We start from the raw sequence: 115,343 nt of genomic DNA, 5'->3' as shown, positions 1-115,343 counted from the left end.
TCCGGTGAAGGTCAGTGGCGCGTGAAGGGCTTGCCGCACCACGGCTTCCCCTACGCGCTCGCGACGACGGAGCTACGTTTCGACGCCGCGCGGCCCGATCGCAAGGCGCGCGTGGTGAAGATCGATCCACGCACGGTGTCGGCCGCCAGGGCGACAGGGCAGGACACGAGCAAGACCGTCGTGGTGCTCGACGCGGGCCCGGCCGAGGCTGGCGCGGGCGCGGCGTCGCTCTGGGCCTCGCCCGGAGCGTTCGCGATCGGCGACGCGCCGCCCGTCGAAGGCGCGATCCGCCTGGCGACGGGCTCGCCGAGCGCCGCGGTCGCTGCGGCCGCCGTGGGCGTGAACGACAAGGACGGCATGCTCCTCTACGTCGAGCTCGTGAGCCCCGCGGACGCCTCGGCGGCCGACGCGAAGGCGCTCGACGAGCTGCTGAAGAACGCAGGCTGCAGCACGCGGCTGCTGCTCGGAAAACCTCTCGCGCTCGCGCTCGGGGGCGACACGGATCTCGCCGGCGCCGCGGTGCACCCGCCCCAGGGCCCGACGGCCGTGCGCCTCACCCGCAGCGAGGCTCCTGGTGGTCGCCGCTTCCTGGAGGACGCGGCCATCGTGCCCTTCAACACGTGGTACCCGCTGCAGCAGAAGCGGATCCGCTACTTCAAGAAGCCGGCGAAGGACCCGGCCGAGGGCGAGACGAACTGACCCCCCCGGGGCGAACTCCCCGGAACTACGTGAACAAACTCGCGAAGCACGCCAAGCGCGGCTAGGCTAAGAGTGTCTCGGTTTTCCCGCCTGAGCGCGCGGTGATCACGGAGCCCCACGGACCCTCTACTCGCATGGCGCGAGATGTGCGAAAGGGTTTCCTGTCGTCCGCGGCGTAACGTCGCATTCTGTCGAGGAGTGGCTGAACATGGCCGATGATAAGGGCAGCGATCTGGACGTCTTCGAGGGGCTGGCGAAGAAGGCTCCTCGCGGCACCACGCCAGGACTCATGCCGCCGCCCCCGTCGGGCGCCGCCCGCAAGAGCACGCTGCTCGGCGGGGTAGGCCCCGTCCCGCTTCCCCCCGCGCCCCCGCCCGGGAGCGCCGCACCCTTGCCTCCGCCCCCGAGCGCGTTGCCCCCTCCGCCAGGGGCGCCCTCGCAGCGGCCCTCCGCGCCGCTGCCGCCGCCCCCGGGAGCCGTGACGTCCATGCCGCTGCCGCCTCCGCCTGGAGCCGCCGCGCCGTCGGCCGTGCCTCTTCCCATGCCGCCCGCGCCTCCGCCTGGGGCCGCCGCGCCGTCGGCCGTGCCTCTTCCCATGCCCCCCGCGCCTCCTCCGGGCGCTGCCGCGCCGTCGGTCGTTCCGCTGCCACCTCCTCCGGGCGCCGCTGCCGCATCCCTCCCGCTGCCGCCGCCCCCCGGGGCCGCTGCATCGGTGCCGCTCCCGCCTCCCGTCGGCGCGCCGCCCGGTGAAGCTCCCGCGAAGGTGGGCCCCGGCGGCAAGGCCGTCGACATGGACTGGGACGACGAGGAAGAGTCGACCCACGTCTTCGACGCGAGCAAAGGCGCCCCCGAGATCCAGGGCGGCCCGCGCCCCGCGGCTGGCATGCCGCCCATGAGCAGCGCGGCGGCTGCCCTGCTGTCGGCCTCCGGCGGCTCTGCGCGCCCGGCTCCGCTGCCTCCGCCGGTCTCCGCCGCGCCCCTCGGCACCTTGCCTCCTGGCGGCGCGATGCCGCCGCCTCAGCAGCCTGGTGTGGCCACGACGCTCGCTTCTGCCGGCGTGGTGCCGCTGCCCTCGATGCCGCCCTCGCAGTCGCCGCACACCACGCGCTCCGAGGCGACCACGGTCCGTCCGCGCGCCGATCTGATCGGCGTGCAAGCGCAACCTGCGGCCTCGTCGGGCGGCAGCAAGATCGGCATCATCCTCGGGGCCGTCGCGCTCATCGCGGTCCTCGGGCTCGCGGTCTTCATGTTCCTGCCCAAGAAGGGCTCGCTGAAGATCGACATCCAGGCGAAGGGCGGCGCGACCGTCGGCAAGTCCGAGATCTACGTCGACGGCCAGAAGAAGTGCGACATCGCGCCCTGCGTCGTGAACGACCTCGAGCCTGGCTCGAAGATCATCAAGGTCATCGCTCCTGGTTTTGCCACCGCCGAGAGCGCGGGCGCCGTCGAGGCGGGCAAGGAGACGCCGGTGATGGTCGCGCTCGAGACGAGCGCCTCGACCACCGGGTCCGGGGCCGTCGCGGATGCGAACGCGACTGGCTTGAAGATCCTCGCGGCCACGCCGAACACGAAGGTGTGGGTCGACGGCACGGAGAAGGGTGTCCTGCCCGTCGAGCTGAAGGACCTCACGGCCGGCTCGCACAAGCTGCAGTTCGAGGCTGGCGACCGTTATGACCGGCTCGAGCAGACGGTCGACATCGAAGCGGGCAAGATGAAGGAGGTCGGCCCGATCAAGCTCAAGGTGCTGCGTGGCCAGATCATCCTGGAGCTCGCTACCGAGGGCGCGTCGGTCAAGCTCGTCAACGCCAAGAAGGAAGAGAAGAAGATCCCCGAGAAGGAGTGGAAGAACCAGCCCGTCAAGATCGAGCTGGATCCCACGGCTGGCTGGAAGCTCGTCGCCACGAAGAAGGGCCTGGACGACTTCACGCAGGATCTCACCTTCGACGACGGCGTCGCCGAGAAGCCGATCAAGATTGCGCTGCAAGAGCCGGGCAAGTCTTCCGGGGGCGACGCGGTCGCCAGTGGCTCGGCGAGTGGTTCGGCGAGCGAGACGGGCTCGACGACGGGTTCGACGGGCTCGACGGGCTCGACGTCGAGTGGCACCTCCTCGACCGCGTCGACCTCGACGGGCGGCGAGAAGGCCCCGCCGCCGGCCACGGGCAACGGGACGATCAACATCAACTCGATCCCGGTCTCGAAGGTCGTCCTCGATGGTCGCCCGCTGGGCAGCACGCCCAAGGTTGGCGTGAGCGTGCCTGCCGGGACGCACACGGTGATCTTCATCCACCCCGAGAAGGGGAAGAAGTCCGTCAGCGTGACGGTGAAGGCCGGCGAGACCAAGACCGCCGCCGTCAAGTTCAAGTAAACCCCTCCCTTCCCGCTGGAAGAACTGCGCATCGCGCAGTTCTTCCACCTTCGGTCCAGGCCGTGCCTGGTCCGGGTGCAGGGGCGGACAGCCCCTGCCGGGGCCCGGGGCAGCGCCCCGGCTCTACGCCTCCCCTCAGCGCTGCTCTTCCGAACCTGCCGCTGCCCACGCCTTCCACGTGAGCGCGCAGCGCCGTTCGTCCTCGTGCGCGCCGCCGGCGCAGTATGCCGGATCGAACGGCGGACCCAGCACGAACAGCGTCGACTTGCTGATGAACGGCAGATCCCGGAGCGACAGCTCCATCATGTCTGCTTGCCGCCTTCGGTACGCCTCGAGCTTCGCTTCGCCGATGAGCTCCGCGAGCTCCTGCTGCAAGCGCTCGCGCAGCTCCTCGTCGTCCGTCACTGCGAGCGTGCGCTGGATGAGACGGATGGCTGCGTCTCGCTCGCCCTGACGATTCAGGATCCCTGCGCCTGCGACGGCGGCCCATCCCATGTGCCCCGCGTCGCCGCCGAGCTCTGCTGCGCGCGCGAGCATTCGCGCGCCTTCGGACTTCCATGCCGCGCGCTCCTCGGGGTCCGTGAGGTACGTCCCGGGCGCGATGAACGCGATGAACTGCCCTGCGGTCCTCCAGATCTCCGGGTCGAGGGGTCGGTTGCGTGTCCCGCGCTCGAGGATCGCCCGCGTTCGATCGCTGTCGGCGCGGCTCGCCTCTCCGACCTGGATCGTGATGAGCGCGTCCGAGAGCAGGTATGGATCGCGGAACTCCGGGTCGAGCTCGTTGATCGTGTCGATCAGGTCCGCGACGTTCTCGAAGCGCCGACGCTCGAACGTGTGGAGGCCTTGCGAGACGAGCACGTGCGCCCAGAGCACGTCTGCGAGCGCCGCGCGGTACCCGAACGAGAGCTTCACGACCTCCTTCGGTGGCGGCAAGAGGTGCACGTCGCTCGTCTCCTTCACCCGCGCGTGTTGCCCTGCGATGCGCGCGCGCACCGAGCCGATGCAGAGCGCCGATACGCCGACGATGATCGCGGTGCGTACGTAGTCGCCGAGCCGCGGCATCACTCCACCTCGCGGTCCACGAACATGCCTGGCAAGACGCGCGCGGGTTGTCCTGGCACGCGCTCGCCGCGCACCTGGAACGTCGAGAGCTTGCCGTCTCCGTCGAGGTCGCCGTGCGCCGTCGCGACGAACCGCATCACGCGCGTGACGGGGTCGAGCTCGCTCTCGAAGCGGAACGAGAATGCGTGTGGCTCCTCGATGCGGAAGTCGAGCGAGCGCCAGGTGAGGTGCTCCCAGATCTCGGGCGGGTCGGTGACGCGTGTGCCGCGCGGGACCTCGGCCGGCGTGAGCGGCGCGGCGGGTGGGAAGCTGATGTCCTGCGGCTTGGTCTCTGCGTACGCGACGGCGTTCGTGACGAGCCGATCGAGGTTGTCGAGTGGCTCGCTCAGCTTGGAGGCGTGCAGGTTGCGGACGAAGGCGGGCACGGCGACGGCGAGGACGCTGCCCCCGATCGCGAAGGCTACGCTGAGCTCCACCGCGCTCCAACGCGACATGCCCCCCTTCTAGCGCGCCGGCGTGGTGATTTCCACCGGGATGCGTGGCGCCCGCGGCCCGGGAAAAACGGCCGATCCGGCGAGGGTGCTCGATAAAAACGAGAGCCCGGACCGCGATGTGCGGCCCGGGCTCTGGAGGCGAGGTCCGTCGGCGCGCCTCGGCGCGCTTCAGGCTTCGATCACTCGTACTCGTTCGAGATGAAGACCTGCGTCGCGCGGACGAGCTGCTTCGTGGTGGTGTCGACCTGGCCGGTCAGCGTGAAGATGCCGAACTCGGTCGTGTCGCCGTCGAGATCGCCGCGCGCGGCGGCCTCGAAGCTCTCGGCGCCGTTGACCGCGGGGCCGGCCGGCGTGGCCGTCGCGCCGATCGGCGCGCTGCCCTTCGTGTACGTGTACTGGTAGGCAATCGGGTCGCTGATGTCGAAACGCAGGCACTTCCAGCCGTTCGTCGAGTCGCCGGTGCCGAAGTCCGACGTGGGCGTGTTATTGGGCTGGTACTTCTTGCCCTGCGGAACGGCGGTAGGTACGGAGTTCGTCGCGGTACCGCAGAGCGCGTGCGTCGCGTTTTGAGATTCCTGGCCGACCTGGAGGAGCTCCGAGGGCGCGTTCTCGCGCTCGTACGACTCGGCGGCGCCGCGCGCGATGGCACCGATCGAGTTCTTCGCCTCGCTCGTCTTGGCGCTCTTCAGGTAGCGGCTCACGCCGAAGATCGCGAGCGCCGCGAGGACGCCGATGATCGCGACGACGATCATGAGCTCGACGAGGGTAAAACCACGCTTGGAGTAACGCTTGAATGCACGCATGACGGACCTCCTCCTGCAGACGTAAATGTTCTGGAACGGCAAACCTCGCCGCCCATCGATCGATCCCACATCGTCGAGTCAAAAAGCTCGTCGAACCCAGGGACCTCTTGCACGAACGACCGAAATCGAATCGTCACTCGTCGTCGCCGTGCTTCGGGTCGACGCAGAGCTCGCCCGTGAGCGAGGACGCCGCGAAGAGCGAAAAATCCTGGTCGTTGTCCTGATTTCCCGCCGCCTGCACGACGAACCACGGGCCATTAATGGTGTCGTGCGCGGTCTTCCAGTTCTGGCAATAATTGATATCGGGGACCGGGTTGGGCTGAGGCGCGATTCCCGCGACCACCGCATAACCGAAGCGCACCGGGCCGTCGGTGGTCACATTGAGCTGCATCCAGCAATCGTGGACTGCATTGCCCGCCTGACCATTGTCCCAGTTGCGCTTCCTGTCGTTCGGCGGGGCAGGATACCAGGAGGTGAGACCGCTGATATCCGACCCCGAGCACCCGAGGTACTGGAAGGTCTCGGCCCTGTACGCCTCCTCCGCGATACGAATCCCCGAGACGATCGCCTTCACCTCCGAGGCCGCAGCGCCTCGCATGTATCGGCGATACCCGACGAGCGCGATCGCCGCGAGAACGCCGATCATCGCCACCACGATCATCAGCTCGGCGAGGGTGAACCCACGGAGATTCGTCTTGCTCCTGGGTCGTCCACCGCGCCGCATCGTGTCCGAGGTAAAAGCACGGCCCGTGCCACCCGCGAGGCGCGCCTCGCGGCGCGACCGGAGAAACGAACGATCCACGCTGAACCTGCGGCTTTTTCCGGCTTTTTCGTTCATCGTGGCAGGTCCTTGACGCTCGGGGGTTGTACCTTTCTCACGGCACGGTGACCAAAATTGTCACCGGCGCGCCTCGCGTGGTGACGATTCTCGTCACCCCCCCGCCGGCGCCTGGGCAGGCGAGATCGCGCCCTCCCCATCGTCGTCATCGTCGGCCGCGCCCGTGTCGAGCCCGTGCTTGGCGAGGCGGTAACGCAAGGATCGAAACGTGACGCCGAGCAATCGGGCCGCCGCTTTGCGCACGCCGCCGCTCCGCTCGAGGGCCTGCAGGATGAGGCGCCGCTCGACCTCGCCGAGCACGTCGTCGAGCACGCACCCCTCGGGCGGGAGCTCCGAAAGGAAAGGCGCAGGGCTCGCCGAGAGGCCGCTCACCTGCGAGGGCAAATCCCCGAGACCTATCGCCGGCCCCGACGCGAGCGCCACCGCGCGCTCCATCATGTTCTCGAGCTCGCGCACGTTGCCCGGGAATTTGTATGCGTCGAGCGCGCGTAATGCGTCGGTCGTCAATCCCCTGACGTCCTTGCCGAGCTCGCTCGCGAACCTGCGCACGAATCGCTCGGAGAGCCGCGGCACGTCGCCCGGACGATCCCGCAGGGGCGGCAGCTCGATACGAATGACGTTGAGGCGATAATAAAGATCCTGCCGGAATTTGTTCTCGCGGACATCGGTCTCGACGTCGCGGTTCGTCGCGGCGAGGACACGCACGTCGACCGGGATCTCGGCCGCCGCGCCCACGGGCCGCACCTTGCGCTCCTGCAGCACGCGCAAGAGCTTCACTTGGAGCGAGGCGGGCAGCTCGCCGACCTCGTCGAGCAGGATCGTCCCGCCGTCGGCCTCCCGAAAGAGACCGAGCGATCGCGCCCCCGCGCCAGTAAAGGCGCCCTTCTCGTGGCCAAAGAGCTCGCTCTCCATGAGCGCCTCCGGCAAGGCGCCACAATTGACGACCAAGAACGGCTTCCCCGCGCGGTCACTCCGCTCATGCAGGGCGCGGGCGACGCGCTCCTTGCCCGTGCCGCTCTCGCCCGTGATGAGGACCGTCGTGCGCGTGGGCGCGATCTTTCCGACGATCTCGGCGACACGCGCCATCGCCGGGCTCGCGAAGATGTCGTTCTCGGCGGGCTCGAGGCGCGAGATCTGGGCGCGGAGGCGCTGGTTCTCGAGGAGGATGCTGCTCTTCTCGAGGGCCTTCTGCGAGAGCGCGATGACCTCGGCCGGCGAGAAGGGCTTGCCGACGAAGTCGTAAGCGCCCTTCTTCATCGCGTCGAGCGCGTTCTCCACGCTCGAGTGCGCGGTCATGACGATGACCTCCGTCGCCGCCGAGCGCTGCTTCGCCGCCGTGAGGACCTCGATGCCCGATCCGTCCGGCATCACGAGGTCGGTGATCACGAGCGGGAAGGGCTGGGGGTTCTGCTGCAGGGCCTCGATCGCGGCGCGCACGCCCGGCGCGGCCACGACCTCGATCCCATGACGCCGAAAAGCGATCTCCAGGACCTGCCGGAGCGCAGGTTCATCATCGATGACGAGCACCTTCGTCGGGGTGGGCGGAACGCTGAGCGGGACGGAGGCCATCCTGCTGAAATTATCACGCCGCCCGCCGAGCGAGGAACATCTTCATTTGCAGGCCAAAGGATCGACCGGGCCGGACGGGGTACGCTCCTGGACGACGAAGGTGGTGCGCGCGCTCTCGTCTTCGCCGAGTGCCTGCGAGACCCAGGCGAGGTCACAAGGATCGGCCTCGATCTCGGCCTCGTACCGCCCATCACGGTCGCGATCCTCGACGACCGCGCCTTCTCCCGTGCGCTCGTTGAAGACCACGACGAGCGCGCCCTCGAGGCACGGGCCGGAGATGGTCCACATGCGCGGGTTCGTCGCCTGGGGCCCGATCGAGTCGGGGACCTCGGGCGGAGGGAGGGGCAGGGTCGGGCTCAAGCAGCCCGGGAGCGCCACGAGGACGGCCGCGAAGATCCGGAGCAAGGAGCGTCGACCCATCAAGCCCGCGCCCGCTGCACGACGCATGCCCCGAAGGGCGTCGAGGGATCCCGGGAAAAACGAGGCACGGCGAGCTCGCTTGCAGAGGAGCGCGGCAACTACGTTGCCATCGTGCGCCCGTCGGTTTGCAGCACGCGCAGGCTGATACGTTTCTTCGGGAGGTCGACGGTGAGGGTGGGCGCGTGGTCGGCTTCGCCTTCGTCGATGAGCTCGCCGACGAGATCGTAGTCGCTCGCCTGCGTGACGCGCACGCGGCGGATCTCGCCGGGTCGCGCCTCGCCGCCCGAGAGGTAGACCTGTCCGTCGATGTCGGGCGCCTGGCCGCGATGGCGGCCCATCTGGACGAACTCGTGCTCGTCGCTCGTGCCCTCGACGAGGACCTCGAGCTCGCGGCCGATGAGCGTGGCGTTTTTCTTGTGCGCGATGCGCCGCTGCAACGACATGAGCTTGCGGTAACGGCTCGACGCGACACGCGCGGGCACCTTGCCCTCCATCTCGGCGCTGCGGGAGTTCTCCTCGTCCGAGTAGCGGAAGACGCCGACCCGATCGAACTCGGCCCAGGTGACGAAGTCGACGAGGTCCTTGAACTCCTCGTCGGTCTCGCCGGGGTGGCCAACGATGAAGGCGGTCCGGAAGGTGAGATCGGGGATGTCCTTGCGCAGGCGCGTGACGAGCTTGCGGAGGCGCTCGCCGCCGTGGCCGCGGCGCATGCGGCGGAGCATGCCGTCGGCCGCGTGCTGGAGCGGCATGTCGACGTACGGGACGACGCGCGGGTGATGGGCGATGAGCTCGACGAGCTCGTCGGTGATCGTCTCGGGGTAGAGGTAGAAGAGGCGCGCCCAGTGCAGGCCCGGGACGTCCGCGACGCGACGCACGAGCTCGGCGAGCGCAGGGCGCGTGTCGGCGGGGAGATCGCGGCCGTAGGCGATGGTGTCTTGCGAGACGAGGTTCACCTCGCGCACGCCGGCGGCGACGAGCTGCTCGACCTCGGCGACGACGTCCTCGACGGGGCGAGATCGCTGGCCGCCCCGGAGCTGCGGGATGACGCAGAAGGAGCAGGTGCGGTTGCAGCCCTCGGCGATCTTCACGTAGGCGCTGCCGCCGGGCGTGGAGATCGTGCGCGGATCGGAGGCCCTGACGACCCAGTCGGCGGGGTTGCCGACGAGCATACGATCGGCCTTGCCCGTGAGGACCTGCTCGAGCTTGAGCATGTCGCTCGAGCCGAGGATGTGGTCGACCTCGGGCATCTCGTCGGCGATCTCGGCGGGGTGGCGCTGCGAGAGGCAGCCGGCGACGACGAGCTTCTGGAGGTGCCCCTCGTCCTTGAGCTTCGCCATCTCGAAGATCGCGTCGATCGACTCCTTCTTGGCCTCGCCGATGAAGCCGCAGGTGTTGACGACGATCACCTCGGCGTCTTCGGGGGCCGGGACGTGGTCGTAGCCGGCGCGCCGCGCGACGCCGAGCATGACCTCGGAGTCGACGCGGTTCTTGGGGCAACCGAGGGAGACGAAATGGATCTTCTTGCCGGACATGGGGAACAATCCTGAACGGTCGGAGCTTACACCGCAGAGCCGCAGAAAGCGTCGGAGAGCCCGAGGGGTGTCTGTACCCTCCCTCCTCCCGCCCCGAGAGCCCGACGCTTTCTGCGAGCTCGGAGCACGAGGCGCCCCTCAAGCGGAGCGGGCGGCTTCCTCCATGCGATCGGCGAAGCGCTGGAAGAGGTAAAGCGCGTCGTGGGGGCCGGCGGCGGCCTCGGGGTGGTACTGCACCGAGAAGGCCGAGAGGCCCGGGAGATCGAGGCCCTCGCTCGTGCCGTCGTTGAGGTGCACGTGCGTCGTGCGGGCCTTGCCCTCGAGGGAGGCGAGATCCACCGCAAAACCGTGGTTCTGCGTGGTGATCTCGATCCGGCCGGTGTCGAGGTCCTTCACCGGCTGGTTGATGCCGCGGTGGCCGAACTTGAGCTTGTAGGTGCGGCCGCCCATGGCGAGCGCGAGGATCTGGTGGCCGAGGCAGATCCCGAAGAGGGGTTTTTTCCCCACGAGCCCGCGCACGGTGTCGATGGCGTACGAGACGGCTGCAGGATCGCCGGGGCCGTTCGAGACGAAGACGCCGTCGGGCGCGAGGTCGAGGATGTCGGCGGCGCTCGTCTGCGCAGGGACGACGGTGACGCGGCAGCCGACGTCGACGAGCGAGCGCAGGATGTTGCGCTTGATGCCGAGGTCGATGCAGACGACGTGTTTGTTCGTCGTGTGTACGCCGGGGACTTTGGTGCCGAAGGCGCCCGAGCCCTCGGTCCAGGCGTAAGGCGCCTTGGGCGTGACGCGCTGGACGAGGTCGAGGCCCTCCATCGAGGGAGCCTCGCGGGCGCGGCGGACGAGCTCCTCGGGCGAGGCCTTGCCGATCGCGCCGTTTTGCGCGCCGCGATCGCGGATCGTGCGCGTGAGCAGGCGCGTGTCGATGCCCGCGAGGGCGACGACGCCGTGGCGCGCGAGGTAGGCGTCGAGCGTCTCGTTCGCGCGGAAGTTCGCGGCCACGGGCGAGAGGTCCCGCACGATGAAGCCCGCGACGTGTGGCGCGCCCGAGGTGCTCTCGTCGTCCTCGCGGTTGATGCCGGTGTTGCCGATCTGCGGGGCCGTCATCGTGACGATCTGCCCGCAATACGAGGGATCGGTGAGGACCTCCTGGTAGCCGGTCATGCCCGTCGTGAACACGACCTCGCCCGTGGCGATCCCGGGCGCGCCCCAGGCGACGCCCTCGAACGTGGTGCCGTCCGCGAGGCAGAGATAGGCGCGCTCGCCGCTCATCGTGTCTCTCCCTGGGCCAGGACGTCGTGCACGACGCGGCCCGCAGCCATGGTGAGCTCGACCGAGCCCGTGACGGGCTTGCCGAGGAAAGGTGTGTTCTTGCTCTTCGAACGAAGGCGCGCGGGCTCCACGGTCCAGTGTTTCTCAAGGTTCACGAGGCAAAGCTCGGCGAGGGCGCCCTCGCGCAAGCTCGGGGCCGTGAGGCCCACGATGCGGGCCGGCGCGGCGGTGAGCGCGTCGATGAGCCGCGCGAGCGGGAGCACGCCCTCACGCACGCGGGCGAGCAGCAGCGGCACCACGAGCTCGAGGCCGATCATGCCGGGCGCGGCCTCGGCGAACTCGCAGTCCTTCTCCAGCGAGGCGTGCGGCGCGTGGTCGGTGGCCACGGCGTCGATCGTGCCGTCGGCGAGGGCCTCGCAGAGCGCGGCGACGTCCTCGGGCTCGCGCAGCGGCGGGTTCACGCGGCAGGCGGTGTCGTAGCCGATCACCGAGGCGTCGGTGAGCGTGAGGTGGTGCGGCGTGACCTCGGCCGTCACGCGGATGCCGCGGGCCTTGGCCTCGCGGATGATGCGGACGGCGCCACGCGAGGAGACGTGGGCGACGTGGTACTTGGCGCCGGTCACCTCGGCGAGCAGCACGTCGCGGGCGACGATGATGTCCTCGGCGACGCGGGGCCAGCCGCGCAGGCCGAGCCGCGTGGAGACGGCCCCTTCGTGCATGAGCGCGCCCTCGGTGAGGGCGTGATCCTCGGCGTGCTGGATGACGGGCAGGTCGAAGTTCGCGGCGTACTCGAGGGCGCGGCGCATGACGGCGCTCGAGGTGACGCAGCGGCCGTCGTCGGAGACGGCGACGGCGCCCGCGTCCTTGAGGTCGGCCATCTCGACGAGCTCCGAGCCCTTCTGGCCGAGGGTGATCGCGCCGATCGGGTGCAGCGCGGGGCCCTCGATCGATCGCGCCTTGGTGATCATGGCCTCGGTGATGCTGCGCGTGTCGTTGACGGGGCGCGTGTTCGGCATGGCGCAGACGTGCGCGAAGCCGCCCGCGGCCGCGGCGGCGAGGCCGGACGCGATGTCTTCCTTGTACTCCTGGCCCGGCTCGCGCAGGTGGGCGTGCAGGTCCACGAAGGCCGGCAGGAGCAGGAGCCCTTCGCCGGAGAGCACGCGCGCTCGCTCGGAGGCGAGGATCTCCTTCGTCGCGGCGCCCGCGCCGATACGCGTGATGGTTCCACCTTCGATGACGACGTCCACGATCGCGTCGAGGTTCGCGCCTGGATCGACGGCGCGCACCGAGGCGATGACGAGCAGGCCGTCCTTTCTCTGGGGACCGAGCATCGCCCGCCCTCTAGCATTTTTGCGCGGAGGGGGCTCGCAAAGCGGCGAGCCCGCCCACGAGGCTTGCGTGATCGCGTCGCTGTTCGCGAAAAGGCGGCGCCGGCTCGTCCGGGTGAAACCGGAAAACCCGGCAGACAATTCGAGAAGGACCGAACCCTCGCCGGTGACGCCGATTCTTATGAGCTCAAACGAGCTTCAGGGCGGCGGCGACGTCGAGGCGGCCGCGGAGGACGCCCTTGCCGCGCTCGCTCTGGGCCATCGAGAGGGGCTGGGCGCTCTGGAGCAGGGCCGCGCGGACGGCGCGTGGATCTGCCTGCTTTCCGCGGGCGATCTGCACGCTGAGCAGGAGCGCGGCGATGCCCGCGACCATGGCGGCGGCGAAGGTGGCGCCGCTCTGCGCGACGGTTCCACCGCCCGGAGCCGCGCCAATGAGGCCTTCCCCCGGCGCGACGATGCCGCTGTCGCGGTAGGTCGGGCCCCACATGCCGAAGTCGAGCAGCTTGCCCTCGGCGTCCTCGGCCGCGACGGCGAGCACGGTGGAGGCGGCCGTGGGCACGTGGAAGTGCTCGTTGCCGTCACCCTCGGCGGCGACCACGACGAGCACGTTCTTCTCGGCCGCTTTGGCGAGCGCCTTGGCGAGCGCGTCGAGCATGTCGGGCGAGAGGGCGCCGCCGTGCATGGTGACGACGTGCGCGCCGGCGGCGATCGCGTCGCGGATGCCCTTCGCGAGATCCGGCGGGTTGCCCGCGGGCGCGCTCGTCTCCGGGCGGAAGTTGTGCACGGGGACGACGATGCCCTTCGCCTTCGGAGCGATACCCTTCGCGGGGCCGCCCGGCTGGCCGAACACGAGGCTCGTGACGTGGGTGCCGTGCGTGCGATCGGCCGCCTCGTCGCTGGACACCGGCATCTCGAGGGCCGTGACGTTCGCGCCGCGGAAGGCCGGGTGCGCGAGATCGACCGGGCCATCGAGGACGGCGACGCAGACGTCGGGGCTTCCGAGGGTTTCAGCCTGAAGCGCGGCGAGGCCGGCCAGGTTGGATCGCGGGTCGGTGGACATGGGCTGACGGAGTCTACCTTCTTTTCTTCGCGAGGGTCCACCCTTGCGCTTTCTTGTTCGCCGGGATCCTGGCTCGCGCAAAGACCAGGCGATTTCCTGCATGTCGCGGCAGGGGAGGGCGTCCGAACAGTGCTCCGGACTATCCCCATCGGCTGCGACGCACCTCCGAGGATTCCGTCCTTCGGAGGATCGAGCGGCCGCGTTAGCGCGCTGCGTCCAGGAAGATTCGCGTCTTGGCTTGCGCGATGGCGTAGGTGGCGCCGACGCCGTCGCGGCGGGCGTAGGTGACGTTCGTCCCGCGGTACGCGTCGCCGGCGCCGAGGGAGATGCGCAGGGTGCGCTCGGGGTCGACGGTGGCGGGGGCATCGGGATCGTGGCCCCTGCGTTCGATGGTGATCACGACGGCGGGCGGGTCGAGGCCCTCTTCCTTGCGGGGCGGGCCGACGCTGACGGCGGCTTCGGGGACGAGGTCGGCGAGCGCGTCGCGGATCGCGGCGGCCTTCGTGGTGGCCGCGGCGTCGCCCTGGATGCGCAGCGTGTCCCCCGCGCGCTCGAGGACGAGGGGCGGCTTGCGTCGATCGGAAGGAGTGACGGTGACCTTGACGATCTCCGCCACGTCGAAGGTGAAGATCGATCGATCGAGCAACCATTTCCCCGCGGCGGACTCGATCTTGGGGTCGATGACGAAGACGGCGTCGTCGCCGTCGAGGCGCGCGAAGGAGCCGCCCGTCGTGGGGGCGCCGATGAGCAGGCGCACGGTACGCGCGCCGGCGTCGCCGCCTGCGGAGAGATCGGCCTCGATGACGAGGCGCGGGCTCGCGAGGCCAAACGATCCGTCGTCGCGCTCGGCGACAAAACGCTCGACGCGCAAGGGCAAGAGCGCAGTGGCGAGCTCGGTGCCGAAGCCGAGATCGGCCGCGAGGTTCTTCCCGCGAGGTTCTTCGAGCGCGAAGCTCCCCTCGGCCGTGCGCTCGAGCTGCTGAACGCGGTCGCCTTCGGTGATCCGCAGGGCGCGTAGGCTCGTCTCCGGCGCGTCGATCACGGTCGGGCTGCGCAGGGTGATCTTGCTCGGGAAGAGCGCGCGAGCTCGATCGGCGGGGAGCGCGAGCACGGCGCCGTCGTAGCTCCGGAGGACGGGGACGATCTCGCCCTGGGGTTTGCCGACGAGGAGCTCCTCGACGCGATCGTCGTCGCCGCCGTCCGGGCTCCGCGACGGGAGCACCGAGACGACGCGGACCTTGCCCTGCGGCGGGTCGAGGCCGAGCGAGGCGCGATCGCCGGTCGTGAGGAAATCGCTCGCGCGGAGGGCGAGGATCGACTCGAGGAAGACGCGGCCAGTGTCGCCCTCGATCTCGCGATCCTCGGGGGCGCGCTGGTGGAAGCCCGTGCCCTTGCGCGCGAGATCGATGCGGCGATCGCCGGCGGTGAGGGTGATCTCGTGGACCTCGTCGATCGTCGCGAAGAACGCGGCGTGATCCACGAACGCGCTCTCGGGCCTGGAGAGCGCGTCGAGGAAGCCCTTCGAGACGCAGGCCGCGGCGCGGGCGGGGGCCGTCTGCAACGCGACGACGAGGTCGGGTTTGTCTGGGCACGCACCGCCGAGGACGAGGGTGCCCTTGGGTTTGGCCTCGTCCTTGGGGATCAGCGTGAGCGTCGCGGCGGGCGTGGAGGCGCGGCGCGCGGCTTCGTCCGAGAGGAAGGCCTCGGCCCGCAGGCGCGAGAGCGTATCGAGGAGCTCGTCCGTCGCGGCGCGGGAGGCGCGCCGGCCAGCCTCCTTCGCGGGGCCGTCGAGCTTCAGGGCGTCACCGTTCGGCCCGCGCGCGAGGTGGTACTTGCCGCTCGGGTTTTCGATCTCGAAGCGCGTGACGTCGGACGTCGGGTAGGGGAGGAGATCCTTCGATCGGAGCGAGCTCGGATCGATCACGAGCGCCGTGACGAGCTCCTTCGTGATCACCTGGAACGAGGCGCGATCCCCCTCGTGGACCTCGACGACCGCGGCGCCGGCCGGTGTCGGCGCAGGGCCGCCGATCGCGAGCGTGGAGGAGCGTCCCGGCGTGACCACGACGATGCGCGCGCGGGGCGCGTCGAGGCCGAGCGCCGCGTGATCCACGCTGTCCGGCGCGAGGATCCGCTCGTGCGTGGCGAACTCGAGCGTGCCGAGGAGCTGATCGACGATCTGCGCCTCCGCGGGGAACCGCTCGCCCCCGATCGTGACCTCCCAAAAACGTTGCCCGAGCGCGTCGGGCGGCGTGCGCGTGAGCTTCGCGGACGAGCCACCCTGCTCGAACGTGAGCTCCGTGATCTCGTCCGGCCTCCAGGCGAGCAGCACGTTTTTTTTACGTTGCTCGGCCTCCTCGGTCGTGACCGAGCCCCGATCCACGACGAACACATACGCGCCCGCCCCGATCGCCAGGGCGCAGAGGACGATCGTGGTCGCGTGTTTTTTCGTGGTCTTCGCGAGGCTCATTCGGGCGCTCGCTCCTTCTCCTTGCGTGTCCCTCGCCGCTCCGTCGCGCGGCGCCGGAGGTGCACGGCGATGCCGGTGAGCACGGCCGCGAGCGGGATGAACACCACCACGTAGCGGAAGATCGAGGCGAGCGAGCCCTCGCTCATGCGCAGGCCCGCGGTGAAGGCGGGCTTGTTCGGGATGTCGAGCGGCGCGGGGGCGGAGGCGAGCCAGGCGATCGCGCTCTCGACGAAGATCGCCGTGCCGCGCAGCTCGTCGCTCTGCCAGTTCTCGCCCATCATGGGGCTCGCCGAGCCGATGACGACGGCCCTCGCGCCACGCTCGGCGCCCGGGCGCTTCGGCGACTCGGCGGCGAACGCGACCGTGAGCGGCCCCTTGTGATCCGCGTCGTTCGGCGCGGGCTCCGAGGGGTTCTTCGCCCACGTGAAGAAGTCGACCATGCCGAACGCGTCCTCGCTCGTCTCGAGCAGAGGCGACACCGCGGCGGCGCCCTTGCCCGTCTTCTGGAGCGAGCTCGCGACCGTCATGACCGCGCCGAGGCCCTGCTGTTCGGCGCGGATCAGCCCCTCGGTGATGGGATGCGGCTTGGCGATCGGCAAGAACGTCTCGCCGTACCCACGCACGGCGCGCAGGCGCGCGTCGGTCTCGAACACGAAGTCCCGCGAGAGCGCGATCCCGAAGCGATCGAGCAGCGGATCCAGGCCGAGATCGAGGTACCGCTGGTCGCCCTGGTCGGGCACGGGCCCGGCCGCGACGAGAACGTTGCCGCCCTGCTCGACGAAGGCCTCGAGCTTCTTCGTGGCCGCCTCGGAGAAGCGCTGACCCGGCCCCGCGACCACGACCACGCGACAACCGGCGTACGGCGCGCGCGCCTCGTCCTTGTCCTCGGCGCTCTCACGAGCCTCGATCGTCGCGACCTCGTGCCCGTTCTTCTCGAGCCGCTCCCGGAGCGGCGCGAGGCCGCTGCCGCCCGTCTCGATCGACTTCTCGTCGTGCCCCGTCGTGAAGCAGATCTTCGGCCTGTCCGTCGACACGACGGCGCGGATCGCCGCGGTGAGCGCCTGCTCGAGGCGTGGCCGCGCCCGCACGTCGTTCTCGTCCTCGACCTCCACCAGATCCCGCGGCGCGATGAACTGGACACGATCGCCGCGCGTGATGACGATCGCCGCCTCGGTCACCACCCGACCGTCGACGACGCGCTCGTCGTACTTGCGCTGCACCGCGAGGAACTCGGCCGCGTGGCGATCGGGGTCCGTGAAGTGCACCTCGAGGCGCGTCGTCTCGCTGCGGTAGGCCTCGAGCAGGTGCCGGATCGAGAGCGTGAGCGGATCACCCGCGGGCAAGAGCACGTCGACGCGGATGGGCTCGCCGAGCGCCGCGAGCGTCTGCTCTGTCGCGGGGCTCAACGTGTAGAGCCCGCCCTTCGTGAGATCGAAGCGCTCGTAGTGCCGCGCCGCGACCACGTTCACGAGCACCGCCAGCACCATCGCCGCCACGAGCCCGACGAGCGCGCCGAGCTTCGTCCCCGCGCTCGTGCCGGCGGGCGCTTCGGACGTCGTTTCGTCGCGCGGCGCGGGCGCCTTCACGGCCGGGGCCTTCCCGCCTGCCGAGGTCGTGGCCTCGTCCCTGCGCGCCTTCTTGCCCTTCCTGGGCTTCTTCGGCTCGCTCATCCCCACCTCCACGCCTCGACGGCGCGCACCGTGACGAAGAGCGGCAGGAGCACGACGGTCGCGTCGAAGACGAGCCTCCGCGAGTCGAGCAGCCCGCGCGACGCGTCGTTCATTTGTGTCCAAACGGATACGTGTGTCGCCAGATCGTGCGCGGGCCCGTCGGGCACGATGAACTCCGCGAACCCGAAGAAAAAGAGCCCCGCGATCGCCAGCGCCGAGAGCACCGCGGCCGTGAGCTGGCTCTGCGTGAGCGCGCTCGTCATGACCCCGATCGACAGGTACCCCGCGCCGATCGCGAAGACCGACAGGTAACTCGTCCCCACGACCCGCCAGTCGACGTCGCCCGTCCGCGCGAGGATCACGATGTAGAGCACCGTCGGCGCCCACATGACGACGTACGTCGCGACCGCCGCCGCGTACTTCGCCAGCACCACGCCCACCGTGCCCACGGGCGCCGTGAGCAACGTCTCGATCGTCCCGCTGCGCCGCTCCTCGGCGAAGAGCCGCATCGTGAGCAGCGGGCAGACGAGCAGGAGCGGCACGTAGAGGAGCATCGTCTGGCCGAAGAACGCCTGCACCGGCCCGCTGTCGCCGATCGACTCCATCGGCGCCGCCGCGAAGTTCACGACGATCAGGAAGAAGTGCAGGCCCTGCAAGAGCAGGAACGACGTGATCACCACCCAGGCGAGCGGCGTGACGAAGAGCGCGAAGAGCTCACGCTTGAAGATCGGCCAGAACCCCTTCACGCCTGCACCTCGGCCGCTTCCTCGTCCCCTCGCGTGAGCTCCGAGAAGACCTGCTCGAGCGATGCCGCGCGCGGCACGACCTCCCGCACCCCGAGCCCCGCGCCCACGAGCGCCGCGACGACCCTCTCGGCGACCTCGGCCCCGCCCTCGGCGCGCTGGTACTCGACGAGCAGCTCCGCCGTCTCGGGAGCCTGCGTTCGCCCCGCATCCACCGTCGCCTCCGCGACCTCCGGCAACGCGCGGACGATCCCGAGCGCGCGCGCCGCCTCTCCGCGCACCACGATCCGCAGGCCCGAGGCCCTCCGCATTTCGCGCAGCTCCTCGATGGTCCCCGACGCCACGAGCTTGCCTCGCGCGACCACGAGCGCGCGCGAGCACGTCGCCTCGACCTCCGACAGGATGTGCGTCGAGATCAGGATCGCGTGATCCTTGCCGCGCCGCCGCACGAGCTCGCGCACCTCGCGGATCTGGTTCGGATCCAGCCCCGCCGTGGGCTCGTCGAGGATGAGCACCGGCGGATCCCCGAGCAGCGCGTCCGCGAGCCCGACGCGTTGCCGGTAGCCCTTCGACAGGTGCCGGACGAGCACATCCGCCATGTCGTCGACCCGCGCCTCCTCGGCCGCTCGTTCGACCGCTCTGGCCCGCGCGCCTCGCGGCACGCGCTTCAGCTCGGCGCGGAACGCGAGATACTCCCGCACCCGCATCTCCGGATACAGCGGCGACGTCTCGGGCATGTACCCGAGCTTCTCCCGCGCGAGCAGCGGCTCCTCGCCGATGTCGTGCCCTCCGATGCGGATCCGCCCCGAGCTCGGCCCGAGGAAACCCGCGAGCATGCGCAGCGTGGTGCTCTTCCCGGCGCCGTTCGGCCCGAGGAACCCCACGACCTCGCCCCGCTCGACGTGAAACGACACATCCGAGACGGCGCGAAAGGCGCCATACGACTTGGAGAGGCGCTCCACCTCGATCATCGGGCGTTCGCCTTAGCGCAGCCCGTGGAGAAGGGAAAGACGCGCGGGCGGGCTCACGCGGACCCTCGACCGGCCCCTTCTCGACCGAGCCTGGTAGCGGGCGGGCCGCCACTCTGGTAGGAGCGGTCAGACCTATCGATGGACCAAGCGCTCCTCCGTTCGTACCTCGCGACGATCTACGAGTTCCCCGGCCCGCATGGCGCGCCGCTCCGCGCCTCGCTCGACGGCGAGATCGTCCAGGATCACTCGGCCTTGCCCGAGCTCCTGAACCGGCGTTTCGCCGTGCTCACGGCCTACAACCCGCGTTCGATGCTCCTGCCGCGCAAGGTGAACGAGCAGCGCCACCACGTGCTCCGGGACCTGCTCATCCTGGGCTGCTACCGCGTCGAGCCTTGTATCGGCTCGGAGTCGGAGCCCGAGGGCGTCTGGCGCGAGCCGGCGTGGCTCGTCTACGGCATGGAGCGCGACGAGGCCATCGCGTTCGGGCGCGTCTTCCGGCAAAATACCATCGTCTACGCGGAGAACGGTCGTCCCGAGATCATCGTGACCGACCCGACGGCCGACGACGTGGGACGTACCTTCCACGGCAACTGGCGCGTACGCTCGTGACCTTGAAGTCCCTGGCCTCTTCGAAGAAAGCGGCCACCGAACCCCTCCACAGGAGACAGTCGAAGATGCGTCATCAATCCATGTTGTCGGCCGCGATCTTGGGCGCCGCGTTGATCGTGGGTGCCACGGCCTGCGGCCAGAAGAAGATCACCGAGTGCAACCAGCTCATCGAGGTGATCAACAAAGGCGTCGAGAGCCTCAACAAGACCCCGAAGGGCGGCGCCGATCCCACGGGCGCGGCCGAGCTCAAGGGCATGGCCGACTCGATGGACAAGGTCGCCGCCGACGCCGCCAAGGTGGATCTCTCGATCCCCGAGCTCAAGAAGTACTCCACCGAGTACCAGACGATGGCGAAGGACGTCGCCAAGGCCGCCCGCGACATGGCCGCCGCTGCCGACGCCAAGGACCTCGCCAAGATCAACTCGGCCCAGGCCGCCCTCGACAAGGCCGTCAAGCAAGAGGATCCCCTCGTCGACAGCATCAACAAGTTCTGCCAGGCGCCCTGAGCCCTTTCCCTACGCCTCGTGCCCATGGAACGAGGCGTGGGGTGGAGTGCTCACGCAAAGGGCGTGGGCGGTGGGTCCTGCTGTTCGAGGGCTCGCCTCGCGAGCCCGAGTTCGGGGGGACCGACCACGCCCTTTGCGTGGGCGCTCGCCCCACGCCGCTCGCTCAAACCACGAACCGGTAGCCCACGCCCCGCACCGTCACCAGGTGCCTGGGATTTGCCGGATTGTCCTCCAGCTTCGTTCGGAGCTGCAGGACGAAATTGTCCACGGTCCGTGGCGTCCCGTGGTGGCTCGGCCCCCACACCTTCGCCTGGAGCTGCTCCCGCGACAGCACCCGCCCGCCTGCGCTGACCAGGCAAAACAGGATGTCGAACTCCGTCGCCGTCAGCTCCACGAGCTTCCCGGAGCGACGCACCTCCCGCGTCGCCGGATGGATCTCGAGGTCGGCGGCGCGGATCGCGTTCGCGTCGTCCCCGCGCGCGATCGCGTCGCGCCGGAGCACGGCCTTCACCCGCGCCAGGAGCTCCGCCAGCCCGAACGGCTTCGTGATGTAGTCCTCGGCGCCCAGCTCGAGCCCCATCACCTTGTCCATCTCCGCGCCGCGCGCGCTCAGCATGATCACCGGCATCGTGTATCGCTCGCCGCGGAGCATTCGCAGGAGCTCGAAGCCGTTCAGCTTCGGCAGCATCACGTCCAGGATCAGCAGATCGATCCCGCCAGCGCGCGCCAGCTCGAGACCGCTCTCCCCGTCCGTCGCGAGGAGCACGTGGTACCCCTCGGCCGACAGGTTCATCTCGAGCCCCATCGCGATGCTGTCGTCGTCCTCCACGACGAGGACCGTGCGCCGACCGCCGCCCTGTCCGACTCGGTTCATCGACCCAGGCTCTCTATCACGTTCCGCGCCGCTTGACGCTCCCACGCTCACGCCGTCCCTCCCGTGCTCGACATCGGCTCGCGCACCCGGAGCTTCGTCTGGATCGGCAGCACCAGCGTGAACGCGCTCCCTCGACCCGGCTCGCTGTCCACGAACACGCGGCCTCGATGCGCGCGCATCACATGTTGCACGATCGCAAGCCCGAGCCCCGACCCCTCTTGCTGTCGTGCAAGGAGATCATCGACCCGGTAGAATTTTTCGAAGATACGCTTGTGCTCTCGCCGCGCGATCCCTTTGCCGTTGTCGCGCACCGTGATCATCACCTCGTCGAGCTTCCGCTCCACCGCGAGGTCGATCTTCCGCGGCTGCCCTCCGTACTTGTAGGCGTTCGAGAGCAGGTTCACGATCGAGATCACCACGGCCGCGCGGTCGCACCACACGCGCGGCAGGTCCGGCTCGACGTGCAGCGAGAGCTCCACGTGGCGTTGCTCTCGCGTGGGTTCGAACGCGGCGATCGCCTCCTCCACCACCTTCGCCACGTCCTGCTCGCAGAGATCGTAGACCCGCCGCCCGCTCTCCATCCTCCCCCAGTCGAGCAGCCGATCGATGAGCTGCTGCAGCCGCGCGCTCTCCTTGTTGAGCGCCAGGATGCATCGATCCTCGCTCTCCTTGTCCCCGCGCCGCAGCACCAGCGTCTCGGTGAACATCCGGATCGACGTCAGCGGCGTCCGCAGCTCGTGTGACACCTTCGACACGAAGTCGGCTTGCAGCTCCGAGAGATCTCGCTCTCGCCGCAGGAACACCCAGACCAGGATCACGCCGGTCACCAGCGCGCTCGAGAACGTGAGCACCAGGATCCCGATCAGGATGTTGTACCGCGCCTCGCCGAGCACCACGAGCGACGCGCCGACCGCCGACAGCAGCACCGACGGGACGATGACGAGCGAGACCAGCAGCTTGACGATGCGCCGGTATCCGAGCGTCGTGAAGTCGCGTGCCCTGCCCATGCCGCGCAAGGTAGCGCGCGCCCCGCGCCCTGGGGAGTCGCCTCGTTTCACGTCTTCCATCCCGTGCACTTCTTTGAGATATGCTCCGCTCGTGGAGACTTTGGTTGAGCTCATCGCCAGGAAGCGCGACGGCGGCCGCCTCTCGGACGACCAGATCGAGCGCCTCGTCCGCGCCCTCGGGACGGGCGAGCTCGCCGATTACCAGATGAGCGCCCTCTGCATGGCGATCTTTTTCCGCGGCATGGATGACGCCGAGACCGTCGCCCTCACCCGCGCCATGCTCCACTCCGGCGACGTCCTCGACCTCTCCTCCGTCCCCGGCGTCAAGGTCGACAAACACTCCACCGGCGGCGTCGGCGACAAGGTCTCCTTGTGCCTCGCGCCCCTCGTCGCGGCCTGCGGCGTCCCCGTCCCCATGGTCAGCGGCCGCGGCCTCGGGCATACCGGCGGCACCCTCGACAAACTCGAGGCCATCCCGGGCTTCGACGTCTCGCTCGACACCGACACCTTCGCGCGGGTCGTCCGCGACGTCGGCGCTTGCATGATCGGACAAACCGGCCGCATCGCGCCCGCGGACAAGCGTATCTACGCGCTGCGCGACGTGACGGCCACGGTCGAGTCGATCCCGCTCATCGTCGCCAGCATCCTCTCGAAGAAGCTCGCCGAGGGCATCGACGCGCTCGTGCTCGACGTCAAGGTTGGCCGCGGCGCGTTCATGAAGACCGAGCGTGACGCGCGCGCGCTCGCCGAGGCCCTCGTCCGGGTCGGCAAGGCCTCGGGCAAGCGCGTCGTCGCGCTCCTGACCGACATGAGCACCGTCCTCGGCCGCACCGTCGGCAACGCCATCGAGACACGCGAGGCCATCGACGTCCTCCACGGCGGCGGGCCGGACGATCTCGTCGAGTGCACCCTCGCCCTCGGCGCCGAGATGCTCGTCCTCGGCGACGCCGCTTCGACCGTCGACGAGGCGCGCGCAAAACTCCGCGACGCGATCACGAGCGGGCGCGGCGCGCGTGTCTTCGAGCGCATGATCGAGGCGCAGGGTGGTGATCCCGGCGTCGTCGAGGATCCTCTCCGTTTGCCGCGTGCTCCCGAGACCGTCCTCGTCCCTTGCGAGGCGGACGGCTTCGTCGTCGCGATCGATCCTCTCGAGATCGGCCTCGCGGCCGTCGCCATGGGCGCGGGCCGCACCCGCGTCGATCAGCAGGTCGATCATGCCGTCGGCATCGAGATCCTCGCGCCGCGTGGGGCCGGCGTGCGTCGGGGTGAGCCCCTCGCGCGCCTCCACGTCCGCACGGCCGCGGCCGCCGAGGCCGTCGCGGAGCGCGTGCAGAGCGCCTTCCGCGTCAGCTCCACGCCCGAGGCTTCACCGCCGCTGCTGCTCGGTCGGATCGTTTGACGCCGACATCGCCGAGCGCGCGCCCGCCGACAAACCCTCGTTCGTCCAGGAAAACTGGTCTACCAGGACCACCGGATCCGAGGCGGACAGAGGATCCACCTTCCCGAGCACCCACGCGTCCGTGCCGCTCCCGTCGCGCCGGACCCTGAGCCGCACGAAGTGCTTGTACCCGGGGTGCGCCAGCGCCGCGAAGGCCTGGTGTTGCTCGATCCCGAACACCGTCAGCGCCGTCAGGTACGCGCCGAAGATCAGCGTCGCCACGTACACCGAGACCGCGAAGACCAGCCACGGCCTCGCGCCGAAGAGGTGGGGCGCGTCGAAGAGGCCACCTGCCGCGGCGAACGCCGTCCGCGCGAGCAGCGGCACGAACCCGATCACGAGCCCCGCGACCGCCGCCAGCATGTACACCGCGATCGATCGGTTCCGGAAGCCGGCGAGCAGCCTGCACACGAAGCCCGCGAGCGCCGCGGTCGCCAGCATCACGACCATCGGCGGCGCGCCTCCCCAGCGCACGGCGGAGAACGCCGGCACGTAGAGCAGCGCGGCCGCCGCGTGCACCAGAAACCCGCTCCGCCCGTGCACGATCTGCCACGGGATCTGCAGCGCCAGCGCGAGCGACGCCTTCGGCCCCGGGAACTCCGCCGCGGGCGCCGGCAGCCCTTGCCGCATGATCCGCGCCGGATGCAAGAACGCGCCGCCGCCGCCGGCCGTCACGTGGGTCGTTCGCCCGATCTGCTCGCGGCAATAGTGGTGCGTGTCGCCCGTCAACACGAGCACGCCGTCGTCTTCGAGCCGCAGATCCAGCGCGTCGACGATGTGCTGCCCGGCCGGGTTCGGCTCGAGGAACGCGTTCGCCGGGTCCGCCATCGTCAACACGACGCCGTGGTTCTCCTGCCGGAGCGACGCGAAGAACGCGCGTTGTTCGAAGTCCACCGCGCGGAGCTGCCGATCCGCGCCCCACAGGTCGAGCCCCGGCGCGAGCCTGAGCGCGAAATAACTCGCGTCCTGCACCGGCACGTAGCCGTCGAGCGGCAGCGTCGATCGTTTGCTCACATAACGACCGATCCGGAACGCCTCCACCCACTGGATGAAGTGGCCGATCTGCGCGAACCGCACGACCTCGTTCGGCGCCGACGTCCCCGCGAGATCCACCGTCCCGCGCCGCTCGCGGAACATGCGCCCGAAGCCGTCGAGCCCTGCGTACCAGTCGTGGTTGCCCGGGATTCCCAGCAGCACCCGGGGTTTGCCGTCCCGGACCTCCTCCAGCACGCGCGAGAACGGGACGATCACGCGGTTGTGGATCTCGAGCTCCGTCGCCACCGGATAGGCCGTGTCTCCGCCGAAGAGCAGGACGTCTCCGCGCGGCAAGGTCAGCCTCTTTTCCGGGTCTCGTGGATCGGGGACCTCGTACGTCGTGAACACGAGCCGCGCGACCTCCTGGCTCACGGAGACGCAGTCGCCCGTGTCTGCGAGGAAATCGATCCACACGTCGCGCTCGAGCGCCTCGGTGAGCGTCGGCGCGCCTTGCCGACCGCCCAGCACGGCGGCGGCTTTTCGCGTCAGTGTGTCGGGGTTGCTCGGTCGCATCCACGCGCGGCTGTCGATGTCTTCCGTCGCGATGACGCTCGCCGCGAGGTGCCAGAGGTGCCCCCAGAACGATCGGGCCCCGAACCACGCGATCGCGTGCGGATAGCGGCCTCCGCGCGTGAAGAGCAGCTTTGGAACGTCGGGAGGAGTCGGCGCGGGCTTCTGGGGCGGGGGACGGACCGGCGAGGGAGCAGACATCGGCACTTTTTTTGTCTTGCCATCAGGCCGTGGATACGGATCAAAGTCGAATGCCGGGGCCACTCGCCCCGCGCGGCCGGACCTTGAGCCGGGCGACCAGGAATGCGAGGATCGCCGAGAAAGGTCGATCTTCGCCACTAGGTAAGGAGAGCAGGATGAGACAGGGAGTGCTCCTCGCGGCGGCCGTGGCGCTCGCGGGTGCAATCGGCTGCGGCGGGGGTGAGGCGAAAAACGAAGGTACCTCGCCCGAGGCGAAGTCGAGCGCCGCGGCTGTCACGCCGCCTGCGGCGTCTGCGGCCCCCGTGGTCGCGTCGGCCGCCCCCGCGCCGAGCGCCGAGGCCCCGAAGCCCGAGAACAGCGCCGCGAGCGCCCCCGTGGAGCCTTCCGCGACGGCGTCGGCGGTCGCGGCGGCCTCTGCGGCTCCCGCGGCCGGCTCGGCGGCGCCTGCGGCGAGCGCGGCGGCGGGTCCGAAGACGTTCGATTGTGGCGCCAAGGGCCAGAAGCCCTGCCCGATGCAGGGCTGGATGAAGACGGTCATGGCCTCGTCGACCTCGAGCGGCGACCTGACGAAGATCGCCAACAACCTGGCCTACATCGCGGGCAAGTCGCCGCCCGGCATGGGGAGCTGGGCCGCCATCTCGAACGAGGGCGTGGCCAAGGCGAAGGCCGGCGACCTCGACGGCGCGAAGGCCTCCTGCAAGAAGTGCCACGATCTTTACAAGGAAAAGTACAAGCAGACGATGCGCGATCGCCCCTGGTGATCGCCGGAGCGGGGCCACGCGCGGGCGTGGCCCTCGACGAAAAAGCCCACGCGTCCCGATTTCGCGGGAGCGTGGGCTTTTTCATTGTGGGGTTGTCCCGCCTGCTCAGCCCGGGTTGGCGGCGAAGCAGCAGCGGAAGCCGGTGTCGAAGAACTGGAAGTTCTGATCGACGGTGTAGAAGGTGAAGTCGGACTGAGCGCCGGACTCTGCCTGCGTGTTGAAGGCGCCGCCGAGGAGGGGGTACTGGTTGCTCCCGCTCTTCGTGATCTCGCGGAGGTTACCGGTCATGTCGAAGAGCTGGGCATTGGTTTGTCCGGTCCAATCGACCCAGCAATTCTTGAGGTTCACGGTGTCGCCGGTGACGAGCAGGCCGTCCTGGATGCCGGCCTCTCCGGGGTCGAAGTCGTAGGAGAAGCCGAGGTTGCAGTACTTGACGTTGGGCACGTGGGCCGTTTTGCAGGCGGAGAGCGGCGCGTAGCCCCAGAGGCAAGCGTCGGGCGCCGGGAGACGCGCGGCGGCTTGCCAGTCGGCGGTGGTGCAGATGGTGCCGCCGGCGGCGGCGCAGACCTGCTCGACCTCGCGCGGGGTGATGTTGAACCAGGGGATCTTGCCTTGCACGGAGCAGGCCGGGGTCTTGTCGAGCGTGGAGCCCGTGGGCGCGCTGCTCCAGTAGCCATTGCCGGTGCCGGGGACGAGGTTCGTCGCGTTGGGCCGGCTGGCCTCGAAGGTCGAGATCCACTTGTTTTGCGCGCCGATCTTGGTGACGGCGGGCTTGACGTAGAACGTGGCGTTGTTGCCCTTTGCGCTGTAGGGCTCGTCGGCGACGCCGTCGCAATCGTTGTCGAGGCCGTCGCACTTCTCCTCGCAGCCGCCGGGCAGGCTCGAGCAGTTGGCCGGCGTGGCGCTGCATTTGATGGCCGTGGGGCCATCACAGACGTAGGTGCCCTGTGTGCGGCAGGCGCCGTGCCCGGGCGGGGGCAAGCCGTCGTCGGAGTTGCAGGGCTTGTTCCAGTTGGCGACGTTCTCGTTCTGTACGCCGTCGCAATCGTTGTCGAGGGAGTCGCAGATCTCCGGGGTGCCGGTGCAATAGCTGGGTGCCTGTCCGGTGCAGACGCCTGCGGGGAAGGTGCATTTCCATGCGCCCATCTGGCAGGCGACGGCGACGTTGGTGGTGCACTCGGGCTTTGTGGCCGAGGGGCTGACGCCGCAGACCTGCGTGGGCGAGGGGGCGATGACGTTCTCGTCGATCTGGCCGTTGCAGTTGTCGTCGAGGCCGTTGCACGTCTCCTGGGCGGAGATGAAGTCGCAATCGTACTCGCAGGTCTGGTTGCCGTCGATGTCGTAATACCCCGGCTCGCAGCCCTGGAACTGGCAAGCGCCCGCGACGCAGGCCCAGGTGGAGTGGACGGCGCCGGTGTAGCAGCTCTTGCCGCACATGCCGCAGTTGTTGACGTCGGTCTGCAGGTTGGGCTGGTTTGTCAGTGCACCGTCGCAGTTCGCGTCGATGTTGCAGCCGTCCTGGGTGCCCGGGGCCGGGGTGACGGAGCCCTGACACACGATGGCGCCGCCGACGCAGGCCTTGGCGCCGGCCATGCAAGGCGAGGTCGCGCCCGCCGGGGGCATGGGCGGGACGTTGCATGCGCCGACGGAGTCGGGAGGCGGGTTGTTGCCGGTCTTGTCGATCTGGCCGTCGCAATCGTTGTCCTCGCCGTCGCACATCTCCGGCTTTGGATCGATCTGTCCGACGCAGACGAGGGCGCCGTTCTGGCATTGCTGCGTGCCGAAGGCGCAGGGGAAGATGTTGCTGACGCCGCAGGCCATTCCGGCGTCGGTGGGGCTGTCGTCGACGACGCCGTCACAATCGTCGTCGAGGCCGTTGCAGAGCTCGGGGCTCTGGTTCTCGACGAGGACGTCGGGCCCCGCGCAGACGATCTTGTTGCCCTGGCAGATGGTCTTGCCGAGGTGCGCGGGAGTCGCGCAGATGCCGTTGGGATCGCCGAAACAATCGACGCCGATCTGTGCGTCGCCCGAGAGGTCGTCTGCGTCGTCGATCTTGCCGTCACAGTCGTTGTCGAGGCTGTCGCCGCAGATCTCGACGCCGCCGTTGGTGATGTTGCACTGGTACTCGCAGCCCGTGGCGTAGGACTTGTCGAGGTCGTAGAAGCCCGGCTCGCAGGCCTGGATCACGCATTGCGTGTTGCTGTCGTTGCAAGCCTGCCCGGGCTCGGCCGTGTTGGTGCATGCCGGCGTGCCGTGGAGGACGACGCAGGTGCGCCCGCACTTTCCGCAATCGGTGGTGCTGGTGCAGAGGTCGACGTCCTCGTCCTTGACGCCGTCGCAGTCGTCGTCCTTGTTGTTGCAGAGCGAGTCGTCTGCGCCGCCGGAGACGCAATAGTACTCGCATCCCGGCGAGGTGGGGTCGAGGTCGTAATAATCGGGGGCGCACTGCCCGGTGCAGGTGCCCGGTGATTGTCCCGGCTCAGCGCTCGGGGTGCAGCCGATGGTGTCCGGGTCGGTGTTGAGGAGGATCTGGTAGCAGTTGTTGTCGCAGGTGCCGCAGGCCTCCGGGGTGCTCCAGTCGGGGAGGTCGTCGACCATGCCATTGCAGTCGTCGTCCTTGCCGTTGCACCGCTCGACGCCGGAGTCGGACGGGACGCACATGCCGCCGCCCGAGCCGCCGTCGCCGCCGACGCCGCCGTCGCCGCCATTGCCGCCACAACCGAAGAGGCAGCCGCCTTCGCCGCCGGCGCCGCCGGAGCCCGAGGCGCTCGACGAGGTGGCGGAGCCGGATTCACAATCGGACCAGCAAAACGCTTCGGTGGTGCAACCCGCGGAGCCCGCGGCGAGGACGAGCCCCGCCGCGGCCGCGAGCCAGCCGAGTTTGGAAGAGAAGCTCATCACGCAACCTCCACGTTGCGCGCCGAACGACGCCGACGAAGGAAGGCCAAGGGCAAACCGAGGAGCGCGAGCCAGCCCGCCGAGGAGCGAGAATCGCCGGCCGCCTTGCAAGAGCAACCGCCGCCGCCCGTGGGTAGGCCCCAGTTGCCCCTGTCGGGGGCGCCTGCCGAGCCGCCGGCGCCGGGGGCCACGCCGCCCGCGCCGCCCGAGCCCGGATCGCCGCCGCCGCTGCCCGGGCCCATGCCGCCCGCGCCACCCGCGCCGCCCTGGCCCATGGGCTCGACGCATTCACCCGGGCTGCAAGCGACGCCCGGCGGGCATTCCGCCTGGCAAATCTGCCCCTCGGGGCAAACCACGCCCTCGCAGGGGCAATTGCCGCAGGCGCCCGTGACCGGGTTGCAGCAGCCGCCGTTCGGGCAGGTGCCAGCGCACTGGTTCTGCACGCACGTCGGCGGGGTCTGCGCGAGGTCGCAGTATTGATCGGCGCCGCAGGCCGGCTCGCAGGCGGGCACGCAAGCGCCCTCCTTGCAGGCCTGGCCCGACGGGCATTCCACGTTCGCGCAGGTCGGGACGCACGTGAACGTCGTGAAATCGGCGCTCGGGTTGCAGACCTGGTCGGCCGGGCAGCTATCCGGCTTGCAGGGGTTGTCCAGGCACGAGCCGAGGTTGCAGACCTTGTTGCAGCCGTTGCAAGGCACGTTGTAGCAGTTGTCCACCACGCACTTGCCCGCGTTCGGCCCGTAGGCCGTGCAGACCTCGCCGCTCGCGCAGCTCACGCCGTCGCACGGATCCTTGCAGCCCGCCTGGCCCTTGCAGACACACACGGGCGGCTTGTTGCAGTTCGCGTCGGCCGGCGTATCGGCGGGCGCGCAGAGGATGTTGCCGTTCGCGTCCTTGATCGTCCTCTGCTCGCAATCGATGCAGGGCTCCGACACGCAGTAGAAGCCGAGCTCCTGGCCCGTCGAGCTCTCCGTCACGTTCTGGCATTGCTGGCCGGGCGGGCACGGATATTCCTTGCCCGGGTTGCACGGGCTCGCGCACGAGCACGTGCCCGCGCTGCCCTTCACGCACTCCTTGCCCGTGCTGCACAGGGCCAGGCCGTTGTTCGGGTTGTCGTTCTGGCCGTCGCAGTCGTTGTCGAGGCAATCGCAGACCTCGAGGATCGGCGTCGTCTCGCCCGTGCAGACGAACCCGCCGTTCACGCAGGCGAACGCGCCCTGCTTGCACTCGCCCGTCTCGATGCCGCACGCCTCGCCGATGCTGCCGACGGGCATGGGCTGCGGGTTCATCGAGCCGTCGACGCCGTCCGGGCCGGGGCCGCTCTCGTCGACCGTACCGTCGCAGTCGTTGTCGATGCCGTCGCAGACCTCGGCCTGCGGAGCGACGCCGCCGAGGCACTCGACGCCGGCCGCGCCGTTGCAGAGCAGCTCGCCCGGCGTGCACGGCAAGGCGCTGCGATCACCGGGGAACTTCATGGGGTCGTACGCCGGCGTGCAAGGGCCGCCCGAGGGGATGCCGTTGTCGATATCGCCGTCGCAATCGTTGTCCAGGCCGTCGCAGACCTCGGAGACCGGGCCGACGTCATTCCCGCAATCGAGCACGCCCGCGTTGCACGAGAGCGTACCCATCACGCACTCGCCCGTGTCGGTGCCGCACGGCGCGCCGACCTGCGGCAGGCTGCCGTCGTCGAGCATGCCGTTGCAGTTGTTGTCGAGCCCGTCGCAGACCTCGGGGCTCGGGGGCTTCGGGTTCGAGCAGACCCACTTCTGCGCGCCCTGGCAGACGAGCTTGCCCGTGTTGCAGGGCGCCATGAGGGTGCCCGTGCCCGTGCAGGTCCCGCCGGCCGGCGGGCACCAGGTCAGGTTGCCGAACGTGCAGCAATTGCCGGGCTCCGTCCAGCAGCCGTTCATGCCGGCGGCCGGCGCGTCCGCGAGCGGCGTCTCGTCGACCGAGCCGTCGCAATCGTTGTCCGTGCCGTCGCAGACCTCGGGCCCCGGCTGTACGCCGCCCTGGCAGACGAGCGCGCCATTGACGCAGGCCGTGGTGCCCGTCGAGCACGGGGGCTGGTTGTTGCCGCAGGGCGTGCCGACGCCGAAGGGGTTGTCGTCGACGACGCCGTCGCAATCGTTGTCGATGCCGTCGCAGACCTCCGCGCTTGGCCCGATGAAGCCTTGGCACGTGCCATTGCAGGGCTGCGTGCCCCTCTTGCACTGGCTGTTCGGGCCGTAGTTCAGGCCCGCCGGCGTGCCGACGGGCACGCACTGGGTCGGCGGAACGCCGTCGTCCGTGGTGCCGTCGCAGTCGTTGTCGAGGCCGTCGCAGACCTCGGTCTGCGGGCTGTTCGTGCAAGCGTTGAAGCCACCGTTCGCGACGCAGGCGCCGGGCAACATCACGGGCTGCGCGGTCTTGCAGGTCAGCGTGCCCGCGCAGTTCGGCGGGCTCGGCAGGCCACATGCGGCGCTCGGCGCGTCGTTGTCTGCGATGCCGTCGCAGTCGTTGTCGCAGCCGTCGCAGATCTCCGGCGACGGGACGCACGGCATGACGCAGACGCCGCCCTCGTCCGTTTGTCCGTCGCAGTCGTCGTCCTGACCGTTGCAGGTCTCCGCCTTCGGACAATGCGCGGGGCTGCCGCACTTCGTCACGCCCTCGTCGACGGTGTTCGCCGGGGTGCCGTCGAACGCGGGCCCGGGATCGCAGTTGTTGTCGACGTTGTCGCAGCTCTCCTTCGGGTTGTAGCAGAGCCACGTGGCCGGCTGCGTCGCCTGCGTGGGCGTCGTACACGGCAGCTTCGTGAGGTCACCGCCCGGGTTCTGCGCGGTGATCGTGCTCTGGTACGTCGAGAGGCACGTCGTGCGCTGGGCCTGCGTCGACCACGCGCAGCACGTCTGCGCCTGGTTGCAGTAATGGGCGAAGCCCTCGTCCGTGCAGCCGTTGCAGTTGTTGTCGGCGTTGTCGCACGTCTCGGGCTGGACGGCGGCCGCGATGATCTTCGCGAGCTCCGTCGAGAGTGTCGTCTCGTCCGTCGCGGGCTTCGCCGTCCCCGTGCCGCCGGCCATCGCGAGCGCGTTGTTGGCCGAGGCGGAGGTCGCGAAATTGACGACGTGCGTCTTGACCGACCAGTGGATGCCTCCGCGCGTGAAACCGGTGAGCAGATCCGCGGCCGCGTCCACCCCGTCCGCGCCATTCACGTCATCACACGATTCGACGCCGTCCGTGATGAGGATGGTATTGACGACGCGGCAGGGACGCTCGCCGGACTGCGCGATCGGCGACTCGAAGGAGGGGTCACCGGAGTTGGGCCTCGCCCAGGAGTCCGAGAGGTACCGGTAGGCGTCGCGCAGGATGCCGTTCAGCGGCGTCCCGCCTTCGGCCCAGAGCTCGTAGCTGAGCGGCCGCGTCGGGTGCGGCGAGCAGTCGTTGTCGACCCACTTGAGCAGCTCCGGGACGTTCGAGGCCTCGAGCGGCGGCAGGTAGAAGTTGTCGCGCTGCATCGGGACGAGGATCTCGGCGCCCCGCCGTTCCGAGGAGAACGGCTGTTCGGTGGGCTCGAGCCCGCAGCCGCCCGAGAAGCCCGACCAGGTGCAGTTGCCGTTCCCATCACCCTCTCCGGTCCCTGCGTCGCCGCAGAAGGCCGTGCACCCCGAGGCCGTGCCGCGCAGGAACGCGGCGAGCCCGAAGTTCACCTGCCCGCCGAAGGCAAAGAACATCTTTCGCAGGGCACACTTGGCGTGATCGATGCGGGAGCTGCCCCAGCCGCAGGAGCTCTGCACGCCGTTCGCGACGTTCAAGGTCATCGACCCCGAGGTGTCGAAGAGGATCAAGAAGTACGGCTTCGCCGACGACGGCCAGTCCTTCGGATCCGCGCTCAGACACGCGGTCGGCTCCTGGGCGGACGCGTCGGGCGTCGTGAGCGACGACGCGACCACGAGGGCCGCGCCAGTGAGGACCGTCGCGATAGCAACTTTGCGACGGCGGAGGCCAGAAAAGAGGAGGGTCCTGTTCATGTTCTCGTGGTCCAGTCCTCGCCGGGCGTCGTCATGTCGCGACGAGGGCCGGGGCGAAGGAAAGTAGGAACGGGACGAACGCGGATCTTGCAAAGGATGTTTGTCTCGACGTACGGGTTCCGCAGCGCACCCGGCGGGGGTGGTCGGACGAGAGACCGCCCGATCCCGACCGTCGAGGACGATGAGGCTCGTCTAGCCTACAGGACTTCGTGCGAGGCGTAAACTGTCTTGACCAGCGACGCCATGTGTGCGGAACTCATCGGGATTTTGGCGGTGGCAGGCTCCGGCCCCCGTCCCGCCCGGGCCCCTCCCGCGCGCTCGGGACGAACGGAGGGAGGGGGGCTCAGCCCGGGTTGGCGGCGAAGCAGCAGCGGAAGCCGGTGTCGAAGAACTGGAAGTTCTGATCGACGGTGTAGAAGGTGAAGTCGGACTGAGCGCCGGACTCTGCCTGCGTGTTGAAGGCGCCGCCGAGGAGGGGGTACTGGTTGCTCCCGCTCTTCGTGATCTCGCGGAGGTTACCGGTCATGTCGAAGAGCTGGGCATTGGTTTGTCCGGTCCAATCGACCCAGCAATTCTTGAGGTTCACGGTGTCGCCGGTGACGAGCAGGCCGTCCTGGATGCCGGCCTCTCCGGGGTCGAAGTCGTAGGAGAAGCCGAGGTTGCAGTACTTGACGTTGGGCACGTGGGCCGTTTTGCAGGCGGAGAGCGGCGCGTAGCCCCAGAGGCAAGCGTCGGGCGCCGGGAGACGCGCGGCGGCTTGCCAGTCGGCGGTGGTGCAGATGGTGCCGCCGGCGGCGGCGCAGACCTGCTCGACCTCGCGCGGGGTGATGTTGAACCAGGGGATCTTGCCTTGCACGGAGCAGGCCGGGGTCTTGTCGAGCGTGGAGCCCGTGGGCGCGCTGCTCCAGTAGCCATTGCCGGTGCCGGGGACGAGGTTCGTCGCGTTGGGCCGGCTGGCCTCGAAGGTCGAGATCCACTTGTTTTGCGCGCCGATCTTGGTGACGGCGGGCTTGACGTAGAACGTGGCGTTGTTGCCCTTTGCGCTGTAGGGCTCGTCGGCGACGCCGTCGCAATCGTTGTCGAGGCCGTCGCACTTCTCCTCGCAGCCGCCGGGCAGGCTCGAGCAGTTGGCCGGCGTGGCGCTGCATTTGATGGCCGTGGGGCCATCACAGACGTAGGTGCCCTGTGTGCGGCAGGCGCCGTGCCCGGGCGGGGGCAAGCCGTCGTCGGAGTTGCAGGGCTTGTTCCAGTTGGCGACGTTCTCGTTCTGTACGCCGTCGCAATCGTTGTCGAGGGAGTCGCAGATCTCCGGGGTGCCGGTGCAATAGCTGGGTGCCTGTCCGGTGCAGACGCCTGCGGGGAAGGTGCATTTCCATGCGCCCATCTGGCAGGCGACGGCGACGTTGGTGGTGCACTCGGGCTTTGTGGCCGAGGGGCTGACGCCGCAGACCTGCGTGGGCGAGGGGGCGATGACGTTCTCGTCGATCTGGCCGTTGCAGTTGTCGTCGAGGCCGTTGCACGTCTCCTGGGCGGAGATGAAGTCGCAATCGTACTCGCAGGTCTGGTTGCCGTCGATGTCGTAATACCCCGGCTCGCAGCCCTGGAACTGGCAAGCGCCCGCGACGCAGGCCCAGGTGGAGTGGACGGCGCCGGTGTAGCAGCTCTTGCCGCACATGCCGCAGTTGTTGACGTCGGTCTGCAGGTTGGGCTGGTTTGTCAGTGCACCGTCGCAGTTCGCGTCGATGTTGCAGCCGTCCTGGGTGCCCGGGGCCGGGGTGACGGAGCCCTGACACACGATGGCGCCGCCGACGCAGGCCTTGGCGCCGGCCATGCAAGGCGAGGTCGCGCCCGCCGGGGGCATGGGCGGGACGTTGCATGCGCCGACGGAGTCGGGAGGCGGGTTGTTGCCGGTCTTGTCGATCTGGCCGTCGCAATCGTTGTCCTCGCCGTCGCACATCTCCGGCTTTGGATCGATCTGTCCGACGCAGACGAGGGCGCCGTTCTGGCATTGCTGCGTGCCGAAGGCGCAGGGGAAGATGTTGCTGACGCCGCAGGCCATTCCGGCGTCGGTGGGGCTGTCGTCGACGACGCCGTCACAATCGTCGTCGAGGCCGTTGCAGAGCTCGGGGCTCTGGTTCTCGACGAGGACGTCGGGCCCCGCGCAGACGATCTTGTTGCCCTGGCAGATGGTCTTGCCGAGGTGCGCGGGAGTCGCGCAGATGCCGTTGGGATCGCCGAAACAATCGACGCCGATCTGTGCGTCGCCCGAGAGGTCGTCTGCGTCGTCGATCTTGCCGTCACAGTCGTTGTCGAGGCTGTCGCCGCAGATCTCGACGCCGCCGTTGGTGATGTTGCACTGGTACTCGCAGCCCGTGGCGTAGGACTTGTCGAGGTCGTAGAAGCCCGGCTCGCAGGCCTGGATCACGCATTGCGTGTTGCTGTCGTTGCAAGCCTGCCCGGGCTCGGCCGTGTTGGTGCATGCCGGCGTGCCGTGGAGGACGACGCAGGTGCGCCCGCACTTTCCGCAATCGGTGGTGCTGGTGCAGAGGTCGACGTCCTCGTCCTTGACGCCGTCGCAGTCGTCGTCCTTGTTGTTGCAGAGCGAGTCGTCTGCGCCGCCGGAGACGCAATAGTACTCGCATCCCGGCGAGGTGGGGTCGAGGTCGTAATAATCGGGGGCGCACTGCCCGGTGCAGGTGCCCGGTGATTGTCCCGGCTCAGCGCTCGGGGTGCAGCCGATGGTGTCCGGGTCGGTGTTGAGGAGGATCTGGTAGCAGTTGTTGTCGCAGGTGCCGCAGGCCTCCGGGGTGCTCCAGTCGGGGAGGTCGTCGACCATGCCATTGCAGTCGTCGTCCTTGCCGTTGCACCGCTCGACGCCGGAGTCGGACGGGACGCACATGCCGCCGCCCGAGCCGCCGTCGCCGCCGACGCCGCCGTCGCCGCCATTGCCGCCACAACCGAAGAGGCAGCCGCCTTCGCCGCCGGCGCCGCCGGAGCCCGAGGCGCTCGACGAGGTGGCGGAGCCGGATTCACAATCGGACCAGCAAAACGCTTCGGTGGTGCAACCCGCGGAACCCGCGACGAGGACGAGCCCCGCCGCGGCCGCGAGCCAGCCGAGTTTGGAAGAAAAGCTCATCACGCAACCTCCACGTTGCGCGCCGAACGACGCCGACGAAGGAAGGCCAAGGGCAAACCGAGGAGCGCGAGCCAGCCAGCCGAGGAGCGAGAATCGCCGGCCGCCTTGCAAGAGCAACCGCCGCCGCCCGTGGGCAGGCCCCAGTTGCCCCTGTCGGGATCACCACCCGCGCCGCCCGCGCCACCCGCATTGCTACCCGCGCCCGTGCCGCCGCCGCCGCCGCCCGAGCCCACGCCCGTCCCGGTGCCCGGGCCGGGGCCCGCCGGATCGACGCACTCGCCGACATTACAGACCTGTCCGCTCGGGCAAAGGACACCCTCGCACGGGTCGTTTCCGCAAACACCCGTGAGCGGGTCGCACGTGCCGCCATTCGCGCAGGGCCCGGCGCACTTGTCCGGGACGCACGCCGGCGGCGTCTGGCTGGTGTCGCAGGCCTGGCTGCCGCCGCAGGCCGGATCGCAGGTCGGCACGCACGCGCCGTCCTCGCACGCCGTGCCGGCCGCGCAATCGACGCCCGCGCAGGTCGGGACGCACGTGTACGTCGTGAAATCGGCGCTCGGCTTGCAGGCCTGATCGGCCGGGCAGCTCTCGGGCTTGCAGGGGTTGTCCAGGCACGAGCCGAGGTTGCAGACCTTGTTGCAGCCCGTGCAAGGCACGTTGTAGCAGTTGTCCACCACGCACTTGCCGAGGTTCGGCCCGGCGTTCGCGCAGACCTCGCCGGGACCGCAGGTGACGCCGTCGCACGCGTCCTTGCAGCCCGCCTGGCCCTTGCAGACGCACACGGGCGGCCTGTTGCAATTCGCGTCGGCGGGCGTATCCGCGGGCGCGCAGATCACGTTGCCGGCCGCGTCCTTGACCGTCTTCACCGAGCAATCGCCGCAGTTGTCGGGCACGCAATAGACCCCGAGCGGCTCGCCGGTCTCGCTCTTCGTGACCTCCTCGCATTTCTGGCCGGGCGGGCAGGGGAACTCGCCGCCCTTGCAGGGCGAGGCGCAGGCGCAGGCGCCGCCGCTCTTCACGCACTCCTTGCCGGTGCTGCACAGCTTCGGCTTGCCCGGATCCTGCTCGTCCGTGGTGCCGTCGCAGTCGTTGTCGAGGCAATCGCAGCCCTCGTCCGTGGACGCCGTGCCGCCGGCGCACGTGACCTGCCCATTGACGCAGGCATACTTGCCCTCCGCGCAGACGCCGACGTTCAAGCCGCAAGGATCGCCGATGTTCACGGCCGGCGGCGGGGCCGGGTTCGCCGAGCCGTCGATGCCGTCGGGCCCGGGGCCGCTCTCGTCGACCTTGCCGTCGCAATCGTTGTCGAGGCCGTCGCAGACCTCGGGCGAGGGGCCGACGCCGCCCGCGCACGCCGCGCCGCCCATCCCGTCACATTGCAAGATGCCCGGCTGGCAAGGCGCCGAGCTGCGATCACCCGGGTACAGCGTGGTGTCGTACGCGACCACGCACACGCCGCCCGCCTGGACGCCGTTGTCGATCGTGCCGTCGCAGTCGTTGTCCTTGCCGTCACAGAGCTCCTGCGTGGGGCCGATGTCGCCCACACAATCGAGCACGCCGGCCGCACAGGCGAGCGCGCCGGACTGGCATTCACCCGTATCGCTGCCGCAGGGATCGCCGACCTGGGAGATGCTCCCGTCGTCGACCAGACCATTGCAGTCGTTGTCGAGGCCGTCGCAGGCCTCGGGCGTGGGCGGGTTCGGCGTCGCGCAGACCCATTTTTGCAGGCCCTGGCAGACGAGCTTGCCGGTGTTGCAGGGCGCCGTGAGGCCGCCCGTGCCATTGCAGCTCGCGCCGGGCGGCGGGCACCATTTCAGGTCGCCGAACGTGCAGCACTCGCCCGGCTCCGTCCAGCAGCCGTTTTGCCCGCCCATGGGCGCGTCCGCGAGCGGCGTCTCGTCGACCGAGCCGTCGCAGTCGTTGTCCACGCCGTCGCAGACCTCGGCGCCCGGCTGCGTTCCGCCCTGACAGACGAGCGCGCCGTTCACGCAGGCCGTGAGGCCCGTCGTGCACGGGGGCTGGTTCACGCCGCAGGGCGTGTTCACGCCGAACGGGCTCTCGTCAACCTGCCCGTCGCAGTCGTTGTCGACGCCGTCGCAGATCTCGGCGCTCGGCCCCACGAAGCCCGAGCAGACGCTCGATCCGCAGGGCTGCGTGCCCTTCTTGCACTGGCTGTTCGGGCCGTAGTTCAGGCCCGGCGGCGTGCCGACGGGCACGCACTCGGCCGCCGCGACGCCGTCGTCCGGGATGCCGTCGCAGTCGTTGTCGATGCCGTCACACGTCTCGGGGAGCGGGTTGTTCTGGCAGGTGTTGTACCCGCCGCTCGGGACACACGTGCCGACGGGCACGTTCTGCGGCGGCTTGCACGAGAGCGTGCCCGCGCAGTTCGCCGGGGTCGTGAGGCCGCAGGGGATCGGGGCGATCCCGTCGTCCGCGATGCCGTTGCAGTCGTTGTCGCAGCCGTCGCAGACCTCGGGCGAAGGCACGCAGAAACAAGCGTCACCGAGGCCGTCGTCGACCAGGCCGTCGCAGTCGTCGTCCTCGCCGTTGCAGACCTCGGCGGTGGGGCAATGCAGCGGGTTGCCGCAGCGGAAGACGCCCTCGTCGACCGTGTTCGCGGGGTTTCCGTCGATCGTGACGTCGGGATCGCAGTTGTTGTCGACGTCGTCGCAGCTCTCCTTCGGGTTGAAGCAGAGCCAGCTCGCCGGGTCCTGCTGCTCGGCCGCCGTCGTGCACGGCAGCTTCGTGAGATCACCGTCGGGATCGGCCGGGGAGATCGTGGCCTGGTACGTCGAGAGGCACGCCGCGCGTTCGGCCTGCGTCGCCCACGCGCAGCAGGTTTGTCCCTTGTTGCAGTAGTGGACGAAGCCCTCGTCGGTGCAGCCGTTGCAGTTGTCGTCGGTGTTGTTGCAGCTCTCGGGCTTGATCGCGCCGGCGATGATGTTCGCGAGCGACTGGGCGAGCTGCACCTCGTTCGCCGCCGATTGCGCCGTCCCCGTGCCGCCGGCCGCGGCGATCGCGCCGGCGTCGACGAGCGTCGTGTCGCCGAAGGCGATCACGTGTGTCCTCACGCTCCAGTGGATCCCGCCCTTCGTGAAGCCCGCGAGCAGATCCGCGGCCGCGTCCACGGCGTCCGCCTGCGTGTCGCAGGTCTCGTCGCCGTCGGTCACGAGGATGACGTTCACCGAGCGGCAAGGCCGCTCGCCGGCCGCGAGGCTCGCGAGCGGCGAGAGGTAGGTCTGCGAGCCGGGATAGTTCCCGACCCATTGATCCGCGAGGTACCGATGGATGTCCCGGAGGACGCCGTTCAGCGGCGTGTTGCCGCTCGCGAAGAGCTCCTTGCTGTTCGTGCAGTCGTTGTCGACCCAGGCGAGCAGCTCCGTGAGGTTCGTCGGGACCAGCGGCGGCGCGTAGTGGTTGTCGACGAGCATCGGCACGAGGATGTTCCCACCCTGGCGACACGCGGAGTTCGGCAAGCCGCACGCGGGCTCCGGGCCGCACCCGAGGGGGCCGTCATTCACCGTGTAATCACTGCCGACGCAGCCCGTGTAGCAGGTCGAGCTCGAGCAGAGTCGGTGGCGCTTCGCGAACGACGCGAGGCCGAAGTTCACCTGCCCCGCGAACGCCTGGAACGTGTTCTTCACGGCGCAACGGCCATGACCGAGGCGGTTGTTGGGGTAGTTGCACGAGTTGTTCGACGCGACCGAGTTCGTCATCGAGCCGGACGAGTCGAACGCGACCATGAAGTACGGCTTCGACGGCGCCGGCCAGACCGATGGATCAAACGACAAACACGCGGCAGGCTCCGCGCCCGCGGGGCTCGCGGCCGCGAGCCCAGCGCAGAGCAGGCCTCCGCCCACGAAGGCCTTCACCCGCACCGAGCGCTGTTGAAGAAGTGCAAGAACGCTGCTGAACATCGTGTCCTGTCCCCGCTGGCCCGCGTCATGCGCTCCCTGCACCTCCCCGGGGAACCGGGTGAACTGCAGAGCACGCACGCACGCCAGCGCTCCATGGTCGCATGCAAGCGCGCGATCCAGCAAGGCGGGATGTTCCCAGCTCCGACAGACACACCAGGACGAACCCCGAAGAGCGCCCGGAGAGGCCCGAGCAGGCGAAGCTCGTCGGACAAGCCACGAACGCGCTTTCCCGGAGGCGCTCGTTGCGATACACGAAGGTGCGTACCGTGGGATCCGGCACCTCGAGCACAGGACGCGAAGCTCTCTCCTCCGCGCGCCGCGCCGCGCCCTCCATTCCGCAGGCCTCGGCCCCCGCGCGACCACGCGGCCGGCCGAAAGGCCCGTTCACGCAGCACAGGCGCCTCGACACGTTGCGCGCGCTGCTGCAGCGGCACCCGAAAGGCCTGACGATCTACGAGCTCGCCCGCGAGCTCGAGGTGACGCCGCGATCGATGCGCCGCTACCTCGCGGAGGTGCGGCGGGATCTCGATCTCGTCTCGACCACGAGCAAGCCCGGCGGCACGCGCCTCTGGCGCCTGGCCCCCGGCGAAGCGCCTCGGCGCGTCGAGGTGCGGCGCACGCAGGCCTACGCGCTGCTCGCGGCGCGGCGCCTGTTCGAGCCGATGCGCGGCTCGACGCTCTACGAAGAGATCGACCTCGCCGCGCAGCAGCTCCTCGGCGTCGCGCGGCGCCCAGGCCGCGGCCCGAACGCAGGCGTGGCCGACGCGCGCCTCGAAGAGCGCTTCCTCTACCTGCCCTTCGCCCCGAAGGACTACGCGGCGCACACGGAGGCGCTCGACGATCTCTTCCAGGCCGTCGCCGATCTACGCCCGCTCTCGTGCCGCTACCGACGCGCGAAGGACGGTCGCGAGGACAAGGTCCTCATCCATCCCTACGCGATGGTCCTCTACAAGGACGCGATCTACTGCGTCGGCTTGCACGCGGGCCGCGGCGAGATCCGCACGTTCTTGCTCGACCGCATGCGCGACACGGAGTGCGCGACGACGGAGCGCTTCGATCTACCCGCGAATTTCCGCGTCGAGGACTACTTCCAGGGCACCTTCGGCATCTGGTCGGGCGGCGCCTCGACGCACGTGGTGATCGACTTCAGCGCGAAGGTCGCGGACTTCGTGCGGACGCGCAAGGTGCACCCGTCGCAGGTGATCGAGGAGCTGCAAGGCGGAGGCGTGCGGCTCTCGCTCGACATCGGCGACATGACGGAGCTGACGTCGTGGGTCCTCGGCTTCGGCGAGACCGCGCGCGTGCTCGAGCCCCCGGATCTCGTGGCGCGCGTGAAGAAGGAGCTCCAGCAGGCCGTGGCGAACTACGACGCCGCTCCCGAGGATCGACCGAAGGTGAAGAAGAGCCGGTCGTCGTAGCGCCGGGGTTTCACCCCGGACCCCGTCTGGCCAACGATGGGGCTGCGCTCGGCAGAGCCGAGCTACGCCCCAAACCCCGGGGTTGTCCACCCCTGGACCCGGACCAGGGCAAGCCCTGGACCTCTGGTGCATCGACCGCGATGCGGTCGATGCAGAGGTATGTTGCTTCAGGACACCGCGCGCATCGCTTCGTCGATCATCACCTGATGCTCGCGCGGATCGGCCCAGCGGGCGCGGCCCTCGTCCGGCAGCCGGTCGATCGGATCGAAGTAGAGGTACTTCTGGCCGGGCTTGACGCTCGGGCTCTCGAAGACGCTGATGCCCGTCACGCGATCGTAGAACTCGTACGAGTGCACGTCGCGCTTGCCGCCGCCGCCAGGGGCGTCGACGACGAACGTGGGCGTGTTGAAGCCCGCGGTCGAGCCGCGCACGTGTTTCTCGATGAGCTCGCCCGTCGCGACGGTCGTACGCAGGTCCTCGGCGCCCTTCACGAGGTCGTGCACGTACACGTAGTAGGGCTGCACGTTGAGGTGGCCGAGGCGCTTGACGAGCAGCTTCATGGTCTCCGGATCGTCGTTCACCCCGCGGATGAGCACGCTCTGGTTGCGCACGCGGATGCCGCGCCCGAAGAGCTTCTGCATGGCGTCGCGCGTGATGCCCGTGATCTCGTTCGGGTTGTTGAAGTGCGTGTGCACCGCGACCTCCTTGTGCAGCTTGCGGCCGAGGTCGGAGATGTACGTGACGGCGTCGATCCACTCGTCGTCCGTGAGGATCTTCTGCGGCATCACGGCCGGGCCCTTCGTCGCGAGGCGGATGCGGCGGATGTTGGGCATGCCGAGCAGCGTCTCGCCGATCGAACGAAGCTGCTCGGGGCGCAGGTTGTACGCGTCGCCCCCCGACACCACGATGTCCTCGAGCTCGGGCCGCGAGGCGATGTACGTGTACGCGGCGCGCCAGCGCTCCTCGTCGACCTTGAAGTGCGTCTTCTCGACCTCCTCGGTGTCGATGCCGACGGCATAACTGCGCGTGCAGAAGCGGCAGTAGACCGGGCAGGTGTCGAGCGGGAGGAAGAGGGCTTTGTCGGTGTACCGATGCGTCAGCCCCGGGACGGGCGCGTCCGCGCGCTCGTGCAACGAGTCGAGCCCGAGCTTGGGGTGGTCGGGCAAGAAGCGCGACCCCAGCGGGATGAACTGGGTGCGCAGCGGATCACGATAGGGGTCCGTCCAGTCGATGAGCGAGAGCAGGTAGGGCGAGACGCGCACGCTCATCGGCGCGCGGGCGAAGCCCTCGGTCGCGTCCTTGATGAACTCCTCGGAGACGAGATCCCGCAGGGCCTCGAGGAGCTTGTCGGGCCGGGTGATCGATTTCTTCGACTGCCAGCGGTGATCGAGGAATTGCTCCTCGGTGACGTCGGCATAAGCGGGGATCCGCCGCCAGTCCGGCGTATCCTTGAAGTTCTTGTACTCGAGCCGCGCCGGATCGACCGGAGGCTTCTGCGGTACGATTTCGTAGGTGCGTTTGCTGAGCTCGATGAGGCTTTGGGCAGTCATGGTTCGCTCTCGAGGGTTTCGGCGGCCCTCGGGCTCGCCCGGCTGACGAGCGCCATATAGAACAATCGGGCGCCCGCGCAACCCGCAGGAAGGCGCGATCCTAGCACGAGGACGGCCCGGGGTCTCCAGGGAGTTCCCCGGCGCGGGAAACTCAGAGGCCTTCGAGCGGCAAACGAGCAGCCTTGAAGCTGCGATAATGCCCGACGACGCAGCCCACGTACCCCTGCGTCTCCTCGTACGGCGGGATGCCCTGGTACCGCATCACAGCGTTTTCCCCGGCGTTGTAGCCCGCCACCGTGAGCTCGAGATCACCGTTGAACATGTTCGCGAGCACGCGCAGATAACGGGAGCCGCCGAGGATGTTTTCCCGCGGATCGAAGGCGTCACGCACCTGCATTCGCAGCGCGGTCGCAGGCATGAGCTGCATCAAGCCCTGCGCGCCCGTGGGCGAGACGGCGCGTGGATCGAAGTCGCTCTCGCACTTGATCACCGCGCGAATGAGCTCTTCCGGCAGCCGATAAAGCCGCGCGCCCTCGCGAATCCACGAGTCGTACCGACCAAAACGCTCCGGCGAGCGGTCGCTCGGCATGGATACCGTGAAGAGCTGGGCAGCCTTCTTGCGCGTCTTTCCGCCCGCGTCCCCGCTCGTGATCCGATCCATCTTCCCGCCCGACTTTCCGCCGCGGACAGGCTGGCTCGTCACGTGCACGTTCCCCTGCGCGTCCGTGTAGGTATAAATGTCGGCTTCCGCCCGACCCGGCAGGAGCATCGCCGCCCCGAGGCCGAGCAGGCCGAGCACGAAGCGGGCAGAGGTGAGCGAAGAGGCGGCCAAGCGAGGCCAGGATAGCACACGGTCGGGCGACGGCATCAGGGGCCGAACCGGCGAGGGGGGCCGAAGCTTCCTTCGACCGGTCTCGCTCCACCGTTCTTGGTCTCCCGAGGCGGTCCGACCGCCCTCCCCGGCACCACGAACGGATGCAGAAGGGGGGCGCGATGCCCCGACCACGCCGGTTTCCCGCGCGGCTGGGCCCTTCGAGGGGCCCACGTGCACCAATTTCGGGGCCCGCCGACCGGTCGAGGGGCCTCTCGAGCACCGGTGGTGGACCTCCGGACCGGTCCGACCGCCTTGCCTCAGCCCTGACCGGTCGGCTCGGCCGGTCCGTCCGCTTCGGTGTCGGCCATGCGTCGCCCCGCGCCCCGGGCGCTGTAAAGCGAGGGCGCGATCTCGTCGAGGTCCCGCTCGCCCCAGGCGAGATAAGCCGCGCCCCGGCGGCACTGGTCGTACGCCTTGGCGAGCAAGGAAAACGCGCGCACCCGGAGCTTCGTGGGGTCGTCCGGCTTCTCGCCCGAGCGCGGGAGCTCGCGCTCGCCCACCGCCACGAGGATGTCCGGCCCGATCGCCGCCGCGCGCTCGACCTCGGCCCATTCGACGGCCGTCTTGTGCTCGATCGCGCTCCAATGCTCGGAGAAGAGCGCCGCGAGCGCGACGAGATCGTTCGCCGTGTCGAGGTGGCCCTGGCCGCTGCGGATCTCGGCGACGCGCTCCTTCTCGAAGAACCCGCGATGCGCGAGCGCCTCGGCCGCGACGAGCAGCGATTCGCGCAGGGGAGAGGCCTCCTCCAGGAGCTTCTTGACCGTGTTCTCGGGCCCCGGCGCCGGGAGCGAGAGCAGGTGCGAATACCAGGCCGCGAGCGCGTAGTTCTTCAGGTTGTCGATGTACCGAATGGGGTGCTTGGGCAGCTCGGCGACGAAGCGCTCCCGGAGCGCGGCGAGGTGCGGCGCGGCGCCGAGGACGATGGCGACGGCGCGCGGGACGTCGACGTTGACGGGCAAAAGCTCGCTCTCGGGGAGCGCGTCGACCTCGGCGCGCACCTCGGCGAGGGCAAACGCAGCGTCACGAGGCGGGGCGGGTTTGCCCGGGGCGGGCTTTTTCTTGAGGAGCTTGGGGGCGGGAGGGCTGGGCATGGGCCCACGTACACCCGCCGCGCGGGGGGAACAAGGAGAGAGGCTCTACGGCCCCCAGAGCGACGTCGGCAGCGCGTTGCGGTGCGAGAGCGCCAGCAGATCCATGAGCAGCGCGACCGTCACGTGCACGAGGAAGCCCGAGTAGATGCTCTTCGTGCGCATCGCGAGCGAGCCGAGCGCGATGCCCGCGACCACGGCGCCCGCGGCCTCGAGGTAAGGCTTGCCATAATGGATCATGCAATATGGCACGCACATCGCGAAGATCGCGCCGGAGCCGAGCGAGGTGCGCAGGCCCGAGAGCCAGAAGCCGCGGAAGAAGACCTCGAGCGCGAAGAACTGGGCGAAATACATGAGCTCCCACATCGCGAGGTCGAACCACGAGCGGGAGCATTGCTTGTAGAACGGGTAATACGTGCCGAAATCAGGCGCCCGCGAGACGATGACCACGGCCGGGACCACGACCGCGAGGCAAAGCCCGTAGATCCACGCGTGCTTCAGGAAGCCGCGGACCCGGAGGCCCATGTCGAGCAGGCTGTCCCTCCGGAAGCAGATCTTCCAGATGATCATGGGCATCGCGACGTACCCGAACACGCGCGTAAATGCCCACCAGCCGTAGCCGTAGAGCTCGTTCCACTTGCGCAGGTCGACCCCGTAGCCGCCCGCCTTGTCGAGCTCGCGCAGGAATGGCTTGATGTGATTTTCGTAAAAATCACGGCCGCCATAATACTCCTGCAACGTGAGCACGAGCGCGGTGGTCACGAAGAGCACCGCGGGCCGGTAGTCGTACGTCCCGGCGGCGAGCGTCTTGCGCTGGTGTTCGTGCGCGGCGACGTCGAGCTCGCGCCACGTGCGCCGGAAGAAGAACCAGAGCACGGGCGCGAGCGCGATGTACGCGACGACGGGGAAGAGGGCCTTCGTCGCCGTTTCGAAGAGCGTCGGCGCGACACGCGCCCCCGTCGGGCCGGCCGCCGCGAGGAGCGTCGAGGCGAGGTGGAACATCGAAGGCTCAGCCGTTCCCGGTCGCGGCGGCGATCAAGCCGAGCGCATGGTCGAGGCGCGCAAGGACGCGCGGCTTGCCGACGAGCGAGAGGACGTCGAAGAGCCCAGGCGTCGCCGTCCGGCCGCTGATCGCGACGCGGACGGGCTGCGCCACGTCCTTGATCTCGAGCTTCTTCTCGGTGAGGAGCTCGCCGAACCGAGCCTCGAGGTTCTTCGTGGAGAAATCGTCGATCGAGGCGAAGAGGTCCCGCACGGCCCGGAGGTGCGGCGCCTTGTCCGCGACGAGGAATTTCTTCACGGCCTTCTCGTCGTACGTGGGCAGATCGCGGAAGAAGTAGTCGAGCGCGTCGGCCGCGTCGGCGAACGTCTGCGCGCGCTCGCGGATGAGCGGGAGGAGCGCGCGGACCTTCTCGCGATCGACGCCCGAGAGGCCACGTTTTTCGAGGAACGGGAGCGTGCTGTCGAGGTAGGCGTCGTCGGGCGTGAGCGCCGGGGACTTGAGGTGCTCGAAGGCGATCGCCGCGAGCTTCTTCGCGTCGAACTTGCCGTCGGCCTTGCTGCAGTTCTCCCAGCCGAACTTCTGGACGAGGTCCTGCATGGAGAAGATCTCCTCGTCGCCGTAGGACCAGCCGAAGCGGACGAGGTAGTTCAGGAGGCCCATCGGGGAGATGCCACGCTCGCGGTACTCGCCGACGGAGACCGCGCCGTGCCGCTTCGAGAGCTTCTGCCCGTCGGGCGCGAGCATCATCGGCAGGTGCGCGAACTGCGGGACGGGCGCGCCGAGCGCCTGGTAGAGCAGGATCTGCGGCGGGGTGTTGATCATGTGGTCACGGCCGCGCGCCACGAGCGTGATGCCCATGGTGATGTCGTCGACGACCGCGCCGAGGTTGTAGAGCGGGACGCCGTCCGCACGCACGAGCACGGCGTCCTGCTGCGTGTTGTTCGGCGTGACGACCTCGCCGAAGACGAGGTCCTTGTAGGTGACGGAGCCCGAGCTCGGCGCGCGGAAACGAATGACGAACGGGCGATCGGGCGCGGGGCCCGTGCGCTCGCGGCAGGTGCCCGGGTAACGGAACTGAGCCTTCGGATCGCGGGCCTTCAGCGCCTCGCGCTGGGCGTCGAGCTCTTCCTTGGTGCAATAACAACGGTAGGCCGCGCCCGCCGCGATGAGCTTCTCCACGTGCTCCTGGTAAATCGGGAGCCGCTCCATCTGCCGGTAGGGGCCGTGGTCGCCAGAGGCCTCGGGGCCCTCGTCCCAGCCGAGCCCGAGCCAGCGCAGCTCGCGCAGGATGATCGCTTCGTTCTCCGGCGTGCTGCGCTCCTGGTCGGTGTCCTCGATGCGCAGGACGAACGTGCCGCCGGTCTTGCGCGCCCAGAGCCAGTTGAAGAGCGCCGTCCGGACGCCGCCGATGTGGAGGTAGCCGGTCGGAGAAGGAGCAAATCGAACGCGAGGCTTGCCTTGTGACATGGCGCCCGCCCTGTAGCATTTTTTACGACGAGTGTCGGCAGCGGCGTGCTCGTGCAGGCGCGCTCGCCGAGAGCGTGTATACCCTCGGGCTCCGAGCTCGTACGTGAAACGATTCCTGAGACAAGCCGCGCTGATCGCCGGGAAGGACCTCGCCATCGAGCTGTCCACGGGCGAGATCGTGACCACGAGCGGGTTCTTCGCCGTGCTCGTCGCGGTCATCGCGTCGCTCGCGTTTTTCGCAGGACAAGAAGCAACGGAAGGCGTGGCCCCCGGGGTGATCTGGGTCTCCGTCGCGTTCGCGTCGGTGCTCGCGGTCGGGCGGACGTGGCAACGCGAGCGCGAGGAGAACGCGCTCGCGGGGCTGCTCGTGTTGCCCGTGTCGCGCGGCGCGATCTTCGCGGGGAAGGCCGTGAGCGTGGCGATCTTCGTGGGGCTCGTGGAGGTGATCGTGGTCCCGGTGAGCGCGCTGCTCTTCTCGGTGGATCTGATCGAGATGGCGCCGGGGCTGCTCCTGATCGGGCTCTTCGCGACGCCGGGGATCGCCGCGGTGGGGACGCTCTTCGGCGCGATGACGGTGCGGACGCGGGCGCGGGATCTCGTGCTCGCGAGCGTGTTTTTCCCGCTGCTCGCGCCGACGCTGCTCGCCGCGGTGGCCGGGACGCGCGAGCTCTTCGGCGGCGCGGAGACGAGCGAGCTCTTCGATTACCTCGCGCTGATGGCCGTGTTCGGGACGGTGTTCACGGCCGGCGGCGTCGGGCTGTTCGATACGCTCATCGATGGATGATGGGGGTTTGGGGGCGTAGCTCCGCTTGTCGGAGCGGAGCCCTCAAGCGATGATCGCATCGGCGCAGCGTTCGGCGGCGGCCGTGATCGCGTCGGGATCGAAGTCCATGCCGGTGCACTCGCCGACGGCCCAGATGCCCTCGCCCGCCGCGCCGTTTTCGTCACACGCGACCACGTACCCGCGCGCCGGATCAAAACGAACCTCGGCGCCGGCCTGCGCCGCGAGCTCGAACGCGGGGGCGCCGGGCACGCCGACGGCGAGGACCTCCGCGTCGAGGCGGCGCACCTTGGAGCCGTCACGCATGAGGACACGCTTCACGTGCCCCGTCCCCTCGACACCCGCGAGGGCCGAGACCCCGAAACGAAGCACGCGATCCTCGAACCGGTTCGAAAGCTCGTCCGACCAGAGATCATCACCCACGACGACGATCGGGCCGTCGGGCTCGATGCCGTACGCATGAAGCAGGCAGACCGCGCGGGCAGAGAAGACGCCCGGCATGTCGTTGCCCGGGAAGGCGAGCACGCCGTCGTGCGCGCCCGTCGCGAAGACCTTGATCGGCGCGCGCACCACGACAGCCCCCGCCTCGGAGGCGACGAGAAGGTCCCCGAGGTACGAGCCGGCGACGGTCGAGCGCGAGAAGACGAGGTCGCCGGTCAAACGAAGTGATTCGAGCCGCGACGTTTGATCGGGCAAGGCGAGGAGGGAGCCGCCGAGGGAGAGCCCGTCGTCGACGACGACCACACGCGCGCCCGAGGCGCCGAGCCTGTTCGCGACGACGAGGCCCGCGAGGCCCGCGCCCACGACCACGGCGTCGGCCTCGAGCAAGCGGGCGGGTCGGGTCGCCTCGATCTCGGAGGGCAGGCGGCCGAGCCCCGCGATCTTGCGCGCCATGCTCTGCATGATCGAGCCGAGCGCAGGGACACCCGCCATGAAGTGGTGGTGGTCGATGCCGTTCGGGAAGAACCAGTCGGTCACCCGCAAGAGGTCGGCCTTGCGGGATCCAACGACGTTCTGGGTCTCGATGCGCTCGCCGCCGGCCGTCGCGTGGAGGCAGGTCATCACGTTCGGCGCGCCGTCGACGCGCATGAGGCAGCCGTCGCAGCCGCCGCGGAGGCAACTCGCGCTGCGCGGGCGGTGGAGCTTGGGGCTACGCGCCAGGATGATCTTGTCCTCGGCGAGCAGCGAGGCGGCGAGCGGCTCGCCCCGCTCGGCCCGCACCGGCGAGCCGTCGAGGTGGATCGTGACGGGATCTCGGAGGGCCCGCGTACGCCGGAACATGGGCGAGGGCGCTATAGCACGAAGGTCTCGGGGCCGGCCCACGCAAACAAAGATCCACGGGGACTCGCGGCTGATCTACCCTCTCGACTCGATGCGCCTAGGCATCCTCGGACCGGCCAACAGAGATCTACCCGCGCTCGGACGAGCCGCGCGGCTGCTGCTCGACGAGGTCGAGGTCGACAAGCTCATCTACCTGTCGGATGACGGCGCGCTCGATCTCGTGGCCAAGGCCTGGGGCTATCGCCTCGTCGACGCGAACCCGGGCGAGGATTTCACCTTCGCGCGAGCCGCGCTGCGCTGCGCGCGCGCGACGCCGGAGGAGATCGACGCCTTCGTGGCCGCCGAGCGCACGCGGCTCGGGCTACGCGCGTTGACGAGCATCCCGAGCCGCCAGCTCCGCTCGATCGAGCTGCTCGACGGGCGCGTCGCGGTCTTCGTGTACGACAAGGGGATCCTCGATCAGGACGACATCGCGGCCGCGAGCCTGCTCGTGTACGGGCGGAGCCAGGAGCCGACGATGAAGCGGATCGGCTCGAGGATGTTCCTCTCGCCAGGCCCGATCGGGGCGCCGGGCGGAGGCATGGGCGTGCTCGAAGAGGTGCCCTCGGGCGGGGTGCGCGTGGAGATCCGGAACACGAGCGGGGCGGTCACCGCAGAGGACGTGCTGGGCGGCGGGCCGAGCCTGCCGGGCATCAAGATGCGGGTGCAGGATGGCAAGAGCAGCGGATGAGCCGGAGGCGCCCGCGCCGACGTCGGGTCATCGGGTCGCCGTGTTCGGAGGGAGCTTCAACCCGCCGCACGTCGCGCACGTGCTCGCGGCGGTGTACGTGCTCTCGACGGAGCCCCTCGACGAGGTGCTCGTCGTGCCGGTCTACAGGCACCCGTTCTCCAAGGAGCTCGCGCCGTTCGAGGATCGCCTCGAGATGTGCAGGCTCGCGTTCGCCTGGATCCCGCGCGTTCGCGTCTCCCCCGTGGAGCGCGAGCTCGGCGGCGAGAGCCTCACGTTGCGGACGCTCGAACATCTGCGGTCGACCCACCCCGACTGGTCGATGCGCCTCTTGCTCGGCGCGGACGTGATCGCGGACCTCGCGAAGTGGCACCGGTTCGATCGGATCGCGGAGCTCGCGCCGCCGCTCTTCGTGGGCCGCGCAGGCGTGACGATCGAGAGCGCGCCGGAGCCGATGCTGCCGAAGATCTCGAGCACCGAGGTGCGGGACGCGATCGGCCGCGGCGAGAGCGAGCGCGTGGACAAACTCGTCCCGCGCGAGGTGCTCGCGTACGCCGCCGAGCATGGTCTCTACCGGAGGAGCTGATGGCGAAGAAGGACCGCGTGTTCATCCTGGGCGCAGGCAAGGTCGGCGCGGGCCTCACGCGGGCGCTGCGGAGCGTGGGGTACCCCGTGACGCTCCGGCCGCAGCGGAGCGGGCTGCCGAAGCGGCGCGTCGACGCTGCTTTCGTGATCCTCGCGGTGCGGGATCGTGACCTCCAGCCGCTCGCGGAGCGGATCCGGGACGCGGGCCTCTTGGGGCACCAGAAGGCCGTGGTCGTGCACTGCGCGGGCGCGCTCGGCCCGGAGCCGCTCGCGCCGCTGCGGAGCGAGAACGTCGCGGTCGCGCAGATGCACCCGATGATCTCGTTCGCGTCGACGGAAGACACGCCGTCGCTCACGCGAGGGCAGCTCCACGTGGACGGAGACCCGCGCGCCCTGCGGGCCGCGGCGAAGATCGGGCGGAGCCTCGGGATGACGCCGCGCACGATATCGGGGCTCGATCGCGTGCTTTACCACGCGGCGGCCGGGCTCGTGGCGAACGGGGCGGCGGCGCTCGCCGCAGGCGGGGTGGATCTGCTCGGGCGCGCGGGCGTGCCGGCGGACACGGCGGCGGCGATGCTGGGGCCGCTCCTTCGAAGCGTCGCGGACAACGTGGAGACGATGGGTTTGCCGGCGGCGCTCACGGGGCCGGTGCGGCGCGGGGACGCGGCGGGCGTGGGCCGGCACCTCGAGATGCTCTCGCGCGCGGCGCCGCACCTCGTGCCGCTCTACGTCGCGGCTTCGAAGCTGCAGGTGCCGCTCGCGCGCGCCCTGGGCGACGCGCCGGCGGAAAGCTTCGATGCCATCGTGACGGTGCTCGAAAAGGCGCCGGACGGCGCCTGAAAACCGTTGCGGCTCGCGACGGGCGAGCCGTACGCTGGAGAGGCCGTGGCGGACGCCGGACCTCGCATTTCTCCGCTCGATCGGTCTTCCTCCCTGGAGGCGGGAGCTGGCCGCGCCGAAGGTGTCTTCGGCGCGGAGGCAGGCGCGGCGCAGGCCGGCGCGGTGATGGCTGCGCCTTCGGCGCGCGCCTCGCTCCGCGGGCTCGCGGCCGTGGATGATCTTTTGTGCACAAAGGGATCGAGCGGGCTCGTGGTGTTGCACGGGCCCCGCGCGACGCTCTCGGCGGTGGGGGCGCACGCGGCGCGGCGGGCGCAGGTGATCGGGCGCGCGTGCCACCGGATCACCGAGGTCGCGTGGGACGAGCCCTGGCGCGAGATCGCGGCGCAGATGGGGATCGGCGACGTGGTCGAGCCGCGCCTTGTGGCCGCGCGGATCGTGGCCGCGGCGAGCGGCGCGATGATCGTCGTGGCCGAAGGCGCGCCGACGCACTGGGGACAGGCGGTCGTGGAGGAGATGGCGCGCCTCTTCGTCGCGCCACGCGCCGGCGCTGCGCCGCTCGTGCTCTTGCTGCGCGAGGTGGCGGCGGCGCCCGCGGGCGCGCGCCTCGTGCAGATCGATCCGATCGCGTCGCCCGAGGATCTTCGTCGCTTCTGGGAGGCCATCGCGCAGGCCGCCGAGCTCCGCCTCGGCGCGGAGGAGGGGCGGCTCGAGGCGCTCGAGCGCTGGTGGTCCGCGGCCAGGCGCGCGCCGCTCGACGGGCGAGCCGAGCAGATCCCGCTCGAACCCGGGCAGAGGCGGCTCTGCGCGCGGCTCGCGCTGGCGCAGCGCAGTTTTCCTGTCGCGGAGGCGGGGCGACTCGGCACGAGCGAGGACGTGGCGGCGCTCGTCGCGCGTGGCGCGGTGACGATCGACGCGGCGGGGTCGATGAAGCTCACGGGAGCGGCGCCGATGGAGCTCGAGGCGGAGCACGACGACGCGATCGCGGTGGCGAGCGCGCTCGAAGGGGTGTTCCCGATCGATCCCTGGGCGATGCTCCGCGCGGCCGAGCTGTGGGCGCGCGCGGGCTTCTCGGAGCGGGCCGAGGCGCTCGCGTCGCGCGCGCTCGCAGGCGTCGCGGAGCCCTCGGCGCGCGTGGATTTCTGGCGGCGCTGGGAGAGCGCGCTCGCGCTCTTCTCGGGCGAGGCGATGACGAAGGCGCTGCTCCGCTCGGCCGAGCTCGCGCTCCGCGTGGGCGACGCGGAGCGGGCGACGGGGTTCGCGCGGGCAGCAGCCGCGCGGGACGGGAACGCGCCGGAGGTGATGATCACGCTGGGCAAGGCGCTCAGCGCGGAGGGGGATCTCACGACGGCGACGATCGTGCTCGAGCGAGCGATGAGCCGGGCGGAGGAGCGCGGCGCGCGGGCGCGCGCGGCCGTGGAGCTCGCCGAGGTGCGGTACACGGCCGGTGATCTCGAGGCCGCGCGGAGGTTCGCCGAGGAGGCGCAGGGCGGCGCGTCGGAGCTCGCGACGCGGCTCGGCGCGCGCAACGTGCTCGGCAAGCTCCTGCTCGCGGCGGCGTCGTGGAGCGAAGCGGAGGCACATTTCGCGGCCGACGCGTGGGAGGCGGCGTGCGGCGGCGAGGGGATCGCGGAGCTCCGGGCGCGGCTCAACCGCGCGATCGCCGTGCTCTCGGCCGGCAGGCTCGACGAGGCGCGGCCGATGCTCGCCGCGGTGCTCGACGACGGCGCGGCGCGCGGCGAGCACCGCGCCGTGGGTTTCGCCCTGACGAACCTCGCGACGATCGCCATCCTGAAGCGTGATCATCCGGAGGCGATCCACCTCTCGGAGCGCGCGATCGAGGTCTTCCGGCGCATCCGCGAGCGGCTCTTCCTCGCCACCGTGATCCCGAACCTCGCGGAGCTCCGGCTCGATCTCGGGCTGGTGGCCGAGGCGGAGCAGACGCTCGCGTTCGGGCGGCAGGCGTGCGGGCCGGCGATCCCGGGGACACGCGCGCCGCACTTCGCGCTCGTCGCGGCGCGGATCCACCTCGCGCGTGGCAGGACGCTCGAAGCGCGGGCGGAGCTCGCTTCGGCGATCGCCGGGGCGAGCGGATCGAGCAACGGCGCGAAGCTCTGCGAGTGCCACTGCCTCGCGGCGCGTATCGCGCTCGACGACGGCAACGTCGCGCGCGCGGCGCAGGCGATCGAGCGCGCCCGGGCGCACGCGAGCTCGACGCAGGCGCGCGCGGAGGTCGCGCTGCTCGAAGCGACGCGGGCGCGCGCCGCAGGGGATCCTTGGGACGACGCCGCGGAGGAGGCGCTCGATCTGGCGCGTGAAGCGGACGCGCCGGAGCTCGAGCGTGAGGCCCGCGTGCTCCTCTGCCACGCGGAGCTCGCACGCGGAGACACGCGCGAGGCCGAGGCGCACCTGCAGGCGGCGAGCGCGTCGCGGGATCTGATGGCGTCGTCGTTGCCCGAGGGGATCCGCGAGCGGTTCCTCGCGCGGCCCGAGCTGCGCGCGCTCGCGGCGCTCTCGGCGCGGGCGCCGCGCGGGAGCGAGCCGGGGCAGAGGCCTTGCGAGCGATGCGGCGAGGCGTCCTGTCCTGGTTGCTCCTCGCCGTCGCTCTCCCCGTCGTCGCCGCCGTCGCGTGGGGCCTCGCCCTCGCGATCGGCGGTGACGGCGATCGAGCGGATCGTGGGGCGTGACCCGGCGATGCTCGCACTGCTCACGGCCATCAAGAAGGTCGCGAAGGCCGACACGACGGTGCTGATCCAGGGCGAGAGCGGCTCCGGCAAGGAGCTCGTCGCCGACGCGATCCACGAGATGAGCCCGCGCCGCGCGGGGCCACTCGTCAAGGTGAACTGCTCGGCGCTCGTCGAGACGCTCCTGCTCTCCGAGCTCTTCGGCCACGAGAAGGGCGCGTTCACGGGCGCGCAGGCGCGGCGCCGCGGCCGGTTCGAGCTCGCCGAGGGCGGCACGATCTTCCTCGACGAGATCGGCGACATCTCGCAGCGGACGCAGGTCGCGCTCCTCCGCGTGCTCGAGGACAAGAGCTTCGAGCGCGTCGGCGGCGCCCAGCCGATCCGCGCGAACGTGCGGATCCTCTGCGCCACGCACCGGGATCTCCGCGCGATGGTCGCGCGCGGCGAGTTCCGCGAGGACCTCTACTACCGGCTGCGGCAGGTCGTGCTTGAGGTCCCCTCGCTCCGCCAGCGCATCGCGGACATGCCCCTCATCACCTCCGCCTTGCTCACGCGTATCGCGCAGGAGCGCGGCGAGCCGCAGAAGCGGCTCTCGGATCGGGCGCTCGAGGCGCTCATGAAGCACGCCTGGCACGGCAACGTGCGCGAGCTCGAGAACGCGCTGCGCGCGGCCTCGCTCTTCGCGGAGGGTGACCTCATCGAGCTCGAGGACTTCACGACGAACGTCGAGTACATGCGCGGCGCTGTTGCCGAGAGCCCGAGGGCCTCGTCGCCGCCCTCGTCTCCCGAGCAAGAGGCGCGTGGTCCGCTCGCCGAGCGCCGATCGCAGGGGGAGGGCGATTCGACGCCGGTCGAGGTGACGTACGCGCACGTCCGTTCGGGGGTGAGCCTGAGCGATATGAAGCGGAAGATCGAGCGTGAGTGCATCGCGCGCGCGCTCGAGGAGAGCGGCGGGAACATCACCCGCGCCGCGGCGCTTCTGGGGATGAAGCGGCCGAGGCTATCGCAACTCGTGAAGCAGTACGGACTGGGCAGCGCGTCGGAGGACGGATCATGAACGTGGGGAGACAATCGCTCGGGCTCGGAGGACTCTTCGCACTCGTCGCGATGATGCTCACGGGGTGCCTCGTCGCGCCCGACGAGAGCGTCACGGTCGACGAGGCCGTCGAGGAGCTCCAGGCGAGCGCTTCCGATTCGGACGATCAGGCAGATCGAGGCGCGTCCGAGCTGCCCGACGAGCCGCCTCCGCAGACCGACGACATGCCCGATCCGCTGCCGTGGACCGAGCTCCATACGCTCACGCCGAGCGGCTGTGATCCCCAGGCGCGCAGCGGCCCCGATCCGCTGCCGTGGGAGCCGCCCTCCGGCACGCAGAGCTCGCCGGGCGTGGGGACCAAGCAAGACTAGGCGCCTCGAACGAACGATCGATCGGGGACGTCCCCGAGGCGGCGCGTTACGCTCTCGTCGTGCCGATAGGGATCGATCTCCGGACCCGGACCACGCTCGTCTGCGGCGCGCTCGCGCTCGTCATCGCCGTCTCGATCCTGCTCCGCGGGCGCGTCCGCACCGTCCACCTGCTCTTCGCGGCGTTCGCGGGCGATATCGGCCTCTGGTACCTGTCGCAGTCGCTCTTCGGCTTCTTCCAGCAGACGATCTGGGAGCGCTTCACCGCGATCCTCGCGGTGCTCTTGCCGCAGTTCGCGCTCCACCTCTTCGAGGCGATGATCCCGCACGAGGGCGATCGCCCGAGCCGCCTGCCGCGCCTCGCGGGCGTGCTCGCGGTCCCCATGGTGCTGCTCGTGCTCAGCCCCAAGCAGGGCTTCTGGCTCGTGCGCGGCGCGGTGTTCTTCTACGTCTTCGCCTTCCTCACGGCGGGGCTCTGGGAGCTCGGGCAACGCGGCGCGCGGAGCGGCTCGCGCGCGACGCAGCGGCGCGTCCGCTTCCTCGTGGTGATCGGCGCGCTCGCGGGCCTCGCGAGCGTCGCCGATTTCGCCTGGTTCCTCGGCGTGAACCCGGCTCCCGTCGGCGCGGCGCTCAGCGTGGTGTTCCTCTTCATCCTGGCGCAAGCGCTCCGCCACGAGCGGCTGCTCGACGTCTACGAGATGCTCGCGCGCCTGCTCGTCGCCACGGCCGTCGCCTTCCTGATCGCGGGGATCTTCTACGTCCTCATCACGTTCATCGGCGGCTTCAACACGATGTACCTGAACGCCGTGCTCGCGGCGATCGTGATCCTCGTCCTCTTCGATCCGCTGCGCGAGCGGGTGGCGGAGCAGATCCAGAAGCTCTTCTTCCGCGATCGCTTCGACCTCGAGCAATCCGTGGCCGACGCGCGGCGGCGGCTCGTGCACGTGCTCGAGCTCGACGAGCTCGGCTCGATCGTGATGACGGCGCTCGAGCAGTCGCGCCGCGTGACCAAGGCAGCGCTCTACCTGCGTGACGCGGACGGCACGGGGTTCGACAAGCTCGCGGCACTCGGGCAGGGCTCGCCGCCGCGGATCGAGGTCGCGACGGCGCGCGCGCTCCTCGATCGGCTCGTCGTCGGTCCGCTCTCGCTCGAAGAGCTCAAGCGCGAGGTGCGCGAGCGCAAGGCACGCGGCGCGCGGACGGACGCGTCCGAGGCGGTGCTCAGCGCGGCCGCGGTGCTCGGGAGCCTGCGGGACGGCGCGGTCATCCTGCGGATCCGGGCCGAGGGCGACGAGATCGTGGGGCTGCTCGTCGTGGTCGACGAGCGCGTGCGGGACGCCTTCTCGCCCGAGGAGATCACGCTGCTCGACGCGATCTCCACGCAGGTCGGCGTGGTCATCGAGAACTCGCGCGTCTACCAGCAGATGAAGGAGCGGGATCGGCTCGCCGTGCTCGGGCAGATGGCGGCCGGCCTCGCGCACGAGATCCGCAACCCGCTCGGGGCGATCAAGGGCTCGGCGCAGCTCCTCGCGGAGCCCGGGCCCGACGGGCGCGAGCCGGACACGCAGTCGCGCGAGTTCATCAGCATCATCCTCGAGGAGGTCGAGCGGCTCGATCGTGTGGTCGGCTCGGTCCTCGATCTCGCGCGCGCGAACCAGGGCGCGGTGGTGCCGACGGACGTGAACGCGGTCGTGCGCCGCACCCTGCAGGTGCTCTCGACCGAACGAGCGAGCCAGGATCTGACGGTGGAGGTGAACCTCGATCCGAGCCTGCCGCGGGTCGCGATCGATCCGGAGAAGCTCCGGCAGGTGCTCATGAACCTCTACCGCAACGCGGCGCAGGCGATGAAAGGGCGGGGGAAGATCGCGGTGTCGACGCGCGTGCGGCTCGGCCGCGGGACCACGCGCAGCGGGACGGGTATGGCGGACGATCCCTTCGTGGAGCTCACGGTCGCCGACAACGGGCCGGGGATCTCGCAGAAGGTGCTGGAGAACATCTTCCTGCCGTTCTTCTCCACGAAGGAGAAGGGGACGGGCCTCGGGCTCGCGATCAGCCAGAGGATCGCGCAGGGCGCGGGCGGGCGTATCGAGGTGCGATCGTACGAGGGCAAAGGATCGACGTTCGCGGTGATCCTGCCGGCGGCGATGGACGCGCTCGGGGCGCCGTCGTCGACGCCGACGCCGCTCAGTCGTTCTGCATGAGGCCGCGGATCTTGCCCGTGGGCAGGAGCTTCACGCGCAGGGCCGAGGGCTCGCGGGGCAGGCCGGGCATGGTCATCATGTCGCCGGTGAGCGCGACGGCGAAGCCTGCGCCGGCGCTGAGGCGGATCTCGCGCACGGTGACCTGGAAGTTCGTTGGACGTCCAACGAGTGTTGGTTCGTCGGAGAGCGAGAGCTGGGTCTTCGCCATGCAAATGGGCACGCCGCCGTGGCCGAGCTCCTCGATGCGTCGCGCGTCGCGCTCGGCGGCGGCGGTGAAGGTGACGCCGTCCGCGCCGTAGATCGTGCGGGCGATCTTGGTGATCTTGTCACGCAGCGGCTCGGCGAGCTCGTAGGTGAAGCGGGGCGCGGGCGGCGCGCCGTCGGTCGCGTCGGCCGCAGTCGCGACGGCCTCGGCGAGCTCGAGCGCTCCCTCCCCGCCGCGCATGAAGCCTTCGCAGCGGACCGCGCGTACGCCGCGGCGCTTCATGGCCGCATCGACCAGGGCGAGCTCCTCTTGCGTGTCGTTCGGGAAGACGTTGATGGCCACGACGACGGGAAGGCCGAAGAACACGGCCGAGTCGAGGTGTTTGTCCAGGTGCGCGAGGCCGGCTTCGAGCGCCTTCTCGTCGGGCTCGGCCGCGCGCTTGACCGGGGCGCCGCCGTGCATCTTGAGGGCGCGCAGCGTGGCCACGAGGACGAGCACGCGCGGGAAGACGCCCATCGTCCTGCACTTGATGTCGAGGAACTTCTCGCCGCCGAGATCGAAGCCGAAGCCCGCCTCCGTGATCACGTAGTCGCCGGAGAGCAGGCCGAGGCGGGTCGCGACGACGGAGGAGCATCCGTGGGCGATGTTCGCGAAGGGCCCGGCGTGCACGAGGGCCGGGCCTCCTTCGTCGGTCTGCACGAGGTTCGGCTTGATCGCGTCGCGAAGGAGCGCGGTCATCGCGGAGGCGGCGCCCACGTCGGCCGCCGTGATCGGCGCGCCGCTCGTGCTCTGCCCGATCACGATGCGGCCGAGGCGCCTCTCGAGATCCTCGGGCCCCTCGGCGAGCGCCACGATCGCCATCACCTCGCTCGCGGCCGTGATGTCGAAGCGATCCTGCCGCGGCACGCCGTCGGCCTTGCGGCCGAGGCCGACGACCACGTTGCGCAGGGCGCGGTCGTTCATGTCGAGCGCACGGCCCCACGTCACCTGGCGCGGGTCGATCGCGCCCTTGTCGCCGAACGACGTGTTGAAGTGGCAGGCGTTGTCGACCATCGCGGACAGGAGGTTGTGCGCGGTGGAGATCGCGTGGATGTCGCCGGTGAAGTGCAGGTTGATGTCGTCGGCGGGCACGAGCGTCGCGCGACCGCCGCCCGTCCCGCCGCCCTTCACGCCGAAGACCGGGCCGAGCGAGGGCTCGCGCAGGCAGAGCACGGCGCGCTTGCCGAGGCGACGCATGCCCATCGCGAGGCCGATCGACGTCGTCGTCTTCCCTTCGCCCGCGGGCGTCGGGTTGATGGCCGAGACGAGCACGAGGCGCCCTGCGCCCGAGGCGGGGCGCGCGAGGGCGGCGAGATCGATCTTCGCCTTGTTGCGGCCGTAGGGCTCCACGTGATCCTCGGACACGCCGAGCTCGCGCGCGACGTCGAAGATCCCCTGGGGTCCGATGGGCAAAGCGCTCTGCGGAAGGGTCACGATCACCTCGATGCCTGCGCGGCAGGCGTCACGTGTAGCGGCGTTGCATGAGCTCGTGGAGCGGGCGGCTCGCGCGCACGAGCGAGAGCGTGTGCTCGGCGTGATCGTGGGCGTAGCCGTTGCCGATGAAGAGATCCACGTCGCGGCCGATGCCCTCGGCGCCGAGCGCGGCGGCCGTGAAGCTCGTGCTCATGGCGAAATAGTAGACCTTGCCGCGATCGCGGGCCGCGAGGATCGCCGAGAGCTCGACCCCGGGCACGTTCACGCACGAGAGCACGAGGTCCGCGCCGCGGCCCTCCGTGAGAGGCGCGACCGCGTCACGCACGGCGAGCGGATCACGCGCGTCGAGCGTCGCGACGTGATCGCAGATCCCGAGCGCGCGCAGGTCGTCGGCGTACGCGGCGAAGGACTCGACGCCGATCACCTTGCCCTTCTCGCCCACGCGGCGGCGCGCCTCGGCCGCGCAGAGCAGGCCGGATTTTCCGCCTGCGCCGAGCACGACGACGGTGTCGCCGGGGCCGCAGAGGCGCGCGACCTGCGGCGCGGCGCCGGCCACGTCGAGCAGGGCGAGCACGAGCCGCTCGGGCATGTCCGTCGGCATGCGCGCGATCGGCGCCGTGAGGAAGACGGCCGCCTTGCCAGCGACGTCGAGCTGCGCGGAGGCGGGTCGTACGGCGATCACGCGATCGAGCCGGAGCGGCGTGAGCGAGAGCGAGACGAGCGTGGCGACGCGGTCGCCCGGGACGAAGCCGCGCGTGGCGGCCATGTCGCCGACGCGCTCGACCACGCCGAGCAGCATGCCGCCGGAGCCCGTGACGGGGTTGTGTTGCTTGCCGCGGCGCTGCACGGTCTGCATCACGAGCGCGGCGACGCCGTCGGGATCCCCGCCGGAGGCCTCTTCCATCTGCCGGAAGCTCGCGGCGTCGACGTTGAGGGTCTGGACGTCGACGACGATCTCGGTCGCGTAGACCTTGGAGAAGTCGTTGTCGAGCTTCTCGGCGGGCTGGGGGAGCGCACCTTTCGGCGCGATCACGCGGTGGGTGCCGAGGGGGTCTCCTGCAAGCGTTGTCACGAGCGCTCCCTTATCATGCCTTTCGCCGGACGCGAGTCGGGGGATCCCGCGAGGAACGCTTGACCCTTGGAGCCTTGAAACCCTAAAGTTTCAAGGACGAAGCGGGCGTATCCTGCGCCCTCCGCGAATCTTTCGGCCGAGCATGGAAAGCCAACTGCCCAAGGTGTCGCCGCCGCGGAGGCTCGCGCTGCGCTTCATCTCCGGCAAATACCAGGGCGGAGAGTTCCTCCTGGAGGACAAGAAGGAGATCGTCGTCGGGCGCTCGAGCGACCTCGACATGGTCCTCGTGGAGGACATGGTCTCCCGCAAGCACGCGCGTATCGCGTGCGGCGACCCGATCACGATCGAGGACCTCGGCTCGACGAACGGCACCTTCGTCAACGGCGAGCGCATCAAGCGCGCGACGTTGAAGGAAGGGGATCGCGTGCTCATCGGCACGAACATCCTCAAGGTCGTCGTCGCCGAAGGTTCACAGCCCGGGATCCGCCTGCCCAAGCGCAGCGAGCAGCCGCCCTCGGGCCGATCGCCGACGCGCAGCATGTCCGGCGCGATCGACGAGATCCCGCTGCCCGATCTCCTGCAGCTCCTCGGCTCGTCGAAGAAGACGGGCCTGCTCGTGATCCGCACCGACGACGAGGTCGGCAAGATCCACCTCTCGAAGGGCGCGATCGTCCACGCGTCGATCGACGACAGCGCCGACCTGCCGCCGCTCAAGGCCGCGTATCGCGTCCTGTCGTGGGGGAGCGGCACGTTCGACTTCGAGCCGCCCGACGAGGTCCTGCCGAAGGATCTGATCGACGTGTCCGTGCAGGAGATCTTGATGGAAGGTCTCCGCCAGCTCGACGAGTACAACGCCATCAAGCACAAGCTGCCCGGGAAAAACGCGCAGCTCTCGGTGGCGCTGCCGCTGAAGCCGCTGATCCGGGATCTCGGGCCCGGCGAGCTCGACGTGCTGCAGGCCGTGTGGAACCACGCCGAGATGCACGTGGTGATGGACAAGAGCCCCGCGAGTGACCTCGACACGGGGCGCACGCTCTTGAAGCTGATCTCGTCGGGCTACGTGCGCATCGAGTAACGCGACGGATCCTTCAGCAGCCTGCGAGCGCGGACCGCACCGCGTCGGCGAGCGTGGTGATGTGCTCGTCCTCGAAGCCGAGTGACGCGAGCGTCTCCGCGAGGCGCAGCACGTACTCCACGTTCGTCCCGCTTGGGCCACGCGCCTCGAGCACGTCCGCCACCATGCTCTCGAAGGGCGCAGGCCCGAGGTGCCACGGGTTGCCCGGGCGCGCGATCCAGGTGATCGCCTCGATGATCCTCTCGCGCTCCGCGGCCTCGCCATGAAGCTCCGCGCGCACCGTGACGCGGTCGTATCCACCTTGCTCGCGTTCGTCGAGCGCGGCGAGGATCGCGTCCGCCTCCGCGGGCGCGAGCGCGTACACGAGGCCGCCCACGTGCGCGCCTTCCGCGGCGACGAGCGTCGCCACGCGGCCGAGCCTCGAAGGCGTGCCGCGGTGATCGGGTGATCCCTGCTCGAGCCGCCGCGACAAACCTCGAACACGCGCGGCCCTGGCCTCGACGTAGGGGAAGCCGGGCCGCCAGAGCAACGAGCCGTAGCCGAAGATCCACACGCTCACGGCGCTGCTTTTTTCCGGCCGAGCCCGACGAGGAAGACCTCGGAGCTCACGCTGCGCGTGCCCTCGGGCCGGATCACGCGCACCTCGTCGTAGAGCGAGCGCAGCCGCTCGCGCGCCTTCTGGAACTCCTCGCTCATGAAGAGCTTGCCGACGAAGGCGCTGCCGGGCGCGCCGAGCGCCTCGGCCACGGAGACCGCGCGATCGAAGAGCTCGTAGCTCCGCCACTGATCCGCGGCCTTGCTGCCCGTCGTCGCGGGCGCCATGTCGCTCAGCACCACGTCGTAGGGCGCGAACTGCGCGAGCGCCTCGTTCGTGAGCGAGAGCGCGTCGCCTTGCACGACGGTCACGTTGGGCCCGAAGGCTTGCCGGATCTCCGAGAGATCCACGGCGAGCAGGTGCCCCTTCGAGCCGATCTTCTGCGCGGCGTACATGGACCACGACCCGGGAGCGGCGCCCAGATCGAGCACCCGCTGCCCGGGTCGCAGGAGACGTACCCGGCGATCGATCTCCTCGAGCTTGAAGACGCTCCGCGCCGGAAACCCTTGCGCCTTCGCCGCTTTGGTGAAGGTGTCGGGTTTCCGGTACGGGTTCTTGCCCTTCGCGCTCACGAGGAGATGGCGATCAGGCCTTCTTGCCGGCGTTCTTCTTCTTCACGGCGCCGCGGACGAGCACGATGCCGTTCTTCGCGCCCGGGACCGCGCCCTCGATGAGGACGAGGTCGTCCTCGGGCATGAGCTTCGCGATCTTCAGGTTGAGCGCGCTCACGGTCTCGGCGCCGTAGTGGCCGGGCATCTTGAGGCCGGGCAGGGTGCGGCCGGGGGTCATGTTCGTACCGATCGAGCCGCCGTGCCGGCGGTACTCGTGGGTACCGTGCGTCTGGACGGCGCCGGCGAAGTTCCAGCGGCGGACGACGCCGGTGAAGCCGCGGCCGCGGGACGTGCCCTGCGCGTCGACCTTCTGGCCGACCTCGAACACCTGATCGACGCCGATCTTCTGGCCGACCTCGAACTTCGCGGCGTCCTCGACGGAGACGCGCAGCTCGCGCACGACGCGCTTCGGCGTCTGCTGCGACTTGCGGTAGGCGCCGAGCAAGGGCTTCTTCGTGTGCTTCTCTTTGCGCTCGCCCAGGCCGACGATGAGGGCGCTGTAGCCGTCCTTCTCCATCGTCCGCTTGCCGATCACGACGCCGCCCGCCTGCACCACGGTGCAGCGGAGGACCTCGCCCTTCTCGTTGAAGATCTGGGTCATCCCGACCTTCTTGCCGAGGATGCCAAGGTTCTTGTTCATGTCGATTGCCTCTGTCGCGCTTCTTCTGGGGTCTGTTCGGCCGTGTTCGCGCCTATCGCGAGCCCCTCGTCGCATCTTTTGCCTGCTTGGCGAAGGCCGGTTCGAAGCGCAGGAACCGGGGTGAACGAGCACCAGGCGAGTCGGGGGGCGGGGAGTCTACCCAGGAAGGTCCAAAGGGAAAGGTTTTTTGTTGGCAAACCCCGAAGGCCGGAACATGGAGCACCGGGTGAACGAGCAAGCGCCGGCCAAAGTGAAGGATCCGGTGTGCGGGATGATGGTGACGCCCGGGGCGGCCAGGGGCGGGAGCCACGAGCACGCAGGCACGACGTACTGGTTCTGTAACCCCCGCTGCAAGGAGAAATTCGCGGCGGATCCGGAGAAATTCCTCGCGCCGAAGGTCGAAGCGAAGCCAGAGCCGCCCGCGGCGAAGGTGGAGGAGAAGGCCCCGGCAGGGACGATCTACACCTGCCCGATGGATCCCGAGGTCCGGCAGGACAAACCGGGATCGTGTCCGATCTGCGGCATGGCCCTCGAGCCACTCGCGGTCGTCACCGCCGAGGAGCCGCCGAACCCCGAGCTCGTCAGCATGACGCGGCGCTTCTGGGTCTCGGCCGCGCTCTCGCTCCCGCTGCTCGTGATGGCGATGGGGCCGATGCTCCTGCCGGGGTATCGCTGGTCGCACGGGCTGCCGTACCAGGCGTGGATCGAGCTCCTGCTCGCGACGCCCGTGGTCCTCTGGGGAGGCCTGCCGTTCTTCGAGCGCGGGTGGACGTCGCTCAGGACGCGGCGCTTCAACATGTTCACGCTCATCGCGATCGGAACGGGGACGGCCTACGTCTACAGCGTCGCCGCGACGATCGCGCCCTCGATGTTCCCCGCCTCGTTTCGCACGCACGGCGGCGCGGTGCCCGTGTACTTCGAGGCCGCGGCGGTGATCGTCACGCTCGTCCTGCTCGGTCAGGTCCTCGAGCTCCGCGCGCGCAGCCGCACGTCGGGCGCGATCCGCGCGCTGCTCGGCCTCGCCCCGAAGAACGCGCGGCGCCTGCGAGACAGCGCCGAGGAGGACGTGCCGATCGAGATCGTCGCCGTGGGCGATCGGCTCCGCGTGCGGCCAGGCGAGCGTGTCCCCGTCGACGGCGTGGTGCTCGAAGGTCAGAGCTCCATCGACGAGTCCATGGTCACGGGCGAGCCGATCCCGGTGGAGAAGGCCGCGGGAGATCACGTGACGGGCGGGACGGTGAACGGCGCGGGTGGCTTCGTGATGCGCGCCGAGCGCGTGGGGCAGGGGACCTTGCTCGCGCAGATCGTGCGGATGGTCGGCGAAGCGCAGCGCACGCGCGCGCCGATCCAGCGGCTCGCGGACGTCGTGAGCGCGTGGTTCGTCCCGGCCGTCGTGCTCACGGCCGTGCTCACGTTCGTCGTGTGGGCGCTCTTCGGCCCGGAGCCGCGCCTCGCGTTTGCGCTGCTCAACGCGGTGGCGGTGCTCATCATCGCCTGCCCCTGCGCGCTCGGCCTCGCGACGCCGATGTCGATCATGGTGGGCACGGGGCGCGGCGCGTCGGCGGGCGTGCTCGTCAAGAGCGCCGAGGCGCTCGAAGCGATGGAGCGCGTGGACACGCTCGTCGTGGACAAGACGGGCACGCTCACCGAGGGCAAGCCCGCCGTGGCCTCGATCGTCCCGCTCGACGGCGCCGAGGCGTCGGTGGTGCTGCGCGTCGCGGCGAGCCTCGAGCGCGGCAGCGAGCACCCGCTCGCCTCGGCGATCCTCGCGGCCGCGAAGGAGAGAGCGGTCGAGCTCGGCTCCGTCACGGACTTTCGATCCCTCACGGGCCGCGGCGTGACGGGCGTCGTCGAGGGCGAGCCCGCGGCGCTCGGCAATGCTCGGCTGCTCGATGAGCTCTCGATCGAGTTCGACGCGGCCCGCGCCCGCGCCGAGCAGCTCCGCGTGCAGGGACAAACCGTGGTGTTCGTGGCGCGCGGCGGGCGCGTCCTCGGGCTCGTGGGCGTCGCCGATCCCGTGAAGAGCTCCGCGCGAGAGGCGCTCTCCGCGCTTCGAGAAGAGGGCCTCGTGATCGTGATGCTCACGGGCGACAGCCGGACGACCGCCGAGGCCGTCGCGCGCGAGCTCGGCATCACGGAAGTGGAGGCCGAGGTCCTGCCCGATCAAAAGAGCGCGGTCGTCGATCGCCTCACGAAGGACGGCAAGGTCGTGGCCATGGCCGGCGACGGCGTCAATGACGCGCCGGCCCTCGCGCGCGCCGCGGTGGGCATCGCCATGGGCACGGGCACGGACGTGGCCATGGAGAGCGCGGGCGTCACGCTCGTGCGCGGCGATCTACGCGGCATCGTGCGGGCGCGGCGCCTCTCGCGGGCGACGATGAAGAACATCCGCCAGAACCTCTTCTTCGCGTTCGTCTACAACGGCCTCGGCGTGCCTCTCGCGGCCGGCGTCCTCTATCCGTTTTTTGGCCTCCTCCTGAGCCCGATGATCGCGAGCGCGGCCATGAGCCTGAGCAGCGTCTCGGTCATCGCGAACGCGCTGCGCTTGCGCACCACGCGCCTCTGACGCAGAGCGTCGGTCGCTCGCCCGTGGATCCGCGGAGGAGCCGGGAAAGCGCGCTCCGTCCTGGAAAGAGCGTGAGCTCGCATCGCCGGTTGGGCTGCCCGAACCCCCTCCCGTACTGCAGTCGTGGTGCTACGCTCTTCGAGGGGCGACGCGCCTGCCGCCGGGAGGTTCGATGGCAAGCGAGCGCAATCGCAACGGAGCCGCGAGCCCGAGGGATACGACGAGGACGCGCGTGTCCCTGCGGGAGGGGGCGCCCCGCACGCGTGGGGCACCTTCGTCGAAGCTCGCCGATGGATCGGCGGGTGGACCTGGAAGGGGCGCGCGTTCGTTCGCGGCGATCACCCCGGGCGCGGGCGCGGGCGCCACGAAGGCCGCCTCTCGGGACTACGTCTTGCCGCTCCTGCTCCTCGCGCTCGTCGTGGTCGCGGTCGTGCAGAACCTCGTCCTCCGCGTGACCGTGCCGCTCGCGCTCGCCACGGCGGCGGTCGCGCTTCTCGTGCGTGGATCGCGGAGGCGCTCGGCCGACGCGGGCGCGTCGCGTGGCATCTGCGTCGACGGTCATGGGCTCTTTTTCCAGCCGGAGAGCGGGCCGCCCGAGAACGTCGTTCCCCTCGCCGAGCCCTTCGGCATGACGCTCGTCACGAGCGCCAAGCGAGATCGCATGGTCGCCGTCTGGAGCTCGCCGGAGGGCCTCTTTTACGTGGGATCGACGTTCGAAGGGCCGGCGCGCCGCGCGCTCGGGGCGCTCTTCGATCGCGCCTTCACCGCGGTCGGCGACGACGCCGCGCTCGAGGCCCTCGGCCCCGACGGCGCGCCGCTCGAGCTCTTGCCCTCGGACTTCGCCGCGCTCGTCTTCGCGGTCGAGGAGCTCGATCCCGCCTGCGTCGAGCGCCTCGTCCTCTCGGACGCGCGGGGCGCGCCGCTCACGCTCGACGGCCGCGAGCTCGTCGTCGGCGAGCGCCGCTTCGACCTCACCGCGCCCCTCGAGTGGCGCCCCTTCGTCTTCCAGGAGGCCTTCGGCCAGGCCGTCGCCGTCTACCAGGGCACCTCGATCCGGCAGGGCGGGAGCGAGGCCGTGCTCGTGGCGCTTTTGCCCTCGATCCTGCCTTACGAGTTCGGCGAGGAGGGCGAGCTCGATCGCAGCCTCCTCAGGGACCTGCGCCTCATGCAGGCGCCGCCCGAGGATCCGCCGCCACGCGACGCGCGTGTCGCCATCGATCGGCTCTTCGTCCTGCCCGTGCGTTCCGCCCTCGACAAGGCGCCGCGCGCCTCGCAGCAGCCGTCGCGGGCACGCGCATAACCCGAGCGCAATTTTGCCATCGAACGGTTGTCCTTTCGGGCGCTTGACGCGGCCCGTCGCTCGCGGCTACACCCGGCGACCATCGAACCCGAGCTGCCGACGCGCGTCGGCGCACGCTCGCCCGGAGGCACCATGGCCGTCGACATCCAGAAGCTCTTCAACGAAGAAGTCCCCTCGAAGATCGCTAAGAACCCCGACGGGGCGAAGGCGATCGGCGGCAAGTACCAGTTCGACATCACGGGCGAGGGCGGCGGCCAGTGGTTCCTCGACCTGAACGCCGCGAGCGCCCAGGCGGGCAACCCCGGCGGCGCCGACGTGACCATCACGATCTCGTCGACCGACTTCCAGAAGCTCTACGAGAACCCGCAGGCGAACGGCATGCAGCTCTACTTCGCGGGCAAGCTCAAGTTCGTGGGCAACCAGATGCTCGCGATGAAGCTGAACAAGCTCTTCGAGCTCTGATCGATCCCGCACCCGGGAAGAGGCCGGCGCCTCCTCGGATCCGTCCGAGGGCCGCCGGCCTTCGTTCATCCGCCATCCATGTTTGTTTGACCTCAAAGGAAACCGCATGCGCCCCCTCGTCGGCAAACGGATCCTGGACCTCTCGCGGCTCTTGCCCGGCCCCTTCGCGACGCTCGTGCTCGCCGATCTCGGCGCCACCGTCGACAAGATCGAGGACCTCGTCGGCGGCGACTACCTCCGCCACATGCCGCCCGCGATCGCCGGCGAGTCCGCGGCCTTCCAGCTCTTGAACCGCGGCAAACGCAGCGCGCTCCTCGACCTCAAGCGGCCCGAGGGACGCGCGGCGTTCGAGCGGCTCGTCGGCTCGTACGACGTGCTCTTCGAGCAGTTCCGCCCCGGCGTCCTCGATCGCCTCGGCCTCGGGCACGACGTGCTTCGCGCAAAATTCCCCAAGCTCGTCATCTGCGCCCTCACGGGCTACGGCCAGGATGGACCGCTGCGGAGCCGCGCCGGGCACGACATCGACTACCTCGCGCGTGGCGGCTTGCTCGGCTCGCAAGGGCCCGAGGACGGCCCGCCGCAGCCGCCCGGCTTCCAGCTCGCCGACGTGAGCGGAGGCATGTGGTCCGTCATCGCCATCCTCGCCGCGCTCGCCGAGCGTGATCGCACGGGCGAGGGGCGCGTGCTCGACGTCTCGATGACCGACGGCATCCTCGGCTTCGCCACGGCCACGATCGGCGCCGCGCTCGCTGGCGAGACCCGCCCCCGCGGCACCGACGCGCTCGTCGGCGGGATCGCGCCCTACGGCACGTACCTCTCGAAGGACGGACACGCTTTCGCGCTCGGCGCGCTGGAGCCGAAGTTCTGGATGTCCTTCTGCGCCGCCGCCGGCCTCGAGCCGAGCATGGAGGCGCTCGTGCCGGGCCCGCACCAGGCCGAGATCAAGGCCGCCGTGCGCGAGGCGTTCGCCGCGAAGACGCGCGACGAGTGGATCACGATCGCCGAGAAGCACGACTGCTGCCTCGAGCCCGTCGTGCGCCCGAACGAGCTCCGCGACGACCCGCTCTTGAAGGCGCGCGATCTCTTCTTCGACATCCCGAGCGGGCGCGGCGACATCCCGCAGATCCGGCTCCCCGTCACGCCGAAGGGCGTCGCCTTCACCCCGCCGCCGCGCTCGGGCGAGCACACGCGCGAGATCTTCCGCGAGGCGGGTTTCTCCGACGCGGAGATCGACGACCTCGCCCGCGTCGGCGTCATCCGGCACGGAGAAGGCAGCTAGTCAGATCTTCTTCAGCTCGTCGACGAACTCCCAGTCGGCGACGAGCCCCTTGCGCAGCAGCACCGACAGGAGCGCGGCTGCGATGGCCTCCCAGCGGAGGTTCGGCCCGAGGATCTCCTTCGCGTCCGCGCCATGACAAACCGCGCGCAGCGCCGCCACGAGATCCCTCGCCGTGAGCCCTGCGCGGTCGTCCTCGGCCCCGAGCGTCGACGGCGGCAGCTCCTCCTCGATCGGCATGCCGGCCGGCTGCGCGAGCGTAGTCACGCGTTGCTTCTGTTTGCGCGGCGCTGGCAGCGAGATCGTCGTGCCGTCGAGCAACGTGAGCGAAATCATGCGCGGCGCGCGGCCGCGTGGCTCCGGGATCGTGTCCACGGGCTGCGAGCTCGGCACGAGCTCCCCTTCGCCGAGCGTCGAAGGCTGCGGATCGTCCGCGATCTCGAGCACGCGTCGCAGCCGCTCCGACGGCGGCGGCAAGGGACGCGCCTCCACGATCGACACGCGCGTCTTCGCGGCGACCTCTTCGAGCTGCGGCGACTGCGCGCCCGGATCCGGGAGCGTCGGCGGCGGCGGCACGTCGGGCGCCGAGGGCATCTTGCCGCGCATCGGGGGAGGCGCTTCCGCTTCGACGATCGGGGCGGCCTCTTGCGTCGGCGGCGGCGGCGTCTTCGGCGCGCTGCGCGTCGGGCTCGGCTGCGGCTTCGGCGAGCGCTCGGCCTCCGATGCTTTGAGCTCCAACGAACTCACCGTGACCTCCGCGACCTCGACCTGCGGCGCCTCGACCGCCGCTGCCACGAACGGCGCGGCCGGCGTCTCCTCGAGGGCCGCGGCGGCGGCCGTCTCCGGCGCGACCTCGGGCCTCGTGCCGTCGGGCGTCGTGTCGCGCTCGACGATCGGCGCGGGCTCGGTGAGCGGCGTCTGCGCGGCCGGCGCGCCCACCTGCACGTCGTAGTACACGCGGATCGCGTCCCGGATGTCGCTCGGCGGCGCGATCATCGCCTTCACCGGCAGCCCCGAGTGCTCGCTGCAGGCGCGCAGGCCCTCCTCGTTCGAGGGATCGTCCATCGCGACGTAGAGCGTCTGGCCCTGCCCGCGCACGTGACGGACGTAGATCGGCACCACGCAGAAGCGCTCGGCCACGTGGTGCGGCACCAGGTTCAAGAGCTGCCGCGAGAACTCGATGTGCAGCAGCGAGACCCAGGGCACGCTCAGTTGATGCGAGAGGATCTGTGTGAGCTGGGTCTCGTTGATGTGCCCTCGCTCCACCAGCAACGTGCCGAGGCGTCGCCCGTCGGTTTTCTGGAGCGCGAGGACCTCGTCGAGGTCTTGCTGCGAGAGCAGCCCTGCGTCGACGAGGAGCTGACCGAGACGGAGGCGCGGCGTTGGCATCGGCCCGCAGGTTAGCCGATCGCAGCGCGGACCGACCAGTTGTTGGGGAGCCGCGGCGGGCGTGACAGAACCGGCGCAATCTCGGGCCCGACCGTGGTAACTTCCGGCGCGTGTCGGATGTCCTCTGCCCTCAGTGCGCCACTGCGTGCGATCCGGCACACCGCTTTTGTCATGTCTGCGGCTTTCCGATCTCGGAGGTGCAATCACGCGCCGACGATCCGCTGCTCGGCACGACGCTCCCTGGCGGCTACGTCATCCTCGAGCTCATCGGCGTGGGCGGCATGGGCCGCGTCTACCGCGCCGAGCAGAAGGCCCTCGGACGCACCGTCGCCGTCAAGATCATCCACCCGCACCTGCTCGGCGACGAGAGCGCGTCGGTCCGGTTCATCACGGAGGCGCGCGCGGCGAGCCGCCTGAACCACCCGAACATCGTCAGCGTCTTCGACTTCGGAAAGAGCGGCAACCAGCTCTACCTCGTGATGGAGTTCCTGCGCGGGCGGGACCTCGCGCGGGTCGACTACGAAGAGGGGCCGCTGCCGTTCCGCCGCATCGTGGACATCATGTGCCAGGTGCTCGCGGGCCTCGCCGAGGCGCACCACCTCGGGATCATCCACCGCGATCTCAAGCCCGAGAACGTGGTGCTCGAGCCGATGCGCACCGGCGGCGACTTCGTGAAGGTCGTCGACTTCGGCCTCGCGAAGATGCGCGAGGTGCCGAGCACGCACATCACGAGCCCCGGCATCGTCTGCGGCACGCCCGACTACATGTCCCCCGAGCAGGGCCGTGGTGATCCGATCGACGGGCGCAGCGACCTCTACACGTGCGGCGTGCTGCTCTTCCAGCTCCTCACGGGCCGGCTGCCGTTCGAGTCCGAGTCGCCCACGCAGGTCGTGCTCATGCACCTCACGGTGCCTCCGCCGAACCCGCTCGACGTCGCTCCGGCGCGCAACATCCCGCTTCCGCTCGTCGACGTGACGCTGCGCGCGATGGAGAAGGAGGTGAGCCGCCGCTACCAGACGTCCGACGAGTTCACCCTCGCGCTGCGCGCCGCCGCGGCGATGCTCGATCGTGGGGCGCCGCCGTCCTCGGTCTCGGTCGAGGAGCCCGGCGTGGCCTGCGGCTCGTGCGGCACGATGGCGCCGCGCAACCAGAAGTTCTGCGGCGAGTGCGGGGCGCGTATCTCGCTCCAGCCGCCCATGAGCCAGCCCCGGCGCATCGCGCCGCCCGTCTCGGGCCCGCCGCCGCGCGTGCGCCTCTCGAGCTTGCCCGAGCTGCCGCTGCCCTTCGTCGGGCGCGAGCGTGACCTCGAGTGGCTCGACAGCTTCCGCTTCGACGTCGATCGCACCCTCGCCACGGCGCGGATCGTCGGCGAGGGCGGCATGGGCAAGACGCGCCTGCTCCAGGAGTTCATCCACCTCGCGTCCGTCGCCGGCGACTACGTCGTGCTCACCCGCCCCGATCCGTGGGGCGCCGACGTCGGCTACCACGTGCTGCGCGAGGCGATCGTGGCGCTCGCGTCGTTGCCGCACGGCGGCGGAGAGCCCCACGAGTGGCGCGGCGCGACCCCCGAGGCGCGCGCCGGCCTCATGGCCATCTTCGGCAAGAAGGACCGCAGCGCTCCGCATCCGAGCGTCAACATGTGGTCGAAGCCTCCCGCCGGCATCGTCCAGCCCGACGATCGACGCTTCACCGCCGCCGAGGCCCTCCGCTGGGCCATCATGCGCGCGCACGAGCGCAACGAGGGCCGCCTCGTTTTGCTCGCGATCGACGACCTGCATGCGGTCGACGGCGCCAGCCGCAACGCCTTCGCCGACGTCGTCGTCGAGCCCCCGATCCACCCGCTGCTCGTCGTCTCGACGCACCTGCCCGGCTTCGATCCCGGCTGGGCCGGCGCGACGCGTGTGCTCGAAGGGTTGCCCCTCGACCTCGTCTCGCAGATGGTCGCCCAGCCTCACGCCGCGACCCTCGGCCAGAACGGCGGGCGCTCGATCTCGCCGCTCTACCTCGATCAGTTCCTCCGCTTCTCCTCGGAGGGCGGCACGAACCCGCCTGCGCGCCTCGGCGATCTCGTCGCCCAGCGCATCGAGCGCCTGCCGCCCGAGGCGCGCCGCGTCCTGCAGGCCGTCACCGTCCTCGGCGACGACGCGCAGATGGAGGACATCGAGCGGCTCTTGCCCTCGGATCGCAACACCGTCCAGCTCCTCGCCGTCCTCCGCTCCGCGGGCATGATCGAGCAAGAGCTCGGCGGCTTCCGCGCGGCGCACCCGCTCCTCCGCGAGATCGCGCTCGCCACGACGCCCGTCGCCGTGCGGCGTGACCTCCACGCGCGCGCGCTCGTGGGCCGCGACGGCGAGCCGCTCCCCTTGCCGCTCGAGGTCCGCGCGCTCCACGCCTACCACGCGCAGGACACCTTCGAAGCGCTCATGCTCCTCGAGCAGGTCGCCGATCGCGCCGGCGATCGTGGCGATCGCGACGGCTCCGTCCTCGCGCTCCGTCGCGGCCTCGATCTCGCGCGCCGCGAGCTCTTCCGCGGCGAGCTCGACGAGCCCGAGAAGGCCGTCATCATCTTCAGCCGCAAGCTCGGCGAGGCGCTCGCGCGTGCCTCTGCGCTCACCGACGCCGACGGCGTCCTGCGCGAGGCGCTCGATCTCGCCGCGGGCGGCCTCGAGCGCGCGCGCCTGCTCGCGGCGCTCGCCTTCGTCGCGCACGAGCGAGGTCGCGCGAAGGAGGCGAGCGCCTTCCACGCGCAGGCGCTCGACCTCGCTCGGACGGGTGGCTCGAGTGATCTCATGGCCTCCCTCGAGCGCATGCGCGCCGACTGGAACGCGGGGTGAACGAGCGCGCCGCGCCTCCCGAGGGCCAGCGGCCCAGCACCCGAGCGCCGCGCGTCGCGGCTCGCCCCTTCGTCGCGCGCTGGGACCTCGACAAGACCTACCTGCGCACCGACTTCGACACCGTGCGTGACCTCGTCCGCACCGCGATCGAGCGCCCCGATCAGAAGCGCACCGTCCCGGGAGCTGCGGCCTTGCTCCGCGAGCTCGGCCGCGCGGGCGTGGAGATCCACATCCTCTCCGGCAGCCCTGAGCAGCTCCGCTCTCGCATCGAGCAGAAGCTCCGCCTCGACGGCGCGCGCTGGGCCTCGCTCACGCTCAAGCCGAACCTGCAGAACATCTTGCGCCTCCGCTTCCGCGCGCTGCGCGGCCAGCTCGGCTACAAGCTCCCGGCGCTCCTCCGCCGCCGCTGCGAGCTCGGCGCCGCGCGTGACGAGAACGCCGATCTCGTGCGTGAGGTCCTGCTCGGCGACGACGCCGAGGCCGACGCCTTCGTCTACTCGCTCTACGCCGACGTCTGCGAAGGCAAGGTCAAGCCTGACGAGCTCGTCGACATCATGCGCGCGGGCGGCGCGTACGAGGACACGATCCTCGACGCCGTCCGCTTCGCTGGGTACGTCGAGAAAGGCCCGGTCGTCGAGCGCATCTTGATCCACCTCGACCGCCAGTCCTCGCCCTCGGACTTCCGCCTCTATGGCCCGCGCGTGGTCCCCTTCTACAACTACCTGCAGGCTGCCTTCGTCCTGCACGAGGACGGCCGCATCCCCGATCGCGCCGTCTTGCGCGTCGCCCAGGACCTCGTCGCGTCGCACAACTTCGACGGCGCTGCGCTCGGCCGCAGCTACCTCGACCTCTCGCGCCGCGGCCACGTCTCGGGCCGCGGCGTCCCGGCGATCGCCGAGGCCTACCGTGAGCTCACGCAGGGCCGCGCTGCGTCGGCGAGCGAGCTCGGCGCGATGGTGCAGAGCCTCGAGCACATGCTGCCCGACCTGCGCCCGCCCGTCTCCCGCTCGGAGATGGCGCTCGACTACCGCGCGATGGTCGTCGCGCACAACCCGAGGACGCGAAGGTAGCTCGCGCCCTCGGGGGCTCGTCCTAGACCCACGCGTTGTTCAAGATCTCGCCCACGCCTCCGGCGCCCGGGACGATGTACTGCACCTCGTTGAGCCCGCGCTCCTCCTCGCTCGTGCCCGGCTCGGTGCGCAACACGGCCGGCGGCGAGAGCCCACGATCCAGCCGGTACGCGTAGATCACGAGGTCCGGATGATCCGCGTGCACGCGCCGGATGTACTCGGGCGTCACGATCAGGTGCATCGCGATGAGCTTCGCCGGCTTTCCTTCGAGCGAGCTCTTGTAAAACGACGCCGCGCTGACCATCGACGACCCCGTCGCGCCCATCGGATCCGGGAACAACACGTAGCGGTCGCTCACGTCACGCCCGATCTTCGCGTCGTGCCACGTCGCGCCCACGACCTGGCCCTGCGCGTTCGTCTGCCGGCTCATGAACAGGTGGTCCTGCCGGACGAGGTTCGGGTCGAGCACCTCGTTCATCAGGTCGAAGACCACCTGCGACGGCATCGTCCCTGCCCGGGCGATGCCCACCGTCACGGCCTTGGTGGTCCGGGAGAGCGCGGTGCCTCGGTAGACGGCCTCCGGGTGCGCGACGGCCATCCGCGTGGGGACATCCACGCGGGCGCGGGGGAACTCCGTCGCCAGCACGATGCGGGCGAGCCCTTCGTAGAGCATACGGACCAGGCGGCCCATGTCCGGCTGGCCCGTGTCCGGCGAGCAAGCTCGGGTCAAAAGGGTCCAGGCGAACGGGTCGTCGACCAGATGGACTTCCGGCCCGTAACGGTGGGGAATCTCGGCGGCCCGGTACCGGCTCTCGGCGTAGGCGGTGTCGACCATCATTTTTCTGTTACACTACCTGGCCCCGTGCGGGGTATTCCTACGCGCGCCGGTGATACTGGCGTATGGGTTCGGCACGGGTCGACGCTGGAGCCCCTCTCCAGCCACACGCGCGTGTGCGAGACCCGCGAGACGGAGGATAGGTTCGGTGGACAGCGACCTGGCCGAATCGGTTGCGGCGCTCAAAGAAATCTTCGCCAAGCGGAGCATCCCCGTGAGCTTCGGCAAGGCGGACCCGGCGGTGATCGAGGAGCTGCGCAAGACCTTCAGGATCCCCCCACGTTATCGCGCCTTCGTCGCGGCGGCCGATCCGACGGACGTCGAGACCGTGACCCCGGCCGAGCGGGTGCGGCTCTTCCCGTCGCACAAGCTCGCGGGCGAGCAGACGCTCGGGGGCAAGCGCACGGACGAGTTCCCGGCGTGGCGCAAGAGCTGGGTGATCATCGCCCGCAGCGCGCTGCTCGGGGATCCGTACTTCCTCGACACGAGCAAGCTCGACGCCGAGGGCGACTGCCCCGTCTTCACGTGCATGCTCGGCACCGACGCGATCAAGCCCGCGCTCTGCGCGTCGAGTTTCCAGCAGTTCCTGCGGATCCTCGCGACGAGCATGGAGGTCGCGACCGGGTTCGGCGAGGGCACGCTCGACGACGAGGACGAGGCGATCTTCCGCGAGGCGCTCGCGCCGAAGATCAAGGTCATCGACTCGGCCGCGCTGCGCGCCGGGCACTGGACCTAGTCCCGAGGCGAGCTCGCTTCGCGATCTCGCAGAGCGCCGAAGGGTTCGGCGCTCTGGAACATCCTTCCCGACGATGGGCTAGCGATCCGCGAGGGGTCGTTCTTCCGGGAACGCCCCTCCGTCCAGCGCAAAAGCCGCGGCGAGAGGCCTCGATCGGGCCTATGTGCCGAAAAAAAGACGTGGTACGGCACCAGCTTCGCCTGCGAACGCTCTCGAGTCGCAGCGCGACGCCCCACGCATGATCCCGATTCACGTTGATGGAAGCGAAGCGTTCGCCGCGAGCCTCGGCCGCCTCGTGGCGCGTGGCGCCGATGATCTCGGCGCCGTCGAGCAAGACGTTCGCGTGATCGTGTCCGCCGTCCGCGCCGAGGGCGACGACGCCGTCTTCCGTTACGTCGAGCGCTTCGAGCGTCGCCGCCCCGATCCCCTCGTGATCCGCTCGTTCGACGGCGCCGCGGCCCTCGCGCGCCTCGAGCCCGATCTGCGCGCCGCGCTCGAGCTCGCGGCCGATCGAATCCGCCGTTACCACGAGCACCAGCACGAGGCTGGCTTCCGTTACGAGGAGGACGGCGTCGTGCTCGGCATGCGCGTGCGTCCGCTCGCGCGCGTGGGCGTGTACGCGCCCGGCGGCAAGGCTCGGTATCCCTCGAGCGTGCTCATGTCCGCGATCCCCGCGCGTGTCGCCGGCGTGCGCGACATCGTCCTCGCCACGCCAGCGCCCGACGATCGCCTGCTCGCCGCGGCGCACCTCGCCGGCGTCACGAGCATCCTCGACGCGGGCGGCGCGCAGGCCATCGCGGCGCTCGCGTATGGCACCACGAGCTTGCCGCGCGTCGACAAGATCGTCGGGCCTGGGAACATCTACGTCGCTTGCGCGAAGAAGCTCGTCTACGGCGACGTCGACATCGACGGCATCGCGGGCCCGAGCGAGATCGTCGCGCTCGCCGACGACGCGGCCGATCCTTCCGTCGTCGCGGCCGATCTCCTCTCGCAGGCCGAGCACGACGAGGACGCGTGGTGTGTCCTCGTCACCACCTCCCGCGCGCTCGCCGAGGCTGTCGTCGCCGAGCTCGGGCCGCAACTCGCGGCTCTCTCGCGTGACTCCATCGCGGGCGCGTCGATGCGCACGCGCGGCTGTGCGCTCGTCGTCTCGAGCCTCGCGCGGCTCGCCGAGGTCGCCTCGCTCGTCGCGGGTGAGCACGTCTCGTATCACGTCGCCGATCCCGAGGCGCTCTTCGACCGGGTCGAGGGGGGCGGCGCTGCGTTGCTCGGCGGCATGACGCCCGTCGCGGCGGGCGACTACCTCGCGGGTCCTTCGCACGTGCTCCCGACGGGCGGGGCTGCGCGCTTCGGCTCTCCGCTCGGCGTCTACGACTTCGTCGTGCGCGCGAGCATCATTCGTTACTCGACGCCCGCGCTGCTCCGTCACGGCCCGCACATCGCGAACTTTGCGCGGGCCGAGGGCCTCGACGCGCATGCGCGTGCGGTCGAGCTGCGGATGTCGCGACACACGCGCCTCGGGGGGCGGGGGGAGGGCGAGAGTTAGCGACCTCGTGTCAGAGCTTTAACGGGGATCCGGGCGGGGCCCCGTGCTTCAAGAAGCAAGTGCTTGAAAATGCACAAAAATTCGTGCTGGCATCAAACATGCTTTCCGTCCCGCTGACCGGGTATGTACCCGCTCGCGTGGGCTTTCTGCGGGCTTCGGATCGGCAGTGCAAGGAGGACCTTCGATGAGATGGATGAGGTTACGGGTCGCCTTCGTGGCCACCCTCGGGCTCCTCGCTGGTGGGGCGCTCGGGTGCGCCGAGGAGCGAGACCCCATCAACCGCGTGCAGGCGAACGCGCTGGCGAAGTCGTTTTTCGTCGGCGACGACCTGCATGACGACGCGGACAACCCCGAGTTCTGGACGCAGGGCACGGTGGTCGACGTCGGCTACGGCGCGGCGCAGGACGGGTTGTTCACGTCCACGTACGCGCAGCCCGTGGCGCGCTTGAAGTGGCAGATCACGGAGGACCTCCTGATCGGGCGCTTGAGCTACGAGCGCATCCAGGACACGGACGGCAAGAAGGGCGTCGGGCCCTCGACGGATCAGGGCGTGATCGTCGTCGCGTACCCCATCCAGTCGCACTTCGACATCCGGTACGAGTACAACCCGACGACGGGCGAGGAGCTCAACGTCCTCGTCGAGAACGGCTCGGACAGGCCCTGGTACGCGCGTGAGTACTTCCGCGTCGACTGGAGCAAGAACCTCAACGTCGACTCCTACGACTACGACACGTTGTCGATGCTCGGCGTCTACGGCGGCGTCGAGTACGAGCCGATGGACTATTACGTCAGCGATCCGAACGATCCCGACGCGCCGCACTTCGATCCCGAGACGGGTTACTTCGACGTCACGAACAAGGCGTTCGCGAAGCCCAAGATGATCGACCTCAGCCACCTCGGCTGGGGCATCGACAAGTTCCCGGCCTGCTACCTCGACAACGACTTCTTCGGCGGCTCGGCGCCCTCCGGCACCTGCAACCCCGTCGAGCTCACGATCCGCCAGTCCTTCCGCCGCGTGGTCGATCGCGACTACGAGCCGGTCAACTGGGACGGCAAGCGCTTCACCGCGTATGGCGCGTTCACCGTCGATCGCTCGGGATATGCCCGCAACTACGGCATGAGCGACGACAAGTGGTACCGCTTCATCTCGCGTTACAACATCTGGGAGCGCAGCCACTACTACGCCGATCCCGAGAAGATGACGGGCGAGATCCAGTGCTTCGTGCCTGGCAAGACGCTCTCGGGCGACGACCCGCACCGCGACGCGGACGGCAACGGGACCGAGGACGAGTGCGAGGAGGTCACGCAGCGGACGGGCGTGGCGGGCTCGCGCTGCGACGAGTTCAAGCAGCGCTGCACCCTGCCGTATCGCCTGCGCAAGGAGGTCCCGCAGCCCTGGTACTACACGAAGGAGTCCGATCCGGAGTACTTCGAGCCCACGGACTGGGCGACGCACGAGTGGGACGTCGCGATGCGCGGCGCGGTCATGGCGGCGCGCAACGCCGAGTGCAAGGCGACGGGTGGTGATCCCGGCGCTTGCGACGGCCAGTTCCCGATGTACCGCGGCCAGATGGACGACCACTGGGATCTCATCCAGCTCGCCCACGAGGTCGACGCTTGTCGCGTCGGCAAGACGAACGACGGCCGGAACTGCGAGGCGATCGCGGATCAGAAGGGCATCGAGCGCGGCGCGGATCCGGGCGTGATCGCGGTCGCGAAGATGCCGCAGATGATCATGCTCTGCCACAGCCCGGTCCTCGAGACGGACGATCCGGCCTGCGGCCCCGCGGGTCGCGAGGTGCGCATGGGCGACCTGCGCTACCACCAGATCAACGTCATCCCGACGCCGCAGACGCCCTCGCCGTGGGGCATCATGGTCGACTCCGACGATCCGCTCACGGGCGAGAAGATCGCGGCGAGCGCGAACGTCTGGTCGTTCATCACGGATCTCTTCAGCCAGGGCATCGTCGATCAGATGCGTTATCTGAACGGCGAGCTCACGACCGAGCAGGTCACCGACGGCTCGTTCGTCAAGGACTGGGCGGTCGCGAGTGAGGCCGCGGGCGGCACGGGTGTGCTCCCGCAGATGACGCAGGCGGACCTCTCGCGGCGCGTGCTCGGCGCGGCGGGCGTCAGGCCGGAGAAGATGGCGGAGGTCGAGAGCGGCGCGAACTCGATCGTGATGAAGCCCGAGTTCGCCGAGTCGCTCGAGAACCTCAAGCAGATGGCGAGGGACGTGCGCGCCGACGCGCTCGCGCCTTCGGCCAACCGTCCGGTCTACGAGGCGCGTCGCCTGCGGGCGGCGGGCACGCCGGTCGAGGCGCAGCTCACGACGAAGGCGATGCAGCAGCTCGCCGGCACGGAGAAGCTCCCGCTGAACGACGCGGTGATGAACTTCGCCTCGCCGCTGCGCGGCAACCACCCGCAGGTGCAGCGCGACATCGCTCGCATGAAGGAGGTCGCGCTCGCCGATCGCGGCATGTGCATCCTGCAGGCGACCTTCCCCTCGCCGGCGGGCATCACCTCGCTCGACAGGGCGCTCCAGGCGAAGTTCAAGGACACCATCAATCCGCGCACGGGCGCGCCGTACGGCACGTTCGCGGATCCGCAGGTGAACTCGAAGCAGGACCAGCTCGATCGCGCCGAGCTCATCCGCAAGTACATCGCGCAGAAGGCGCACTACAACGTCATGGCGCACGAGATGGGCCACTCCATCGGCCTGCGCCACAACTTCGTGAGCTCGTCGGACGCCTGGGGCTTCCGCCCGCAGTACTGGCAGCTCCGTTCGAAGAACGGCAAGGTCACGGCGTCCTGCCAGGACCTCAAGACCGAGGCCGAGAGCGAGAACTGCGTGGGGCCGCGTTACTTCGACCAGATGACGTCGAACGAGCGTGACCAGCTCCTCAACATGTTCATGCAGCAGTCGGTCATGGAGTACGCCGGCGAGGTCACGCAGGACTTCGTGGGCCTCGGCGCGTACGACTTCGCCGCGACGCGTATGTTCTACGGCCAGACGGTCGCGGTGCATGCCGACCCGGACATGAACGCCGACAAACCGCTCGGCCGCGCCGCGCTCGACAAGATGGACGGCTTCGGCGGCATCATCGGCTACCAGTACACGTCGAACGGCAGCGCGAACATCCACTACTCGCAGCTCCAGGCGCGGTGGAAGATGCTCGACGCGAACAGCTGCGCTCCCCTCAGCGAGGAGGAGGTGCAGCGCATGAGGCCTGCCGACTGGGACGAGTCGAAGCTCGGCAAGTGGGATCCGCTGCTCGACGGCCTGATCGTCAAGGTCAACGGCGAGTACTCCAAGTGCAAGATGCGCAAGGTCGACTACATGCCGTGGCAGTCGATGCGCGACAACGGCGTGGACTTCAACCGTCGGTACAGCTCCGTCGATCCGCTGAAGCGCACGCGCGTGCCTTACGGCTTCGCCACGGATCGCTGGGCCGATCTCGGCAACGTCGCCGTCTATCGCCACGACAATGGCGCGGACGTCTACGAGCTCTTCAACTTCTTCATCACGCAGCAGGAAGTCGGGCACATCTTCGACAACTACCGGCGCAACCGGCAGAGCTTCAGCGTGCGCTCGGCCTCGATGCGTACGCTCGAGCGGTACAACACGAAGATGCGCGACGCGGCCAAGGGCCTTGGCTTGCTCGTGAACATCTACCGTGACTTCTCGCTCGAGGCGGGCTTCGACTTCACGTCGGAGTGGCCTTCGATCGCGAAGCAGTTCTACCAGGACAACATCCTGGCCTCGGGCCTCGCGTTTGATCACTTCGCGCGTCAGGTCGCTCGCCCGCAGCTCGGCAACCATCACAAGGTGAACGGGGACGTCGTCATCCGCTCGACGGATGACATCTACTCGACGCCTGGGCCTACGGTCCTCGTGGTGCCGAACGGCGCGACGGGGTATCGCTCGGACAACAGCCCGGCGGGCGCTGCGGCGATCGGCATCGGCGGCAGGCCGCTCGAGAACGCCCTCGCTGATGACAAGGGCAACGACTACGACTCCGAGTACACGATGAACGCCGGGTCGTACTACGACAAGGCGTGGGCCTCGATGTTGATGACCGAGTCGGTCGACAACTTCATCAGCGCTTCGCGGCAGGACTTCCTCGACGCTCGGTACCGCGCGGTCTCGCTCGCGGACGTGTTCCCGGATGGGTATCGTCGGTGGCTCGGCAACAACTTGACCGGCGACGACATGCTCAAGGGTGCGTGGGTCAAGGCGTCGAACAACAACCCCGTCACGGATCCGCAGAAGTTCCCGACGACGCCCATTGGCTGGACGAGCTGGTGGCCGGCGGAGGGCCCGCAGGTCTGCTTCCCTGGTGAGGGGACGACGGTCTGCTCGGCGGTTGGCTGGGACAACACGCAGTTCGAGGGCGAGGCGGTCGACATGGACAACCTCCTGCCCATCGACGGCCAGATCGGCTGGGAGCAGCAGAAGTTCCTGATCGCCTGGACGATGCAGTACCTGCCCGAGAACCAGCAGCAGTGGTGGATCAACATGTTCCGCCTGTGGGAGCAGGGTGTGGATGGTGATCCCGAGATCGGCGCTCGGATCGAGTTCCACGATCCGGCGGGCAAGGTGTACATCGCCAAGACCTTCGGCACCGAGGTGCTCTTCCCGGGCACGAAGTACGAGAAGAAGGTGCAGAAGGGCATCTCGGCGCGCGTCCTCCAGCACGCGAACGAGCTGCTCCAGCAGGCGTATGTCGTCGACGAGGTTGATGCCAACAACGACGGCACGGTCGACTGGTACACGGCGCGGATCAACGACGACGTGACGTCGCCGAACTATGGCGCGCCGCTCGTGAAGTTCGACTCGACGGTGCAGTCGTCGGCGGACCGTTGCAGCGCGGTGGACAACACGGGCTGCGCGTGCACGGCGAACCGCGCTTGCGTGAAGCTCTCGCGTTACGTCGAGGTGCCGTTCTTCATCCGCCAGGCCCTCGCGGCGTACGGCCTCGCCGACCCGTCGATGAAGGGCATCTGGGACTGATCCGAGTCCTGGATTGATCAAAAAAGGCCACGGGTTTGCCCCCGTGGCCTTTTTCTTTGGCTCGACCGCATCGCGGTCGAGCCACCCCCGGTCCAGGCCTTCCCCTGCAAAGGGGGGCGGACAGTTTAAAAATTGCCCCGCATCGACTGCGCTTCGCGCAGTCGATGCACCCCCGGTCCAGGCCGTGCCTGGTCCGGGTCCAGGGGTGGACAACCCCTGGTCGGGGTCCGGGGTGAAACCCCGGCTCAGCCCTTCCGCAGATACCCAGCGTTGATCAGCTTGATGACGGCTTGTGTCGTATCGAGGTCCGTCGCTTGGCTCTTGTTCAGCACGATGGCGAGGTGCCCGTGGTTGAACGCGAGCTGGAAGACCTCGATCTCTGTCGGCGACAGCTCGCGTAGTGGGGGGCTGAGCGGGTGCGGCACGATGAGGCGCGTGTCGAGGTCTGGCAGCTTGTGCCGGAGTGCGTTCAGCTCGTCGATTTGCCGCAGGCCCTCCATCAGGAGCTCCTGCACGGAGAGGTTGATCGTCACCGGGAGCGTGCGGTCTTCGGGCGGGTCGAAGTCGAACGTCCCGCGGGTCCATGCGAGGATGCGGATGGCTGCCTTGAGGGGCGGCACGTCGTCTTCGTTGATCTCTGCGTAGGTGACGATGCCTCGGTGGAGGAAGATCTTTCCGACGTCGTCGTCGGACGTGATCACGAGGACGCCGCTCTTCTTCGAGGAGCCGAGGAGCTGCAGGAGGTCGGGCAGTGGGATCTCCTCGATCGCGCCGGACATCGAGCGTGCGGGGCCGCGGGGTGCGACGGAGGGGCGGGGTGGCTCCATCTTGCGGCGCGAGGCGGAGGCGGTATCGCCTGACACCACCTTGAGGATGCTCGTGCCGATGAGGACGCGGTCGCCTTCTTTCAGCGCGACCTTCTGGATCTTCTCGCCGTTCACGAACGTGCCGTTTGTCGAGCCGAGGTCCTCGATCGTGAGCTCTGCGCTCGCGAGGAGGAAACGCGCGTGCCTGCGGGAGACCATCTCCTCGACGAGGACGATGCCTGCGTCGCTCGCGCGTCCGACGACGAGCTCCTGCGCGTCTTGCAGCGGGATCTCGCCACCCTGGTACTTTCCCGAGATGAAGCGCAGAACGAGCCGCGACGGTGACGTCATGTGTGGAGCTTGTTCCATGTGCGTGGAAACCGAGCACGCGCTACTGCCACGCTCGGTCTGACATTGTGCATCGTGACTCCCTTGGGGTCATCCCTCAAAAGAGGGCGGGGGTGGGGCCTTCGGGCCCTTCGTTTCCGCTGGGATCGTGACGCTTCGGGAGCTCGCGCGCGGGACGCGAAGATGATTTCACGTCTGGTGGGTTCGCCATGATCGGCTCAGCGGCTTCGGCGCCTTCGTAGGCCGAGGGCTGCGCTTGCGAGGCTGAGGGCCCAGGCGAGGGGGTGGGTTGATCTTGGCGCTTCGTGGGTCGTGCATGTGCATCCGCTGCCTGTGATCAGGAGGTCTTCGGCGGGGCTTCCTCCGCTGCCTCCTCCTGCGCCGCCCGATCCGCCCAAGCCGCCCGATCCGCCTGCGCCTGCGGCTCCGCCTGCGCCGCCTGCTCCGCCTGCGCCGGCCATGCCGCCTGCGCCACCTGCGCCGCCTGCGCCGCCTGCGCCGGCCATGCCGCCTGCGCCGCCTGCGCCACCTGCGCCGCCTGCGCCGGCCATGCCACCTGCGCCACCTGCACCGCCAGCGCCGCCAGCGCCACCCATGCCGCCCGTACCGCCCGCTTCCACGCACGTGTTCGGGTCTTGCGTCGTGTCGCAGATCGGCGTCGCGCCGCCGCAATCGGCGTCCGACGTGCACTCCTCGACGACCACCACCGTCGGCGGGTTGCCCGGCGAGACGCCGTTGCCGTCGGTGGGGAACGACGTGGACGGCGCGCCTTGTTTTCCTTCGCCGCTGATCGTCGCCTGGTTCGAGAGGTTCGCCGGCGCGTTTGGCTCGATCTTCACGCGGAAGCGCACGAGGGCCGCCTCGCCTGGGGCCATCTCGCCGCCCGACGCCGCGCTCGCGCCTGCGCCGAGGCGCACCGTCACCGTGCGCGTGGCGGCCGTGTATTCGCCTTGATCGTCGCCTGCCGCGTCGGTCTTCGTGCCTGCGTTTGCGCCCTGCACGATCTCGAGCGAGCCCGGCACGAACGACACGCCCACCGGCAAGGTGTCGTCGAGGCGGGTGTTGATCGACGCGTCGTTGCCGCTGTTCGCGACGGCGATCGTGTATTCGAGCTCGTCGCCGACGACGAGCTTGCCTCCGTTCACGTCCGCGGCTGCCTTCGTCGAGGTCGAGAAGTCGGGCAGGAGCGTGGCGATCGACGAGACGAACCCGCCGATCCAGAAGATGTCGTTCGCGCCCGAGGCGTTGCCGACCTGCACGTTTGCGGTCTTCTGGCCTGGCGTGATCAACGCTCCGATGTCGACCACGTCGAGGTCGATCCCGCTCATGCTGCCGGGCGCGCCCGTGAGCTGCGGGGAATCGCCGACGGTCGTGACGGGCATGCCGAGCCACGATCGCGAGGCGTTGAAGAAGTTGCCCGCGGGGTTTTGCAGATCGACGACGTCGTTCGCCGGGCCGAGCACGCCCGGGCCGAAGCGCAGGTAGTCGTTTTGTCCGGCGGAGCTCGCGACGTCGCCCTCGTACGCGATGACGGCGAGCTTGCCGTCGATGGCCGCGCCCGGCACCGTGAAGCCCGAGAGCGTGAGGAGCTGCGGCGACTGGCCGATCCGGTCGAAGCTGTCGTGCAGCACGAGGTGACGCGGGTTCTCCGCGGGCGACTCGTAGAAGACCACGAGCCACCACGCCGCGAAGAGCCGGTCGTGGACGAGGTCGACGAAGCTTATCGAGTCGACGCCCGCGAGCTGGTAGGCGCCCGCGCCCTGGGCTTGCACGAGGGCCGTCACGTCGGCGGTCGACTGGTAGAAATACTCGGTCACGCCGCCCGAGACGTTGGTGCTGACGAGGCTCTCGTCGGCCGTGATGTCCTGCGAGACCGGCGTGCCTGGTCGCGCGAGCGTCACGCTCGTGTCGGCCGCGCCATTGTTGTCCCAGCGCGCGCCCCAGTAGAGGCGGGCGTAGGTCACGGTCGCGCCGGCGGGCAGGGTGAGCACGGCGGTCGAGCGTTGCTCGGCGACGGTGACGGCCTCGGAGGCGAAGGCCTGGCCCGGGGCGGGCGCGTCGGAGCGCCAGTGGATATCGGGTGCGCCGTCGCCGCTGCCGTCGCAGGCCACGTCGCCGACGAGGGGCGCGACCCCGACGTTGCCGCACTCGTGGCCGAGGGTATTGCCGATCAGGCGAAAATCGCCGCGGCCGCTGAGCTGCTTTCGGAGCTTGGGGGCGGCGAGGGCCGTCGTGGAGGGCAGGGTGGCGAGGAAAAGGGCGCCGAGCAGGGCGGCGAGAGCGGATCGCATGGACATGGCAAGGACCTCATCATGCCAGAGGTCGCCCGCCGGGCGTGTTCTTTTTGCCGGAGACGCTTCGCCTCAGAATGCGTTATGGCCCGTGAGGGCGCTGCCGAGGATGAGCGTGTGCACCTCGTCGGTGCCCTCGTAGGTATAGACGCTCTCCAGGTTCAGCGCGTGGCGAATGACGGGGTAGTCGAGCAGGATCCCGTTTCCGCCGAGCAGGCCGCGGGCCTTGCGGGCGGCGCGCAGCGCGAGGCCGACGTTGTTCTTTTTGCAGAAGGACACCTGCACGGGCGTGATGCCGCCGGCGTCCTTGAGGCGCCCGTAATGCAGCGCGAGGATCTGGCCTTTGGCGATGTCCATGGCCATCTCCACGATTTGCTCCTGCACGAGCTGCTTCGCCGCCACGGGCTGGCCGAACTGCACGCGCTCGCGGGTGTACGCGACGGCGGCCTCGTAACAGGCGCGCGCGGCGCCGAGCGCGCCCCAGGAGATGCCGAAGCGGGCCTGCGTGAGGCAGGAGAGCGGCCCTTTGAGCCCGACCACGCCGGGCAGCACGTTCTCCTGCGGCACGCGGACCTCGTTCAGCACGATCTCGCCGGTGGGGCTCGCGCGCAGGCTCATCTTTCCGTGGATGGTGGGCGTCTCGAAGCCCTTCGCGCCGCGCTCGACGATGAGGCCGCGGATGGACGAGGCGTCGCCGTCGTCGACCTTGGCCCATACCACGGCGAGGTCGCAGATCGGGGCGCTCGTGATCCACATCTTGGTCCCGGTGAGCACGTAGGAATCGCCGTCCTTGCGGGCGCGGGTCTTCATCGAGCCGGGATCGCTGCCGGCGTCGGGCTCGGTGAGGCCGAAGCAACCGATGAGCTCGCCGGCCGCCATTTTCGGCAGGTATTTGTTTTTTTGGTCCTCGGAGCCGAAGCGCCGGATCGGGTACATCGCGAGCGAGCCCTGCACGCTGACGAAGCTCCGGAGCCCGCTGTCGCCGTACTCGAGCTCGGCGAGGGCGAGCCCGTAGGAGACGGCATTCATGCCGGCGCAGCCGTAGCCCTCGAGCGAGGCGCCGAGCAGGCCCATCTGGGCGATCTCGGGGATGAGGTCGGTCGCGAACTGCTCCTTGGCGAAGAGCTCGGCGGCGCGCGGCAGATACCGCTCGCGCACGAACCTGCGCACGGTGTCGCGGATCATGAGCTCCTCGTGGGTGAGGAGCCCGTCGATGGCGGTGAGGGCGTCGAGCGAGAGCGGCTCTTGAGGCTTCATGGTCGGGGGCGTGTGTAGCGTGGATGCGCGGCGCGGGGAAGGGGGAGGGTGATTGTGCGCGGCGCGTGACTCCTGTAGAACGGTTTTTCGGGACATCGAGCCGGCGGGAAGGCGTGAGAGTGTGAATCGGCGAGCCCTGGGAGCATTCATCGTGGTGAACCTCGCGGCGTGCGCGCCGAAGGAGGGGACGGCGCCCGTGGAGACGGCCGCGGAGGCGACGCCGCGGATCGGCGAGCGCAGCGAAGGGTGCCTGTCGGGCGAGCTCCCGGAGGGCGTCTTGCCGTTTCAGGCGGGCATGAAGCGTCCGGAGCCGTCCGTGGCGCCGCCGCTCCGGGTCCCGTCGCGGGCCATCGAGGTCAAGGCGGAGGGACGTATCCGCGCGCGGTGCATCATCACGACGGAGGGCAAGGCCGAACATTGCGTCCTCCTGGAGACGATCCCGTACATGAGCGAGGCTGCGCTCTGGGCGCTGACGAACCAGCAGTACCAGCCGGCCGAGAAGAACGGGGAGCCGATCGCCGTCGATTACGAATACGGATGGGATGTCCGCCTGCCGCCGAAGCCCGGAGCTGCGCCGGAGGTGCCCTCCGAGGCGAAGCCCCCCGTCCGGGTGAATCCGAACGCCAGGATGACGAGGCCGGTCAAGATATCCGGCCCCGAGATGAAGTATACGCCCCGGGCCCTTTGCAATCGAGTCGAGGGCGAGCTTCTCGTGCATTGCACGATCACGGAGAAGGGGGACGTGGAATCGTGCCGTGTCCTGCGGACCGTACCTTACATGGAAGATTTCGCCGTTCGCGCGCTCGAGAGCAGCAAGTTCAGGCCTGCGACATTCGATGGTCGCCCCCAGCGCATCGGCTATACGTTCAAGTTCAGGCTGGCCTTACGGCCGGCGCCGCGGTGACGGCGGCCGTGATGAAAACGTCTCCCATGCGCCGCATCGCCCTCGCCGCGTCCGCCCTTTGCCTCGCCCTCACCGCCTGCGCCTCCCGCTGCCCCGAGCCGCCTGCCCGCGCGGAATCACCCCCCGCCGCCTCCGACGCCATCGTCATTGGCCGGTCGTTCCTCATGGACTCCGCCGAGCTGCGGGAGAAACGTCGGATCACGGTGTACCTGCCGCCCGGTTATGCCGAGAGCCGGCAGGTTTACCCCGTGGTGTATCTGCTCGACGGCGGCGCGGAGGAGGATTTTCACCACATCACCGGCATCGTGCAGGTCTCGGTCATGAACGGGATCATGGAGCCGGTGATCGTGATTGGGATCGAAAACACCGAGCGTCGCCGGGACCTGACGGGGCCGACCGAAAATGCGGAGGACAAGGAGATCGCGCCGCGCGTCGGCGGCTCGGCGGCGTTCCGCGCCTTCTTGCGGGAGGAGCTCGTGCCGCGGGTCGAGCGTGATTTTCGCGTCGATGGGCGGCGGGCGATCATGGGCGAGTCGCTGGCGGGGCTCTTCGTCGTGGAGCAATTCCTGGAGGATCCGGGCCTGTTCGGGGTCCACGTCGCGGTGAGCCCGAGCCTCTGGTGGAACGATGGTTTCCTCCTGAAGCAGGCCGAGGGCCGGCTGAAGACGTTGCCCGTGCAGGGAAAGACGCTCTACCTGACCGTCGGCGGGGCAGAGGACAACACGAAGGAGACGGCCGCGCTGGCGGAGGTCCTGCAAAAGCACGCGCCGCCGGGGCTCACCTGGCATCACGTGCCGCTCGCGGGGGAGGCGCACGCGACGGTCTATCATGTCGGCGCGGTGCAGGCGCTGCGGCTTCTCTTCGCGCCCCAAAATGATGCCGGGAGCGGACGCTGAGCCGAGCGTGTACGGGAGAGAGGCGCGCCGCGTCATGTCGAGATCCTGCTATCGTCTGGGCCCGACCGGAGACGTGTCGATCTCCAGATTATTCCTTGACGCTCGCCGAGACCCTGGAGTATACCCGGAACCTCCCAATCGAGTGGCTATCCCTGAATTTTGGGGATGCCTGCTCCATGGTGGTTCCTCGGTCCCTGTCATGACGACTCGCACGGGTCGTATCAACTTGAGGGTGCGTACATGAATAAGCTCGGTCTCTTCGGTGCTGCGGCGGTTGCTTCTGCTCTCTGTTTCGGCGCGGCGCCTGCGATGGCGTCGGACGGTGATGTCGCGGGCGCGGCGCTCGACCTCGTCGCCGCGAACGCGACCCCGGGCAACGGCGCCGCCTTCGTGACGAAGGCGATCAAGAATGCCTTCGCCCTCAACAACGCAGCGATGACGTACTACTGGGGCGCCACGAGCCCGGGCTCCTCCGCGTGGTACACGGCGATCACGACGGCCGACAACTTCGTCGAGATCACGAACATCGCCGACGTCGCGGCGGGCCAGATCCTCGCGATCGACGGGAGCCATACCGTGGTCATCATCGGCGACCCGATCGACATCACGCCGCCGACCGAGTTCTACACGCCGTACATCACGGGCACGACGCAGTGGGCGCTGCCGATCGCCGACTCGACGAGCAGCGCGCACGGCTTCAGCCCCGCCTACTACGACGGCGGTACCGACTACTCCGACAGCCGCTGGTCCAGCAGCACCGACCCGAACGATCCCAACAACGTCATCTGGACGTTCACGGGCAGCAAGTCCGGCACGGCCTACATGCGCCTCTATGCGGACGAGGTGACGGGTGAGATCACCGCCCATGCGTGGAGCGTCACGGCCACGTCCGAGGCCTACGTCTACGACCAGACCGAGCGGCCGTTCGCCATCGGCGAGTGCACGCTCTGATCCTCTCCTCGTAGAGGCTCCGCGTCCCCCGCAGGACTCCGCCGCCCGGCAGAGCCTTCCCCCCGTCTCCCCTCCGCGTCTCTCCACGACCATGTACCATGCGCGCGATGCGCGCCGCTCCAAGCCAACTGCGGCGAGGGGCTCGAACGCGCGCGAGGCGCTCCCCACACACCGCATGGGGTGGCTCGAACGCGCGCAAGGCGCTCCCCACACACCGCATGGGGTGGCTCGAACGCGTGCGACGCGCTCCCCACACTCCGCATGAGGTGGCTCGAACGCGTTCGAGGCGCTTCCCACACACCGCATGGGGTGCCTCGAACGCGTGCGAGGCGCTTCCCACACTCTGCATGGGGTGGCTCGAACGCGTTCGACGCGCTCCCCACAGATGGATGGAAGGGCATTGCATGGATGCGAGGCGGATCGTGCAGGCTGGCGCCGGCGATTTGCGGGCGCTGAACGCTGAACCCAGCGGAGCAAGAAACCGTCTCGTACGAATTTTCCGCCTCCTTCGTCCAACCCCCCGCGTGGCCCCCTCGGGCCTCGTTGCAATGACCTCTCCCATCCCCTCGAAGGAGGATCCCTCGATGCAACGCCCCAACCGGAACACCATCCCCTCGAAGTGCCTCGACCTTGCTGGTTACTCCGAGCGCATGCTCGGCAAGTTCTCCCCCAGCATCGTCCTCATGGCCCTCGCCGCCAAGATGAAGGCCGGCGCCGCCGCGCTCGCCGCGTCGCAACAAGCCTACGAGCAGGCGGTCCGTGACATCCTCCCCGCCCGCGTCGACGTCAAATACGAGAACTTCGTCTCCGATCGCCGCGTCCGCTTGACCCAGCAGAAGGCCGAGATCGCCGACGGCAGGCGCGGCGGTCCCATCGCGACCCTCCTGTTCCCCGAGGGCTCCGCGCCGATCACGAAGCTCGTCGGGGCCTCCCAGGTGAAGGCCATGGTCGACCTCGAAGGCCGGCTCGACGTGGCCGAGGCGTCGTGGCCGGAGGCGCAGGCCGAAAAAGCGGAAATCGAAGAGCGCCGCAAGCAATACGAGGCCGCCCTCGAGAGCCGACAGCTCGCGGCGCAGAAGGCGCGAAACCTGCGGGTGGCGCGGGACGCCGCGAAGGAGGCGTTCCTCACGATGTACGTCGAGGTCATGAGCCGCGTCGCGGCCGAGTTCCCGCGGGACAAGCCCACCCAGGACCTCTTCTTCGACGAGGTCCGCACGCGGTCCGCCCTCGCGACCGCGGACGCGAGCGACGGCGACGAGGCCGAGAGCGACGAGAGCCTCGAATCCTCGACGACGACGGCCTGATCTCGCGCTCCCCCGCATAACCTCCCGCCCCCCCGCGGCTACGTCTCGGTCGCGTCCGCGTTTTGCGCCCACGATGAAGTCGCGTCGCGCCCTGTCGCTTTCGTGCTCCCATTGCAGCAAATGAGGCCCATCCGGCCTCGCGCCCCTTTCCAGACTGTGGCTTGACTCACGCCTCTCCGCGGGTATACACGAGCCGCGTATCGGGTGCGCGTCCCGGTGTTGGGGATGCCCACTCTGATTGTCCATTGATCCATTGACGACCGTCGAGGTCGTCCTGCCCTGAGGTGTGTGTGATGAATCGTCTGGGTTTTTTTGGTGCTGCCGCGGTCGCGTCCGTCCTCTGCTTCTCCTCGGCGCCCGCGCTGGCGGCCGGTGATGTCTCGGGCGCCGCGCTCGACCTCGTCGTCGCGGGCACGAATACAGGCAATGGCGGCGCCTTCGTCACGAAGGCGATCAAGGACGCGTACGATCTCACGGACGCGGAGTGCAAGTACCTCTGGAACTCCGCGAGCCTGAGCTCCGCGAAGTGGTACGACGAGGTCGTCGAGGGGACGTATTTCGTCGAGATCACCCACATCGCCGACGTCGCGGTGGACCAGCTCCTCGTGATCGACGCCGTCGCGTCGCCGGCCTACGCGGGCCATACCGTCGTCATCACCGGCGCTCCCATCGACATCACCGCGGAGTACACGCCGGCCATCCCGGGGACGAAGCAATGGGCCTTGCCGATCGCCGACTCCACCGGCAGCGAGCACGGTCAAAACGCGTCGTACCCCGATAGCCGCAGGGTCGGCGGCGTCTTCACGGGGGGCCTGCCCGGCACGGCCTACATGCGCCTCTTCTCGGACGCCGACACGGGCGAGATCCTGTACTATTCGTGGAGCGTGGCGAACACCAGCCTGTCCGTCGTCTACGACAAGTCCGAGCGGCCGTTCGTCATCGCCGAGCTCACGCTCTCGTACGAGGACTGAGCCGGTTCAAGCCGACCGATGCAGCGGCGGCGCCTCCTCCGCGCCGCGCTCGCCCTCGTGGCGCGTGTACACGAAGGGCAACGTGAATCGAAATGTCGTCACCTCGCCGGGCGTGCTCTCGACCGAGACGCGCCCGCCGTGCGCCTCCACCAATCCTTTCGTGATGTACAGGCCGAGGCCCGTCCCCGCGGCGCCACCCGGCGCGCAGCCGGGCAGGCGCGCGAAGCGCTGAAAGAGGCGCCCGAGGTGCGCCGCCGGGATCCCTGAGCCCCGGTTCGTCACCGCGACCTCGGCCTCGCCTCGCTCGGCCCGCGCCGCGATCACGATCTCGCTCCCCGGAGCCCCGTACTTCGCCGCGTTCGAGAGCAGGTTCGTCACGATCTGCTCCAGCCGATCCCGATCGGCGGAGACGGCCGGGACCTCGCCCTCGATCACCACACGCACGGGGTGGCCCTCCGTGTGCCCGGCGGCCCGCTCCACGATCTCCTGGAGCTCGGTCCGCAGATCGAGGGGCCTCCGATCGAGCACGAGCTGGTTCGCCTCCACGCGCGCGGCGTCGAGCAGGTCCTCGATCATCCGGCCGAGCCGCGCCGCCCCCGCGCGGATCCGCGAGAGCGCGACGCTCACGTCCTCGGGCGGCTCGGGCCCGAGCCTGCGCGAGAGCGCCCGGGTCGAGAGCAAAATGGTCTGCACCGGCTGGCGCAGGTCGTGCGCGACCACGCCCGTCCATTGCTCGCGCAGGCGCTCGAGCTCCTTCAGCGCCGTGATGTCCTGGAGCACCATCACCGCGCCGACCCGCCCGCCGTCTTCGTGTTCTTCGAGCCGCACGGGCGCGGCGCTCGCGAGCACGGGGATCTCGGCGCCCGCCGCGGTCCGGAGCGAGAGCTCCAGGCCCTGCACCCTCTCTCCACGCGTGACGGCCCGGCAGAGCGGGTCTTCTTCCCATTCGAAGGGCTCGCCCGTCGGCCTGCGCAGGTCGAAGCGCAGGGTGTTCCCGAAGGGATCACACGCCCCCGGGGGGCTACACATCCAGGCGAGCGCGGCCTTGTTCGACCGTATGATCCGGCCCTCGGCGTCCACGATGAGCACGGCCTCGGGCATCTGGTCGAGCACGCCCTGGAGCCATTGACGTTCGTTCAGCTCGTCGCGGTAGAGCCGCGCCGTCTCGAGGATGACCGCTTCGAGCTGCGCCCGGAGCCGGCGCTCCGCCTCGTGCGCGCGCGAGACCTCGGCCTCGAGCGCCTTGCGCCCCGAGATGTCACGCGCGATCGAAGAGAACCCGGTGAGCTCGGACGAGGCGTCCCATACGGGGGAGATGGTGACCTCGACCTCGATGCGCCGCCCGTCCCTGGTCAGCCGCACGGTCTCGTGATGCTCGATGCGCTCGCCGCGGCGCACGCGCGCGCGGATCTCCGCGGCCTCGGCCTTTCGCTCCGGCGGGTAGAGCATCTCCGCCGGCTGCCCGATCACCTCCTCCGCGCGGTAGCCGTAGAGGCGCGTCGCGGCGGGGTTCCAGCTCTGGATGGTGCCGTCGATGTCCTTGCTGAAGATGGCGTCGTTCGAGCCCTCCACGACCGTGGCGAGCAGCATCCGCGACTCCTCGGCCTTTCGGCGCGCCTCGTCGGCGCGGTTCATCCGCGTGGCGGCCACCCAGAGCAGGCTCGTCACGACCACCATCGAGCAGACCGCGACCAGCGAGAATGCGGCGCGGGGCTCGTAGAGGCCGCGCTGCTCGCCCTCGAGGAAGAGGCGCCCGAGCACGAGCGGCAGGAGGAGCAGAGGCGGCAGGAGCCGCCGCAGGAGGACGCCGCCGGGCGCGTCCACGGTGAGCGTGGACATCACGCCGCGGTCGGGTCGGCACGCGAGCACGCCCGCCGAGAGCGCGAGGAAGGCCAGCACGGTGGGCAGGGCCATGCCGGTGAAGGAGAGAAAGGGGGGCATTCCATAAAAAAATCCGGCGTCGAACACGTACCCGGCGAGCGGGATCAGCGCGAGGAGCGCGCAGGCCATGCCGAACGTCTGGGAGAAGCGGAGGGCGCGCCGCGATTGACCGGGGAGCAGGAGGAGCGCGGCGCCGAGCAGGACGAAGCAGACGGCAGTATTGGGCGAGGGCCTGCCGGGGAAGGGCCTCGGGAACGCGGCGGCCTCGATGAAGGGGAGCACCACGCCGAGGCCCTGGCCGAGGAGGTAATCGGTGAGCGTGAGGAAACCGAGCAGGACGACGGCGACGGCGCTCGCGACGCCGAGCACGTGAGGGACACGCGAGCGGCGCCGGGGCGCGCCGAGCGCCCACAAGGCGAGGCTCGCGAGGATGAGCCCGACGGCGGAGACGGGGACGATCCTGGGATAACGGGGCGCGACGGACATGAGGTGCTCGATGTCGAGCAGCCACCCGAGGAGCGCGAGGTAGCCGAGGGCCGCCGCGCAAGCGGTCGCGACGCCCACCACGCGCGGGGCGCGGGGCGGCCTTGCTGCGGTCGGCGGAGCGGTCATCGATGCCCCCAACACGCGCGGGCTGCAATCGACGTGCCCCGATACGCGCCGCGGTCCCGTGACGGCCAGCCCCGTGGACGGTGGGATCAGGGATGCGTATAGACGATTGTCCCGCCCCGCAGCGAGAGCCCCGCGTGCCAGGTCTCGGGCACCTCCGGGGTCGTCCAGTTGAACAGCCACGCCGCGTCGCGCGGCGCGAGGTTCACGCAGCCGTGGCTCCGCGGCGTGCCGAAATCGTCATGCCAGTACGCCGCGTGCAGCGCGTATCCCTCGTAGAAGTATTGCACGAACGGCACGTCCCGGAGGTCGAACTCGTCGCCCACCTCGTCGCCGTCCATCGTCACGCTCACGTGTTTCGTGTGGATACGGAAGACGCCCTGGATCGTCGAATGTGTCTTCTTCGGGTCGCCGAGCCCGTCCGCGCCGGTGCTCACGAGCGTGACGTAGACCGGCTTCGTCCCCTCGTAGGCCACGAGGCTCTGCTTCAGGATCGAGACGTCGAGCCATTTTTGCCCCGCGAGCGCCCAGCCCGGCGGCTTCGTCATGGGGTCGATACGCACGACTTGATCCTCGCGCACCCACGAGCCGTCTCTGGCTTCGAGGTACACGGCGCCGCCCGAGCGCCTCGATTTGCCCGTGAGCGGCACGGGCTCGCGATGGCCGAGCTTCACCGTCCCGCCGAGCGCGCCATTGTTCCACAGGTATCGCGTCGCGTGCCGGCTCTTCACGAAGGCCACCGGCAACGTCGCCTCCGCCAGGGGCAAACCCGAGAAGGGCGACGTCCGCACCACGCGCGTGTGATCGATCGGGAGCACCGCGAGCTCGGTGGTCAGGCCATAACGACGGTCGTCGTGATCGAACGTCGAGAGCAAGGCGAACCCGCTGCGCCCCTTCGCCCGCCCGAGGACGAGCGCGTCCGGCGCGCGTGTCACGCCCGCGAGCGGCGGCAAAGTGAGGCCGTAGAGCAAGGCTCCCGGCAGGGGATCCGGCGGCGGGGGCGGGACGAACCGCGGATCGAGCGCCGTCTGCGCGACCTTGCGCAGGTGGCTCGTGAGGTTCGGCTCCGTCTCGTGGAGCTCGGCCTCGGTCGGCAGGCGCGCGTAGAGGTGCGGCGGCGGGTTGCGCGACATGACGTACGTGTAGGGCAAACCGTCGCGCGAGGGCCGCGTGGTCGAGGCCTCGACCACGGGGTGGTGGATGTCGAGGGTCGCGTTTTTGCCGACGCACACGTAGCCGCGCGGCTCGATGTGGTACCAGCCGCCCTCGCATTGGGCGCGGCTCCTGGGTTTTTCGTTCCGCGTGACGATGGCGCCGGCGCGCAGGTAACCGATGCGGCGGCTCTTCCAGCGGGGCTCGGCGTAGATCCAGGTCTCCTTGGCGATACTCGCGAGTTCGAAGACCTCGGCCTCGGGTTTCTTCGGGGGCTCCTTCGCCGGCTCGACGGGCTCCTCTGGCTCCTCGGGCATCGCGGGGGCTTCGGGCTCGGCCAGGACGAGATCCGCGGGCGCGGCCGGGTCGGGCGGCAGATCCGGCGCATCCACGACGGCCTCGACGGGCGGCGCGGGCGGGTTCGGCGCGGCCGGGGGCGGCGACGGGGCCGGCGGCGGCGCGGCGAGGGCGGGTAAAGGTGCGGGCTCGAGGGTGTCGGGGGCTGGAGAAGCCAATTCGATACCGGCGCCACGATCCAGCAACGGGCAACCCGTCGCGAGGCTCGTGATCGCCACGGTGGCGAGGAACGAGGAGGCCCGCATGAACGGGCCGCTAGCAGGGCCCGGACGCGGGGGCCAAGTTCCTGCCGGATGGACAGGGGCGCCGGCGCGGTGGTACGGTCGCGGCATGTCTTATCGAGACGTCGGGTATGCGGCGGCGCTGGCGCTCGTCCTCCTCGGGTGCGGGAGCGGAAACGGCGGCGGCGGGGGCGGTGACGGCGGGAGCGGAAACGGCGGCGGCAACGGCGGCGCGGGCGCGGGCAGCACCGGGTCCGGGTTCGGGGCTTGTGACGATGCGCCGACCTTCGAGGGTGAGGGGACGTATTACGCCGCGAACGGGTCCGGCGCGTGTAGCTTCGACGTCTCGTCGAGTTCGCCGCTGCTCGTCGGGGCCATGAACGCCCAGGATTGGGCGACGTCCGGCGTCTGCGGCGCCTGCGCCCAGGTGAAAGGGCCGGACGGCGAGGTGACGGTGCGTATCGTCGATCTCTGCCCCGAATGCGTGCACGGCGACATCGATCTCTCGCCCGACGCCTTCGCCCGGCTCGCGCCGCTCGAGAAGGGCCGCATCCCGATCTCCTGGCAGTTCGTCCCTTGCGACGTCGACGGCTCGATCGTCTACCATTTCAAGGAGGGCTCGAACCAGTGGTGGACGGCGGTGCAGATCCGCAACCACCGCAATGCGATCGCCAAGTTCGAGTGGAGGTCGGACGACGGCGCCTGGCACGAGGTCCCGAGGGTCGATTACAACTATTTCGTCGAGGAGCAGGGCATGGGCCCGGGGCCGTACACGGTCCGCGTGACCGACGTGTACGGCAGCGTGCTCGAGGACAGCGGCGTCCCCTTCGTCGAGGCCGGCGATTCGCCCGGGAAGGGGCAGTTCCCCGCCTGCGGGATGTGAAGCGACATGCGAGGCGCCGAGCTTCCGCCCTGGTGGGCGCGGACGACCGTTTATCAGATCTATCCCCGCTCGTTCCTCGATACGAACGGCGACGGGATCGGGGATCTGCCGGGCATCGTCCGGAAGCTCGACTGGCTGCGGGACCTCGGGGTCGAGACGCTCTGGATCTGCCCGTTTTATCGGAGCCCCCAGCAGGACCTCGGCTACGACATCTCCGATTACGACGACGTCGCGCCCGAGTACGGCACGATGGACGACGTCCGGCGCCTCGTCGACGAGGCGCACGCGCGGGGCCTTCGTGTCGTCGCGGACATGGTCCTGAACCATACCTCGATCGAGCACCCGTGGTTTCAGGAGTCCCGCTCCAGCCGGACGAACCCCAAGCGAAATTGGTACCTCTGGCGGCCCGGCAAGAAGCCCGGCGGCAAGGCGCCCCCGAACAACTGGCGCTCCCTCGTCGGGCCACGCGGCTGGCATTGGGACCCGCGGACCGAGGAGTGGTACTGGGCGAGCTTCTTGCCCTTCCAGCCCGACCTCGATTACCGCAACCCCGAGGTCCAGGAGGCCATGCTCGGCGTCGTCCGGCGGTGGCTCGCGTTTGGCTTCGACGGCCTGCGGCTCGACATCTTCCACGCGCTCTTCAAGGACGAGCGCTTCGAGGACAACCCCTTCTCGACGCGTATCCTGCCGAGCGAGGACGACCCGGACGGGTTCTTCCAGTCGTACCGGCGCACGCTCCACCACCCGGAGACGATCACCTTCGCCCGCACGCTCCGGCGCGTCGCCGACGAGTTCCAGGATCCGCCGCGCTTTTTGGTCGGTGAGGTCTTCGGGCAACCGGGCGCGCTCCGTCGTTATTCGGAAGGCGGGGACGGGCTGCATAGCGTCTTTCTGTTCAAGGCCATGCGCGCGCCGTTCACGGCGGCCGGGTTTCGTGAGCTCGTGAGCGAGTTCGAACGCGAGATGCGCGCGCCGCTCGTGCCCACGTGGGTCTTCGGCAACCACGATCGATCCCGGCGCGGCGAGCGGCTCGGCCACCACCCCGAGCGCGAGAAGTTATGCGCCGCCGTGCAGCTCACGGCGCGTGGCATCCCGTTCGTCTATTATGGCGAGGAGATCGGCATGCGGGACCTCGAGCTGCCGCTCGCCACCGCCAGGGATCCGCTCGCGCGGATGTACCGGTTCCTCCCCGATTTCGTGGCGCGCAGGCTCCACGCGGCCGGCGTCCTCTTGAACCGCGACGCCTGCCGCACGCCGATGCAATGGTCCTCCGCGCCAAACGCGGGCTTCTCGCCGCCCGGCGCCGTGCCCTGGCTGCCGGTCCACCCCGCGGCGGAGCTCGTCAATGTCGAGGCCGAGGAGCGGGACCCCGCCTCGATCTTGCATTGTTATCGCCGCCTGCTCCGGCTCCGCAAGACGCGACCCGCGCTCCAGGCCGGCGCGCTCGAGCTCTACCCCGAGCGCGCCCTCCCGCCCGAGGTCCTCGCGTATCGCCGGACGTTCGGCGACGACGTCGTGGACGTGCTCTTGCATTTCGACGACGCGACGAGGCGCGTGCGGATCCCGGGGAATTGCAGCGCCGCGCTGGCCTCGACGTACCCCGCGCCGCTCCCGATTCGTGACGGGCACGCCGTGCTGCGGCCGTACGAGGCGCTCGTGCTCGGGCCGTGATTCTGCGGTAGACAGAATCGTCCGATTCATGCCCGGACGCCAAAATGCTTCCCGCCGGGGCCCGGAGATCGCTACCATCAACGGTCGAAGGAGCACTTATGCGCACCTATAACTTCATCTCTCTCGTGATCCTCATGGCCGCGACCGCTGCTTGTGGTGGCGGCAGCGGCGGCGGCAGCGGCGGCAGCGGCGGCAGCGGCGGCGCGGGCGCAAGCGGCGGCAATGGCGGCAATGGCGGCGCCGGCGGCAACGGCGGCAGCGGCGGGGCGGGCGGCGCCATGGATGGCGTGACGGGGACCGTGAAGGACGTCCACCAGCCGAGCACCGGCGAGGTCGCCGTGCGGAGCAGGTTGTGGTCGAAGATCGAGGCGCTCGTCGACATGGGCGGGACGGTCCAGTCCTATCCGGGCACGATCGACGCCGACGGCCATTTCAGTATCCCCGGCGTGCCCGAGGGGCCGTACCTCCTCGCCCTCGAGGGCGCGCCGTCGCCCCTGCTCCCGAACGCGCCGCCGCTCCGGTCGTTCATCGCGACCGACGCGCGGACGGTTGATCTCGACCAGGAATTCAGCGGGCGGCCCGAGCTCACGCCCATGACGCAGCCGACGTACCTCACGATCGACGCGGCCCTCACGATCCCCTTGCAGGTGGCCACGGTCGACGACATGGGCAACGTCTCGGGGAACGACGACCAGCTCCAGTTTTATTCACGCAATGGCATGGTCTCCGGCTATTACGGCCCCTCGTGGGGCGCGCCGGACGACAACCCCCCGGCGAACGGCGCCACGCAGCTCTCCGCCTGGAAGATCAACGCGCACGAGGCGTTCGTCCGGTTCTTCGGCGACCCGACCCTCGTGGACGGGAGCAAGGGCGACGATTTCACCGTCCTGCACGACGTGGCGGAGCAGGTCGGCGCGCCGTCCGACGACGCCGATCCCTGGAGCCATTACGTCTACGCGTCCACGAAGGAGTTCTTGCAGGCGGCGCCCTTCACGATGACGGACGGCGGCACGTCCGTGGTGGCGGGCACCTTCACGCCGGCCCCGCAGAAGGCCTTCAACCTCGATTTCAAGGGCTCGGCGTTCAACGCGCTCCTCGCGAACGTCCCGTTCGACCTCCATTTCACCGGCATCAGCGTCGATCACGATGCCGGCGCCCCTGCTCCCGCGATCGGCGCGTTCGCCACGTTGCTCGGCATCTCGGTGACCAACGGGATCACGTTCACGAATCCGGATCCCGCCTGCCACGGCAATGGCTGCGATCCGGCCGCGTGTCCGAGCGGGTGCGACGCGGGGACCCTGGTGCCCGCCGGCGATCACGCGCGGTCGTATTCGTACGGCAATCCGTTCACGCACGGGCAGGAGTTCGCCAGTGTCTCCGTCCAGGTCTACAAGAACGTCCGGACGCTCCTGCCCGAGATGACCACGGAGTCGCTCCGCGGCGGCTTCCTCCTCAGCGCGCCCGCCTCCGAGGTCACGGGCAAACCGGTCGTCCCGACGCTCGGCCTGCCCGAGAACATCAAGGTCGCCGGCAAAGACACGCCCTACGATCAGGTGACCACGGGCGTGGGGACGACGCCGATGATCACCTGGGACGCGCCGTCCCTGGGCAGCCCCACGCGGTATCGCGTGACGGTCGTCGATCTGACGGATCTCGCGGACGCGAACGGCGTGATGTCGAGGCGCCGCAACGTCGCGAACATCGCGGTCAAGAACCCGAACGTGGCGATCCCCGAGGGCGTGCTGAAGCCCGGGTCGTATTATTACGTCCAGGTCGCGGCCGTCGCGCGGGACAACGACGATTTCGCGGCCCCGTTCATGTCCCCCCAGCGAAATACGGTCTCGACGATGTTCACGGGCGTGATCACGCCCTGATCCAGCGCTCTTCGCCCCCTCTCCGCCGCGCGGAGAGGGGGTTGGGGGGTGAGGCTGGGATTCAGGACGGTTTCTCCGCCGGTATCCCCCCGGACAGCTCCTCCAGCAGCATGTTCACGAGCATGTAGCCGTCGAATCGGCGGAGGCCCTCCTCCTCGTGCGCCTCGGCCCAGGCAATGGCCAGCGTGAGCGGGAAAATCGTGGGCTCGCCGCCGAGCAGGCGGGCGGTCACGCGCGAGAGCGCGAGCGACATTCGAATCGACACCGGCAGCCGCCGGATCACGGTCTCGCCGAGCTTCGAGCAGTTCTCCGCCGGCGACGTCACGAGGTACTCGCGGCAGCCCGAGGGGCGCGAGGTGTAGGCCGTGCATTGGCCGTTTTCCAGGAACGGACACGCGACGTCCTGTCGGTGCCACGCGATGAGCAGCTTCCGGAGCTCGTTGTCGTTCGCCATCCCCGAGAAGGTGGATTCGTCGAGCCCGAACGCCTCGAGCGCCGCCTCGGCGTCGACGACCCGCGTGAGCACCTCCTCCTGCCGCGCCTCGGGCATCGCCGCGACGAGGTCGTGGATCATGAACGCCTCGGGCGGCGAGATGGGCACGAGCTGGTAGCAGCAGGAATCACAGCCCTTCTTGCACGAGACCGCGCCGAGGGTCGGCAGGTGCTTCTTGACGCCGAGGGCGACGATCTGCTCGTCGAGCGGCATCACGAGGCGCGAGAGGTCCGAGAGCCGGATCGGCTCGGCGGGGATGGCGAGGTTCGCGCGCAGCGTGCCCTCGGGCGTGCCGAGCTCGAAGGTGAATCGGTGTTTGGCGGGTTCGGGCATGGCGAGGCACGGAGCCTATCACAACCAGCGCGCCAAAGGGCGGGGCGTCCCCCCTCGGGACGGACGCCCTCGCCGATTTGGGTCATTCGAGCTCTTCGCGCAGGCTCTTCGGGGGCTCCTCGGTGACATCGAGGTCCAGGACGGCCACGGAGCCGTCTTCGACCTCGACACCCGCGGTCTTCGCGGAGGTCACCACGTTCACGGCGTAATGCCCTCCCGGGACGCCCTCGAGGTGATAAACGCCGTCCTTGTCCGTCACGGGATACCGGATGTCGAGCCCCTTGCCCCTGCCGCGGTTCGCCGCGACGAGGATCTGGACGCCGGCGAGGGGAACGCTGCCCGCCGTGACCCGGCCGCGAATCTCGCCCGTGCCCGTCGGGTGCAGGGTGATGTCGCGCTGCGCGACGGTCCCCTCCTCCACGCGCACCGTGGTCGACGTGCGCTGATTGCCATGAAGGAGCTCGAGGCGGTTGTTGCCCGGCGGGATCGAATCGAACTGGAATTGCCCCTCCTCGTCGGCGACGACGTTGACGAAGCCGATCGAGCGCGCCATCAGCGTGAGCCGCGCGCCGGGCAGCGGGCTGCCGTCGCTCTTGCGCGCCACGCCGGTGATCGTGCCGCCGTCGGACATGACGAGCTCGACGGGTTTGTCGACCTTGCAATCCTTGATGTCCACGGTCACCGAGCTCGACGCGTGATCGCCGTCGTAGCCGCGCACGACGACCTTGCCCGAGGGGGCGTGCTCGATGCGGAAATGCCCCTGCTCGTCGCTCTCGGCGCGGGCCGCGGCCTCCATCGAGACCTCGCTGACGCCGCCCGCCATGCGCGTCTCGGCGTTGACGAAGACGTACGGGAGCGGGTTACCCGCCGTGTCGCGCACCGTCCCTTCGACGACGCAGCCGTCGCCGAGGACGAGCTCGATGTCCTTCGTATCGCTCGGCGATTCGAGGGCGATCGGGCTCGAGAATGCCGGGGCGTGATCGACCGCGGTCGCGCGGACGACGACGGGCCAGCCGGGGAGCTGGTCGAGCTCGAAGCTGCCGTCGGTCCCCTCGTAACGCTTCGAGAAGAGCGGCGTGGGCGCGGCGAAGCTATCGGGCGCGGCGGTGAGCACGTCGATCACGAAGCGCTGCATGGGCGCGTTGTTCGCGTCGAGCACGCGGCCCCGGACGCGGCCGCTCTGCGTGAGCACCATGCTGACGGTCTCGCCGGTCTGCGCGGGCAAGAAGGAGGGCCCGAACCCGGGCTTGTTCGCGACGAGCTGGTAGCTGCCGTCGGCGAGCTTCATCTCGAAGCGGCCCTCGTCGTCGGTCTCGAGCGACGCGACCGTGGTCGGGAGGTTGCCGGCGATGGCGAAGCTCGTGGCGCTGACGAGCGCCCCCGCGATGGGCTTTCCGTCGATCGAATAGACACGACCCTTGATCATGGTCACGGCCGCCTCCTCGTCGGGCGCCGGTCCGCCGGTGCTGAAGAGGCCGCGATTGACGTATCCGCTGCGCGACTCCGGGGCCGAGGCGTCGGTCGCGTCGGCGGCGAGCGTCGTGCCTCCGGAAGGCCAGAGAAGGAAGGCGCCGAGGGCGATGACCGGCACGGTGCCGAGGGTGGCCCATCCGGCCGGAGAGCGGAAGAAAGGCTTGTTGCGTTTCGTGGGCAGTTGCATCTTCACCTCGACAGCGTCTGTCGGGAAAAAAGGATGATTCTCATCAGCGGCGCAAGAGAGACGGGCGCCGCCGCCCGCGAGCGACGGCGCCCGTCGATCATCGATTCAGGCCGAAGCCTTGGCGCGCCGGGCGATCAGTACGCCCACGCCTCGATGTTGCTGACGTACGGGTAACCCTTGAACTTCACGATACCCGCGAACCCGTCGTAGTGCTCGCCGACGTGCATGTACTCGACCTGGAGCGAGAGGCCCCAGTCATTGAAGCCGCGGCAATACACGTCGCTCGCGATCGTGGTCGGGAAGTTGATGTAGCTGTTGCCGAGGCAGCTCAGGTAGCCCTTCGTCTTGCGCTCGAGCAGGTCGCACTCCTCGCTGATGAGGTAGCCCTGGTTGTACCACTCGGAGACGTAGAGGCAGGCCTTGCCAGCGTCCTTGTAGAGGTAGGGATGCATGACGCCGGCGAAGTCGTCGTTGACGTAGATCTCGAACTTCCCAGCCTCCTGCAGGGCCATGGCGGCGCTGGAGGGCACGATCATCGCGGCGGCGAACGCAATCGAAAGCAGCTTCTTCATGGTGTGTTTCTTTCCCCCGTATCGAAGCAGGTGTGTCACTAGCTTGTACTACTTGGCTCGCCTTCGAGGAGCTGCGTAATGCACCTCCACGGGGCGCTCCGATCCGAAGTGAACTGCCTATTCAGGAGCGCCTCTTCGTCAGCAGCTCCTATGCATCAAGCATTACCAATCGACCTCGGACAAGCAAGCCGCGCTGGAGATATTTGTTACCACCTCTCCATTCGACGAGGCATTCGCCGCCACGCGCGTGGACGTACCGCGAATGCGAGCGACGCCGCGCGAGAGACGCGCGCTCTTCGCGAGGGATGCGCGCTTCACGCGCCGTCCCCGGTGGAGGGACTCGCATGCCGCGGGCGAATGATTCCGATGTGTGGATGCAATGGCGTGTGGAATCGAGCAAGTCGGGAAGGGCCGCGCGGCCGTCACCGCCGGAGGGGCGTCAGGCCGCGGGTTGTCCGGCGCTGCGCTCGGTCCGCGGCAGCGCGCTCTCGGGCCCCGGCGCGGGGCTCTCGGGTCTTTGCGGCCCCTCGATCCCGAGCGCCGCGAGCGGCGGGAGCACGAGGCCCGCGAGGCGCATCGCCGCCTGGATGTCGTCGAGGAAATCCCTCATCACCTCGGCCGGATCCCGCTTCTTGAGCCCCTTCGCGATCGCGTACCTCGCCCCCTCGCTGCCCGGCCGGCCAAACGACAGCAGCCCCTGACGCAGCCATCGCTCGAAGATCTTCTGTTTGTCCGCGTCGTATCGCCCCGTGCGCGTGAGCTCCACGACGAGCCGCTCGCCGAGCGCCTGGTGTCCACGCTCCTCCTCGACGATCTTGCGGACCACCTTCCGGTATGGCTCGAAGCTGCACTCCTCGTACTCGCGGAGCTGCCAGAAGCCGCCGCGGTCGTAAAGGAATTGCGCCATCGCGAGCTCGTAGAAGCTCCCGGCGAGGGGGACGGGGCGCTCCTCGAGCCGCGCATTGACGATCGGCTCGACGCTCTCGCCCGTGAAATCACGGTACATCCGGGCGACGGCCTCGTAGTGCTCGAGCTCCTCGCGGATGTGCCAGGTGAAGAGCTTGAGCCAGCGCATCTCCGGGACGAACTGCAGGCCGTGGCCAAAGAGGTGCGCCGCCGCGAGCTCGCGGTACGCCTGCCCCTGCATCATCTGGACGAGCGTCCGCTGCCAGCGGTCGTCGCCGCCGGACTCCTGTGCTTTCGTCATTTCCCCCCCTATCGGTACTTCATGGACTCCGCGAGGCGTCGCTTTCGCGGGCCTTCGCGGCGAGACCATCTTCCACCTCGCCCACGACCATCGTGGCGAGCCGCTCGATCGAATCGCGCCCCTCCTCGGCCGTGGCCTCGGCCGGCGCGCCCGTATAGGCGTCCGTGATCCCCATGGCGAGGAAGCTCGTCTTGCCCTGACGGATACCGTCCGAGAGGCTGATCCCGAGCGCGGGCAGCGCGTCCATACGCGCCCGATCGACGGTGTCCGGGGCAGCGGCGAGCACGATGGACGTCTCGTACCGCCCCGCGTGGCAGGCGCCGCTCTTGAACTCCGCCGTGAGCGTGCGCGCCCAGCGGCGCGAGAGCGGCGAGGCCACGGAGGCCCGGCCCTGAGCAAACCCCTCGATCGAGGCCCGCACCGCGGCGTCGTGCGCAGGCTCGAGGTGATTCGAAACCAGGCAAACATGGCCAAAGCCCGCCGCGAGATATCCGTCGATCACGGCGCGCAGGAACGCGACGAGCGCCGCCTCCGTGACCGTCACGGCGCCGGCGAACCCCTCGGCGAACCGCGTGACGCCGTAAGGCACGCCCGGCCCGACCAGCGCGACCGTCCCCCGCGCGTAGAGCAGCGCCGCCGCGCGCTCGGCCACCGCGTCGCCGATGATCGTGTCCGTCCCGAGAGGCAGGTGCGGGCCGTGCGGCTCGACGGAGCCGACCGGGACGAGCACGACGGGCGGCGTGGGGCCCGTGAGCAGAGATTGCAGCGTCTGGGTCGTGAGATTCGCTAGGTATGGGCGTCGTTCGCGCATCGGCGTGTGGTTTTCGAAGGCCCTATCGGATAGCACGAACGCTGGTACATCGCGAGAGGACGGGGAAATTTACGGTCCTGGCCTCCCGCTTGCATTCCACGTTCGTGCGGTCGAGGGCCGGGAAGCTCTGGAAATAGGGGGCAGCGGCGGAGAACGTCACGAGGCGCGGCGCCGCCCGCCCGCTCGGGCGCGCCGGGCCGCGCCCCTGAAAATCAGCAATCGTCATTCACGCCTCGGGGTGCGCGAGCCTTTGCCAGTCGAGGATCATCCGCGAGCCGAACTCCAGGCGATCCATGTCGGCGAGGACCTCGGCCTCGAGCGCGCGGCCGTTCCTGCGCACGCCGTTCGTGCTGCCCGTGTCGATCGCCCAGACGTCCGCGCCGATGCGGACGAGGAGGAAATGCACGCGGGAGACGTTCCTGTCGATCTCGCCGAGCGAGAGGCCACAACGCTCGTAGCGGCCGATGAGCAGGCCTTGCTCGAGGCGCTCGGCCGAGACGCGCCGCTTCGCCTTCGCCACGCCGGCCTGCAGGCGGATCGTACCCCAGGCGATCTCGGGCTCCTCGTCGTCGCCGAGCAGGAGCGGCGAGGCCTGCGTGGTGACCCGCGAGGGCTCCTCGAGGCCACGATACGGGCCGCCGCGGAGGCGCGGCGGGGGCAATGCGTCGACGCCGCCGCGCTTCTCGGCGGCGGTCGGGGCGCGCCTGTCGACGAACGCGCGCGGGGGCATCGAGCCCCACGCGTCCGCCGCGCGCGCAGGCCACGAGAGGGCCGGGGAGCAAGGCAAAAACCAGAGCGCGAAGGAGCCGATCGAGAGGTAGGTGGGCCCGTCGGAGGCGAGCGCGCCGCACTCCTTTGCGTCTTCCGTGCGGAAGGGCAGCTTCGTGTTGAGGTCCCAGACGTGGAGCTTCGGCGCGGCGCCGTCGGCGAGGACGAGCCCGGCCATGTGGCGGAGCGAGATCGCGGCCGAGGGCACCTGCAGGCGGCACTTCGTGTGCCTCCCGATCGTGAGCGGCGTGCCCGCCTCGCAGAGGACGGCCCCGACGAGGCGCGCGCGCGCGTCGACGATCCCCACGGCGAAGGCGGGCTTTCGCGCGGCGGAGGCGAGCTCGGCGAGCCGGTCGTAGGCGACGAGAAAGGCCGTGCGGGGAGGAGGGGCCGGGAGGTTTTCGTCCTGCGGGGCGAGGGCGGCCATCGTGCCGCGGTTGTCGAAAAGGGGACCAAATGTACCGGTCTCTTCCCCGGCCTCCTCGTCGTCGTAGCCGCTCATCGCTGGGAGTCATTGGGGCATGAAAGCGGCGCGGAGGCAAGACGGGGATCGATGGAGGGCGTTGCGTCGGGAAATCGCCTGCGTTAGCGTCGCCCGCCACGTCGGGCTTGAAGGGAAAAGGTGCCCCGCGCCCGCGTGAACGTTCCTGCGAGGAGCCTGTCATGAAGCGCCCGATAGCGCTGTGTTTTCCCTTGATCGGCCTTTTATGGGCCCTGCTCTTGCTCGCGTGTCCACGCGCGGCGCACGCCGCGACGACGATCCCGGGCGGCAACATCATCAACCAGACCTGGACCCCGGCCGGGAGCCCGTACTACGTGCAAGGGGACATCACCGTCCCCGTGGGCGCGAAGCTCACGATCCAGGCCGGCGTCGAGGTGCAGTTCGCCACGTCGGACGGGCTCGCCACCGGCAAGGACACGAGCGAGGTCGAGGCGACGATCCGCGGCACGCTGGAGGTGCAGGGCACCGCGGCGAGCCCGGTGACGTTCCGGTCCCAGACGAGCGGCGCAGGGGCGGGGGCGTGGTACGGCGTCGTCGTCGACACGGCCGGGGCCGTGCTCACGACGACGAACCTCGTCGTGCAGAACGCGCAGTACGGGTTCCACGTGAGCGCCGGGACCCCCACGCTCGACGGGTTCACGGCGCACACGAACTCGTACGGCGTGTATTACACCGCGACGGGCGGCGGCTCGATCTCGAACGCGATCCTCCGGAACAACGGGAGCCGCGGCGTGTACGTGTACGCGTCGGGCGCGGGGAGCGTGTCGCTCTCGATCACGAACTCGACGTTGTACAGCAACGGCTCGTACGGCGTGCACACGTACACGGCCTCGCCGACCTTGACGGTGACGATCACGAATTCGATCGTGACGAACCACTCGACCGGGATTTTCCGGGAGACGGGCGGCGGTTCGTCGACGGTGACGGTGACGTACTCGGACGTCTGGGGAAACTCGACGAACTATTCGGGGGCGACCGCGGGCACGGGGAGCTTCTCGTCGAATCCGCTCTACGTCGGCGCGCCGAACGTGCGGCTGACGTCGAACTCGCCCGCGCGTTTTGCGGGCAGCGGCGGCGGCGACATCGGGGCCTTGCCGTACACGGGTGACGCGACGAACGGGCTGCTCGGCGTTCTCTGGACGAACACGACGCTGAACCTCGCGGGCTCGCCGTACGCGGTGCCCGGCGACCTGACGGTGTCGCCGGGGGTGACGCTGACGCTCGATCCCGGCGTGACGTTGCGTTTCGCGGTGAACGACCAGATGGGGTCCGGTCTCGACAACTACGAGGCGGAGTTCATCGTGCGAGGCACGCTGATCTCGAAGGGGACGGCGGCGCAGCCCGTCACGCTCGCGAGCACGACGGCGGGCGCAGGGAGATGGTACGGGGTCGTGCTCCGGCAGCCGTCGGTGAACAACGTGTTCTCCGGCGTGACGATCTCGGACGCGCAATACGGCATTCACGTGACGGAGGGCACGCACGCGCTGGAGGGGTTCACGGCGCACACGAACTCGTACGGCGTGTATTACACCGGGACGGGCGGCGGCTCGATCACGAACGCGATCCTCCGGAACAACGGGAGCCGCGGCGTGTACGTGTACGCGTCGGGCGCGGGGAGCGTGGCGCTCTCGATCATGAACTCGACGTTCTACAGCAACGGCTCGTACGGCGTGCACACGTACACGGCCTCGCCGACCTTGACGGTGACGATCACGAATTCGATCGTGACGAACCACTCGACCGGGATTTTCCGGGAGGCGGGCGGCGGTTCGTCGACGGTGACGGTGACGTACTCGGACGTCTGGGGAAACTCGACGGATTACTCGGGGGCGAGCGCGGGCGCGGGGACGATCTCGGCGAACCCGCTTTATGTCACGGCGCCGTCGAATTTGAAGCTCCAGGCGTCGAGCTTCTGCATCGACACGGGGACGGCGTCGGGCGCGCCCGCGAAGGACATCGAGGGCACGACGCGGCCGCTCGACGGCGACGGCCTGAACGGCGCCGAGTTCGACATGGGCGCCTACGAGTTCGCGCCGGCGTCGGTCTGCGGCGACGGCGCCCTCGGCGCGGGCGAGGCGTGCGACGACGGGGCGGCGAACGGGCAATACGGCAAGTGCAAGGCCGACTGCTCGGGCCCCGGGCCCTACTGCGGCGACGGCACGAAGAACGGCCCCGAGCAATGCGACGACGGGAACGCGTCGAACAACGACGCCTGCCTCGCGACGTGCGTGACGGCCGCCTGCGGCGACGGGTTCGTCGAGACCGGCGTCGAGGAGTGCGACGACGCGAACATGACGAACAACGACGCCTGCGTCATGGGCTGCAAGGCCGCGACCTGCGGCGACGGCTACGTGCAGACGGGCATCGAGCAATGCGACGACGGCAACACGACGAACGACGACACCTGCACGAATAGCTGCAAGGCGCCGGCGTGCGGCGACGGCGTCGTGCAGGTGGGCGAGCAATGCGACGACGCCAACACGGTGGACACGGACGCATGCACGAATTCCTGCAAGCAGGCGATCTGCGGCGATGGAATCGTCCGGGCCGGCGTCGAGGAGTGCGACGACGCGAACATGGTGGACACGGACGCCTGCCTCAATAGCTGCACGCAGGCCAAGTGCGGCGACGGCGTCGTCCGCATGGGCTTCGAGCAGTGCGACGACGGCAACCAGAGCAACGGCGACGCGTGCTTGAGCACGTGCGTCCCCGCGAAGTGCGGCGACGGTCAGGTGCAGATGGGCGTCGAGCAATGCGACGACGGCAACGTGTCGAACACGGACGCGTGCCTCAACATCTGCGTGCAGGCGAGCTGCGGCGACGGGTACGTGCAGGCCGGCGCCGAGCAATGCGACGACGGCAACGCGAGCAACGCGGACGCGTGCCTGAACCAATGCGTTACGGCGAGCTGCGGCGACGGGTTCGTCCAGGTGGGCGTCGAGCCTTGCGACGACGGAAATGCGAACGACACGGACGCGTGCCTCGTCGGCTGCACGGCGGCGAGCTGCGGAGACGGGTTCGTGCAATCGGGCGTCGAGGCCTGCGACGACGGGAACATGGTCGACGACGACGCGTGTCGGAACAACTGCTCGCTGCCGGGCTGCGGCGACGGGGTCGTCGGGCCGGGCGAAGCCTGCGATGACGGCAACATGGTCGACACGGACGCGTGCCTCACGACGTGCCTCGCGGCGAGCTGCGGCGACGGGTTCGTGCAATCGGGCGTCGAGGAGTGCGACGACGGCAATCAGGCGGACGGCGACGGTTGCAGCGCGTCGTGCGCCGATGAGGGCCAGGGCGGCGCAGGCGGCGGCGGCGGCGCCGGTGGCGCTGGCGGCGAAGGTGGCGGCGGCGGCGCGGGCGGCGAAGGTGGCACCGGCGGCGCCGGTGGCGAAGGTGGTCGCGGCGGCGCGGGCGGCGGCGGTGTGCCGACGGCCGACGAAGGCTGCGGCTGCCGGACGGCGCCCGGCGCGGGCGACGGCCCCGCGGGCGGGCTCGTGCTCGTGCTCGGCGCGCTCGGCCTCGTGATCGGGCGGCGGCGCAAGGCCGCGTGAGGAGGCGCGGGCCCGCGAGAGGCCCGCGCTGTGACGAGAAGGGCGGGCCCGCGTGGGTCCGCCCTTCTTTTTTGGATCAGTTCAAGCTGCCGCACTCGACGCCGCCGAGCGTCGTGCCGTTGTTGTCCTCCAGGCATTCGTTCTCGCTGCTCTGCCCATTCTCGTCCTTGTCGACCTCGACGTAGAACGACATGACGACGTCGCTCGCGAGCGTCGTGTATTTCATCGTGACGAGCTCGTACTGGCCGGGCAGGAGCGCCTTCGTCGTCATCGCCTCGCCGATGAACGCGCCGCTCGGCCCGTCGCCGCGGTAAAACCGCACCTTCACGCCGGGGCCGACGCCGTTCGTGCCCTTGTTTTGCACGAACGCCCGGAGCTCCACGGCGCCCGGGCAGGGGGCGAGCGAGGCCTCGAGGCTGACCTTGAGGTCGGGGGCGTTGAAGACGCCCGCGCCCTGGTTCGATTGGCGATAATTGTTGAGGCCGAAGGGGCCGAGCCAGCTCGCGGGCTCGGGCGAGGGCACGGTGCCGTTCGCGTTCACGTTCGTGAGGTGATAGGCGTGCTGGTTCCAGATCTTGCGCGTCCGCACCCAGTTGTCGTTCGCGTCGCCGTAGACGTAGATGCCGTGCCGCGCGCCGGCGACGCCGTACGGGCAGGAGGGCGAGCCGCTCTTGTGGTTGAGGTCGTTCGCCGGGACGACGACCTCGGTGTTGTTGTCGCCGTCGACGTCGGCGACGACCGGGTACTCGTGGATGGTCGCCGAGGAGTTCGGCTCCTGGTAGAGCACCTCGCCGTCCGCGCCGGCATACACGCGGAAATAACACTCGTCGTTGTAGAGGACCTCGGCCGCGCCGTCGCCCTGGAAATCGAAGACGGTTGATCCCGTTCGGTTCGAGGAGCCGTCCTGGGTGGCCTGCTGCCATTTCACGGTGAGCATCGCGACCTCGCCGGCCTCGTACTCGAAGACCGAGTAGGCCGTGCCGTTCGCGGCCGCGATCTCGGGGCGGCCATCCGCGTCGAAATCGGCGATGGTCGGCGGGCCGCCCGCGCCATTGCCGGGCATCGCGACGCTGGCGATGACCGCGCCGTTCGTCGGGTTCTGCACGCGCACCGTGTCGTTCGCGACCACGACGAGCTCGGGCTTTCCGTCGAGGTCGAGGTCCGCGATGGCCGGATAGCCGTCGGCGAGCGCGGCCTGCTCCCAGTACGTGGCGCCGTCTGCCCGGAGCGCCTTCTTCCCGCTCACGATCTCCTGCGGCATCACGCCGTCGAGGTCGGCGACGATACTCACGGCGCCGTAGTTGTTCACGTTCGCCCCGAAGAACGCGCCGCCGTGGAAGCGGAGCACGCCCGTCGATTCGAAGACGGCGCCGCCCACGATGATCTCGGCCGTGCCGTCGCCCTCGAGGTCCGCGATGGCCACCGTCGCCGACGCGAGCGCCACGTTCCAGGGCGTGACGCCGTCCGTCTGGCGGCTCGTCCACTTGACCTTGCCGTCGTGCTCGAACGCGATGAGGCCGCCGCCCGCCTTGCCCGTGACGATCTCGACGAACCCGTCGCCGTCGATGTCCGCCGCCGCGGGCGTCATGCGCGGCTGCACGCGGTTCGCGTCGGCGTACACGTCCACGTTCGCGCCCCATTTCTCGACGCCGTCCTTGCCGTTCAGGGCGCGGAGATACCCGGCCTGGGTCGCGTCGAAGCTGTTCGACGTCACGATCACCACGTCCGGCGTGCCGTCGTTCTCCAGGTCGACGACCACGGGCATGTTGATGACCTGGTGGAACGTCGGGAAAATGGTGCTCTCCGTCCAGGACCACTCGAGCACGGGCGTGAGCGGGCCGGGGGGCGGCTTGTATTCGCAGGTCGCGGCGCCCGGGGGCGGCTGCGGCAAGCACACGCCGAGCGTCGATTCGCAGAACTCGCCTTCGGCGCAGTCGGCCCAGTCGAGGCAACTCCCGCCGGGTTTGGCGCATTGATCCGCGACGCAGACCTCGCCGGCCCCGCAGCACACCGAGAGATCCGCGCCGCACCGGACGCTCGTGGCGCAGGCCGGCAGGCAGGCGTCGATGACGCACTCGGACCCCACGGCGCAACAATCGCCGCTGCCGCAGACGATGCCGGAGGGGCATCCGGGCACGAAGATGCCGCCCGAACCACCTGCGCCGGCCATTCCACCTGCGCCGGCCATTCCTCCGGCGCCGGCCATTCCGCCGGCCCCCGCGGTGCCCGCGCCCGCGCCGCTGCCCGTCCCTTCGCCGCCGCTCCCACAACCTGCGCCGGCCCCGAGCGCCAAGAGCAAAATCGAGCCGATCGCCGTCATCGTTCTCTGCATCTGAACCTCCAAGAGGCGGCAAGGAGAACGAGGAAGAAAGGGCGCGTCAAGCCGATGGCAGCTATGTCCTCTACGTTCGGTCTCGTTCGCGGTCTCGTTCGGCGGGCATGCCGGTCGGCGTGGGTGTCGCCTTTGTGACCGTGCTCGTGCGCTGGCGGGGCCGGAGCGCGGCGAGCCGGGCGGCGGCGCCTTCCAGCACGGTGGTGGCGTCGTGGAGCGCGGCGGCGGCGCCTTCGAGCCCCGGCGCGGCCGGAGGCGGCGGCACGCTCTGGGAAGGGCGCTTCACGCGCGCCAGGTCGCTCGGCGGCACGCTCGGCGTACGGCGGGAGGGTGATTGCGTCATGGGAAGAAAGCGCGAGAGATCCAGAGGGCCCGAAGACGGTACGGAAGGTGCGGGCCCGTGGCTCCTCCGACGCGCACGAGGCGCGCGCCATTACAGAGCAACCCATGTGCCATCCTGGAAACGTTCCCTTTTCGCGCAATCGTGGCGAGCCGCCGCGCGGCGGATCGTGGACGAACCGGCGCGCGCCCGTTCAGGGGTCTTCGTCGTCGGTCCGGCGGAGACGCGCGCGCACGGGGGGGAGCGGGACGGTCGCGTTCGGGACGGGCCGCTCGGCGGACTCGCGCTGGTAGGCGCCGATCGTCGCGCGGACGATGGGCGGCAAGAACACGTGCTCGAGGTCGACGCTGGCGAGCGAGGCGGCGACGGTGGCGATGCGGTCGACGAGCGGCGCGCGTTCGTCCACGAGGATCACGCGCTTGCCGCGGATGGTGCAGAGCCCTCCGCGCCACTTCTTGCCGCCGTCGGAGAGCGAGGGGTCGAAGGACTCGGAGCGCACGGTGATGCCGGCCTTGCGCGCGGCCTGGATGAGCTCCTGGAGGAGCCGCCCGAGCTCCATCCCGCGAGCGTACTCCCGTTCGAGGCGGAGCGCGTACGTTTCCTGCGTTTCCTGTTAGTCTCCGGGCGGGCGACGGTGCGCGCTGTCGCGGGGGTGCTGCTCGGGAGGCTTTCGTCGTGCGCTTTTCTTTCCGCTGGGGTCTCGTTCTGGTTGCGCTCGCCACGCCGGCCGTCTGGCTCGTGCCCGGCTGCGGTGCGCGCACCGACATCGAGGACGATGACGTCCTCGACGAGGACGAAGACGACGCCGGCAAGGACGCCGGCGAGGACGCGGACCACGACGTCTCGTCCGACGTCGTCGTCGACGTGATGACGGATATCCCCGTCGACGTGCCCTTCGACGTGGTCGAGGACGCGCCCGTCGACGTGGTCGCGGACGTGGTCGAGGACGTGGTCGCGGATGTCCCCGTCGACGTGGTCGAGGACGTGGTCGAGGACGCGCCCGTCGACGTGGTCGAGGACGCGCCCGTCGACGTGGTCGAGGATGTTGTCGTCGACGTGGTCGAGGACGTCGCCGTCGACGTGGTGGAGGACGTCGTCGAGGACGTCCCTGTGGATGTCTCGATGGATGTCGTCGACGACGTGCCGGGGGACGTCGGCCCCTGCCCGGACGCCGACGGCGACGGCTGGTCGATCTGCGACGGCGACTGCGACGATGCGGATCCGCTGGTCAACCCGGGCGCCTTCGACTTCCCGAACGGCAAGGACGACGACTGCGACGGCGTGATCGACAACCCGAACACCGCTTGCGGCGCGGGGCTCCAGTACACCTCGCAGGATGCGCTCGACTACGCGAGGTCGATCGAGCTCTGCCAGACGACCACGCTGAACGCGACCGGCCCGAACAAGCGCTGGGGCGTCGTCAGCGCCGAGCTTCGCCTCGCGGACGGCACGGGCCAGCCGTTCTCGCAGTCACACGCGATCATCACCTCGATGGGCGACGTGCTTGGCCCGCGCGCGAACGAGAACTTCGTTTTCCTCTCGACCGGCCTCGCCGCCACGCCGAGCCAGCCGTACTTCCAGTTCGGCACGCCGCAAGGCGGCACGGACAC

The 115,343-nt window shown here is 69.6% G+C and carries 82 protein-coding genes (2 of these 82 only partly in view); 34 read left to right on the top strand and 48 right to left on the bottom strand.

Annotated features, from left to right (window positions below; translation table 11 throughout):
* Both GF068_RS07640 and GF068_RS07635 read left to right on the top strand, forming a co-directional pair.
* Positions 1–699, top strand: partial view of a hypothetical protein gene (locus GF068_RS07640; RefSeq protein WP_153818663.1) — the 3' end only. Its footprint begins 1,968 nt before the window's first position; the window shows 699 of its 2,667 coding nt (coding positions 1,969–2,667); its start codon lies off the left edge, out of view; the stop codon is at positions 697–699.
* A gap of 208 nt (positions 700–907) precedes the next feature.
* Positions 908–3,064 carry a PEGA domain-containing protein gene (locus GF068_RS07635; RefSeq protein ID WP_153818662.1) on the top strand — a complete coding sequence of 719 codons (2,157 nt, stop codon included), beginning with the start codon at positions 908–910 and terminating at the stop codon, positions 3,062–3,064.
* A gap of 135 nt (positions 3,065–3,199) precedes the next feature.
* On the opposite strand, the gene GF068_RS07630 is transcribed toward GF068_RS07635, so the two are convergent.
* The 14 genes from GF068_RS07630 to GF068_RS07565 all read right to left on the bottom strand — a co-directional run bounded on the left by GF068_RS07630 (position 3,200) and on the right by GF068_RS07565 (position 19,293).
* Positions 3,200–4,126: a hypothetical protein gene (locus GF068_RS07630; protein WP_153818661.1), complete on the bottom strand. Its 927-nt coding sequence runs from the start codon at positions 4,124–4,126 to the stop codon at positions 3,200–3,202.
* Entirely contained in the window at positions 4,126–4,620 is a 495-nt protein-coding gene (locus tag GF068_RS07625) for a hypothetical protein (protein ID WP_153818660.1), read from the bottom strand. The genes GF068_RS07630 and GF068_RS07625 overlap by 1 nt, the downstream gene beginning before the upstream one ends.
* 179 nt (positions 4,621–4,799) lie before the next feature.
* The gene (locus tag GF068_RS07620; protein WP_153818659.1) at positions 4,800–5,423 is read right to left on the bottom strand and encodes a type IV pilin protein; all 624 of its coding nucleotides are present in this window, start codon (positions 5,421–5,423) and stop codon (positions 4,800–4,802) included.
* Positions 5,424–5,556: 133 nt separating this feature from the next.
* Entirely contained in the window at positions 5,557–6,261 is a 705-nt protein-coding gene (locus tag GF068_RS46145; RefSeq protein WP_275939117.1) for a type IV pilin protein, read from the bottom strand.
* A gap of 93 nt (positions 6,262–6,354) precedes the next feature.
* Complete coding sequence (locus tag GF068_RS07610; protein ID WP_153818658.1) at positions 6,355–7,830, bottom strand: sigma-54-dependent transcriptional regulator; 1,476 nt, start codon at positions 7,828–7,830, stop codon at positions 6,355–6,357.
* A gap of 42 nt (positions 7,831–7,872) precedes the next feature.
* Positions 7,873–8,277 carry a hypothetical protein gene (locus tag GF068_RS07605; protein WP_240806727.1) on the bottom strand — a complete coding sequence of 135 codons (405 nt, stop codon included), beginning with the start codon at positions 8,275–8,277 and terminating at the stop codon, positions 7,873–7,875.
* 71 nt (positions 8,278–8,348) lie between these two features.
* Positions 8,349–9,782 carry a 30S ribosomal protein S12 methylthiotransferase RimO gene (gene rimO / locus GF068_RS07600; RefSeq protein ID WP_153818657.1) on the bottom strand — a complete coding sequence of 478 codons (1,434 nt, stop codon included), beginning with the start codon at positions 9,780–9,782 and terminating at the stop codon, positions 8,349–8,351.
* 138 nt (positions 9,783–9,920) lie between these two features.
* Entirely contained in the window at positions 9,921–11,054 is a 1,134-nt protein-coding gene (gene carA / locus GF068_RS07595) for a glutamine-hydrolyzing carbamoyl-phosphate synthase small subunit (RefSeq protein ID WP_153818656.1), read from the bottom strand.
* The gene (locus GF068_RS07590; protein ID WP_153818655.1) at positions 11,051–12,385 is read right to left on the bottom strand and encodes a dihydroorotase; all 1,335 of its coding nucleotides are present in this window, start codon (positions 12,383–12,385) and stop codon (positions 11,051–11,053) included. The genes carA and GF068_RS07590 overlap by 4 nt, the downstream gene beginning before the upstream one ends.
* Before the next feature lie 184 nt (positions 12,386–12,569).
* Positions 12,570–13,442: a S8 family serine peptidase gene (locus GF068_RS07585; RefSeq protein WP_170319348.1), complete on the bottom strand. Its 873-nt coding sequence runs from the start codon at positions 13,440–13,442 to the stop codon at positions 12,570–12,572.
* Between the two features lie 202 nt (positions 13,443–13,644).
* The gene (locus GF068_RS07580) at positions 13,645–15,909 is read right to left on the bottom strand and encodes a DUF4340 domain-containing protein (protein ID WP_153818653.1); all 2,265 of its coding nucleotides are present in this window, start codon (positions 15,907–15,909) and stop codon (positions 13,645–13,647) included.
* The gene (locus GF068_RS07575) at positions 15,906–17,579 is read right to left on the bottom strand and encodes a GldG family protein (protein ID WP_153818652.1); all 1,674 of its coding nucleotides are present in this window, start codon (positions 17,577–17,579) and stop codon (positions 15,906–15,908) included. Before GF068_RS07575 ends, GF068_RS07580 begins: the two co-directional genes overlap by 4 nt.
* Entirely contained in the window at positions 17,576–18,325 is a 750-nt protein-coding gene (locus tag GF068_RS07570) for an ABC transporter permease (protein WP_338046273.1), read from the bottom strand. The genes GF068_RS07575 and GF068_RS07570 overlap by 4 nt, the downstream gene beginning before the upstream one ends.
* Positions 18,322–19,293 (bottom strand): ABC transporter ATP-binding protein, encoded by a 972-nt coding sequence (locus GF068_RS07565; RefSeq protein WP_153818651.1) that lies wholly within the window; start codon positions 19,291–19,293, stop codon positions 18,322–18,324. Before GF068_RS07565 ends, GF068_RS07570 begins: the two co-directional genes overlap by 4 nt.
* A gap of 138 nt (positions 19,294–19,431) precedes the next feature.
* Between GF068_RS07565 and GF068_RS07560 the strand changes: the two genes are divergently transcribed.
* On the top strand, positions 19,432–19,902 hold the full coding sequence (locus tag GF068_RS07560; protein ID WP_153818650.1) for a DUF3293 domain-containing protein: 471 nt from the start codon (positions 19,432–19,434) through the stop codon (positions 19,900–19,902).
* Positions 19,903–19,967: 65 nt separating this feature from the next.
* Positions 19,968–20,408 (top strand): hypothetical protein, encoded by a 441-nt coding sequence (locus GF068_RS07555; RefSeq protein ID WP_153818649.1) that lies wholly within the window; start codon positions 19,968–19,970, stop codon positions 20,406–20,408.
* 163 nt (positions 20,409–20,571) lie between these two features.
* Here the strand turns inward: GF068_RS07555 and GF068_RS07550 are convergent, their stop codons facing one another.
* Positions 20,572–21,282, bottom strand: a complete 711-nt coding sequence (locus GF068_RS07550; RefSeq protein WP_153818648.1) for a response regulator transcription factor — start codon at positions 21,280–21,282, stop codon at positions 20,572–20,574.
* Between the two features lie 47 nt (positions 21,283–21,329).
* Positions 21,330–22,289, bottom strand: a complete 960-nt coding sequence (locus GF068_RS07545) for a sensor histidine kinase (protein WP_153818647.1) — start codon at positions 22,287–22,289, stop codon at positions 21,330–21,332.
* Between the two features lie 91 nt (positions 22,290–22,380).
* Between GF068_RS07545 and GF068_RS07540 the strand changes: the two genes are divergently transcribed.
* Positions 22,381–23,688 carry a thymidine phosphorylase gene (locus tag GF068_RS07540; protein ID WP_338046272.1) on the top strand — a complete coding sequence of 436 codons (1,308 nt, stop codon included), beginning with the start codon at positions 22,381–22,383 and terminating at the stop codon, positions 23,686–23,688.
* Here the strand turns inward: GF068_RS07540 and GF068_RS07535 are convergent.
* Entirely contained in the window at positions 23,656–25,473 is a 1,818-nt protein-coding gene (locus GF068_RS07535; protein ID WP_153818646.1) for a hypothetical protein, read from the bottom strand. The two genes, GF068_RS07540 and GF068_RS07535, sit on opposite strands and share 33 nt — an antisense overlap.
* Positions 25,474–25,628: 155 nt before the next feature.
* Between GF068_RS07535 and GF068_RS44895 the strand changes: the two genes are divergently transcribed.
* Positions 25,629–26,234 (top strand): hypothetical protein, encoded by a 606-nt coding sequence (locus GF068_RS44895; protein ID WP_240806726.1) that lies wholly within the window; start codon positions 25,629–25,631, stop codon positions 26,232–26,234.
* Between the two features lie 105 nt (positions 26,235–26,339).
* Here GF068_RS44895 and GF068_RS07525 read toward each other — a convergent pair whose 3' ends face one another.
* The 4 genes from GF068_RS07525 to GF068_RS07510 all read right to left on the bottom strand — a co-directional run bounded on the left by GF068_RS07525 (position 26,340) and on the right by GF068_RS07510 (position 40,267).
* Entirely contained in the window at positions 26,340–29,132 is a 2,793-nt protein-coding gene (locus GF068_RS07525) for a MopE-related protein (RefSeq protein ID WP_153818645.1), read from the bottom strand.
* Positions 29,132–33,136, bottom strand: a complete 4,005-nt coding sequence (locus GF068_RS07520; RefSeq protein ID WP_153818644.1) for a MopE-related protein — start codon at positions 33,134–33,136, stop codon at positions 29,132–29,134. Before GF068_RS07520 ends, GF068_RS07525 begins: the two co-directional genes overlap by 1 nt.
* A 343-nt stretch (positions 33,137–33,479) precedes the next feature.
* A complete protein-coding gene (locus GF068_RS07515) occupies positions 33,480–36,272 on the bottom strand; it encodes a MopE-related protein (protein ID WP_153818643.1) in 2,793 nt (930 codons plus the stop codon).
* Positions 36,272–40,267, bottom strand: coding sequence for a MopE-related protein (locus GF068_RS07510; protein ID WP_153818642.1), 3,996 nt, complete (start codon positions 40,265–40,267; stop codon positions 36,272–36,274). The genes GF068_RS07515 and GF068_RS07510 overlap by 1 nt, the downstream gene beginning before the upstream one ends.
* A 164-nt stretch (positions 40,268–40,431) precedes the next feature.
* Here GF068_RS07510 and GF068_RS07505 point away from each other — a divergent pair, with 164 nt between their 5' ends.
* Positions 40,432–41,607 (top strand): helix-turn-helix transcriptional regulator, encoded by a 1,176-nt coding sequence (locus GF068_RS07505; protein WP_240806725.1) that lies wholly within the window; start codon positions 40,432–40,434, stop codon positions 41,605–41,607.
* A gap of 167 nt (positions 41,608–41,774) precedes the next feature.
* Here the strand turns inward: GF068_RS07505 and GF068_RS07500 are convergent, their stop codons facing one another.
* The 5 genes from GF068_RS07500 to gltX all read right to left on the bottom strand — a co-directional run bounded on the left by GF068_RS07500 (position 41,775) and on the right by gltX (position 47,589).
* The gene (locus tag GF068_RS07500) at positions 41,775–43,157 is read right to left on the bottom strand and encodes a KamA family radical SAM protein (protein WP_153818641.1); all 1,383 of its coding nucleotides are present in this window, start codon (positions 43,155–43,157) and stop codon (positions 41,775–41,777) included.
* A 151-nt stretch (positions 43,158–43,308) separates the two neighbouring features.
* Positions 43,309–43,989, bottom strand: coding sequence for a transglycosylase SLT domain-containing protein (locus tag GF068_RS07495; RefSeq protein ID WP_240806724.1), 681 nt, complete (start codon positions 43,987–43,989; stop codon positions 43,309–43,311).
* Positions 43,990–44,288: 299 nt separating this feature from the next.
* Positions 44,289–45,122: a hypothetical protein gene (locus GF068_RS07490; protein WP_153818639.1), complete on the bottom strand. Its 834-nt coding sequence runs from the start codon at positions 45,120–45,122 to the stop codon at positions 44,289–44,291.
* A 45-nt stretch (positions 45,123–45,167) separates the two neighbouring features.
* Positions 45,168–46,121 (bottom strand): CPBP family glutamic-type intramembrane protease, encoded by a 954-nt coding sequence (locus GF068_RS07485; protein ID WP_153818638.1) that lies wholly within the window; start codon positions 46,119–46,121, stop codon positions 45,168–45,170.
* A gap of 7 nt (positions 46,122–46,128) precedes the next feature.
* A complete protein-coding gene (gene gltX, locus GF068_RS07480) occupies positions 46,129–47,589 on the bottom strand; it encodes a glutamate--tRNA ligase (protein WP_153818637.1) in 1,461 nt (486 codons plus the stop codon).
* Between the two features lie 103 nt (positions 47,590–47,692).
* Between gltX and GF068_RS07475 the strand changes: the two genes are divergently transcribed.
* Positions 47,693–48,373 (top strand): heme exporter protein CcmB, encoded by a 681-nt coding sequence (locus GF068_RS07475; RefSeq protein ID WP_338046271.1) that lies wholly within the window; start codon positions 47,693–47,695, stop codon positions 48,371–48,373.
* Between the two features lie 42 nt (positions 48,374–48,415).
* Here GF068_RS07475 and GF068_RS07470 read toward each other — a convergent pair whose 3' ends face one another.
* On the bottom strand, positions 48,416–49,651 hold the full coding sequence (locus GF068_RS07470; protein ID WP_153818636.1) for a 2Fe-2S iron-sulfur cluster-binding protein: 1,236 nt from the start codon (positions 49,649–49,651) through the stop codon (positions 48,416–48,418).
* A gap of 91 nt (positions 49,652–49,742) precedes the next feature.
* Between GF068_RS07470 and GF068_RS07465 the strand changes: the two genes are divergently transcribed.
* Genes GF068_RS07465 through GF068_RS46920 form a run of 6 tightly spaced genes read left to right on the top strand, consistent with a single transcriptional unit; the run spans position 49,743 to position 58,089 of the window.
* A complete protein-coding gene (locus GF068_RS07465) occupies positions 49,743–50,381 on the top strand; it encodes a hypothetical protein (RefSeq protein ID WP_153818635.1) in 639 nt (212 codons plus the stop codon).
* Entirely contained in the window at positions 50,362–50,964 is a 603-nt protein-coding gene (nadD, locus tag GF068_RS07460; RefSeq protein WP_153818634.1) for a nicotinate (nicotinamide) nucleotide adenylyltransferase, read from the top strand. Before GF068_RS07465 ends, nadD begins: the two co-directional genes overlap by 20 nt.
* Positions 50,964–51,803, top strand: a complete 840-nt coding sequence (locus GF068_RS07455) for a DUF2520 domain-containing protein (RefSeq protein WP_153818633.1) — start codon at positions 50,964–50,966, stop codon at positions 51,801–51,803. Before nadD ends, GF068_RS07455 begins: the two co-directional genes overlap by 1 nt.
* A 45-nt stretch (positions 51,804–51,848) precedes the next feature.
* Complete coding sequence (locus GF068_RS46925; protein WP_153818632.1) at positions 51,849–55,541, top strand: sigma 54-interacting transcriptional regulator; 3,693 nt, start codon at positions 51,849–51,851, stop codon at positions 55,539–55,541.
* On the top strand, positions 55,538–55,891 hold the full coding sequence (locus tag GF068_RS07445) for a hypothetical protein (RefSeq protein WP_153818631.1): 354 nt from the start codon (positions 55,538–55,540) through the stop codon (positions 55,889–55,891). Before GF068_RS46925 ends, GF068_RS07445 begins: the two co-directional genes overlap by 4 nt.
* 59 nt (positions 55,892–55,950) lie before the next feature.
* Complete coding sequence (locus tag GF068_RS46920; RefSeq protein ID WP_338046270.1) at positions 55,951–58,089, top strand: ATP-binding protein; 2,139 nt, start codon at positions 55,951–55,953, stop codon at positions 58,087–58,089.
* Here the strand turns inward: GF068_RS46920 and GF068_RS07435 are convergent.
* Together GF068_RS07435 and kdd are read right to left on the bottom strand one after the other, a co-directional pair.
* Positions 58,073–59,767 (bottom strand): formate--tetrahydrofolate ligase, encoded by a 1,695-nt coding sequence (locus tag GF068_RS07435; protein WP_338046269.1) that lies wholly within the window; start codon positions 59,765–59,767, stop codon positions 58,073–58,075. The two genes, GF068_RS46920 and GF068_RS07435, sit on opposite strands and share 17 nt — an antisense overlap.
* A 28-nt stretch (positions 59,768–59,795) precedes the next feature.
* A complete protein-coding gene (gene kdd / locus GF068_RS07430) occupies positions 59,796–60,839 on the bottom strand; it encodes an L-erythro-3,5-diaminohexanoate dehydrogenase (protein ID WP_240806723.1) in 1,044 nt (347 codons plus the stop codon).
* Between the two features lie 142 nt (positions 60,840–60,981).
* Here kdd and GF068_RS07425 point away from each other — a divergent pair, with 142 nt between their 5' ends.
* Entirely contained in the window at positions 60,982–61,914 is a 933-nt protein-coding gene (locus GF068_RS07425) for a DUF4388 domain-containing protein (RefSeq protein ID WP_153818630.1), read from the top strand.
* 13 nt (positions 61,915–61,927) lie between these two features.
* On the opposite strand, the gene GF068_RS07420 is transcribed toward GF068_RS07425, so the two are convergent.
* From GF068_RS07420 to rplC, 3 genes are read right to left on the bottom strand one after another with little or no spacing between them, the layout of a single operon-like run.
* On the bottom strand, positions 61,928–62,473 hold the full coding sequence (locus tag GF068_RS07420) for a gamma-glutamylcyclotransferase (RefSeq protein WP_338046268.1): 546 nt from the start codon (positions 62,471–62,473) through the stop codon (positions 61,928–61,930).
* On the bottom strand, positions 62,470–63,081 hold the full coding sequence (locus tag GF068_RS07415; protein WP_338046267.1) for an SAM-dependent methyltransferase: 612 nt from the start codon (positions 63,079–63,081) through the stop codon (positions 62,470–62,472). The genes GF068_RS07420 and GF068_RS07415 overlap by 4 nt, the downstream gene beginning before the upstream one ends.
* 13 nt (positions 63,082–63,094) lie before the next feature.
* Complete coding sequence (rplC, locus tag GF068_RS07410; protein ID WP_153818629.1) at positions 63,095–63,760, bottom strand: 50S ribosomal protein L3; 666 nt, start codon at positions 63,758–63,760, stop codon at positions 63,095–63,097.
* Positions 63,761–63,974: 214 nt separating this feature from the next.
* Here rplC and GF068_RS07405 point away from each other — a divergent pair, with 214 nt between their 5' ends.
* The 4 genes from GF068_RS07405 to GF068_RS07390 all read left to right on the top strand — a co-directional run bounded on the left by GF068_RS07405 (position 63,975) and on the right by GF068_RS07390 (position 69,367).
* A complete protein-coding gene (locus GF068_RS07405; protein ID WP_153819122.1) occupies positions 63,975–66,326 on the top strand; it encodes a heavy metal translocating P-type ATPase in 2,352 nt (783 codons plus the stop codon).
* Positions 66,327–66,558: 232 nt separating this feature from the next.
* Positions 66,559–67,626, top strand: a complete 1,068-nt coding sequence (locus GF068_RS07400) for an IMP dehydrogenase (RefSeq protein WP_153818628.1) — start codon at positions 66,559–66,561, stop codon at positions 67,624–67,626.
* A gap of 132 nt (positions 67,627–67,758) precedes the next feature.
* The gene (locus GF068_RS07395; protein WP_153818627.1) at positions 67,759–68,088 is read left to right on the top strand and encodes an SCP2 sterol-binding domain-containing protein; all 330 of its coding nucleotides are present in this window, start codon (positions 67,759–67,761) and stop codon (positions 68,086–68,088) included.
* Between the two features lie 106 nt (positions 68,089–68,194).
* Positions 68,195–69,367 (top strand): CaiB/BaiF CoA transferase family protein, encoded by a 1,173-nt coding sequence (locus GF068_RS07390; protein WP_153818626.1) that lies wholly within the window; start codon positions 68,195–68,197, stop codon positions 69,365–69,367.
* Here the strand turns inward: GF068_RS07390 and GF068_RS07385 are convergent, their stop codons facing one another.
* Positions 69,368–70,753: a cyclic di-GMP-binding domain-containing protein, MshE-related gene (locus GF068_RS07385; RefSeq protein WP_153818625.1), complete on the bottom strand. Its 1,386-nt coding sequence runs from the start codon at positions 70,751–70,753 to the stop codon at positions 69,368–69,370.
* Positions 70,754–70,950: 197 nt separating this feature from the next.
* On the opposite strand from GF068_RS07385, the gene GF068_RS07380 reads away from it, so the two are divergent.
* Together GF068_RS07380 and GF068_RS07375 are read left to right on the top strand one after the other, a co-directional pair.
* Positions 70,951–73,587 (top strand): protein kinase domain-containing protein, encoded by a 2,637-nt coding sequence (locus GF068_RS07380; protein WP_153818624.1) that lies wholly within the window; start codon positions 70,951–70,953, stop codon positions 73,585–73,587.
* Positions 73,584–74,657 (top strand): hypothetical protein, encoded by a 1,074-nt coding sequence (locus GF068_RS07375; RefSeq protein ID WP_338046266.1) that lies wholly within the window; start codon positions 73,584–73,586, stop codon positions 74,655–74,657. Before GF068_RS07380 ends, GF068_RS07375 begins: the two co-directional genes overlap by 4 nt.
* A 22-nt stretch (positions 74,658–74,679) precedes the next feature.
* Here GF068_RS07375 and GF068_RS07370 read toward each other — a convergent pair whose 3' ends face one another.
* Positions 74,680–75,492, bottom strand: coding sequence for a uracil phosphoribosyltransferase (locus tag GF068_RS07370; protein ID WP_153819120.1), 813 nt, complete (start codon positions 75,490–75,492; stop codon positions 74,680–74,682).
* A gap of 148 nt (positions 75,493–75,640) precedes the next feature.
* Here GF068_RS07370 and GF068_RS07365 point away from each other — a divergent pair, with 148 nt between their 5' ends.
* The 3 genes from GF068_RS07365 to GF068_RS07355 all read left to right on the top strand — a co-directional run bounded on the left by GF068_RS07365 (position 75,641) and on the right by GF068_RS07355 (position 82,788).
* Positions 75,641–76,228, top strand: a complete 588-nt coding sequence (locus GF068_RS07365) for an SMI1/KNR4 family protein (RefSeq protein WP_338046265.1) — start codon at positions 75,641–75,643, stop codon at positions 76,226–76,228.
* Positions 76,229–76,466: 238 nt separating this feature from the next.
* Complete coding sequence (hisD, locus tag GF068_RS07360) at positions 76,467–77,774, top strand: histidinol dehydrogenase (RefSeq protein ID WP_153818623.1); 1,308 nt, start codon at positions 76,467–76,469, stop codon at positions 77,772–77,774.
* A 184-nt stretch (positions 77,775–77,958) separates the two neighbouring features.
* The gene (locus tag GF068_RS07355) at positions 77,959–82,788 is read left to right on the top strand and encodes a zinc metalloprotease (RefSeq protein WP_153818622.1); all 4,830 of its coding nucleotides are present in this window, start codon (positions 77,959–77,961) and stop codon (positions 82,786–82,788) included.
* Positions 82,789–83,033: 245 nt separating this feature from the next.
* Here the strand turns inward: GF068_RS07355 and GF068_RS07350 are convergent, their stop codons facing one another.
* The 3 genes from GF068_RS07350 to GF068_RS07340 all read right to left on the bottom strand — a co-directional run bounded on the left by GF068_RS07350 (position 83,034) and on the right by GF068_RS07340 (position 87,490).
* Entirely contained in the window at positions 83,034–83,945 is a 912-nt protein-coding gene (locus GF068_RS07350) for a DUF4388 domain-containing protein (RefSeq protein WP_153818621.1), read from the bottom strand.
* 215 nt (positions 83,946–84,160) lie between these two features.
* Positions 84,161–86,239 (bottom strand): DUF3344 domain-containing protein, encoded by a 2,079-nt coding sequence (locus GF068_RS07345; protein WP_153818620.1) that lies wholly within the window; start codon positions 86,237–86,239, stop codon positions 84,161–84,163.
* Between the two features lie 66 nt (positions 86,240–86,305).
* Entirely contained in the window at positions 86,306–87,490 is a 1,185-nt protein-coding gene (locus tag GF068_RS07340) for an acyl-CoA dehydrogenase family protein (RefSeq protein WP_153818619.1), read from the bottom strand.
* Positions 87,491–87,611: 121 nt separating this feature from the next.
* Between GF068_RS07340 and GF068_RS07335 the strand changes: the two genes are divergently transcribed.
* The 5 genes from GF068_RS07335 (at position 87,612) to GF068_RS07315 (ending at position 92,516) form a co-directional block, all read left to right on the top strand.
* Positions 87,612–88,394, top strand: a complete 783-nt coding sequence (locus GF068_RS07335; protein ID WP_153818618.1) for a TonB family protein — start codon at positions 87,612–87,614, stop codon at positions 88,392–88,394.
* Between the two features lie 11 nt (positions 88,395–88,405).
* On the top strand, positions 88,406–89,290 hold the full coding sequence (locus GF068_RS07330) for an alpha/beta hydrolase (RefSeq protein ID WP_206079412.1): 885 nt from the start codon (positions 88,406–88,408) through the stop codon (positions 89,288–89,290).
* 240 nt (positions 89,291–89,530) lie between these two features.
* On the top strand, positions 89,531–90,241 hold the full coding sequence (locus GF068_RS07325; protein WP_153818617.1) for a hypothetical protein: 711 nt from the start codon (positions 89,531–89,533) through the stop codon (positions 90,239–90,241).
* A 584-nt stretch (positions 90,242–90,825) separates the two neighbouring features.
* Positions 90,826–91,545, top strand: a complete 720-nt coding sequence (locus GF068_RS07320) for a hypothetical protein (protein WP_153818616.1) — start codon at positions 90,826–90,828, stop codon at positions 91,543–91,545.
* Between the two features lie 293 nt (positions 91,546–91,838).
* On the top strand, positions 91,839–92,516 hold the full coding sequence (locus GF068_RS07315) for a hypothetical protein (protein ID WP_153818615.1): 678 nt from the start codon (positions 91,839–91,841) through the stop codon (positions 92,514–92,516).
* Between the two features lie 6 nt (positions 92,517–92,522).
* Here the strand turns inward: GF068_RS07315 and GF068_RS07310 are convergent, their stop codons facing one another.
* Positions 92,523–95,009 carry a sensor histidine kinase gene (locus GF068_RS07310; protein WP_153818614.1) on the bottom strand — a complete coding sequence of 829 codons (2,487 nt, stop codon included), beginning with the start codon at positions 95,007–95,009 and terminating at the stop codon, positions 92,523–92,525.
* A gap of 86 nt (positions 95,010–95,095) precedes the next feature.
* Positions 95,096–96,760: a L,D-transpeptidase gene (locus GF068_RS07305; protein ID WP_153818613.1), complete on the bottom strand. Its 1,665-nt coding sequence runs from the start codon at positions 96,758–96,760 to the stop codon at positions 95,096–95,098.
* An 85-nt stretch (positions 96,761–96,845) separates the two neighbouring features.
* Between GF068_RS07305 and GF068_RS07300 the strand changes: the two genes are divergently transcribed.
* The 3 genes from GF068_RS07300 (at position 96,846) to GF068_RS43420 (ending at position 101,164) form a co-directional block, all read left to right on the top strand.
* Entirely contained in the window at positions 96,846–97,619 is a 774-nt protein-coding gene (locus GF068_RS07300; protein ID WP_206079411.1) for an expansin EXLX1 family cellulose-binding protein, read from the top strand.
* Positions 97,620–97,625: 6 nt separating this feature from the next.
* Positions 97,626–99,290: an alpha-amylase family glycosyl hydrolase gene (locus GF068_RS07295; RefSeq protein WP_153818612.1), complete on the top strand. Its 1,665-nt coding sequence runs from the start codon at positions 97,626–97,628 to the stop codon at positions 99,288–99,290.
* 98 nt (positions 99,291–99,388) lie between these two features.
* Entirely contained in the window at positions 99,389–101,164 is a 1,776-nt protein-coding gene (locus GF068_RS43420; protein ID WP_170319327.1) for a hypothetical protein, read from the top strand.
* A gap of 61 nt (positions 101,165–101,225) precedes the next feature.
* On the opposite strand, the gene GF068_RS07285 is transcribed toward GF068_RS43420, so the two are convergent.
* The 6 genes from GF068_RS07285 to GF068_RS07260 all read right to left on the bottom strand — a co-directional run bounded on the left by GF068_RS07285 (position 101,226) and on the right by GF068_RS07260 (position 107,510).
* The gene (locus tag GF068_RS07285) at positions 101,226–101,990 is read right to left on the bottom strand and encodes a YkgJ family cysteine cluster protein (protein ID WP_153818611.1); all 765 of its coding nucleotides are present in this window, start codon (positions 101,988–101,990) and stop codon (positions 101,226–101,228) included.
* A gap of 82 nt (positions 101,991–102,072) precedes the next feature.
* Positions 102,073–103,650: a carboxypeptidase-like regulatory domain-containing protein gene (locus GF068_RS07280; protein ID WP_153818610.1), complete on the bottom strand. Its 1,578-nt coding sequence runs from the start codon at positions 103,648–103,650 to the stop codon at positions 102,073–102,075.
* 134 nt (positions 103,651–103,784) lie between these two features.
* Positions 103,785–104,222, bottom strand: a complete 438-nt coding sequence (locus GF068_RS07275; RefSeq protein ID WP_153818609.1) for a hypothetical protein — start codon at positions 104,220–104,222, stop codon at positions 103,785–103,787.
* A 439-nt stretch (positions 104,223–104,661) separates the two neighbouring features.
* Positions 104,662–105,429: a Phenylacetic acid catabolic protein gene (locus GF068_RS07270; protein ID WP_170319347.1), complete on the bottom strand. Its 768-nt coding sequence runs from the start codon at positions 105,427–105,429 to the stop codon at positions 104,662–104,664.
* 19 nt (positions 105,430–105,448) lie between these two features.
* Positions 105,449–106,240, bottom strand: a complete 792-nt coding sequence (locus GF068_RS07265; RefSeq protein WP_153818607.1) for a creatininase family protein — start codon at positions 106,238–106,240, stop codon at positions 105,449–105,451.
* A gap of 226 nt (positions 106,241–106,466) precedes the next feature.
* The gene (locus GF068_RS07260) at positions 106,467–107,510 is read right to left on the bottom strand and encodes an FHA domain-containing protein (RefSeq protein ID WP_153818606.1); all 1,044 of its coding nucleotides are present in this window, start codon (positions 107,508–107,510) and stop codon (positions 106,467–106,469) included.
* Positions 107,511–107,671: 161 nt separating this feature from the next.
* On the opposite strand from GF068_RS07260, the gene GF068_RS46140 reads away from it, so the two are divergent.
* Positions 107,672–111,061 carry a DUF4215 domain-containing protein gene (locus GF068_RS46140; protein WP_153818605.1) on the top strand — a complete coding sequence of 1,130 codons (3,390 nt, stop codon included), beginning with the start codon at positions 107,672–107,674 and terminating at the stop codon, positions 111,059–111,061.
* A gap of 76 nt (positions 111,062–111,137) precedes the next feature.
* Here GF068_RS46140 and GF068_RS44170 read toward each other — a convergent pair whose 3' ends face one another.
* The 3 genes from GF068_RS44170 to GF068_RS07240 form a co-directional block, all read right to left on the bottom strand.
* Positions 111,138–113,393, bottom strand: coding sequence for an FG-GAP repeat domain-containing protein (locus tag GF068_RS44170; protein WP_153818604.1), 2,256 nt, complete (start codon positions 113,391–113,393; stop codon positions 111,138–111,140).
* A gap of 70 nt (positions 113,394–113,463) precedes the next feature.
* The gene (locus GF068_RS07245) at positions 113,464–113,679 is read right to left on the bottom strand and encodes a hypothetical protein (protein ID WP_153818603.1); all 216 of its coding nucleotides are present in this window, start codon (positions 113,677–113,679) and stop codon (positions 113,464–113,466) included.
* Positions 113,680–113,926: 247 nt separating this feature from the next.
* On the bottom strand, positions 113,927–114,292 hold the full coding sequence (locus GF068_RS07240; protein ID WP_206079410.1) for a hypothetical protein: 366 nt from the start codon (positions 114,290–114,292) through the stop codon (positions 113,927–113,929).
* Between the two features lie 116 nt (positions 114,293–114,408).
* On the opposite strand from GF068_RS07240, the gene GF068_RS07235 reads away from it, so the two are divergent.
* Positions 114,409–115,343, top strand: the 5' portion of a protein-coding gene (locus GF068_RS07235; protein ID WP_153818602.1) for a MopE-related protein. Its footprint extends 610 nt past the window's final position; 935 of the gene's 1,545 nt are visible here — the first part of the coding sequence; its start codon is at positions 114,409–114,411; its stop codon lies beyond the right edge, outside the window.

Source organism: Polyangium spumosum (assembly GCF_009649845.1).
GTDB lineage: Bacteria > Myxococcota_A > Polyangia > Polyangiales > Polyangiaceae > Polyangium > Polyangium spumosum.
This window is presented reverse-complemented; position numbering and strand designations above follow the sequence as displayed.

Coding starts and splice junctions, on each gene's coding strand:
- GF068_RS07270 (WP_170319347.1), bottom strand. CDS start 105,429: ATGACGAAAGCACAGGAGTCCGGCGGCGACGACCGCTGGCAGCGGACG.
- rimO (WP_153818657.1), bottom strand. CDS start 9,782: ATGTCCGGCAAGAAGATCCATTTCGTCTCCCTCGGTTGCCCCAAGAAC.
- GF068_RS07515 (WP_153818643.1), bottom strand. CDS start 36,272: ATGAGCTTTTCTTCCAAACTCGGCTGGCTCGCGGCCGCGGCGGGGCTC.
- GF068_RS07455 (WP_153818633.1), top strand. CDS start 50,964: ATGGCGAAGAAGGACCGCGTGTTCATCCTGGGCGCAGGCAAGGTCGGC.
- GF068_RS07620 (WP_153818659.1), bottom strand. CDS start 5,423: ATGCGTGCATTCAAGCGTTACTCCAAGCGTGGTTTTACCCTCGTCGAG.
- GF068_RS07610 (WP_153818658.1), bottom strand. CDS start 7,830: ATGGCCTCCGTCCCGCTCAGCGTTCCGCCCACCCCGACGAAGGTGCTC.
- GF068_RS07535 (WP_153818646.1), bottom strand. CDS start 25,473: ATGTCTGCTCCCTCGCCGGTCCGTCCCCCGCCCCAGAAGCCCGCGCCG.
- GF068_RS07275 (WP_153818609.1), bottom strand. CDS start 104,222: ATGAAGAAGCTGCTTTCGATTGCGTTCGCCGCCGCGATGATCGTGCCC.
- GF068_RS07635 (WP_153818662.1), top strand. CDS start 908: ATGGCCGATGATAAGGGCAGCGATCTGGACGTCTTCGAGGGGCTGGCG.
- GF068_RS07260 (WP_153818606.1), bottom strand. CDS start 107,510: ATGAGCGGCTACGACGACGAGGAGGCCGGGGAAGAGACCGGTACATTT.
- GF068_RS07485 (WP_153818638.1), bottom strand. CDS start 46,121: ATGTTCCACCTCGCCTCGACGCTCCTCGCGGCGGCCGGCCCGACGGGG.
- GF068_RS07385 (WP_153818625.1), bottom strand. CDS start 70,753: ATGCCAACGCCGCGCCTCCGTCTCGGTCAGCTCCTCGTCGACGCAGGG.
- GF068_RS07525 (WP_153818645.1), bottom strand. CDS start 29,132: ATGAGCTTCTCTTCCAAACTCGGCTGGCTCGCGGCCGCGGCGGGGCTC.
- GF068_RS07580 (WP_153818653.1), bottom strand. CDS start 15,909: ATGAGCCTCGCGAAGACCACGAAAAAACACGCGACCACGATCGTCCTC.
- GF068_RS07295 (WP_153818612.1), top strand. CDS start 97,626: ATGCGAGGCGCCGAGCTTCCGCCCTGGTGGGCGCGGACGACCGTTTAT.
- carA (WP_153818656.1), bottom strand. CDS start 11,054: ATGAGCGGCGAGCGCGCCTATCTCTGCCTCGCGGACGGCACCACGTTC.
- GF068_RS07320 (WP_153818616.1), top strand. CDS start 90,826: ATGCAACGCCCCAACCGGAACACCATCCCCTCGAAGTGCCTCGACCTT.
- GF068_RS07560 (WP_153818650.1), top strand. CDS start 19,432: ATGGACCAAGCGCTCCTCCGTTCGTACCTCGCGACGATCTACGAGTTC.
- GF068_RS07520 (WP_153818644.1), bottom strand. CDS start 33,136: ATGAACAGGACCCTCCTCTTTTCTGGCCTCCGCCGTCGCAAAGTTGCT.
- GF068_RS07405 (WP_153819122.1), top strand. CDS start 63,975: ATGGAGCACCGGGTGAACGAGCAAGCGCCGGCCAAAGTGAAGGATCCG.
- GF068_RS07350 (WP_153818621.1), bottom strand. CDS start 83,945: ATGACGTCACCGTCGCGGCTCGTTCTGCGCTTCATCTCGGGAAAGTAC.
- GF068_RS07585 (WP_170319348.1), bottom strand. CDS start 13,442: ATGTCCACCGACCCGCGATCCAACCTGGCCGGCCTCGCCGCGCTTCAG.
- GF068_RS07565 (WP_153818651.1), bottom strand. CDS start 19,293: ATGATCGAGGTGGAGCGCCTCTCCAAGTCGTATGGCGCCTTTCGCGCC.
- GF068_RS07305 (WP_153818613.1), bottom strand. CDS start 96,760: ATGCGGGCCTCCTCGTTCCTCGCCACCGTGGCGATCACGAGCCTCGCG.
- hisD (WP_153818623.1), top strand. CDS start 76,467: ATGATCCCGATTCACGTTGATGGAAGCGAAGCGTTCGCCGCGAGCCTC.
- GF068_RS07465 (WP_153818635.1), top strand. CDS start 49,743: ATGCGCCTAGGCATCCTCGGACCGGCCAACAGAGATCTACCCGCGCTC.
- rplC (WP_153818629.1), bottom strand. CDS start 63,760: ATGAACAAGAACCTTGGCATCCTCGGCAAGAAGGTCGGGATGACCCAG.
- GF068_RS07370 (WP_153819120.1), bottom strand. CDS start 75,492: ATGGTCGACACCGCCTACGCCGAGAGCCGGTACCGGGCCGCCGAGATT.
- GF068_RS07625 (WP_153818660.1), bottom strand. CDS start 4,620: ATGTCGCGTTGGAGCGCGGTGGAGCTCAGCGTAGCCTTCGCGATCGGG.
- GF068_RS07395 (WP_153818627.1), top strand. CDS start 67,759: ATGGCCGTCGACATCCAGAAGCTCTTCAACGAAGAAGTCCCCTCGAAG.
- GF068_RS07240 (WP_206079410.1), bottom strand. CDS start 114,292: ATGGAGCTCGGGCGGCTCCTCCAGGAGCTCATCCAGGCCGCGCGCAAG.
- nadD (WP_153818634.1), top strand. CDS start 50,362: ATGGCAAGAGCAGCGGATGAGCCGGAGGCGCCCGCGCCGACGTCGGGT.
- GF068_RS07490 (WP_153818639.1), bottom strand. CDS start 45,122: ATGCCCAGCCCTCCCGCCCCCAAGCTCCTCAAGAAAAAGCCCGCCCCG.
- GF068_RS07590 (WP_153818655.1), bottom strand. CDS start 12,385: ATGCTCGGTCCCCAGAGAAAGGACGGCCTGCTCGTCATCGCCTCGGTG.
- GF068_RS07285 (WP_153818611.1), bottom strand. CDS start 101,990: ATGCCCGAACCCGCCAAACACCGATTCACCTTCGAGCTCGGCACGCCC.
- GF068_RS07310 (WP_153818614.1), bottom strand. CDS start 95,009: ATGACCGCTCCGCCGACCGCAGCAAGGCCGCCCCGCGCCCCGCGCGTG.
- GF068_RS07445 (WP_153818631.1), top strand. CDS start 55,538: ATGAACGTGGGGAGACAATCGCTCGGGCTCGGAGGACTCTTCGCACTC.
- GF068_RS07315 (WP_153818615.1), top strand. CDS start 91,839: ATGAATCGTCTGGGTTTTTTTGGTGCTGCCGCGGTCGCGTCCGTCCTC.
- GF068_RS07470 (WP_153818636.1), bottom strand. CDS start 49,651: ATGTTCCGGCGTACGCGGGCCCTCCGAGATCCCGTCACGATCCACCTC.
- GF068_RS07330 (WP_206079412.1), top strand. CDS start 88,406: ATGAAAACGTCTCCCATGCGCCGCATCGCCCTCGCCGCGTCCGCCCTT.
- GF068_RS07355 (WP_153818622.1), top strand. CDS start 77,959: ATGAGATGGATGAGGTTACGGGTCGCCTTCGTGGCCACCCTCGGGCTC.
- GF068_RS07605 (WP_240806727.1), bottom strand. CDS start 8,277: ATGCGTCGTGCAGCGGGCGCGGGCTTGATGGGTCGACGCTCCTTGCTC.
- GF068_RS07390 (WP_153818626.1), top strand. CDS start 68,195: ATGCGCCCCCTCGTCGGCAAACGGATCCTGGACCTCTCGCGGCTCTTG.
- GF068_RS07630 (WP_153818661.1), bottom strand. CDS start 4,126: ATGCCGCGGCTCGGCGACTACGTACGCACCGCGATCATCGTCGGCGTA.
- GF068_RS07340 (WP_153818619.1), bottom strand. CDS start 87,490: ATGAAGCCTCAAGAGCCGCTCTCGCTCGACGCCCTCACCGCCATCGAC.
- GF068_RS07555 (WP_153818649.1), top strand. CDS start 19,968: ATGCGTCATCAATCCATGTTGTCGGCCGCGATCTTGGGCGCCGCGTTG.
- GF068_RS07550 (WP_153818648.1), bottom strand. CDS start 21,282: ATGAACCGAGTCGGACAGGGCGGCGGTCGGCGCACGGTCCTCGTCGTG.
- GF068_RS43420 (WP_170319327.1), top strand. CDS start 99,389: ATGCGCACCTATAACTTCATCTCTCTCGTGATCCTCATGGCCGCGACC.
- GF068_RS07280 (WP_153818610.1), bottom strand. CDS start 103,650: ATGCAACTGCCCACGAAACGCAACAAGCCTTTCTTCCGCTCTCCGGCC.
- GF068_RS44895 (WP_240806726.1), top strand. CDS start 25,629: ATGAGACAGGGAGTGCTCCTCGCGGCGGCCGTGGCGCTCGCGGGTGCA.
- GF068_RS07545 (WP_153818647.1), bottom strand. CDS start 22,289: ATGGGCAGGGCACGCGACTTCACGACGCTCGGATACCGGCGCATCGTC.
- GF068_RS07300 (WP_206079411.1), top strand. CDS start 96,846: ATGTCTTATCGAGACGTCGGGTATGCGGCGGCGCTGGCGCTCGTCCTC.
- GF068_RS07575 (WP_153818652.1), bottom strand. CDS start 17,579: ATGAGCGAGCCGAAGAAGCCCAGGAAGGGCAAGAAGGCGCGCAGGGAC.
- GF068_RS07425 (WP_153818630.1), top strand. CDS start 60,982: ATGGAAAGCCAACTGCCCAAGGTGTCGCCGCCGCGGAGGCTCGCGCTG.
- GF068_RS44170 (WP_153818604.1), bottom strand. CDS start 113,393: ATGCAGAGAACGATGACGGCGATCGGCTCGATTTTGCTCTTGGCGCTC.
- GF068_RS46145 (WP_275939117.1), bottom strand. CDS start 6,261: ATGAACGAAAAAGCCGGAAAAAGCCGCAGGTTCAGCGTGGATCGTTCG.
- GF068_RS07500 (WP_153818641.1), bottom strand. CDS start 43,157: ATGACTGCCCAAAGCCTCATCGAGCTCAGCAAACGCACCTACGAAATC.
- GF068_RS07325 (WP_153818617.1), top strand. CDS start 89,531: ATGAATAAGCTCGGTCTCTTCGGTGCTGCGGCGGTTGCTTCTGCTCTC.
- GF068_RS46140 (WP_153818605.1), top strand. CDS start 107,672: ATGAAGCGCCCGATAGCGCTGTGTTTTCCCTTGATCGGCCTTTTATGG.
- GF068_RS07265 (WP_153818607.1), bottom strand. CDS start 106,240: ATGCGCGAACGACGCCCATACCTAGCGAATCTCACGACCCAGACGCTG.
- GF068_RS07345 (WP_153818620.1), bottom strand. CDS start 86,239: ATGTCCATGCGATCCGCTCTCGCCGCCCTGCTCGGCGCCCTTTTCCTC.
- gltX (WP_153818637.1), bottom strand. CDS start 47,589: ATGTCACAAGGCAAGCCTCGCGTTCGATTTGCTCCTTCTCCGACCGGC.